The organism is Thermomonospora catenispora (assembly GCF_006363815.1).
Classification (GTDB): domain Bacteria; phylum Actinomycetota; class Actinomycetes; order Streptosporangiales; family Streptosporangiaceae; genus Thermomonospora; species Thermomonospora catenispora.
In genome coordinates this window covers 1-113,178 of record NZ_RRYT01000014.1, presented here as the reverse complement: position 1 = coordinate 113,178, position 113,178 = coordinate 1, and the positions used below count along the sequence as shown (strand labels likewise).

Sequence of the window (113,178 nt, the reverse complement as noted above, 5' to 3'; positions counted from 1 at the left end):
CGCCAGTTACTTCCTGGCTCCGGGGCACTTCGCCGACAAGGTCCGCGCCGAGTCGCTGTCGGCCGGCGCGACCGTCGTCTCCGGGGTCCTGGGCGCCGCTCCGGAGCTGGCCGAGCTGGTCCTGCACCGGCACGACGAGGCGCTGGCCGGTCCTCCGCAGGCCGCCGCGGTCTGACCGCTCCCGCCCGAGCGGGGCCGCAGGCCCGCGCCGCCGCTCAGGAACGGGACCTGCGCTCTCGCCACCATGCGGCGAGGGCGCGGCGGGCGGGGGCGCGGTGCTCCTCGTCCACCACGGTGATGTCGCCCAGGATCGACCTGGCGTTGATCGTGACGACGGGGACGGCGTGTCCCGGCTGAGGGCGACGGACCTTGACGCTGCGATCGCCGAGGACGGCGTAGCCGGTCATCCGGACCTCCACGCCGTCCGGCACGACGATCTTGATGTCGCCCATCACGGCGGTGGCGACGATGGCGACCTCGCCGCGCGGGACCTGGGCGTCGCGCAGATCCAGCTCCACATCGCCCATGACCGACTGGAGGTGCAGCTCGTCCTCGATGCGGCCGACGATGCGCTCCCGGCAGTCGCCCATCACGGCCGAGAACTGACGGGTGGTCAGCCGGGGCGCGGGCTCGGCGCCGGGGGCGCCGACACCGGGCAGGTCGGAGACGACCCGCTCCAGCTCGCCACGGGTGACGGCGGTGTAGGCGGCCGCGGTGCGCTCGGTCAGCTCCGCGAACGTCAGGCGGCCCTCGACCGAGGCGATGCGCAGCCGCTCCACGACGGCCTCCCGCTCGGCGTCCGAGGCGCGCACGGAGGACTCCGCGGGGGCCGACGGCCGCGAACGCGACGAGTCCGGCTGCGGGGTGGCGTGGCTCATGCCCCACACGGTACGCCGTCGCGGGCCTCCGCCCCTCCGCCGCACGTAGGAGATGCCCCCTTGCCCGGGGAGGAGCCGGCCCCCGCAAGACCCTGGAACCTCGAACCCCGTTCTGTATCGTGTCCACCAGCAGCGACGGGCAGGAGCGGAGCGATGACGCACGAGGTGTTCAACCAGGTCCCCCCGTTGGAAGGGCACGATCTCGCCGACGATCCGGCGTTGCTGGACGGGCTGGAGCGGGAAGGCGCCGGCTGGGCCGCCGCGGAGGTGCACGAGCTGGGCAGGCTGGCGGGAACCCGGCAGGCCCAGGAATGGGGCCGGCTGGCCAACGAGTACCCGCCCGTCCTGCGCACCCACGACCGGTACGGGCACCGCATCGACGAGGTGGAGTTCCACCCCGCCTGGCACGAGCTGATGAACGTGGCCGTCACGCACGGCCTGCACGCCGCGCCGTGGGCGGACGAGCGGGCGGGCGCGCACGTGGCGCGGGCCGCCAAGTTCTATGTGTGGCGGGTCGACGCCGGGCACGGCTGCCCGATCTCCATGACGTACGCGGCCGTGCCGACGCTGCGCCGCGAGCCCGAGCTGGCGCGGCGGTACGAGCCGCTGCTCACCGAGCGGACCTATGACTTCGGGCTGCGCCCGCCGCTGACCAAGCGGGCGATCCTGGCGGGCATGTCGATGACCGAGAAGCAGGGCGGCTCGGACGTGCGCGCCAACACCACGCAGGCCGCGCCGCAGCCGGACGGCACCTACCGGCTGGTGGGGCACAAGTGGTTCACCAGCGCGCCGATGTGCGACGTGTTCCTGGCGCTGGCCCAGGCCCCGGGCGGGCTGACCTGCTTCCTGGTGCCGCGGATCCTGCCGGACGGTTCGCTGAACCCGATGCGGCTGATGCGGCTGAAGGACAAGCTCGGCAACAAGTCCAACGCCTCCTCGGAGATCGAGTACGACGGCGCGGTGGCCTGGCGGGTCGGCGAGGAGGGCCGCGGGGTCCGCACCATCATCGAGATGGTCAACATGACCCGGCTGGACTGCCTGATCGGGGCGGCGGCCGGGATGCGGCAGGGCGTCACCGTGGCCGCCCATCACGCCGCCCATCGCAAGGCGTTCGGCGCGTACCTGGTCGATCAGCCGCTGATGCGCAACGTGCTGGCCGACCTGGCGGTGGAGTCGGAGGCGGCGACCGTGCTGATGATGCGGCTGGCCGGGGCGACCGACCGGGCGGTGCGCGGCGACGAGGCCGAGGCGGCCTTCAAACGGCTGGCGGTGGCGGTCGGCAAGTACTGGGTGACCAAGCGCTGGCCCGTGCACGCCGCCGAGTCGCTGGAGTGCCTGGGCGGCAACGGGTACGTGGAGGACTCCGGGATGCCCCGGCTGTTCCGCGAGTCGCCGCTGAACTCCATCTGGGAGGGCTCGGGCAACGTGGCGGCGCTGGACGTGCTGCGCGCGATGAGCCGCGAGCCGCACTCGGTGGAGGCGTTCTTCGAGCAGGTGGAGGCCGCCTCGGGGGCCGACGCCCGGCTGGACGCGGCGGTCCGCGAGGTCAAGGACTCGCTGACCGATCTGGACACCGTCCAGATCCGCGCCCGCCGGGTGGTGGAGCGGATGGCGCTGGTGCTGCAGGGCTCGCTGCTGGTCCGGTACGGGCACCCGGCGGTCGCGGACGCCTTCTGCGCCTCCCGGCTGGGGGGCGACTGGGGCGCGGCGTTCGGCACCCTGCCGCCCGGCCTGGACCTGGCCCCGATCATCGAGCGCGCCACCCCCAAGCTCGGATAGCCGATCCGGCGATCAGGCGATTAGGCGATCAGGCGCCGGGTCCGCGCGGCGGGCCCGGCGCTCTCTTCGGACGCTATACATACATGCAGTCTGTATGTATGGTGGCGGCACCGAATCTCGAGAAGGGAGCCGACGCCGTGACCACGACCCCGCGGGACCCGTTCCCCACCACCGCCGAGCTGCTGCGCGGCCTGAGCGAGGAGTACGCCGCGTTCGCCGACCTGATCGCCCCGCTGGACCGGGCCGCCTGGACCGCCCCCACCCGCTGCACCGGCTGGGAGGTCCGTGACGTGGCCGGTCATGTGACGCTCGGCGCCGCGGAGTCGCTGGACGGCATGATCGGCGCCCGCACGCCGGACGAGCAGGCCGCGCTCCTGCGCGACCGGACCGCAGCCGAGGTCGCCGACCTGCTGCGGCGGTCGGCGGGCGGACTGATCGCGCTGCTGGAGAGGTTCGACGAGGCCGCATGGGCCGCACCCGCCCCTACGCCCGGACGGACCGTCCACAACGGCGTGCTCACCCTGTGGTACGACGCGTTCGTGCACGCCGACGACATCCGGACGGCGCTGGGTCTGCCCGCCCGGCACGAGCCGGCGGCGGTGGCCGCCTGCGTCGCCTGGCTCTGCGCGGAGCTGAGCCGGCTGGGGCGCGGGCCGCTGACCCTCCGGCTCGACGGGCTGCCTCCTCGGTCGATCGGCTCCGGCGGTCCCGTGGTCACCGGCGACCCGATGCGCTTCGTGCTGGCCGCCTCGGGCCGCCTCGATCCGGCCGTGCTCGGCCTGGACCGCCGGGTGAACGTGCATCTCCTACCATGACCCCATGAACCGCAAGGTGGAACAGGGCGATGCGACCCGCGCGCACCTGGTGGCGACGGGCATCGCCCTGTTCACCGAGCGCGGTTTCGCCGGGACCTCCACCACCGAGATCGTCCGCCGCGCCGGGGTCACCCGAGGCGCCCTCTACCACCACTTCGCCGACAAGGAAGAGCTGTTCGCCGCCTGCTACACCGAGGTGCAAAAGGACCTCTACGCCCGATGCGCCGCCGCGTCCGCCGTGCCCGGCGGTCACGCGGCCCGGATCGACGCGGGCGCCCAGGCGTTCCTGGACGCCTGCCTGGAGCCGCGGGTGCAGCGGATCCTGCTGCGCGAAGGCCCGCTGGTGCTGGGCCGGGAGCGGTCGCTGCGCTTCGACGACCCCCATTGCGCCCGGCGGCTGCTGCGGGCGGCGCTGACGGCGGCGGCCCGGGACGGGCTGCTCCCCGCCGAGCACGCCGAGCCGATGGCGCACGCGCTCTACGGCGCGCTCGACCAGGCCGGGAACGTGATCGCCGCCGCCGACGACCCGGCCGCCGAGCGCAAGCGGATGGGCGCCGCGATCACCGATCTGATCGCCGCTCTGCTGGGGGCGAACCGCCCCTGATCCCGGTTCGCCGTGTCACCGGGACGTTTTAAGCTCTGCCCCATGGGTTCGGCCTGCCGGTGCATCATCTGTCACGACTACGGCGACCGCGACCGGCTGGGCAGGTTCGAGCTGCGCACCATCGTCCACGTCAGGCAGTACGGCTGGAGCGTCATCCTCGCCTCCCCCGGCGACGACCGCCCCGGGTGGGCCTACACCGCCGGCCTGTGGCACACTCTCCGCTCCCCCGAGCTGGCGGTCTTCGGGCTGGAGCCGTACGACATGCAGACCATCGTCAACAATCTCGGCGAACGGGCCGCCGCCGGGCACCCCCTGGTCGCCGGCCAGGAGCGCCGGGACGCCACCGAACGCCACCCGGTCGTCCTGCGCCCGGTGCACGACCGCTGGCACGAGCGCCTGCTGGGCGACGCCCTGCGCTTCTACCGCCGCCCGCCGCTGTCCTTCCTGCAGGTGGTGTGGCCCGACGGCGCCGGCCGCTACCCCTGGCAGGCCGGCAGCGATCCGGCCCTGGAGCGCCGCCAGCCGTCCCTGTGGCTGTCCCCCGAATCCCATCCTCCGGGCGTCTGGACGAGCTGAGCCGGTCCGCGGCCGGGGGCGCGAAGGCCTCGGCCGCGTTCAGCGCCGCCAACGCGGCCGTCCCGGCCCCTTACAGATGTACAGGCGGTCCCGGTGGCGGCCGACCGCGCCCCGGGGCGAGCAGAACGCCCCGGGCCGGGCCCCGCGGGCCACGGGCCGCTCCGCCCGGCCGGGGTGGGCGTGGGCCGGGGCCCGACCGCGGTGAGGACGGCGCCGCAGGCCGCCAGCGCGACCAGCAGGCCGAGGCATCCCAGGCAGCCCGCCCCGGCGAGCCTCGCGGCGTCGGGGGCGGGTCGGGGCCGAGAGGGCGGATGCATGGCGGGCTCCTGAGGCTGCCGTGGAGATCTGGCCGCAGGCGGGAGGCCGGGGCGGGGCGGCCGGTTGTCCGCCGGGTGTCCCGCCCGCGAAGCCGGATACAGAAAGAGGACGATTAGCGGCGATTTGGGGGGATTTACCTACCGTGCGGTAAACAGGGGTGTCCCCGCTCCCCGGCCACGGTCACCGGTCGGGTAGGGAACAATCGGGGGCGGTTGCCAGGGCGAGCCGAGGAGTGGTCAGCATGCCGGAGGTGTGGCCGGGCTCGGCCTATCCGCTGGGCGCCACCTGGGACGGGACGGGCACCAACTTCGCGCTGTTCTCCGAAGTGGCCACGCGGGTGGAGCTGTGCCTGTTCGACGAACACGGCACCGAGATCCGGTGCGACCTGCCGGAGGTCGACGGGTTCGTCTGGCACGGCTACCTGCCCGGGATCGGGCCCGGGCAGCGCTATGGGTTCCGGGTGCACGGGCCGTACGAGCCGCACCGGGGGCACCGCTGCAACCCGGCCAAGCTGCTGCTGGACCCCTACGCCAAGGCGATCGAGGGCGAAGTGCGCTGGCACGAGTCGCTGTTCTCCTACCGGCTCGGCGACCCGGACGCCTTCAACGACGACGACAGCGCCCCGTACATGCCGAAGAACGTGGTGGTGAACCCGTTCTTCGACTGGGGCGACGACCGGCCGCCCAAGACCCCCTACCACGAGACGGTGATCTACGAGGCCCACGTCAAGGGGCTGACGATCGCCCACCCCGACATCCCCGAACGCCTCCGCGGCACCTACGCGGGCCTGGCCCACCCGGTGATGATCGACCACCTGCTGGACCTGGGCGTCACCGCGGTCGAGCTGATGCCCGTCCACCAGTTCGTCCCCGAGCACGCCCTGGTGGCGCGCGGGCTGACCAACTACTGGGGCTACAACACCATCGGCTTCCTGGCCCCGCACAACGCCTACAGCTCCTCCGGGCAGCTCGGCGAGCAGGTGCTGGAGTTCAAGGCGATGGTGCGGGCCCTGCACCNGAGCAGGTGCTGGAGTTCAAGGCGATGGTGCGGGCCCTGCACCAGGCGGGCATCGAGGTCATCCTGGACGTGGTCTACAACCACACCGCCGAGGGCGATCACCTGGGGCCGACGCTGTGCTTCCGGGGCATCGACAACGCCGCCTACTACCGGCTGCGCGACGACGACCGGCGCTATCACCTGGACTACACCGGCTGCGGCAACTCCCTCAACGTCCGGCATCCGCACGCGTTGCAGCTGATCATGGACTCGCTGCGGTACTGGGTGACCGAGATGCACGTGGACGGGTTCCGCTTCGACCTGGCCTCGGCGCTGGCCCGGGAGCTGCACGACGTGGACCGGCTCAGCGCCTTCTTCGACCTGGTCCAGCAGGACCCGGTGGTCTCCCAGGTCAAGCTGATCGCCGAGCCGTGGGACGTGGGCGAGGGCGGCTACCAGGTCGGCAACTTCCCGCCGCTGTGGACCGAGTGGAACGGCAAGTACCGGGACACGGTGCGGGACTTCTGGCGCGGCGGGTACGCGGCGATGCCGGAGTTCGCCTCCCGGCTGACCGGCTCCTCGGACCTGTACGCCCACGGCAGCCGCCGGCCCATCGCCTCGATCAACTTCGTCACCTGCCACGACGGGTTCACCCTCACCGACCTGGTGTCCTACGGCCACAAGCACAACGAGGCCAACGGCGAGGACAACCGGGACGGCACCGACGACAACCGGTCCTGGAACTGCGGTCACGAGGGCCCGACCGACGACCCGGAGATCACCGCGCTGCGGGCGCGGCAGCGGCGCAACTTCCTGGCCACGCTGTTCCTGTCGCAGGGCGTGCCGATGCTCTCGCACGGGGACGAGCTGGGCCGCACCCAGCACGGCAACAACAACGCCTACTGCCAGGACAACGAGACCTCCTGGGTGGACTGGGAGGCCGCCGAGGAGGACCTGCTGGAGTTCGTCCGGACGCTGGCCCGGCTGCGCCGCGACCACCCGGTGTTCCGGCGGCGGCGGTTCTTCCAGGGCCGCGGCGGCCACGGCGAGCTCGGCGACATCGCCTGGCTGACCCCGGCGGGCGCGGAGATGACCGATGCGGACTGGCACGCCGGATACGCCAAATCGCTCGGGGTGTTCCTGAACGGCGAGGCCATCACCGAGCCGGACCCCCGCGGCCGACGGGTGCGCGACGACTCGTTCCTGCTGCTGATCAACGCGCACTCGCAGTGCGTGGAGTTCACCGTGCCGGGTCCGGAGTTCGGAGAGCGGTGGGAGTTCGTGCTGGACACCGCGGCCCCGGAGGGCGTGGCCGAGCGCGGCGCGGTGAAGGCCTCCGACACGGTGCGGGTGACCGGCCGCTCGCTGGCGGTGCTGCGCCGGATCTGAACGGCCGGCGCAGCACGCCGCGGGAGGTCAGCAGCCGGGCATGGTCCCGCCGCTGTAGTCGTAGGTGATCTTCGGGCCGTAGTAGTAGAGGTTCTGCACGCGCACCATGGTGATGGACCGCACCCGGCCGAGATACTCGACGCTGTCGTCCGTCCACGTGTAGGTCAGGTAGTTGTCCATCCGGCCGCGGGTGTCGGGCCCGGCGATGCCGTCGGCGGACAGCCCCTCCATGCGCTGCCAGGCCGCCGTCGCCGAGGCGGTCTGGCTGCCGAACATGCAGTCGATCGCGGAGTAGGACATCTTGCCGTCGGCGTACAGCAGATGCTGGAACAGGCCGGCCCAGTTGCCGCTCCAGTAGGCGCAGCCGTTGCACAGGGTGGCCTCGTTGCCGAAGTCGTCGGTCGCCACGCCCGCGCCGTCGACCACCTTGTTGCTCAGGCCGAAGGTGCCGAACTCGGCGTTCTTGTCGACGGCGTCGACGCCGGAGTCGGTCGGCGGCTCGGCCCGGGCGACCAGCGAGCGGACCCGCTCGGGCACGCCGGTGTCGTCCTCGGGGAGCGCGCGGGCCAGCCGCAGCAGCTCGTCATGGCTCACCGCGCCGCGGACGGCGATCTGGTAGTTGACGCCGCGCCGCTCGCTCCACGACAGCACGGTCAGCCCCGGCCCCCACCGGTCGGCGGTGGAGGTGATCAGCGCCTTGCGGGAGCCGACGCCCGGACGGGGCACCGTGGTCTCGGCGAGCACCCGGGTGCCGGGCTGCAGCTGACGGCGGACGACCTCGCGGATCGCGCCAACGCCGCGCGCCACCAGCAGCACCCGCCCCTCTCCGGTGAAGGTGGCGGTGTCCACGGCGACCTTCTCCCCGGCGGCCAGCGGCGAGGTCGCGCTGCGGGTGTCCCGTTCCCGCAGCGTGTGGCCGGGCAGCGTCTCGGCCACCGCCTGTCGCGCGGCGGCGGCGAAGTCGGTCTGCCGAGCCTGGGCGGGCGACGCCGCCGCCACGGTCGCCGCCACGGCCATCGCCACGACCGCCGAGCATCGGCCGAATCTGGGACGCATCGTCGTTCCTCCCCTCCCGGCGAACACGCCAGGTGATCATTAAACCGACATCCTCGACGATCAGGGAGAAAATCTGCATCCTCAAGTGGTACGAACGACCTCACGCGGCCACCGGGCCCCCCTTGCCCTCGAGGGGCCCCGCGCTAGGCGGTCGTCCGCAGCCCGGCGACGATCCGGCGGACCTCGGCGTCCGGCACCCCCTGTCCGCGCACCAGGACGTGCACGCCCTCCCGGGGTTCCCAGTAGACCCGCACCTCGTCCGCCCATCCGGCCGGCCGCACCAGCAGCGCCCGTCCCGCCGACACCCGGTAGGGGCGGATCCGCGCCCCCTGCCGCTCCTCGATCCGGCGGACGACCTCCAGACCCCGCGTCGTCCGCCACACCTGGATCACCACGCGCCGCGGCCGGTCGCCCCCCTGGGGCCGGTACTGGGCGGTCCACATCTGTCCTCCCTCGGCGGGCGAGACCCCGGCGGGCCCCTCCTGCCACCAGGCGGAGACCCTGCGCCACCCCGGCGGGACGTAGCCGACCTCGATCAGCCGGTCGACGGGCGCGGAGCGGGCGGCGGTGACGCTCGCCGCGACGGCCGGACGGCTCTCCGCCGGCCGCAGCGCGGGCAGGACGGCGGCGGCGCCGACGACGCCGACGCCCGCGGTCAGCGCCAGGGCGACCACGGCGGCCCCGTGGGTCGCGCCCCAGGGACGGCGGGCCCGGCTGCCGTGGATGACCCGGGCCGCCATCGCATCGGGGAACACCAGCCCCCGCGTGTCCTCCTCGATGCACTCCCGGATCAGGTCCGGCAACGGGTCGGCGTCCCAGTCCAGCTCCTCCCGGCGTTCGAAGTCATCGCCCGGCCGGCCGAAGCCCGGCCCCATCGCGCACCCCCCCGTTCTCCGCCCGCTCCAGCCGTTCCCGCAGTTCCCTGAGCGCGTGGTGAGCCTGGCTCTTGACGGTGCCCACCGTGATGTCCATCAGCCGGGCGGTCTCGGCCTCGGTGTAGCCGCCCCAGTACCGCAGCGCGATCACCATGCGGCGGCGGGGCGGGAGCTCGTCCAGCGCCCGGCGCACCGCGTCCCGGGTGAGCATCTCGTCGATCGGCGCATAGGCGTCGCGCTCGGGATGTCCTTCCGGAGGCAGGCCGAGCACCTCCGGATGCCGCCGTTCTCCCCGCCAGCGGTCCCGCACGGCGTTGACGATGCTGCGGCGCGCATACCACAGGGGGTCTCCGCGCCGCGTCACCTTGCCCCACCGGCCGTACAGCCGTTCCAAGGCGCCCTGCACCACGTCCTCGGCCTGGTGCCGATCCCCGGTGAGCGCCACTGCCAGGCGCAGCAGCTCCAGGCCCCGTTCCTCGACGAAACGGGTGAATTCCTCATCGGTGTTCACGCTTCTCCCTCCGGCACCGTCTGGAACACGCCTCGCGTCGCCGGAAGGTTGTCTGGGATCGACTACTCTTCGGGCGATGCATGCGCTACCGGCACTGCCGACCGCCCCGGCCGATCTGGCCGAGGCGTACGCCTACCCCGGCGAGGGTGTGTGGCTGCGCGCCAACATGATCGCCAGCCTGGACGGCGCCGCCTGGTACGCCGACCGCTCCGGGGCGCTGGGCTCCCCCGGCGACCGGCGGCTGTTCCAGGCCCTGCGCGGGCTGGCGGATGTGGTGATCGTAGGGGCCGCGACGGTCCGCGTCGAGGGGTACGGTCCGGTGCGGCCGTCGACGGGCTGGGAGGTCTATCGGGCGGGCCGGACCCCGGTGCCGCCGCTGGCGGTGGTCTCGCGGCGGCTCGAGCTGGACCTGAGCGCGCCGATCTTCACCCGGGCCCCTCGGGACGCCCGGACGATCCTGCTGACCGCCCGGTCCGCCCCGCCGGACCGACGGGCGGCGGCCGAGGAGGTCGCCGAGGTGATCGTGGCCGGGCGGGAGGAGGTGGAGTTCCCCCGCGTCGTCGAGGAGCTGGCCGCGCGCGGGCTGCGCCGGCTGCTGTGCGAGGGCGGGCCGACGGTCCTGGCCCGCGCCGCCGCCGACGGCGTGCTGGACGAGCTGTGCCTGACCCTCTCCCCCATGCTGGTCGCCGGCGATCCGGCCCGGATCCTCAACGGCCCGTCCCTGCCGGAGCCGAGCCGGATGCGGCTGGCCTCCCTCTACGCCGAGGAGGATCTCCTGTTCCTGCGCTACACCGGTCGTTGACGCCGGAAGACGGTCCGGCCCCCTCGTCCCGCCGCGCGGGGAGGGGCCCGCTTCACCCCCGGCTCACCGGCCGGAGCGCCGCGAGCGGACCCGATAACGCAGGAACAGCACGCCGTCGTCGGCGCAGATCTGGCGGAGCGCCAGATCGACGCGGGCGTCCAGGTCGCCCAGCAGGCGGGTGTGGTGGGCGCCGCCGATGAGGGCGGGCGCGACGTTGAGGCACAGTTCGTCCACCAGCCCGGCCCGCAGCAGCGAGGTGGTCAGCGCCGGGCCGCCCTCGCACAGCAGATGGGCCAGGCCCAGGTCGCCGCGGAGCCGGGCGACGGCCTCGGCCAGGTCGAGCCCGTCGGCGCCCTCCCCCACCGCGATCACCCGGATCGGGTCGGGCACCGCCGCGGCGGCGGCACGGGAGGTCACCACGATCGTCGGGGTCTCGGCCCGGGTGAACAGCGGCGCCGACCAGTCCAGGGCGGCGGTGCGGGTCACCACCACGATCGGTGCGGGCCCCGGCCTTCCGCGCGTCTCGCGGTACCGGCGCAGGGCGGGACGCAGCCGGGCGGGGCCGAGCCGGCCGGTGCGGACGGTGGCCGCCCCCACCAGGATCGCGTCGGCCAGCGCCCGCAGGGTCCGGAACACCCGCATGTCGGCCTCGCCGCCCAGCCCGTCGCTCCAGCCCTCCTCGTCGGTCACCGAGCCGTCGACGCTGAGCACCATCCCGACCCGCAGCCACGGCCCCGTGACGTCCCCGTACGCCTCGAGGGGGTCGACCTCCTCCACCGGGTCGGGGAACAGGCGGCGCATGGCCGCCAGGGTACGCGAGGGCGGCGGCGAGGCGGGCCGGCCCTCCCTCCGGGCGGCCCGCCGGCCAGCCGGCGAGCGCACGAGCGCGCATGCCGCCGGAGACGGCGGCGGCCCGCGACCGGGCGGTCGCGGGCCGATGAGCGGGGCGACCGCCGCCCGGGGGCCCGGGACGCGGCCGCGCTCGGCGGAAGGGGCCGGCGCTCAGGGCCGGACGGTCTCGTCGATGACGGTCTGGCGGCCCAGGTCGCCGGGCACGGCGGACCGGGCGGACAGCGGACGGTCCACCGGCCGCAGGTAGGTCTGCTGCACGCCGGGCACCCGGTCCTCGATGACGAAGGTGGCCTTGGTGTGCACCGGCGCGCCCGGTTCCCGCACGTACGGCAGCACCTTGAAGTCGGCCTTCAGCTCACTCCGCGTGATCTTGGTGAGCACGTAGCCGCGCTGGTTGTTGTAGAACTTCAGGTGCGGGTTGATCTGCAGGAACGGGTGATCGGCGGGGTTGGAGTCGGCGCCGTCGCCGCCGCTGGTGATCGAGGTGCACACCAGTTCCGAGCCGACCGTCTCGGAGGTCGGGTCGTCGTAGTCCAGCTTCAGGTCGCTGGCCCAGTGGGCGTGCACGTCACCGGTGAGCACGACCGGGTTGCGGACCCCGGCGTCGATCCAGCCCTTGGTGATCCGCTCCCGGGAGGCCGCATAGCCGTCCCAGGCGTCCATGCTGGTGACCTTGAGCGGCCCGGCGTCGTTGTCGCGCTGGGCGAAGAACACCTGCTGCCCGATGATGTCCCAGCGGGCGCGCGACCTGCGGAAGCCGTCCAGCAGCCACCGCTCCTGCTCCTCGCCGGTGATGCTGCGCGAGGGGTCCAGGGCGGCCGGGCAGTCGCGGTAGCCGTCGCCGCAGGCCTGGTCGTCGCGGTACTGCCGGGTGTCGAGCATGTGGAAGACGGCCAGCCGTCCCCACCGGATCCGCCGGTAGAGCTGCATGTCGATGCCGCGCGGGATGGAGGTGCGGCGCAGCGGCATGTTCTCGTAGTACGCCTGGAACGCGGCGGCCCGGCGCTTGAAGAAGGCCTCCGGGTCCGGGGTGTCGGACTTCTCCTCGGGCGTCTCCCCGGCCCAGTTGTTCTCCAGCTCGTGGTCGTCCCACACCACCAGCCAGGGCGCGGCGGCGTGCGCGGCCTGCAGGTCGGGGTCGTTCTTGTACTGGGCGTGCCGCTGCCGGTAGGAGGCCAGCGTGATGGTCTCCGGCCCCTCGTGGTCGCGGGGGTTGCCGCCGGGGGCGACGTAGGTGCCCTTGCGGTACTCGTACTGGTAGTCGCCCAGGTGGAGCACCAGGTCGGGCTCCTCCTCGGCCAGCCGGCGGTAGGCCGTGAAGTAGCCGTGCTCGAACTGCGAGCAGGAGGCGAAGGCCATGACCAGGGCGGGGCCGAAGACGCCCGGGGCGGGCGCGGTGCGGGTCCGGCCCACCGGCGAGATGTACCGCTCCGCCTTGAAGCGGTACCAGTAGTCGCGGCCCGGCTGCAGGCCGTTCAGCTCCACATGGACGCTGTGCGCCGACTCCGGCCGGGCGATGACGGTGCCGCGCCGGACGATGCGACGGAAGCGCTCGTCGGCCGCCAGCTCCCACTGCACCGGGATGTTCCGGTACGGCATGCCGCCCAGCCCGTCCTCGGCCAGCGGCCGGAGCGCCAGCCGGGTCCACAGCACGAAACCGTCGTGGTCGGGGTCGCCGGAGGCGACGCCCAGGGTGAAGGGATCGCCGGAGAGCGTCCGACCCCGCGGAGCGGCGTGCGCGGCGGTGGCGTGCCCGGCCGCCGCGACGCCGCCTGCGGCCAGCCCTGTGGCGATGAGGAAAGTCCGGCGGTTGAGGGGAGAACGACCGTCGGTCATAGCAGACCTTTCCCAAGAAGTCGGACGAATGGCCGCCCGACAGCCTCACCGAGGCCGGTGACCGCCATGCACCGAAGAAGTGACGTCTCTTCCAACGGCAACCGACCTGTTCCCCACCGGTGAGACTCGGACGCACGGGCCGCGTGATCACCCTAACCCGGCGGCATCGCCGAGCCGGGGAAGGCGGCGGCCGGACTCGAGCGACGCCGAACCTTCCCTTCGCACAGGCCCCGCCGAGCGTCGAGGAGATTCATCCTCATGTCCAGTTTTGTCACGCCCTGTCGGGTTACATACCGTGAAGCGAGGGGCGCCGGGCTTTGGGGGGAGTGACCGGTGCCCCTCCGACATTCCGCTCGTCCTCCCCCGCCCTCCGCCGACGGATCGGCGGCCGCTCGCGGTCGCGAACCGGCCGGGGCCGGCCTCCGGGACCGTGACCGGCGGCCCTCCGGCCGAGAAGCCGCCGGAAACCCCGCCGAAAGGCCGCCGAGGGCGCGCGGCCGCGGACGACGATCCCCGTGAGAGCGCCCGGTGAGAGCGCCCGAGGGGCGGTGGAAGAACCGTCTCCGGCGGCGAGCCCGCCATCGGGGCGGCGGGACGCTCCCACGGCACGCCTTCGGAGCCCGCATCCGTGATCCGTCCCCGATCCGGACGGCCCTCCTCGGGGCCTGCCGTCGCCCCCCGCGAAGATCAACGACAAGTTCTGCCAAAAATCCCGCCGAGTCAGGCGACTTTTTCCGTTTACGCGCCGGGCGTCGATCGAACAGCGTGCCATGCGTAAGGGCCTGACTCGGGAGGTGTGGTTTGGCACGCAGCTATCCCCGTTGGGCGGCCGCCGGCGCCCTGGCGAGCGGCGCGCTGCTCGTCGCGACCGCCGGCACCGCGCACGCGGTCGCACCGCCCCGGATCGTGATCAAGGACGGCGTCACCCAGCCGGTGTTCTCCTACGCCGACGCGATCCGCGAACGGGTGCTGGTGGAGTCCCCCGTGGACAGCGACGGGGACGGCCGGCGCGACCTGGTCAACGTGGACATCATCCGCCCCAGGGAGACCGAACGCGGCCTCAAGGTCCCGGTGATCATCGACGAGAGCCCCTACTACGACAACGCCGGACGCGGCAACGAGAGCGAGCGCAAGCGCTACGACGCCGACGGGAACCCGATCACCTTCCCGCTGTTCTACGACAACTACTTCGTGCCGCGCGGATATGCGTTCCTGGCCGTCGACATGATCGGCACCACCCGTTCGGACGGCTGCCCCACCAGCGGCGGCGCCCCCGACGTGCTCGGCGGCAAGGCGGTCATCGACTGGCTCAACGGGCGCGCCAAGGCCTACCGGCCCGACGGCAGGCCCGTCCGCGCCACCTGGACGACCGGGAACGCCGCCATGATCGGCAAGTCCTACGACGGGACGCTGGCCAACGGGGTCGCCGCCACCGGCGTCAAGGGGCTGAAGACCATCGTCCCGATCGCCGCCATCAGCAGCTGGTACAACTACAGCCGCTCCAACGGCGTGAAGTACTGGACCGACGAGCAGCCGTGGCTGGCCGACTACGTCGACACCGACCCGCCGGAGAAGTGCGCCGCCGTGCGGCGGGCCCTGGACGAGGGCGAGGACGACGCCACCGGCAACTACAACGACTACTGGGCCGAGTCGAACTACCGCCACGGCACGATCGGCGATGTGGGCAACGTGCGGGCCAGCGTGTTCGCCGTGCACACCGTCAACGACCTCAACGTCAAGGCCGACCACTTCTCCCTGTGGTGGAAGGGCCTGGCCGCCCGCGGCGTGCCCCGCAAAGTGTGGATCGCCCAGTACGGCCACGTCGACCCGTTCGACTTCCGCCGCGACGTGTGGGTGCGGACCCTGCACCGCTGGTTCGACCACGAGCTGCACGGCGTCCGCAACGGGATCATGAACGAGCCGCGCGCCGACGTGGAGATCGGCCCGAACCGGTGGATCACCCAGTCCGACTGGCCCGCCCCCGGCGCGCTCCCCCTCACCCTGCGCCCCGGCGCGGACGGCGGCCTCGGCCTCAAGCCCGCCCCGAAGGGCAGCACCGCCGTGTTCACCGACGCGCCGGGCGATGAGGGCGCCGGCGTCACCGAGGCGCAGATGGTCGCCGACCCCACCGCCGCCCGGCCCTACCGGCTGGCCTACGTCTCCCCGCCGCTGCCGGTGTCGGCCAGGCTCTCGGGCACCCCGACCGTCACCCTGCGGATCAAGCTGGACAAGCCCACCGCCAACCTCACCGCCCTGCTGGTCGACTACGGCGAGGACACCCGCGTGGACTACCTGGGCCCGGGCTCGGGCATCCGCACCCTCGACACCGAGAGCTGCCACGGCGAGGGCACGCCCGACGACGACCCCTGCTACCGGGAGACCGAGACGGTCACCGTCACCTCGCCGGTCAACGTGGTGGCCCGCGGCTGGATCGACGCCCAGAACCGCCACTCGCTGAGCCGTCCCACGCCGCTGGCCCCGGGCCGCTACCACACCGTCCGCTGGCAGACGCTGCCTCAGGACTACGTCTTCAAGCCCGGGCACCGCATCGCCCTGATCCTGGCCGGCACCGACGCCGACTACAACACCGAGACCCCCACCGGGGCCCGGGTGACGGTGGACCTGTCCGGCACCTCCGTCACCGTCCCGGTCGTCCCGGCCAAGGGCTCCGCCGCCGACCTGATCGGCCCGCAGACCCTCTCCACCTGGCGGGGCCCGACCGAGGTCACCCTCCCCCGGCAGCCCTGGCGGTTCTTCTGACGCCCGGCCCGTCCAGGCCGTCGCCCCGCACGGATCCCCCGCCGGCCCCCGGCCGGGGCGGGGCGGCGGCCGGGCCCGCGGGCCGGGTGCGCGGCGATGCCGCGGCGCCGCCGAAGCGAGGTACGGTCGGAACCATGGAGAAGGTCCACAGGAGCGAGGACGAGTGGCGCGCGATCCTCACCCCCGAGGAGTTCCACGTGCTCCGCGAGGGCGGCACGGAACGGCCGTTCACCGGTGAGTACGTCGACACCAAGACGGTGGGGGTCTACCGGTGCCGGGCGTGCGGGGCCGAGCTGTTCCGGTCGGAGACCAAGTTCGAGTCCCACTGCGGCTGGCCGAGCTTCTACGCGCCGATCGACTCCGACGCCGTGGTGCTGCTGGAGGACCGTTCCCACGGCATGATCCGCACCGAGGTGCGCTGCGCCCGCTGCGACTCGCACCTGGGACACGTGTTCCACGGCGAGGGCTACCCGACGCCCACCGACGACCGGTACTGCATCAACAGCGTCTCGCTGTCCCTGGAACCGGCCGAGTGACGCGCCTCCCGGCGTCCGGCCGGGAGGCGCCGGGAATCCGACCCGCACCGCGGCCCGGGCCCGGAGCCGTGCTCTTCGACGCCGGCGGCCGGGCGTCCCCCTCGGCGCCGCGCGGCGCGGAGCCGCCCGGGCGTCGGCCGCGTTCCGCGCGGCGCCTCAGCGGGTGCGTCACACCCGGCAGTCGTCGTCGGCGCTCTGCTTGTTGGCGAGCACGACGTGCCCGTTGTCGCTCTCCTTCGCGTGCACGAACACGATCGGCACGATCGGCTCGTCCCCGCCGTCGTAGCGCTCGAGGTATTCGACGGCCCACTCGCACAGGGCGATCGCCGCCTCGGCGTTCTCCTCCTCCTCGTCCAGATCGGTGTAGACCCGCAGGAACTCGCCGCTGCGGCGCACCTCCACCACGTGCCGGGCGACCTTCCCGTCCGGGTCCTTGACCCGGAAGTAGGCCGCCGCCTCGGGCATCGCGTCGGGATCGACGTCCCCGGCCGCCGGCGGCACCGCCGCCGTCGGCGGCGTCGGGGACGGGGTCGCCGGCCGGGCCGCCGCATGCGCCCGCGGCTTGGCGGCCGTCTCCTCCTCGGGCCGCAGCACCGCCACGCCCCCGGCCGCCGCCAGCAGCCCCGCCGCCAGCGCCCCGATCCCGATCACGGCGCCCCTGCGCCGACCGCACGCCTCCAGCGCCGTGTCCACGACCCGATCGGCCCGTGCGCGCCACCGCGAGGGGGGTTTCGCATGACGTCCAGCCGGTCGTTCTGTCACGCCCGGAAACCCTACTGAGCCGTCACGGCCCCTCGCACGCCGCCGCCGGCGCTCAGGGGAGCGCCGCGACGATCTCGGCGACCGGCTTGCGGCGGCCGGTGTAGAAGGGAGTCTCCTCACGGACGTGCCGGCGGGCCTGCGAGCCGCGCAGGTGACGCATCAGGTCGACGATGCGGTGCAGCTCGTCGGACTCGAAGGCCAGCATCCACTCGTAGTCGCCGAGCGCGAACGACGCCACGGTGTTGGCCCGCACGTCCGGGTAGCCGCGCGCCATCCTCCCGTGCTCGGCCAGCATCGCCCGCCGCTCGGTGTCGGGCAGCAGGTACCACTCATAGGAGCGGACGAACGGGTAGACGCACACGAACGCCCGCGGCTCCTCCCCGGCCAGGAACGCCGGGATGTGGCTCTTGTTGAACTCGGCGGGGCGGTGCAGCGCCACCTGCGACCACACCGGCTCGCAGGACCGGCCCAAAGCGGTGCGCCGGAACCGGCCGTAGACCTCCTGCAGGTCGTCGGTGGTCGGCGCGTGCCACCAGAACATCAGGTCGGCGTCGGCGCGGAACCCGCTGACGTCGTACACGCCGCGCGTGGTCACGTCCTTCCCGGCGGCCTGCGCGAGCAGGTCCTCGACCTCACGGGCGGCCTCCTCGGCCCGGTCGACCGGACGGACCGCCCGGAAGACCGACCACATCGTGTAACGGATGACCTGGTTAAGGTCGCGCGCCTTGGCCCCCCGTGTCGGCCTGCTCTCGTTGTCCGTCGTCATGGTCGGCTCCTCCTCGGCTCTCGAACTGTTCCATCACCCGGTCCGCCGCCGCCCGCGCGGTGGCGATGCAGGCCGGGACGCCCAGACCGTCGTAGGCCGCGCCGGCGACCGCCAGGCCGGGCACCGCGGCGACCGCGGTGCGGATGCGGGCCACCCGGTCCAGATGGCCCACGGTGTACTGCGGCAGGCCCCCGCCCCAGCGGGTGACCCGGCTGTCGATCGGCAGCCCCGTCGTCCCGCACACGGCGGCGATCTCGGCGATCGCGGCGGCCTTGAGCTCTTCGTCGCTGCGCTGGAGGGCGTGCTCGTCTCCGTACCGGCCGATGGAGCACCGGACGATGATCAGATCGGGGGCCCGCTCGGCCAGGTGCGGCCACTTCACCGAGCTGAACGTGACCGCCTTGACCTGGCGTTCCTCCACCGCGGGCACAAGGTACCCGCTCATGGCGGGGCGCCGGGGGAAGGCGGTCACCGGGTAGGCCAACGTGACGATCGCCATGCTGGCGTACTCGATGGCCTCCAGTTCCCGGGCCGCGGCGGGGACCTCCTCGGCCAGCAGCCGTGCGGCGGGCCGCGCCGGGAGCGCCAGCACCACCGCGTCGGCGTCCAGGGTCCGGGGATCGCGGGCCGGGCCGAAGACGAGCCGCCACCGGTCGCCCTCGATCCGCCGCAGCTCGCGCACCATCGCCCCGGTGCGGATCCGGCAGTCCTCGCCCAGGGCGTCCGCCAGCGCCCGGGGCAGCGCCCCGAGCCCGTCCGGCAGGGTGGTGAACACCGGCCCCGTGTTCTGCGACCCGGCGCCGCGCAGGGCGCGGACGGCGGTCAGCAGGGAGCGGTGGGTGCGCGCGGCGGCGGCGACCGGCGCGAGCGTCGCCTCGAACGACAGCAGCTCGGTCCGGCCCGCGTACACCCCGCCCAGCATCGGCTCCACCAGACGGTCCACGACCTCGCTCCCGAGCCGGGCCCCGATGTAGCCGGCGACCGACACGTCGGCGCCCACCGGGGTGCGCGGCAGCACCAGGTCCAACGCGGCCCGCGCCGTTCCGGCCGCGGACAGCACCCCGCAGGCCGCCAGCGCCCGCAGGTCGCCCGGCACCCCCATCATCTGCCCGGCGGGCAGCGGTCGCAGCCCGCCGCGGCTGTAGATGGCGGAGGCGGCCTCGCCGGGATGCACCCGCTCATCGCTCAGGCCCAGCTCGCGCAGCAGCTCCACGCCTTCGGGACGACGGGTCAGCAGGGACTCGGCGCCCTCGTCCACCGGGACCCCGGCGACCTCGCTGACCTGGAGCTTGCCGCCGATCCGCGGGGAGCCCTCCAGGACGGTGACGCGAGCGCCGCCGCAGACCAGGCGCCGCGCCGCGGCCAGACCCGCGATGCCCGCGCCCACGACGGCGACATGGGGACGTGGGGAACGCCGTTCTGTCATGCTTCAACCTTCCCAGACGGGGGGCGACCCCCGTGCAGGACCCACCCCTTGCGGGCCGCGCGGGGCCCGGCCGGGGCGGGCGGCCGGCACGGGGCGGCCGTGACCCGGCGTCTGCGCACTCGTGACCGGTTCGGAACCGAACCGGCCGGTCCGCACCGCCGGCGCGGACGTCCCAGGGGCATGGGACGTTCACGTTCAGGCAGGGTGCTCTCCGGGGCGCTGGCCGCCGCGCTGCTGACGGCCGTCCTGGCCGGCTGCGGCGGCGGCGCCTCCTCCGGAGGGCGCGAGGCGGGCGACGCGGGAGCCGCGAAGGCGCCCGCCCCGGCGCGGGAGCGCGCCGAAGGGGGCCGCGCCGCCGGCGGCGATCCGCAGACCGGACGGCAGGTCGTGATCGCCGACCGGGCCGTGGTGCACTCCGCGGATCTGCGGGTCCGCGCCGCCGAGGTGGACTCGGCGGCGGCCGAGGCCAAGCGGCTGGTGACGGCGGCGGGCGGCTATGTGCAGCAGGAGTCCTCCAGCGGCGGCCGTGCGCGGCTGACGTTCAAGATCCCCGCCGAGCGGTACACGCCGACGCTGGAGGCGCTGGCCCGGCTGGGCGTCCGGCTGTCGCTGACCCAGGAGGCCGAGGACGTGACCGAGGAGGTCGCCGACGTCGACAGCCGGGTCCGGTCGGCGAAGGCGACCGTGGAGTCGTTCCGGCGGCTGCTGCGCCGCGCCGACACCGTCGGCGAGGTGATCGAGGTGGAGCGGGAGATCTCCCGCCGGCAGGCCGACCTGGAGGCGTTGCAGGCCCGGCAGCACTCGCTGGCCCACCGCACCCGGTACGCGACCGTCGCGCTCACCGTGGTCGGCCCCGAACCCGCCGGCGCCGACCGGGTCGACGACGGGCCGGGCGGCTTCCTCGGCGGCCTGCGGCAGGGCTGGAGCGCGCTGCTGGCGATCGGCGGGGCGCTGGCCGTCGTGATCGGGTTCCTGCTGCCGTTCGTCCCGGTGTTCGCGCTGGCCGGCGCGGCCGTGTGGGGCGGCCGCAGGACGCTGCGAAGGCGCCGCCGGCCCACGACGTGACCGGCCCGCGCGCGGCTAGCGGGCGGACGCCTCGTGGACCAGATCGGCCAGGCGGGCGAGCCGGTCCGGGTCGGTGGCGGGCAGCACCCCGTGGCCGAGGTTGAAGATGTGGCCCTCGGCGGTGCGGCCCCGGTCCAGCACGTCGCGGGCCCGGCGCTCGACGACCTCCCAGGGGGCGAACAGGATCGCCGGGTCGAGGTTGCCCTGCAGCGCCTTGCCGGGCTCGACCCGGCGGGCCGCCTCGTCCAACGGCACCCGCCAGTCGACGCCCACCACGTCCGCCCCGGCCTCGCCCATCAGGCCGAGCAGCTCGCCGGTGCCCACGCCGAAGTGGATGCGCGGCACCCCGTACGACTCGATCGCCGCGAAGACGCGGCGGGCGTAGGGCAGCACCGAGGAGCGGTAGTCCTCCGGGGCCACCGCGCCCACCCAGGAGTCGAACAGCTGGATCGCGCTCGCCCCCGCCTCGATCTGCACCTTCAGGTAGTCGACGGTCAGGTCGGCGAGGCGGCCCATCAGCTCGGCCCACAGCTCCGGCTCGCCGTACATCATCGCCTTGGTGCGGTCGTGGTTCTTCGACGGGCCGCCCTCGATCAGGTAGGAGGCGAGGGTGAACGGGCCGCCGGCGAACCCGATCAAAGGGGTGTCGCCCAGCTCGCCGACCAGCGCGCGCACCGCCTCGGCGACGTAGGGGACGTCGTCGGGGGCGAGCCGGCGCAGTGCGGCGACGCCGGCCCGGTCCCGGATCGGGTCGGCGACCACCGGGCCGACGCCCGGCTTGATGTCCAGGTCCACGCCGATCGCCTTGAGCGGGACCACGATGTCGCTGAAGAAGATCGCCGCGTCCACCGCGTACCGGCGCAGCGGCTGCAGCGTGATCTCCACGATCATGTCGGGCCGGGCGCAGGCCTCCAGCATCGGCACGCCCTCGCGCACCCGCAGGTACTCGGGCAGCGAGCGCCCGGCCTGGCGCATGAACCACACCGGCGTGTAGGGCACCGGCTCGCGACGGCAGGCCTTGATGAACGCGCTCTGGGACGGGCCGCGGCCCGTCCGGGGTTCGGTCGTGTCAGAAGCCACCCGACGATGCTCCCACGATCCTCTCCCGCTCCCCCAACCCGGGCGGGCCGCGGCGCGCCGCGGAGGAGCGCCGGGAGAGATCGGCGGCGGCGGAGGGGCGACGGCGCCGCGGGCCGGCGGGGCGCGGCAGAGGTCCATCGAAAGGTCACTCGAAAGGTTCACTCGAACGGACTTTTGGACACGCCGCCGGAAGTCCCGCATTCCGTCAGGCCGCCGTGGCAGCGTTGGGCTGGTCAGAACCTAGGAGGTCCCCAGTTGTCCTGCCCCGTTCTGTACTGTTCCACCTGCGGCGACGGTCGGTCCGTCGGGCGGCTCGCGAGCCGCGGCGGGCCGGACGCCGAGCGCCCCGGGCGCGGCGCGACGCTCCCCGGCCGGAGGACTCCGTCGACGTGCCACGACGCCGTCCCCGGTGCCCGGGCGGCCTGAGATCCGTGCGGTGCGACCTCCCGTCACTCCGACCCCCGTCCGGCCGGACATGAGCGCCGGACGACCACCCCGTGCCGGCGCCGGGCCCGCCGCGCCGGCCCCGTTCCGGCGGGCCGTGTCCGCCGTGAAGTCGTTCCTGTCCGGCGATCCGATCCGGCCGGAGCTGCGCCTGGCGGAGATGCCGGCCCCGCAGCGGCTGGCGCCGCATGCGACGGCGCTGGAGGGCTCGGTGCTCCGCGACGGCGACGAGGTCGCCGAGGGGCGGCTGATCGTGCTGTACGACCCGGCCGGCCGGGACGGCTGGGTCGGCGGGTTCCGGGTGGTCGCCTACATCCAGGCGGATCTGGAGCCGGAGATCGCCTCCGACGAGCTGATCGGCAGCGTGGCGTGGAGCTGGCTGACCGAGGCGCTGGAGCCCGTCGGGTACGCCGACGCCTCCGGCACGATCACCCGGGCGGTCTCCGAGAGTTTCGGCACCAAGCGCGGCACCCCCTCGACGACGGAGCTGGAGATCCGGGCCTCCTGGTCGCCGACCGGCGAGGACCTGACCGGGCATGTGCAGGCCTGGTGCGAGGTGATGTGCACGGTGGCGGGCCTGCCTCCGGCGGGGGTGAGCGCATTGCCGGACCGATCAGGTGGTACACGCTCGTAAACGGCGTACGGTAGGGCTCGTGGGAGTGTCTGAAACCGAAGCCGCTTCTGGAGGAGCGGGCGTCGACGCGGTGCCGTTGCTGGACCCCCGCGAGGGCATCCCCCCGGTCGTCGCCGACGAGGCCGCTTTGGAGCGGGTCATCGAGACGTTCGCGGCGGGCACCGGCCCGGTCGCGGTCGACGCCGAACGGGCTTCGGGCTACCGTTACGGCCAGCGCGCCTATCTGGTGCAGCTGCGCCGGCAGGGGGCGGGCACCGCGCTGATCGACCCGATCGCCTGCCCCGATCTGTCCGGGCTGGACGAGGCGCTGGCCGGCGCGGAGATGGTGCTGCACGCCGCCGGGCAGGACCTGCCCTGCCTGGCCGAGGTGGGGCTGCGGCCGCGGCGGCTGTTCGACACCGAGCTGGCCGGGCGGCTGCTGGGCTATCCCAAGGTCGGGCTGGGCTCGATGGTGCGCGAGGTGCTCGGATACGCGCTGGAGAAGGGGCACTCGGCCGCCGACTGGTCCACCCGTCCGCTGCCGGAGGACTGGCTGCGGTACGCGGCGCTGGACGTGGAGCTGCTGATCGAGCTGCGCGACGCGCTGGCCGAGCAGCTGAGGCGCGCCGGGAAGCTGGAGTGGGCGCTGGAGGAGTTCGCCGCGATCCTGTCCACCCCGCCCAAGGCGCCCCGTCCGGACCCGTGGCGCCGCACCTCCGGGGTCCACCGGGTGCGGGGGCGCCGCCAGCTCGCGGTGGTCCGCGAGGTGTGGCAGGCCCGGGACAGGGTGGCCCGGGAACGCGACCTGTCCCCCGGCCGGGTCCTGCCGGACGCCGCGATCATCCAGCTCGCCCTGGAGATGCCCAAGACCCCGGCGGAGCTGCTGGCGCTGTCGTCGATGCGCAACCGCGGCGCCCGCCGCTACCAGTCGGTGTGGCTGCGCGCGGTGAACCGGGCCCGCACCCTTCCCGAGGCCGAGCTGCCCGCCCCCTCCCAGCCCGGCGAGGGTCCGCCCCCCGCCCACCGTTGGTCCGAACGCGACCCCGAGGCCGCCGAGCGGCTGGCCGCCGCCCGCACCGTCGTCGCCGCCCTCGCCGACGAGCACACCATGCCCGCCGAGAACCTGCTGCAGCCCGACGTCGTGCGCCGCCTGGCCTGGTCGCCCCCCGCGGAGGTCTCCCCCGCCACCGTCGGCGGCGCCCTGCGCGCCCTCGGCGCCCGCGACTGGCAGGTCCGTCTGGTCGCCACGCCCCTGGCCAAGGCGCTCCAGCGGCTGGAGAGCAAGGGCGGGTTGTAGCCCCAGGCCAAGGACGCCTCGCACCGTCCGTGGCGGTCCGTGGCAGTGGGCGACGACGCGCGGTCCGCCGTCCGTCCCGCGGGCCGGGTCACAGGTCGGGCAGCGGGTCGCGGGGAAGGCTGTCGCGGTCGAAGACCTCGGCGTCGGCGGCGTTGATGACGGGCACGTACTCCTCGTCCACCTCGAACCGGGAGCCCGCGAACTCGAACGCGGCGCCCGCCCCGGTCTCCACCGGGCCGATGCGGGTGCCGCGCGGATAGGTTCCCCAGACGCTCTTCGGCTCGGTCCGTCGGAGCGGCCCGGTGCTCAGCACCGCGACCTGGTCCTCGGTGACGACGAAGAAGAAGTGCGCACCGCCGCCGGCCGACATCGCGGGGAACAGGTACCGGATGTCCGCATCGAGGCCGAGGAACTCCCGGCAGCGCTCGCGGACCGGACGGGGCACGGGCATGGCGGGACACCTCCCCCCGGACACCGTCGGCAGATTGCCCCATGATGCACCGTTTTGTCGGTTCATGGCCAGGGCCGCCGTCGGTGACGGCCGCACCGCCCGCGTCACGGGACACGGCCCGGCCGCTCGCGCCGCCGGGCGACGCCGCGCGGCGCGAGCGGCCGATCGAGGGGCCGCCGACGTCGGCGAGCGGCGAGGACGGCCCGATCGTCACCGTGCGACGGCCGCGTTCCGGGCGAAGGAGACGTGGAGAGAGCACCGCCGCACCAGTGGTTACTGACGAGTAGGATGGGCATGGTTACCCGCGAGTAGCCGGGGCCGCCCGGTGCCCGGCGCCGTGATCATCCGAGGAGGACGACCGTGCCCCGTACCGCACGCGACGTCGTATTCGTCGACGGCGTACGCACGCCGTTCGGCAAGGCGGGTCCCAAGGGCCTGTACGCCGAGACCCGGGCGGACGACCTGGTCGTCCGCGCCATCCGCGAGCTGATGCGCCGCAATCCGTCGCTGCCGCCCGAGCGGGTGGACGAGGTGGCGATCGCGGCGACCACCCAGATCGGCGACCAGGGCCTGACCATCGGACGGGCCGCCGCCGTGCTGGCCGGGCTGCCCAAGAGCGTGCCCGGATACGCGATCGACCGCATGTGCGCGGGCGCGATGACCGCCGTCACCACCACCGGATCGAGCATCGCCTTCGGCGCCTACGACGTGGCGATCGCGGGCGGCGTCGAGCACATGGGCCGCCACCCCATGGGCGAGGGCGTCGACCCCAACCCGCGCTTCCTGGCCGAAAAGCTGGTCGACCCGTCCGCGCTGGTGATGGGCGCCACGGCGGAGAACCTGCACGACCGGTTCCCGCAGATCACCAAGGAGCGGGCCGACGCGTACGCGATGCGCAGCCAGCAGAAGGCCGCCGCCGCCTACGCCGCCGGCAAGATCCAGCAGGACCTGGTGCCGACCGCGGTCCGCTCGGCCGAGAAGGGCTGGGGGCTGGCCACCGAGGACGAACCGCTGCGGCCCGACACCACCATGGAGGCCCTGGCCGCGCTGAAGACCCCGTTCCGGGTCGGCGGCAAGGTCACCGCCGGCAACGCCGCCGGGCTGAACGACGGCGCCACCGCCTGCCTGCTGGTCGCCGAGGAGGTCGCCGGCGAGCTGGGCCTGACCCCGCGGATGCGGCTGGTGGACTACGCCTTCGCCGGCGTCGACCCGGAGGTGATGGGCATCGGTCCGGTGCCGGCCACCGAGAAGCTGCTCGCCCGCAACTCCCTGACCATGGACGACATCGGCCTCATCGAGATCAACGAGGCGTTCGCCGTCCAGGTGCTGGCGTTCTTGGAGCACTTCAAGATCGCCGATGACGATCCGCGGGTGAACCCCTGGGGCGGGGCGATCGCGTTCGGCCATCCGCTGGCCTCCTCCGGCGTCCGGCTGATGAACCAGCTGTCGCGGCTGTTCGAGGAGCGCACCGACGTCCGGTACGGGATCACCACCATGTGCGTCGGCATGGGCATGGGCGGCACCGTGCTCTGGGAGAACCTGAACTACGAGGGGGCCTGATGACTGCCGTGGAGTTGTGGCGTTCGCGACTGGCGAGCGAGGATCGCACCATCGACGAAGTCGTCACCAAGGCCCTCGTCCGCGAGGTGGAGCTGCCGCTCGGCGCCGGCCGGGCCGCGCTCATCACCCTCGACAACGGGCACGACCACACCAAGCCCAACACCTTCGGTCCGCACGGCCTGCTCGCCCTCAACGACGCCCTGGACCAGGTGGCCGCCCGGGACGACCTGGTCGCGGTGGCGGTGACCGGCAAGCCGTTCATCTTCGCGGTCGGCGCCGACCTCAAGGGCGTGCCGGCGATCAGGGACCGGGAGGAGGCGCTGGCGATCGCCCGGCTGGGGCACGAGGTGTTCCGTCGGCTGGGCGAGCTGAAGGTGCCGTCGTTCGCGTTCGTCAACGGCGCGGCGATGGGCGGCGGCGTGGAGGTGGCGCTGCACTGCACCTACCGGACCATCTCCTCCGGCGTCCCGGCGGTGGCGCTGCCGGAGACCTTCCTGGGGCTGGTGCCCGGCTGGGGCGGCACCTACCTGCTCCCCAACCTGATCGGCCCGGAGAAGGCCCTCAAGATCATCATCGACAACCCGCTGGCCAACAACAAGATGATCAACGGCCGGCAGGCCTATGAGCTGGGCATCGCCGACGCGATGTTCGACCCCGCCGACTTCCTGGAGGAGTCGCTGACCTGGGCCGCCCGGGTGATCAAGGGCGAGGTCACCGTGCAGCGCCCCCAGATCGACCGCGGCGAGGCCTGGGACAAGGCGATCGAAGGCGCCCGGTTCGCCCTGCTGAACAAGCCGCAGCGCGCCCCGCACCGGGCGCTGGAGCTGGTCGCCGCCGCCAAGACCGCCACCCGGGACGAGGGCTTCGCCGCCGAGGACGAGGCGCTGGCCGACCTCATCATGAGCGATGAGCTGCGCGCCGGGCTGTACGCCTTCGACCTGACCCAGAAGCGGGCCAAGCGGCCCGCCGGGGCGCCCGACAAGGGGCTGGCCCGCAAGGTCACCAAGGTCGGCGTCGTCGGGGCCGGGCTGATGGCGAGCCAGCTGGCGCTGCTGTTCGCCCGCCGGCTGGAGGTCCCGGTCGTGCTGACCGACCTGGACCAGGAGCGGCTGGACAAGGGCGTGGGTTACGCGCACGCCGAGATCGACAAGCTGGCCGGCAAGGGCCGGATCTCCGCCGACAAGGCCGCCCGGCTCAAGTCGCTGATCACCGGGTCGCTGGACAAGGGGGCCTTCGCCGACGCCGACTTCGTCATCGAGGCCGTCTTCGAGGAGATGTCGGTCAAGCAGCAGGTCTTCGCCGAGGTCGAGGCCGTGGTCTCGGACGAGTGCGTGCTGGCGACCAACACCTCCTCGCTGTCGGTCACCGAGATGGCGGCCAAGCTCAAGCACCCCGAGCGGGTGGTGGGCTTCCACTTCTTCAACCCGGTCGCCGTGCTGCCGCTGCTGGAGATCGTCCGCGGCGAGCGCACCGACGACGCCACGCTGGCCACCGCCTTCGCGGTCGGCAAGCAGCTGAAGAAGTCCTGCGTGCTGGTCAAGGACGCGCCCGCGTTCGTGGTCAACCGGATCCTGGTGCGGTTGCTGGCCGAGATCGTCAAGGCGGTCGACGAGGGCACCCCGATCGAGGTCGCCGAGCGCGCCGCCGCGCCGCTGGGCCTGCCGATGCCGCCGTTCGTGCTGATGGGCCTGGTCGGCCCGGCGATCGCGCTGCATGTGAACGAGACCCTGCACGCGGCCTTCCCGGACCGGTTCCCGCTGTCGAAGAACCTGGCCGCGATGGTCGCCGCCGGCAAGAAGGGCGTCTACCGCCCCGACCTCACCCTCGACCCGGAGGTGGTGGAGATCTTCTCCGGCGGGACCAACCCCTCCACCGAGGAGGAGGTGCTGCGCCGCGCGCTCGACGCCCTCGCCGAGGAGATCCGCATCATGCTGGACGAGGGCGTGGTCGCCGAGCCGCAGGACATCGACCTGTGCATGATCCTGGGCGCGGGCTGGCCGTTCCACCTGGGCGGCATCACTCCCTACCTGGACCGCACCGGGGTGTCCGAACGGGTCACCGGACGACGCTTCCTGGAGCCGGGGGTCGCCTCCCTTCCGGCCTGAGCGGCGCGGGAGGCGCCTCGCACCCACCGGGCGCCTCCCGCCCTCCGTCGCTCGCTCGCGACCGTTCGCAACCGTTCATGGCCGTTCGCGCCCTTCGCGCCTGAGCGTCCTGCGCGGGGCGGGGAGAGAGGCTCTCCCCGCCCCGCGCTAGTCTGCTGGGGTCCGGTGCGGGCCCCTCCGGCAAAGCCCGGTGAAGAGCGGGTTTGGGCCGGTGACGTACGGTGATCATTACCTCACCGGACCACTCGGCCAGACCGGTGCCCGTGGGAGGCGTCCCCGCGCGCCGCGGGACCGGTGGAACGGTTCACCGTCGCGCGTGCTTCGGGGGATCACGTGAACCTGTTGCGTACCAAGCCCGTCGAGCAGTCGATCTCGGACACCGAAGAGCCCGGGCACCGGTTGAAGCGGGATCTGACCGCCCTGGACCTGGTGGTCTTCGGCGTCGGGGTGGTCATCGGAACCGGGATCTTCGTGCTGACCGGACGGGTCGCCCGGGACTATGCGGGCCCCGGGGTGGCGTTCTCCTTCGCGATCGCCGCGATCGCCTGCGGGCTGGCCGCCCTGTGCTACGCCGAATTCGCCTCGACCGTGCCGGTGGCGGGGTCGGCGTACACGTTCTCCTACGCCACGTTCGGCGAGTTCCCCGCCTGGATCATCGGATGGGACCTGATCCTGGAGCTGGCGCTGGCCGCCGCCGTGGTCGCGGTCGGCTGGTCGGGCTACGTCCAGTCGCTGCTGACCACGATGGGCATCCCGCTGCCCGACGAGCTGGCCGGGGAGAAGGCCGTCTTCAACATCCCCGCGGTGTTCATCGTGCTGGTGGTCACCACGGTGCTGGTGCTGGGGATCAAGGTCTCCTCGCGGTTCAACGAGATCGTGGTGGCGATCAAGGTCGTGGTGATCCTGCTGGTGATCGTGGCGGGGCTGTTCTTCGTCAAGGCCGAGAACTACACCCCGTTCATCCCGCCGGCCGAGGAGAACCCGGCGACCGAGGGGCTGAAGGCGCCGCTGATCCAGGTGCTGTTCGGGGTGCCGCCGGTGAGCTTCGGCTGGCTGGGGGTCTTCGCCGCGGCGGCGGTGGTCTTCTTCGCCTACATCGGGTTCGACATCGTCGCCTCCGCCGCCGAGGAGTCCCGCCGGCCGCAGCGCGATCTGCCGATCGGCATCATCGGCTCGCTGGTGGTGTGCACCGTGCTGTACGTGGCGGTGTCGCTGGTCGTGGTGGGGATGCAGAACTACACCCGGCTCAGCGAGGACGCCCCGCTGGCCGACGCGTTCAAGGCGGTCGGCCAGTCCTGGGCGGCCACCCTGATCAGCATCGGGGCGATCGCCGGGCTGACCACCGTGGTGCTGATCCTGCTGCTGGGGCAGAGCCGGGTGTTCTTCGCGATGAGCCGGGACGGGCTGCTGCCGCAGTGGCTGTCGGCGGTGCATCCGCGGTTCCGCACCCCGCACCGCACGACGATCATGGTGGGGGTCGTGGTGGCGGTGCTGGCCGGGCTGATCCCGCTGTCGGCGCTGGCCGAGCTGGTCAACATCGGCACGCTGTTCGCGTTCGCGCTGGTGTCGATCGGGGTCCTGGTGCTGCGGCGGACCCGGCCGGACCTGCCGCGCTCCTTCCGGACCCCGCTCGTGCCGGTGGTGCCGATCCTGTCGGCGCTGGCCTGCCTGTTCGTGATGCTGAACCTGCCGGTGGAGACCTGGCTGCGGTTCGCCGGATGGCTGGTGGTCGGCGCGGTGCTGTACTTCGCCTACGGCTACCGCAACAGCCGGCTGGGCGCGCGGGAGGCGGCCGCCCGCGAACGCTGACGAGCGCCGCGCCCCGCGGATACGGTGATTGTGGTCACAGTTCGCTGCGGGCGGGGTGTGCACAATGGCGCGCATGGCTGACATCCGGGTGGCGGTGGTCGGAGCCGGCCCCGCCGGGCTGTACGCGGCCGAGGCGCTGATCGCGCAGACCGACGGGAACGTGCAGGTGGACGTGCTGGATCGGCTGCCGTCGCCGTACGGCCTGGTGCGCTACGGGGTGGCCCCCGACCACACGTCGATCAAGTCGATCGCCCGGTACCTGCAGCGGGTGCTGGAGCACCCGGCGGTGCGCTTCTTCGGCTGCGTGGAGCTGGGCTCCGACGTGACCCGCCGGGAGCTGCTGGACTGCTACGACGCGGTCGTCTACTGCACCGGCGCGGCGGTGGACCGGCGGCTGGGCGTCCCCGGCGAGGACCTGCCGGGCAGCGTGGCCGCCACCGACTTCGTCAACTGGTACTGCGGGCATCCCGACGCCGCCGAGCACGACTTCGACCTGTCGGTGGAGGAGGTCGCGGTCATCGGGGTGGGCAACGTCGCCGTCGACGTGGTGCGGATCCTCGCCAAGAGCGCCGAGGAGCTGCGCGACACCGACATCCCCGAGCACGTGATCGAGGCGCTGGCGGGCAGCCGGGTGCGGCGCGTCCATCTGATCGGACGGCGCGGGCCGGCGCAGGCCAAGTTCACCACCAAGGAGGTCCGTGAGCTCGGCGAGCTGGCCAACGCCGAGATCCACGTGCGGCCGCAGGACCTGGAGTCGGATCCGGCCTCGGCGGAGGCGGCCGAACGCGACCGGCGCGTGCGCGGCAACCTCGCCGCGCTGCGGGCGTGGACCGGCCCTCCGGCCGGCGACCGGCCGCGGCGGATCGACGTGCGGTTCTGGCTGGCCCCGGTGGAGATCCTCGGCACGCGGCGGGTCGAGGGGCTGCGGCTGGAGCGGACCGCGCCGCAGGGCGACGGCCGGGTGCGCGGCACCGGCGAGTTCGAGACGCTGCCGGTCGGGATGGTGGTCCGCTCGGTGGGCTACCAGAGCGTCCCGCTTCCGGGCCTGCCCTTCGACGAGCGCTCCCATGTGGTGCCGAACGAGGGCGGCCGGATCGTCGACGCCTCCGGGAGGCGGGTGCCGCGCGAGTACGTGGCGGGCTGGATCAAGCGCGGCCCGACCGGGGTGGTCGGCACCAACAAGTCCGACGCCGCCGAGACCGTCGCCAACCTGCTCGCCGACCTGACCGCCGACCCCGACCGCCCTCCCCCGCGGCGGCGCATCGAGGACCTGCTGGAGTCCCGCGCCTGCCGGGTGGTCACCTACGCCGACTGGCTCAACCTGGACGCCGCCGAGCGGGACCTGGCCCGCCGGTTGAACCGCGGCGAGCGCGTCAAGCTGGGCGGCTGGGAGGCCATGCGCGCCGCCTGCCATCCCCGCTGACCCCGCCGACCGTCGTCGGCTCCCCGTCGGTCCCGCCGCACGCGCCGCGAGGCCCCGGAGCGGGGAGGGGCCGCAGGAGGCGGCGGGGCGGACCGCACGGCCCGCCCCGGACGGCCCGGACGGCTACTCGCGGGAGGCGGCGGACTGGCGGTCCCGCTCCTCGGCGCCGGAGCGGGCGACCGCCTCGGTGATCTCGCGCGCCAGCCCCTGAGGGGTCAGGCCGATGTCGGCGAGGATCTCGGCGCGGGAGGCGTGCTCGAGGAACTCCTGCGGGATCCCGAAGGTGCGGATCGGGACGTCGACCTCGTTGTCGCGCAGCAGCCGGGCGACCGCGTCGCCGACCGCGCCGACCCGGCCGTTGTCCTCGATCACCGCGACCATGGTGTGCCGGCGGGCCTCGGCGAGCAGCGCCTCGTCCAGCGGCTTGACCCAGCGCGGGTCGATCACGGTGACCCCGATGCCCTGCGCGGCCAGCCGGTCGGCCACCTCCACCCCGGTGCCGGCCAGGGCGCCGACCGCCACCAGCAGCACCCGGGAGCCGTTGCTGCCGGCGTGGCGGGCCAGCACGTCCATGCCGCCCACCCGGTCGATCGCCTCGATGTCGGCGGCCACCGGGCCCTTGGGGAACCGCAGGGCGGTGGGGGCGTCGCCGATCGCCACGCACTCGCGCAGCAGCTCGCGCAGCCGGGCGCCGTCGCGCGGCACCGCCATCCGCAGGCCGGGCACCAGCTGCAGGATCGACAGGTCCCACATGCCGTTGTGGCTGGGGCCGTCGTCGCCGGTCACCCCGGCCCGGTCCAGCACGAACGTGACCGCCTGCCGGTGCAGCGCCACGTCCATCAGCACCTGGTCGAACGCCCGGTTCAGGAAGGTCGCGTACACCGCGACCACCGGGTGCAGGCCGCCCATGGCCAGGCCGGCCGCGGAGGTGACGGCGTGCTGCTCGGCGATGCCCACGTCGAACACCCGGTCCGGGTAGGTCTCGGCGAACGCCGCCAGGCCCACCGGGTGCAGCATGGCGGCGGTGATGCCGACCACGTCGGGGCGTTCGGCGCCGATCCGCACCATCTCGTCGCTGAACACGCTGGTCCACGACACCCCGCCGCTCTTGGCGACGGCCTTGCCGGTGGCCGGGTCGAACGCTCCGCCGCCGTGCATGCAGTCCTCTTCGTTGTTCTCGGCGGGGGCGTAGCCGTAGCCCTTGCGGGTGATGCAGTGCACGATCACCGGGGCGCCGAAGTCGCGGGCACGGCGCAGCGCGTGCTCCAGGGCCTCGACGTCGTGCCCGTCGATCGGGCCGACGTACTTGATGCCGAGGTCCTCGAACATCGCCTGCGGCTGGAAGACGTCCTTGAGCCCCTTCTTGACGCCGTGCAGGGCCTCATAGGCGACCGGGCCGACCACCGGGGCGCGCGGCACGGTCTTCTTGATCATGTCCAGGGCGCGCTCGTAGCCGCGGCTGACCCGCAGGTCCGCCAGATGGCTGGCCAGCCCGCCGATGGTGGGCGCGTAGGAACGGCCGTTGTCGTTCACCACGATGATCACCGGACGGTCCGGGCCGTCGGCGATGTTGTTCAGCGCCTCCCAGCACATCCCGCCGGTCAGCGCGCCGTCGCCGACCACCGCGACCACCGCGCGGTCGTGCTCGCCGCGCAGCGCGAACGCCTTGGCCAGCCCGTCGGCGTACGACAGGGCGGTGGAGGCGTGCGAGTTCTCGATGATGTCGTGCTCGGACTCGGCCTGGCTGGGGTAGCCCGACAGCCCGCCGCGCTTGCGCAGCCGGGAGAAGTCCTGCCGGCCGGTCAGCAGCTTGTGCACATAGGCCTGGTGGCCGGTGTCGAAGAGGATCTTGTCGCGGGGCGAGTCGAAGACCCGGTGCAGCGCGATGGTCAGCTCCACCGCGCCGAGGTTGGGGCCGAGGTGGCCGCCGGTCCGGGAGACCGCCTCGACCAGGAAGTCGCGGATCTCGACGGCCAGCCGGGGCAGCTCCGCGGGATCCAGCCGCTTGAGGTCGTCGGGTCCGGTGATCGACTCAAGAACGCTCACGCCGTCCTCCTCGCCTGACGCCCAGCGGTGCCGTCGGTGTCGCCCACGCCGTCGTCCCCTCCACGGGCGACCGTCCGCCGCCCCCTTGATCTTGCCTACGAGGCACCGAGTTTAATCCCGGTTTGCGTACTGCAGGCCGGTCCCGCCGGCTGAAAGCGCCGCGGGCGTCTGACAGCATCGGCGGGGACAGGCGTAGCCCGCTCACGGATGGGAGATCCCACGCTCATGGCCATCGAGGAGATCGTCCTGCTCAACGCGGCCGGCGAGGCGATCGGCACCGCGCCGAAGGCCACCAGCCACCATCGGGACACTCCCTACCATCTGGCGTTCTCGTGCTATGTCGTCGACGACGAGGGACGGGTGCTGATCACTCGGCGGGCGTTGGACAAGGCCACGTTCCCGGGCGTGTGGACCAACACCTGCTGCGGCCATCCGGCTCCCGGGGAGGGGCTGCGCGCGGCGGTGACGCGGCGACTCGGCGACGAACTGGGGCTGTCGGTGACGGAGCTGACGCTGGTGCTGCCGGAGTTCGACTACCGGGCGACCGCCGCCGACGGGGTGGTGGAGCACGAACGGTGTCCGGTGGTGCGGGCCCGCTGGACCGGCGGGGAGCCGCGGCCGAACCCGGAGGAGGTGGCCGAGGCGCAGTGGCGGACCTGGGAGGAGTGCCTGGAGCTGGCCGAGGATCCGAACGCCTCGCCGTGGTACCGGATGCAGATGGCGCAGCTCGCCCCGCTGGGGCTCCCGGCGCAGTGGCCGGCGGCCGACCTCTCCCTGCTGCCGCCCGCCCTGTCCTGGTAGAGGGCAGGATGCCGGATTTCCGTGCACGGCGCGGCACGCGTTACTAGACTCGCAGTTCACTAAGCCGCCATGATCGTGCCGTCTCGTCACACCGGCAAAGGATGGGGACCGATGCGCATCATCCGACTCGTCGCGACGGGCGCCGCCTGCGGCGCCGCGGCGCTGGCCCTGCCGGCCCTGACCTCGCCGGTCCAGGCGCTGGCCGCGCCCAAGGCCACCACCACGTTCCCCGAGGGCTTCCGGCCGGGCTGGAACCTGGTGATCAACGTGACGGGGTGCACCCGGGCGCCGAGCTCGCGCGGGCTGCGGAACGAGATCTTCGCCGAGGACCCCGAGTTCCAGCGGCCCGAGGAGGGCGAGGGCTGGATGGCCATCGGCGGCACCCGCCCCGACCTGCAGTCGGGTCGGACGTACCGGACCGAGTTCCGGTGCGACGGGCGGACGTTCCCGCTGGAGATCACCATCCCCCGGTCGGCCGGCGGCGGGGCCACCGCCTCCCCCTCGCCGGGCGCCGGCAACGGCGGCGGCGGAGATGGCGGCGGCGCCTTCACGTTCGGGTTCGACAAGGTGAAGCTGTCGACCCGCACCGTCGTCCCCGGCGGGAAGATGGGCTTCACGGTGACCTGCCCGACCACCGTCACCGCGGAGTCGGCGGCGTTCGCCAAGCCGCCGACGTTCACCAAGAAGGGACAGGTCTCCACGGGGACGGCGACGTTCGGCGAGAAGCTGCCGTCCATCGTGAAGATCAAGATCACCTGCGCCGGGCACGGGCACGTGGAGTACAGCACCGAGCCCGCCAAGAAGGCGCTGGGCGAGGGCGGTCCCAAGATCCCGGTCGGCGCGCCCAACACCGGCGGCGGCGCCGGACAGGGGCCGGGCGCGCTCGTCTACGGCGGCGCGGCGGCGGCGCTGCTGGCCGTCGCGGGGGGCGGTGCGCTGATGCTGCGGCGGCGCGCCGCGAGCGCGGCGGAGACGGACTGACGTGCGGCCCGGACGTCGGGCCGCCTCCCGCGGGGCGGCCCTGGCGCTGACGACGGCCCTGGCGGCCGGGTGCGGCGGCTCCGATCCCTCCGCCGCGCCCTCCGCACCGGCGGTGCCGACGTGGAACGGCTCGGCGCCCTCGGCGCCGTCCCGGCCGGTGCGGCTGACCTACGCCGAGCCGATGCGGCGGTCGGTGCCGGTGTCGATCCGAATCCCCAAGCTGGGCGTGTCGGCGCCGGTCTCGCAGCTGGGGCTGCGCCCGGACGGCAGGATCGAGGAGCCGCCGCTCAGCCGGCCGAACCTGGCGGGCTGGTACAAGGAGGGCCCGTCCCCCGGGGAGGCCGGCCCGTCGGTGATCCTGGGGCATGTGGACGCCAACCGGCGGCCCGCGGTGTTCCACCGGCTCACCGAGCTCTACCCCGGCGATCTGATCGAGGTGACCCGGCAGGACGGGACGGTCGCCAAGTTCGCCGTGGTGCAGATGGCGCGGGTGTCCAAGAGCCGCTTCCCCGGGGAGCTGATCTACGCCGAGGACATCGACTATCCGGCGCTGCGGCTGGTCACCTGCGGGGGCTCGTTCGACGAGCGGACCGGGCACTACACCGAGAACATCATCGCCTTCACCCGGCTGGTGAAGTGACCGGGCGTTCATAGTTGCCCTGCCCGAGAAAATGTGAGAAAGATTTCTTCTCTCGGCTCTGGCCGTTTCGTCGACCGTGGTCAGAGCGGGTCGCCTCTCGCCGAGAAGGTCACGTTCGGCTACCGCCCACCGGGCGGACATGGCGGCGGGGCAGGTAATCGGCTACAAATCGGACGGTCGGCCGGTGACACCGGATCGGCTCCTCAGGAGATCCCGGAGGTACCCGCGTGCAGGCGATCAGCGTTCGGCAACCCTGGGCCTTTGCCATCGCACGAGGCGTCAAGACCGTCTACAACCACCCCCGACCGATCGCCTACCGCGGCCCGCTGCTCATCCACGCCTCCATGCGCGTGGACCTGGGCTCCTGCGACTCCCCGCTGATCCGGTCCGCCGGCTGGGACCCCCGCGACCCGCTGGCCACCCTCGGCGCCGTGATCGCCCTGGCCGAGCTGTCGGAGGTGTGCGAGGAGGCGACCCGGGGCAGGGACTGCGACTGCGGTCCGTGGGCCGAGCCGTCCGCCTGCCACTGGAGGCTGACGAACGTGCGGGCGCTCCCCCGCCCCATCGTCGCCCTCGGCCGGATGGAGCCGTGGCAGCCCCGCCCGTCCCTGGTCGAGGAGGTCCACCAGATGCTGGCCACCACCGCCGCCGAGCACGGCCGCTGACCCGCCCCCGGACCCGCCCGCCGCCCGGAACAGGTCCGGGAGCGGCCGGGGAAGAGGGCCTCAGAGCGAATCCGGCGCCGGCTCTGCGGTCCTCCCGGCCGCCTCGGCTCTCTCGGCCGCCTCCCGCAGGCGGGCGAACTCCGCCGCGATGCGCTCCAGCGACCATCCCGCGTTCAGGCCGCTGGGGTTGGGCAGCACCCACACCCGCGCCGGGCCGATCGTCTCCGGCCGCGGCCCGATCTGCGCCTTCGGGATCGCGAACGCCGTCCGGTAGGCGGTCACCCCGGCCACCGCCACGAAGCGGGGCCGATGCCGCCTCACCAGCTCGACCAGCCGTCGTCCGCCCGCGCGCAGCTCCTCGGCGGTCAGCTCATCGGCCCGGGCGGTGGCCCGCGCCACCAGATTGGTGATGCCGAGGCCGTAGGAGGGCAGCAGATGCTGCTCGACCGGGGCCAGCAGCCGGTCGGTGAAGCCGGAGCGGTGCAGAGCGGGCCAGAACCGGTTGCCGGGGCGGGCGAAGTGGCAGCCGGTCGCGCCCGAGTACAGGCTCGGGTTGATGCCGCAGAACAGCACGCGCAAGGGCGTTCCGTCGGCGGGCAGTACGTCGGGGATCTCGCGGTCGCGGGCCTCCTCGAGGTCGGCCCCGGTGGGACGTCGCGTCGTCACGTCACATCACACTGCGCACGATCAGCGAGAGGGCGGACGCGCCCACCACGAGGGCGACGGCGATGCGCGTGCGCCCGGCGTCCAGGCGGCGGCGCAGCGAACCGGCGGCGACGAACCCGGCGAGCACGCACGGGACCAGCGTCAGCCCGGCGAGGACCTGCTCGCGCGGCAGCTGCCCGGCGGCGGCGAGGACGGCCAGCGACAGCAGGGCGCCGACGGTGAAGAACACGGCGAGGGTGGCGCGCACGCGCGGCCCGCTCTCGTGCTGGTAGAGCAGTGCGATCGGGGGGCCGCCGATGCCCGAGGCGGTCCCGGTGGCGCCCGCGACCAGCCCGGCGGTGGTGAGGGTGGCGGGGTTGCGGGGCACGGTCCCCCTCCAGGCGCCGGCGACGAGCGCGGCGAGCACCACCGCGCCGATCAACGCGCCGAACGCGTCGGCGGGAACGGCGGCCACCGCCCAGGCCCCCAGCGGGGTCCCGACCAGCCGGCCGCCGAACGCCCAGCGCAGGCCGCGCAGGTCGGCGTGGCGCACCTCCCGCGCCAGCGTCGCCAGCGGCAGCACGGCCGAGGGGACGAGGACGGCGCCGGGCATGAGGGAGGGGAACAGCAGCGTGATGACGGGCGTGGCGACCAGTCCCACGCCGAGGCCGACGCTGCTCTGCACGATCGCGCCGGCCAGCACGGCCAGACCGCCGATCAGCACGAAGTCGAGATCAGGCATGACCCGGCAACGCTACAACTCCACCGATCAGGTGGGTTTCCGGCGCCCGTCCCGGAACGGGACGGGCCATCCCCCGGCTGCGGGGGACGGCCCGTGCCACGTTGCGCGGCCTACTTGCGCGGCCTACTTGCGCAGCAGGTTGCGCAGCACGTACTGCATGATGCCGCCGTTGCGGTAGTAGTCGGCCTCGCCCGGAGTGTCGATGCGGACGATCGCGGTGAACTCCTTGTCGTCGGCCTTCACCGTGACCTCGCGCGGCGTCTCGCCCTCGTTGAGCTTCTCGATGCCGATGATGTCGAAGGTCTCGGTGCCGGTCAGGCCGAGCGACTCGGCCGACTCGCCCTCCTTGAACTGCAGCGGCAGCACGCCCATGCCGATGAGGTTGGAGCGGTGGATGCGCTCGAAGGACTCGGCGATGACGGCGCGCACGCCCAGCAGCGCGGTGCCCTTGGCGGCCCAGTCGCGGGAGGAGCCGGAGCCGTACTCCTTGCCCGCGACGACCACCAGCGGAATGCCCTGGGCGGCGTAGTTCTGCGCGGCGTCGTAGATGAACGTCTGCGGCGCGCCCTCCTGGGTGAAGTCGCGGGTGTAGCCGCCCTCGACCCCGTCCAGCAGCTGGTTGCGCAGCCGGATGTTGGCGAACGTGCCGCGGATCATCACCTCGTGGTTGCCGCGGCGGGACCCGTAGGAGTTGAAGTCCTTCGGCTCGACCCCGTGCTCCTGCAGGTACTGCGCGGCCGGGGTGCCGACCTTGATGGCGCCGGCCGGGGAGATGTGGTCGGTGGTGACCGAGTCGCCCAGCTTGACCAGCACCCGGGCGCCGCGGATGTCGCGGACCGGCTCCGGCTCCATGGTCATGCCGTCGAAGTACGGGGCCTTGCGGACGTAGGTGGAGTCGGGGTCCCAGGCGAAGGTGTCGCCGGTCGGGACGGGCAGCTCCTGCCAGCGCGGGCCGCCGTCGAAGACGTTGGCGTAGTCGCGCAGGAACATCTCCTGGCCGATGGAGCTCTCGACGATCTCGGCGACCTCCTCCTGCGACGGCCAGATGTCGCGCAGGTAGACCGGCTCGCCGTCGGAGCCCTCGCCGATCGGGTCGTTGAGGATGTCGATGTCCATGGTCCCGGCCAGCGCGTAGGCGACCACCAGCGGCGGCGAGGCCAGGTAGTTCATCTTCACGTCGGGGTTGATCCGGCCCTCGAAGTTCCGGTTGCCCGACAGCACCGACACCACGGTCAGGTCGTTGTCGTTGACGGCCTTGGAGATCTCCTCCGGCAGCGGGCCGGAGTTGCCGATGCAGGTGGTGCAGCCGTACCCGACGAGGTTGAAGCCGAGCTTGTCCAGGTACGGGGTGAGGCCGGCGCGCTCGTAGTAGCCGGTGACGACCTGCGAGCCGGGGGCCATCGAGGTCTTCACCCAGGGCTTGCGGGACAGGCCCTTCTCCACCGCCTTCTTGGCCAGCAGGGCGGCGCCGACCATGACGTAGGGGTTGGAGGTGTTGGTGCAGGAGGTGATCGCGGCGATCACCACGGCGCCGTGGTCCAGCTCGAAAGAGGTGCCGTCGGCCAGGGTGACCGGCACCTTCTTGTGCGGGCGGCCGCCGCCGTCGCTCCCCTGCTCGCGGGGCTTGTCGCCGTTGTCGCTGTGGGAGACGGCCGGGGAGTCCGAGGCGGGGAAGGACTCGGCGGTGGCCTCATCCAGGGCGCCCTCGACGGTGACGTAGTTGCGGACGTCACGCCGCCAGGTCTGCTTGGCCTCCGACAGCGGGATGCGGTCCTGCGGACGCTTGGGACCGGCGATCGACGGGACGACCGTCGACAGGTCCAGCTCCAGGTGCTCGGAGAAGTCCGGCTCGGCGGACGGGTCCAGCCACAGGCCCTGCTCCTTGGCGTACGCCTCGACCAGGGCGATCTGCTTCTCGGGGCGGCCGGTCAGCCGCAGGTAGGAGATGGTCTCCTCGTCGATGGGGAAGATCGCGCAGGTGGAGCCGAACTCCGGGCTCATGTTGCCGATGGTGGCCCGGTCGGCCAGCGGCAGCGCCGCCACGCCCTCGCCGTAGAACTCCACGAACTTGCCGACCACGCCGTGCCTGCGCAGCATCTCGGTGATGGTCAGCACCAGGTCGGTGGCGGTGGTGCCGGCCGGCAGCCGGCCGGTCAGCTTGAAGCCGACCACCCGCGGGATGAGCATCGAGATCGGCTGGCCGAGCATGGCGGCCTCGGCCTCGATGCCGCCGACGCCCCAGCCCAGGACGCCGATGCCGTTCTCCATGGTGGTGTGGGAGTCGGTGCCGACGCAGGTGTCGGGGTAGGCCACCCCGTCACGGGCGAACACCACGCGGGCCAGGTGCTCGATGTTGACCTGGTGGACGATGCCGGTGCCCGGCGGGACGACCCGGAACTGGTCGAACGCGGTCTGCCCCCAGCGCAGGAACTGGTAGCGCTCGCGGTTGCGCTCGTACTCCCGCTCCACGTTCCGCTCGAAGGCGTCGGGGCGGCCGAAGTAGTCCACGATCACCGAGTGGTCGATGACCATCTCGGCCGGGGCCAGCGGGTTGACCCGGGAGGGGTCGCCGCCCAGATCCCGCACCGCCTCGCGCATGGTGGCCAGGTCCACCACGCACGGAACGCCGGTGAAGTCCTGCATGATCACCCGGGCGGGGGTGAACTGGATCTCCTGGCTGGGCTGTGCGGCGGGGTCCCACCCGGCCAGCGCGCGGATGTGGTCGGCGGTGACGTTGGCGCCGTCCTCGGTGCGCAGCAGGTTCTCCAGCAGCACCTTGAGGCTGTACGGGAGACGGGCCGAGCCTTCGACGGCGTCCAGCCGGTAGATCTCGTACGACTCGTCGCCCACCCGCAAAGTGCTGCGGGCGCCGAAGCTGTTCGCGGACACGACTCCTCCTCCATCACGCCCCGGGCCCGGTCGTGGGCGCGCGGCGATCCATCCGTTATTCGGCGCAGTGGCTCTGCGCGGGCCGCTGCCGGCGTGGTCCGGCGCGGTGGTGTGCTCTGCAGAATCCTGCCCTAGTCCCGGCTCATACCGAGACTCAGGCGGACCTAACTTCCGCGGCTTTTCTCTCGACGTCAAGCTAGTTCCCAATTTATCTCGACATCGAGCTACTTGCACATCCCGAGCACCCCCTTCCCGGCGATACAGTATCGATATATCGTTGTCGTATCGCGACTGATCTGTGAAAGATCGTCCAAGGAGGCGACGACCATGCACACCGGCACCTTCGACACGCGCTGGATGACCGCCGCGGCGGCCCTCGGCGCCAAGGCCGCCCGGCTCGCCGAGGCCCGTCACCACGGTCCGCGCCTGCACGGCGGTCTCGGCTGGGGGTTCGGCCCCGGACCGTGGGGAGGCCCCGGACCGTGGGGCCCCTGGGACTTCCGCGGCCCGTTCCACCGACGGGGCGGATGGCGCGGCGGACGGGCCCGCAAGGGCGACGTGCGGGCGGCGATCCTGGCGCTGCTGGCCGAGGAGCCGCGCAACGGCTACCAGATCATCCAGGAGATCGCCCAGCGCAGCTCCGGGGCCTGGAAGCCCAGCCCCGGCGCGGTCTATCCGGCGCTGCAGCAGCTGGCCGACGAGGGCCTGGTGACCTCCGAGGAGAGCGGCGGGCGCAAGACGTTCTCGCTCACCGACGAGGGCCGCGCCTATGTGGAGGAGCACGCCGAGGAGCTGTCCGAGCCGTGGACGGCGATGACCCCCGAGTTCGGCGAGGGCGTCCCCGACCTGTTCAAGGAGGTGGCCCGGACCGGCGCCGCCGTGATGCAGGTGGTGCACACCGGCTCCGCCGAGCAGATCGCCCAGGCCCGGGAGATCATCGCCGAGACCCGCCGCAGGCTGTACCGCCTCCTCGCCGACGACGTCGAGGACATCGAGGACGTCGAGGAGTGAACCCGAGGAGCGAGATGGACCTGCGCATCGGCGACGCCGAACGCGACGCGGTGACCGCGGCCCTGCACGAGCACTTCGCGGCGGGCCGGCTCACCCGCGAGGAGCTCGACGAACGGCTGGGCGCCGCGCTGGGCGCCAAGACCGAACGGGATCTGCGGGAGGTCCTCGCGGACCTGCCCGCCCCGCACGGCCTCCCCCACCCCGTCCAGGAGCCCATGGGGCACCCCTGGCACCGCCATCCGGCGTTCCGGCACGGCCGGCATCCGGCGTTCCGGCCCGGTCTCCACCCTCGGCACCGCCACCATCCGCCGGCGCCGCCGATCCTGTTCCTGCTGTTCCTGGTCGGGGTGTTCTTTCACGGCCCGGGCACGGCGCCGGCGATCACGCTCGTCGCCGCCGTCGGATTCTCCGGCGCCCTGTTCGCCTTCGTGCACCGTCGCCGCCGTCGACGGCGAGCCTGGCGCTGATCCGGCACCGATCCCGGCGCCGCCCCGGCGGGCGGCCGGCGTGCCGCGACGGGCGGGGCGCCGTCCCCCGGGGCGGCCGCCGCCCCGCCCGCGGCAAAGTCCTCGGCAAGTCCTGCCACGGGTCCTGCCAGGAGGCGTGGTCGCACGGCGGCGGCGGCGTGAGGGTGGTGATATGGCCGTCGACGATATCGGGATGTTTCAGTTAGATCGGGATGCCGCCAAGGCCTACCAGCGCTATCTGGTGCCGCCGTTCTTCGCGCCCTGCGCGGAGCGGCTGTTCGGCCTGGTGCCGCCCCGGCGGGGACGCGTTCTGGACGTCGCCTGCGGCACGGGCGTGGTGGCGCTGGCGGTGGCACGCCGCAGCGGTGCGGACGCGCGCGTCACCGGGGTGGACTCCAACGAGGCGATGCTGGCGGTGGCCCGGCTCCTCGCCGGGCATGCGGGGACGGCGGCGTCCGTGGAGTGGGTCCGGGCGTCCGCCGAGAGGCTGCCCTTCGCGGACCGGGCGTTCGACCTGGTGTACTGCCAGCAGGGCCTGCAGTTCCTCGCCGACGCCGCCGCCGGGGTCGCCCAGATGCGGCGGGTGCTGCGGCCCGGCGGCAGGGCCGGGGTCGCGGTGTGGCGCGGCCCCGAGCACCACGTCCCCTTCCATGAGATCGCGGCGATCTGGGACGAGTACCTCGGGCACGGGCTGGGCGCCGTGCTGCGCGTCCCGTTCTCCGGCCCGCAGGGCTCGGCGCTGCGCGCGCTGTTCCAGAGCGCCGGTTTCACCGACGTGCGGCTGCGCATCGCCATCATCCCCGTGCGGTTCGCCTCCCCCGAGGCCTTCCTGCACGAGGAGTCCCTGGCCACCCCGGCCCGGGCCGCCTACACGGCCGCCGAACGCTTCACCGTCGAGGCCATGCGGGAGCGCATCCGCCAGCGCCTCACCTGGGCCGTCGACGACGAGGGCGTCACCTTTCCGATGCAGACCTGGCTGCTGACGGCCACCGCCGCCTGACCGGGACCCGGCCGAAGAGCGCCGGGGCGCGCCCGGTGCGGCCTCGTCAGCGCAGGGCCGCCGCCGCCCGGGCCAGCTCCTCGATGCGGCCCCAGTCCTTCGCGCGGACGGCGTCGGCGGGGGTCAGCCAGGTGCCGCCCACACAACCCACGTTGGGGAGCGCCAGGTACTCCCCGGCGGTCTCGGGGGTGATGCCCCCGGTGGGGCAGAACCGGGCCTGCGGGAGGGGGCCGGCCAGGGCCTTGAGGTAGGCGGGACCGCCGGCGGCCTTGGCGGGGAAGAACTTCATGGCGGTGATGTCGTGCTCCAGCAGGGCCATGGCCTCCGAGGCGGTGGAGACGCCCGCCAGGAACGGCAGGCCGGTGTCGGTCATGGCCCGGCGGAGACGGTCGGTGCATCCGGGGCTGACCAGGAAGCGGGCGCCGGCCTCGGCGGCCCGGGCGGCCTGCTCCGGCGTCACCACGGTGCCGGCGCCGACCACGGCGTCCTCGACCTCGCCGGCGATCCGTTCGACGGCCTCCAGGGCGGCGGGGGTGCGCAGGGTGATCTCGATGACGCGCAGTCCGCCCGCCGTCAGGGCGCGCGCCAGGGGGACCGCGTCGGCGGCGTCGTGCAGGACCACGACGGGGACGACGGGGCACAGGTCGAGCAGCTCGGTTGCGTTCACGCGAACTCCAGGGAGGCCAGCCGGACGGCGGCGCCGGACAGGGCCGGGGTCGGGGCGACGATCAGGGCGGTCGGGATGGCGCGCAGATACGACTCCATCGGCGGCTTGCTCTCGAAGCGGCGACGGAAGTCGCTGCGGCGCAGCACCTCCCAGATGCGGGGCAGGATCCCGCCGCCGACGTAGACGCCGGCGCGGGCGCCGAACGTCAGGGCGACGTTTCCGGCGAACGAGCCCAGCAGGGAGCAGAACGTCTCCAGGGTCTCATGGCACAGCGGGTCGGTGCGGCGGGCGCAGATCTGTGCGGTCGACAGCGGCTCCACCGGGACGTCGTGCAGCCGGGAGAGCAGCCGGTACAGCCGGGCCAGCCCGTCGCCGGAGAGCAGATGCTCGGCCTCGACGGTGCCGTGTTCGGCGCGCAGCATCGTCACGATCCGATGCTCGCGCTCGGTGGTCGCGGGCAGGTCCATGTGCCCGCCCTCCCCGGGCACCGCCACCAGCCGGTCCCCCACCCGGATCAGCCCGGCCACGCCCAGCCCGGTGCCCGGGCCGACCACCGCGGCGGGCGCGTCGCCGGAGGGGACGGCGTCGCCCAGGGGACGCAGGTCGCCGGGCCCCAGGGTGGGCAGCGCCAGCGCCAGCGCCTCGAAGTCGTTCATCAGCTCCAGGTGGTCCAGCCCCAGGTCGTCGCGGACCTCGGCGGCGTTGCCCGCCCAGTGCGCGTTGGTGAGCCGGTACTCGCCGTCCTCGGAGGTCGGCCCGGCGATGGCGATGCAGGCGGCGCTGGGCCGCATGTCGCCGGCGTGGCGGGCCAGGTAGGTGGCGGCGGCCTCGGCGAGCCCGGCGTGGTCGCGGACCGCCAGCACCTGCACCCGGCAGGGCGCGCCGCCGGGCGCGGTGATCAGCCCGAACCGGGCGTTGGTGCCGCCGACGTCGGCGACCAGCCAGGGCCGCTGCGCCGACGGGGAGCGCGGCGGCGCGGCGGTCGACATCGCGGTCATGACGCGAACACCCCCGCCCCCCGCTCGGCCGGCCCGACCGCCCGGCGGAACGCCGCGAACAGCTCCCGCCCGGTGCCGTACTGCTCGGCCGGTGGGGGCGCGGCGGGCTCGCGGGCGGCGAACTCCTCCTCCGGCACCAGCACCCGCAGTTCCCCGGCGTCGGCGTCCAGCCGGATCACGTCGCCGTCGCGGACCCGGGCCAGCGGCCCGTCCGCGGCCGCCTCCGGGGACAGGTGGATGGCCGCCGGGACCGTTCCCGACGCCCCGGACATGCGCCCGTCGGTGACCAGCGCGACCCGGTGCCCGCGGTCCTGCAGCACGGTCAGCGGCGGGGTGAGCTTGTGCAGCTCCGGCATCCCGTTGGCGCGCGGCCCCTGGAAGCGGACCACCACGACGACGTCGCGGTCCAGCTCGCCGGCCTCGAACGCGGCGTGCAGCTCCTGCTGGGAGCCGAAGACCCGGGCGGGGGCCTCCACGACGCGGTGCTCGGGGGCGACCGCCGAGATCTTCACCACCGCCCGGCCGAGATTGCCGGTGACGGTGCGCAGACCGCCGTGCGCGTCGAACGGGTCGGCGACCGGCCGCAGCACGTGGAGGTCGCCGGACTCGGTGGGCCCCGGACGCCAGGTCAACCCGTCCGGGCCCAGCTCGGGGACGACCCGGTAGTCGGCCAGGGTCTTGCCGCCGACCACCCGGGCGTCGGGGTGCAGCAGCCCGGCGTCCAGCAGCTCCCCGATGAGGAACGCGGTGCCGCCCGCGGCGTGGAAGTGGTTCACATCGGCGGTGCCGTTGGGGTACAGCCGGGTCAGCAGCGGCGTCACCGTGGACAGCTCGTCGAAGTCGTCCCAGGTCAGCTCGATGCCCGCGGCGGCCGCCATGGCGACCAGGTGCAGGGTGTGGTTGGTGGAGCCGCCGGTGGCCAGCAGCGCGACCACGCCGTTGACGAACGCCCGCTCGTCCAGCAGCTCGCCGATGGGGGTGTGGTCGCCGCCGAGGGCGGTCAGCTCCAGCACCCGGCGGCCGGCCTCGGCGGTGAGGGCCTCGCGCAGCGCGGTGCCCGGCGGGACGAAGCTGGCGCCGGGCAGGTGCAGGCCCATCACCTCCATGAGCAGCTGGTTGGAGTTGGCGGTGCCGTAGAAGGTGCAGGTGCCGGGCGAGTGGTAGGAGGCGGCCTCGGCCTCCAGCAGCTCGGCGCGGCCCACCTTGCCCTCGGCGAACAGCTTGCGGACCTTGGCCTTGCGGGCGTTGGGCAGCCCGGAGGGCATCGGCCCGGCGGACACCAGGATCACCGGCAGGTGGCCGAACGACAGCGCGCCGATCACCAGCCCGGGAACGATCTTGTCGCAGACCCCCAGCAGCAGGGCCCCGTCGAACATGTCGTGGGACAGCGCCACCGCGGTGGCCATGGCGACCACGTCCCGGCTGAACAGCGACAGCTCCATGCCGGCGCGCCCCTGGGTGATGCCGTCGCACATGGCCGGGACGCCGCCGGCGAACTGCGCGGTGCCGCCCGCCTCGCCGATCGCCTTCTTGAGGATCGCCGGGTAGTCCTGCAACGGCTGGTGGGCCGAGAGCATGTCGTTGTAGGCCGACACGATCGCGATGTTGGGCGTGACCTCATCGCGCAGCCGCAGCTTCTCGGCCGGGGCGCAGGCGGCGAAGCCGTGCGCGAGGTTGGCGCAGCCCAGCGCGGTCCGGGCGGGGCCGGCGCGCACCGCGTCCCGGATCCGTTCGAGGTAGGCGGCGCGGCGGTCCGCGCTGCGCCGGGCGATGCGCTCGGTGACCCGTGCGACGACGGGGTCGAGTCCTGACGACATTCGGAACTCCGGGGGGAAGGCGAAAGACGACGAGACGGAAAACTACCGACCCATAGGGAACTTATACAAGCACCCTTATGAACGCAGGGTTACAAAAGTCTGCGATCATGCGCGGGTCGACACACGAAACTCCTCGTGGTTCACTGGCTCAGTGCCCAGACGCCCCTCCACCAGCGGAGACCTCCTCCGCCTCATTCGCGAGGAGGGCGTGGCCACCCGTGCCGAGCTGGCCCGCCTCACCGGGCTGTCCCGCCCGGCGGTCACCCTGCGGGTCAACGAGCTGATCGCGCACGGGCTGGTCATCGAACGCCCCGGAGAGCTGTCGTCCGGCGGACGCCCGCCGGCCCGGCTGGAGTTCAACGCGGCGGGCGGAGCCGTCCTGGTGGCCAACCTCGGCCGCCGCCGCGGCCAGCTCGCGGTGTGCGACCTGGGCGGCCGGATCCTGGTGCAGTCCGCCCCCGACCTGCCCACCGACCAGGACGCGGCGGGGCTGGCGGCCGGGCTGCTGGACCAGTGGGACGAGCTGCTGGGCAAGGCGGGGCTGTCGCGCACCGCCGTGCGCGGCGTGGGGGTGGGCAGCCCCGACACCGCCGAGCCCGCCCGCGAGCACGCCCCCGGCCCCGGCCGGCGCCCCTGGCTGGGCGGCGTGGACCTGGGGGAGATCGTGTCCGAGCGGTTCCCGGTCCCGGTGCACGTCGACAACGACGTGAACGTCGCGGCGCTGGGCGAGTATCAGGCCCGCTACCGGGACCGGATCGACGACATGCTGTTCGTGAAGGTGTCCACCGGCATCGGCGCGGGCCTGATCGCCGGCGGCCGGATCCAGCGCGGCGCGCTGGGGGCGGCCGGGGAGATCGGGCACATCCCGGTGCGCGACGGCGACGGCACGCCGTGCCGCTGCGGCAACACCGACTGCGTGGAGGCCGTCGCCGGCGGGGCCGCCCTGCTGGCCCGCACCGGCGCGGCCGACCTGGGCGAGCTGACCAGGCGCGTCGCCGCCGGGGACGCGACGGTGGTGGCGCTGGTCCGGGAGGCCGGCCGGCGGATCGGAGAAGTGGTCGCCGCCGCCGTCAACCTGCTCAACCCGGCCGTGGTGGTGCTGGGCGGCGACCTCACCGACGGGGTCGAGCCGCTGATCGCCGGAGTCCGCGAGGTGGTCTACCGGCGGGCGACCGCGCTGGCCACCCGGCAGCTGCGCATCGAGCCGAGCATGCTGGGCGACGCGGCGGGCCTGATGGGCTGCGCGGCCATGGTCTGCGACCACATCCTCTCCCCCGCCGCCGTGGACGCCGCCCTGTCGGCCGGCCGCTGACGATCGGGCGGCCCGGGTCTTCGCTCCGCGCTCCGGCGATCCGCCGCACCGCACACGGTCCGGCGTCCGACGAGCGGGGCGCAGCCGGCACGGTGCCGGCTGCGTGACGACGCCGTGACGACGCCGTGACGACCCTCTGTCGACGCCGTGACGACGCCGTGGCGACACCGTGGCGACGCCGCATCGCCGTCGCATCGACGTCGCATCGACGCCGTGCCGGCGCCGTGCCGACACGGTGAAGCGGGCTCGGCACGGAGGGTGGCCGTCGGCTCCTCTCAGGTCACGAGTTGAACACTCCGTGAGTACAAACCCGACTTTTTGCTCAACAGCACATGAAAACAAAGCGTACGGTTACTCATCCCGGCACATAGTCCGCCGTCCCCGTGACGGAGGACACTCGCCCGGCGATACCTGTCCACCCCTTCGCGCTCACGAAAGGACACGAGCGCCCCATGACGACTGATCAGGCTCCGCGCACGGCCGGCAGGAACCCTTCCGACGGCGAGACGCGGTCCCGGGGCCTTCTCGCACCGATCCTGCTCGGGGTGGGGGTCTTCCTGCTCACGACGGCGCTCGCGCTGCGCTTCTTCGTGGCCGACCGGCTGCTGGTCGCCCCGACGAACCTCTACCAGAAGACCACCCTGCAGGCGATCGGCGCCTCCTACTTCGACGCCGGGGCCGTCCAGGACCGGACCGGTGCGACGCTGACGCTCACCAGCACGATGCGCGGCGACGTCAAGGCCGCCAAGGGGGACACCGCCGTGTGGGACGTCTTCCAGGTGCTGGAGGACATCCCCAACGGCGGCAACGAGGTGAGCATCATCCAGCAGCGGTTGGCGTTCGACCGCGGCAGCGGCGAGCTGAAGGCCTGCTGCGGCACCCACGTCAACAACGACACCTCGGTCCGGCCGTCGGGGCTGAGCGGCCTGTTCTGGCCGGTCGGCTCGCTGGAGAAGAAGACCTACCAGGTGTTCGACGCCAGCACCAAGCGGTCCTGGCCGGCCGAGTACCAGGGCACCGAGACGATCCGGGGCGTCAAGGCCTACAAGTTCGTGCAGACCATCCCGGACACCGTCATCGCCACCCTGCCGGAGGTCCCCTCCACGCTGCTCGGCATCCCGGGCAAGAGCCGCAACGTGGCGGCCGACCGTTACCAGCGGGCCACCATCGCCTACTGGGTCGACCCGCGCAGCGGCGTCACCGTCCACCGCGAACAGCAGGTCGTGCAGACGCTGCGCGGCAAGGACGGCAACGGCAGCAAGATCGTCGCGGACTTCACCCTGAAGATGACCCCGCAGAGCCAGAAAGAGCTGGTCGCCAAGGCCGACGACACCGCCTCCAAGGTGTCGCTGCTGCGCGTGACCGGCCCGTTGGTGTCGCTGCTCCTGGGCCTGGCGCTGCTGGGCGCCGGGGCCGCGGCGATGCTGCGCCGCCGGGGCACGCGGCACGCCTCCTGACCTCCCGGACACCACCCCAGAGGCCACCCCCGCGCAAGGGCCGTCGCGGACCTCCGCGACGGCCCTTGCGTTCGTCTCGGCGCGAGACCGCCCCCGCGGGGCGGGATCGTCCGGAACCGGCCGAGGCGCGTCCCCGGGCGGGCGCCGCCGATCGGCAGGATCTGCCGAATCTCCCGGCCGGTTCCGCCGGAGCGGTCCGCCGCCGACATAGGCTGGGACCCGCCCGCGCCGCGGTCGCACCGCTCTCACCTGCATCGACGCCTCGACCACCGATGCCTCGGACGAGCGCCTCGAGCGAGGCCGCCCTCGACGCATCGGCGGTCGACGCCGCGGAGACGGCCGCGCCCGCCGTCGCCGGACCCGCCGGCGGCGGCGGGCGCGACGACCGCCGGCGCGCGGCAGGACCCGGGGATCGTCACCGCGCCGCCGGTGGCGTCGTTCCAGGGACGGATCGCCGTCGGGCGGACCGCCGGCGGCGGCGCACGAACGCGACGAGCAAAGGACATCGATGACGCAGCACACGGCCGACGCCTCCGCCCGCGCCGCGGGGTCGGGCACCCGCTGGTGGCGGGATGCGGTGATCTACCAGATCTACATCCGCAGCTTCGCCGACTCCGACGGCGACGGGGTCGGCGACCTGCCCGGGATCCGCAGCCGGCTGCCGTACCTGGCCGACCTCGGCGTGGACGCGGTGTGGATCACGCCGTTCTACCCCTCGCCGATGGCCGACTTCGGGTACGACGTGGCCGACTACCGGGGCGTGGACCCGATCTTCGGAACGCTGGAGGACTTCCGCGCGCTCCTCGACGAGGCCCACGAGCTGGGACTGCGGGTGATCGTGGACCTGGTGCCCAACCACACCTCCGACCGGCACCCGTGGTTCCAGGAGGCGCTGGCCGCCGGCCCGGGCAGCCCGGCCCGCGACCGCTACATCTTCCGCGACGGCCGCGGCCCCGACGGATCGCTGCCGCCCAACGACTGGGAGTCGGTGTTCGGCGGATCGGCCTGGACGCGCGTCGCGGACGGGCAGTGGTACCTGCACCTGTTCGCCGTCGAACAGCCCGATCTGAACTGGGACAACCCCGAGGTCCGCGCCGAGTTCGAGGACGTCCTGCGGTTCTGGCTGGACCTGGGGGTGGACGGGTTCCGCATCGACGTGGCGCACGGCATGGTCAAGGCCGAGGGCCTGCCCGACGTCGGCTGGCAGGGACAGGCCACCATGCTGGGCGACAACGTCCTGCCGTACTTCGACCAGGACGGGGTGCACGAGATCCACCGCTCCTGGCGACGGCTGCTGGACTCCTATCCCGGGGAGCGGATCGGCGTGGCCGAGGCGTGGGCGCCGACCCCCGAGCGGCTGGCCCGCTACGTGCGGCCCGACGAGCTGCACCAGGCGTTCAACTTCCACTACCTGGTCGCCGACTGGGACTACCGCGCCAAGCGCGAGGTGATCGCCGAGTCGCTGCGCACCGCCGAGCTGGTGGGCGCGCCCACCACCTGGGTGCTGTCCAACCACGACGTCAAGCGGCACGTCACCCGGTACGGCGGCGGCGAGCTGGGGCTGCGGCGGGCCCGCGCCGCGGCGCTGCTGATGCTGGCGCTGCCCGGCTCGGCCTACATCTACCAGGGCGAGGAGCTGGGCCTGGCCGAGGTGCTGGACCTGCCGGACGAGTACCGGCGGGACCCGCAGCGCGCCCGCGATCCCGAGGACGGCCGCGACGGCTGCCGGGTGCCGATCCCCTGGTCGGGGGACGCGCCGCCGTTCGGGTTCAGCCCGGGCCCCTCCAGCTGGCTGCCGATGCCCGAGCACTGGCGCGAGCTGACCGCGGAACGCCAGTCGGCCGATCCGGACTCGATGCTGACGCTGTACCGGCGGGCGCTGGCGATCCGGCGCGAGCACCCGGCGCTGGGGGACGGGCCGCTGCGCTGGCAGGCCGGGCCGCCCGAGACGCTGGTGTTCACCCGCGAGGGCGCATCGGACGACGGTGCGGAGCGGTCGCTGGTGTGCGCGGTGAACATGGGCGACCGCACCGTCCGGATACCGGCGTTCGGGCCGCTGCTGCTGGCCAGCGGACCGGTCCGCATCGAGGGGGAGTGCCTGGTGCTGCCGCCCGACACCGCCGCGTGGTGGGAGCGGGGCGAATCGGTGCCGCGGCAGCGGACCGCCCCGGAGGGGGGCGGCGGTCAGGGCGGGGCCTGATCGGCGTCCGGACGTGGAACTCCCGCGGGACCGCCCGGTCCCGCGGGAGGGTCTCGCGGCGGATCGGCGGGTCAGCGCAGCGGGGGGACGGCCCGCCGCGCCAGGTCGAGCGCCTGCTCCGGCCACCATTGACCGGCGGGCGGATCGACGATCCCGTACTCGGGGTCCTCGGGTCCCGCGGTGCCGCGGGTGCACTGGCCGTCGGACTCGCCGGGCCGCTTCACCCACAGGAAGGCCCGGACCAGTCGGTCGCCGGTGCGGGTGCCCGGGCGCGCGCCCAGACCCCGGCCGGGCGGGTTGCACCACTCCTGCGGATCGGGGTAGAGGCCCGGCGGCGCGGTCCAGGGGCCCCGCCCGTTCCGGCTGGTGTCCAGCACGAACGGGGTGAGGCCGCGGGCGTCGTCGGGCACGGCGGCCAGATCGTCCTCGGAGCAGGAGGCGGCCCCGGTTCGGGTGCGCAGCCACAGGCACTTGGACACCCGGGTCCCGTACTCGATCAGCTCGGCGTCGGTGCGGTAGTTGGAGACGTTGAGCACGAAGCCGTCGGCTCCGGCGACGCCGCCGCGCATCAGCCGGCTGACGATGCCCGGTTGGATGCGCGGTTCGCCGTATCCGGCGTCGTAGTCGTTCAGCTCGTGCCAGGCCGAGTGCCCGGCGTCCACGTAGACGCCGGTGCGCGGCAGCCGGGAGAAGACGGCGATCGCGTGCCTGATCTCCCGGAAGCGCTGCTCGACCAGGCTCATGTCCTCCGGCTCGCCGGTGCTGCCGCCCCCGCCGTCGTTGCACCACGGCTCGCTGGACAGCAGCGCCAGCCCGTCCGGTTCGACGATAACCACGGCCCGGCCGCCGCCGATGCCTCGGGCGAAGGCGTCGATCCACCGCTTGTAGGTCCGCTCGTCGGGCGCTCCCCCGGCCGAGTACTGCGAGCAGTCGCGGCCGGGGACGTAGTAGGCGACCAGCACGGGCACCGCGTTCTGCCGGCGGGCCCGTCGCATGACGTCGCGGACCCGGCGTTCGACCTGGGCGGGGGGGCCGTCGGTGAACCAGACGGCCTGGGGGATCTTCGCCATGGCCCGCATGAGGGCGGCGTCCTCGGTGCGGCCCTCGGCGGCCCATCGCCGGGCCTGCCGCTCGGCGTTGCCGTCCGGCTCCACGTAGAGGCGGACCCTGCCGCTCAGCGGGTCGCCGACGGCGTGGGCGTGCGCGGCGGGCGCCTGACCGGTGAGCGCGAGCACGGTCGCCAGGCCGGCCAGTGCCGCGATGCGGGTGCGCAGGCGTGCTCTCCTCACGTGGTGCTCCCTTCGCGGGGGTGGGTGGGAGCGCTCCCATGAAGGAGCTTCCCGGCAAGCCGGAAAGGTGTCAAGCCCTCGACAGGGTGGACAATCCCCCGGCCTCTGGATGTACTTGTGGTTCACCTCACAACTCGGGGCCGGCCGACGAAGGAAGCCAGATGTCCGAAGTGGTGCTGGATGCGGTCAGCAAGGTCTACCCGGGGGGCCAGCGAGCCGTCGAGGAGCTGTCGTTGACCATCGCCGACGGTGAGTTCCTGGTGCTGCTCGGTCCGTCCGGCTGCGGGAAGTCCACCACGCTGCGCATGGTCGCCGGCCTGGAGGAGGTCACCGCCGGGACGATCTGGCTGGACGGCCGTCCGGCCAACGACCTGACGCCGCGCGAGCGCAACGTCGCCATGGTGTTCCAGAACGGCGCGCTCTATCCGCACCGTTCGGTGCGCGGCAACATCGGCTTCCCGCTGGAGATCGCCAAGGCCGATCCGGCCGAGTCCGCCGAGCGGGTCACCGAGCTGGCCCGCGCGCTGGGCCTGGAGCGGCTGCTGGACCGGCTGCCCGGCACGTTGTCGGGCGGGCAGCGGCAGCGGGTGGCGATGGGCCGGGCCATCATCCGCGAGCCCTCGCTGTTCCTGATGGACGAGCCGCTGTCCAACCTGGACGCCGCGCTGCGCAACGAACTGCGGCTGGAGATCGGCGGGCTGGTGCGCGGACTGGGCGTGACCACCCTGTACGTCACCCACGACCAGGTCGAGGCGCTGACGCTGGCCGATCGGATCGCGGTGATGAACGAGGGCCGCCTGGAGGACGTGGGCACCCCCACCCAGATCTACGAGAACCCGGCCACCGCGTTCGTGGCGGCGTTCCTGGGCGTGCCCCCGATCAACCTGCTGGCGGCCACCGTGGAGGCCGTGGCCGGCGAGGGCGTGAACCTGCATCTGGGCCGGCAGCGGCTGGTGATCCCCTGGTCCGACCCCCGGGCCCAGTACCTGGCCTCCCGTCATGCCGACGAGGTCGTGGTGGGCATCCGGTCCGACGCCCTGCAGCCCACCGGGGACCCCCATCTGGGCGCGGTGCTGTCCGGGCACCTGCGCGCCCTGGAGTTCCACGGCCACGAGTGGCTGGCGCACATCGACGCCGGCGTGACCGTGGTGGACGCGGCGACGGTGAGCCGGCGGCGCGAGCCGGAGCCGGTGGGGGCGCCGTCCCGGCCGACCGGAATGGCGGGCCGGGCGTTGGCGCTGCTGCGCGGCCCGCACCGGCGCGCCCCCGTCGAGCCTCCCGCCCAGCACGTGGGCGCGCACCGCCGGGCGGAGCTGCTGACCCGGCTGCACTCCCGGGACGGCTACTCCCCGGGGATGGACATCCATCTGGCCGTGGACCTGGACCGGGTGCTGGTGTTCAGCAAGGACGGCCGCCGCGTGGACCCGGTGCTCCGCTGAGCCCGTCTCCACCCTGCCGACCTGGGGATTCCGCCGGACCGGCGGGAGCGGCGGGGCGGGGTCGGCGGGGTCGCTCAGGTAACGGTTGCATTTCAAGAGATTGACAGTGACCCACGTCACCGTCTTTCCTGTGGGAGCGCTCCCACACCGCGTCGGCGGCCGATCCGCCGGCGCATGAGGAAAGGACGGAGAGGGGTCTGCGATGGGTTCTCCGAGACGTTCGCGGAAACGGCGCGGGCTCACCGCGCTGGCCGCGGTGCTGACCGGCGTCATGGTCGCCGGCACCGCCTGCAGCGGTGACAGCGGCGACGACACGATCACGCTGACCGTCGACACCTTCGGCGAGTTCGGCTACGAGGAGCTGTTCAAGCAGTACGAGGCCCAGCACCCGAACATCAAGATCCGCTCGCGCAAGGTCTCCGACCTGGACACCTACAAGCCGCAGCTGCAGCGCTGGATCGGGACCGGCCGGGGCGCCGGCGACGTGGTGGCCATCGAGGAGGGCCTGCTCCCCACCTACATGCAGCAGGCGGACAAGTTCGTCAACCTCTTCGACTACGGGGGCGCCGAGCTCAAGGAGAACTTCCTCGAGTGGAAGTGGCAGATGGGCGTGACCCCGGACGGCAAGCAGCTCATGGCGCTGGGCACCGACATCGCCCCGCTCAGCATGTGCTACCGCAAGGACCTGTTCGCCAAGGCCGGCCTGCCCACCGACCGCGACGAGGTCACCAAGCTGTGGCCGACCTGGGACGACTTCTTCCGGCGCGGCCAGGAGTTCCAGAGCAAGGTCTCCGGCACCAAGTGGCTGGACGGCCCGCAGGCGCTGCTGCGGGTGACCGTGCTGCAGGAGGCCAGCAAGGGCCCCGGCTACAGCTACTTCGACAAGAGCAACAACTTCGTCGTCGACTCCAACCCCGCGGTCAAGACCGCGTTCGACACGGCGCTGAAGTTCCAGGAGGCGAAGCTGACCGCCAACCTCCAGGTCTTCACCCCGCCGTGGCAGACCGGGCTCAAGCGCGACGCGTTCGCCACCGTGCCGTGCCCGGCCTGGATGCTCGGCGGCATCGAGGAGTACGCCGGCGAGCAGGGCAAGGGCAAGTGGGACCTGGCCGGCATCCCCGGCGGCGGGGGCTACTGGGGCGGCTCCTGGCTGGCGGTGCCCAAGCAGAGCAAGCACCCCAAGGAGGCCGCCGAGCTGGCCAAGTTCCTGACCAGCCCGCAGGGGCAGCTGGCCGCGTTCAAGGCCGCCAACACCTTCCCGTCCTCGCCCAAGATCTTCTCCGACCCGGCGGTCGCCGAGGCGACGAGGCCGTACTTCAGCGACGCGCCGATCGGCAAGCTCTTCAGTGAGGCGGTCTCCCAGGTGAAGCCGGTCTACCTCGGTCCCAAGAACGAGGACGTCCGGCAGGAGCTGGAGAACGTCCTGGTCGCGGTCGGCGAGGGCAAGGTCCGGCCGGACCAGGCCTGGAGCCAGGGCGTCGAGCGGGCCCGCGGGGTCTCCAGGTAACCGACTCCCCCAGGTCGTACGCCGACGCCTCCTCGCCCGGCCGCACGGGGGCGGCCGGGCGAGGAGGCCCGCCCCGATCTCCGAAAGGACATCCCATGAGCCTGGACGTGCGCCCGACGCCCACCCGGCGACGGGCGAAGGCCGGCACCACCGCCTCGCCTCCCGACCGGGGCGTGCGGGCCCGGCTGTCCCGCCTGGACATCAAGGTCTCGCCCTACCTGCTGATCTCGCCGTTCTACGTCGTGTTCGCGGTGTTCGGCGCGTTCCCACTGCTGTTCACGCTGTGGATGTCGCTGCGCGACCGCGAACTGGCCAGCGGCAAGGACGAGTTCGTCGGACTGCGCAACTACACCGAGCTGCTGCAGGACGCGAACTTCTTCAACGCCGTGGTCAACACCCTCGGCATGTTCGTCATCGCCACCGTGCCGCAGCTGCTGCTGGCGCTGATGCTGGCCAACGCGCTCAACCGGCGGCTGCGCGGCAGCACGCTGTTCCGGGTGGGGTTCATGATGCCGCTGGTCACCTCCACGGTGGCGGTGGCGGTGGTCTTCACCCAGCTGTTCGACACCGACTTCGGGCTGATCAACTGGCTGCTGGGGCTGGTCGGGGTGGATCCGATCGCCTGGCAGTCCGACCGCTGGTGGTCGTGGGTGGCCATCAGCGTGATGGTCGACTGGCGGTGGACCGGCTACAACGCGCTGATCTATCTGGCCGCGATGCAGTCCATCCCCAAGGACCTGTACGAGGCCGCGGCCATCGACGGGGCCTCGCGGCGCCGGCAGTTCTGGACGATCACGCTGCCGATGCTGCGGCCCACCATCATCTTCACCGCGATCGTGTCCACCATCGGCGGGCTGCAGCTGTTCACCGAGCCGGTGCTGTTCGACAACGGCGACACCGACGGCGGCTCGACCGGCCAGTTCCAGACGATCGCCATGTACATGTTCGACACGGCGTTCAGCAATGACGACTACGGCTACGGCGCCGCGGTGGCCTGGATGATCTTCCTGCTGATCATCGTGTTCTCGCTGCTCAACTTCATGATCATTCGCCGGATGGGGGGCGCGCGATGACGCTGGTGGCCGGTCCTGATCTGGCCGGAGCCCGGGGCCAGCACGCCAGGCCCCGCGCCGGCCGGCTGCGCGGGCTGTGGGAGGCCAGCCCGCTGACCTACATCACCCTGATCGTCGGGCTGGTCCTGTCGGTCTTCCCGATCTACTGGATGATCATCGTGGCCACCCGGGGGAACGAGATCGTCGGTGACGTCCCGCCGCCGATGCTGCCGGGCGGCGAGCTGGGCGAGAACGTCTCGAAGGTGTTCGACGCCCAGGAGGCCTACTTCGCCAAGGGTCTGGTGAACTCGGCGATCGTGGCGAGCTCGGTGACGATCTCCACGGTGCTGTTCGCCACCATGGCCGGGTTCGCGTTCGCCAAGCTGCGGTTCCGCGGCAAGAACGCGCTGCTGCTCACGGTGATCGCGACGATGATGATCCCGGTCCAGATGGGGATCATCCCGCTCTACATGATGATGGGCTGGTTCGGCTGGCAGGGCGAGCTGCAGTCGGTCATCCTGCCGTTCCTGATCACCGGGTTCGGCGTGTTCATGATGCGCCAGTACACCCAGCAGGCGGTGCCGGACGAGCTGATCGAGGCGGCCCGGGTGGACGGCTGCTCCACGTTCCGCATCTACTGGAGCGTCGTGCTGCCCGCGCTGCGCCCGGCGGCCGGCGTGCTGGCGCTGTTGACCTTCATGCAGACCTGGAACGAGTTCATGTGGCCGCTGGCCGCGCTCACCCCGGAGAACCCCACCGTGCAGCTGTCCATCCGGCAGCTCAACGGGGCCTACTTCCAGGACTACACCCTGGTCTTCGCCGGGACCACGGTCGCCACGGTGCCCCTGCTCATCGTTTTCGTCATCTTCAGCCGCCAGATCATCGGCGGGATCATGGAAGGCGCGGTCAAGGCGTGACAGCAGCACACGAGAGGCAAACGCAGACCCGGGAATCGGCCCTCGTCAGCTTCCCGCAGGACTTCCGCTGGGGGGCGGCGACCTCCGCGTACCAGATCGAGGGGGCCGTCGACGAGGGCGGGAGGGGCCGGTCCATCTGGGACACCTTCTGCGACACCCCCGGCGCGGTGCTCGGCGGGGACACCGCCGCCGAGGCCGTCGACCACTACCACCGGTACGCCGAGGACGTGGCGCTGATGGCCGAGCTGGGCCTGAACGCCTACCGGTTCTCGCTGTCGTGGCCGCGGATCCAGCCGTCCGGAACGGGCCCGGCCGACCAGCGCGGCCTGGACTTCTACCGGCGGCTGGTCGACGAGCTGCTCCAGGCCGGGATCGAGCCGTGGATCACCCTCTACCACTGGGACCTGCCGCAGGCCCTGGAGGACAAGGGCGGCTGGCCCGAGCGCGACACCGCGCTGCGGTTCGCCGAGTACGCGGCGCTGGCGCATGAGGCGCTCGGCGACCGGGTGCGGAACTGGATGACGATCAACGAGCCGTGGTGCGCCGCCTATCTGGGGTACGCCTCCGGCGAGCACGCGCCCGGACGGCGCGAACCGGCCGCCGCGCTGCGCGCCGCCCACCATCTGCTGCTGGGGCACGGGCTGGCGGTGCAGGCGATGCGGGGGCGGCGCTCGGGCTCCCGCATCGGCCCGGCGGTCAACCTGTACGCGATCTCCCCCGCCTCCGAGGCCCCCGAGGACCTGGACGCGGCGCGCCGCATCGACGGCCTGCAGAACCGGTTCTTCCTGGACGCCCTGCTGCACGGCCGCTACCCCGAGGACCTGCTGGAGGACCTGGCGCCGTTCGGGTTCGCCGATCACGTCCGGGACGGGGACCTGCAGACCATCGGGGTCCGCAACGACCTGCTGGGGATCAACTACTACACGCGGCACACCGTCTCGGGGCGGCCCGGCGAGGCGACCCAGGCGGCGTCGTCCCCGTTCTCGGCGGTGTCGCCGTGGGTGGGCTCCGAGCACGTCCGGTTCGTCAGCCGGGGCAGGCCGGTGACCGGCATGGGCTGGGAGATCGATCCGGACGGGCTGCTGGAGGTGCTGTCGCGGGTGCACCGCGACTATCCGGCGGTGCCGCTGTACATCACCGAGAACGGCGCGGGCTATGACGACGTCCCCGACCCCGACGGGTCCGTGCGCGACGACGACCGGATCGCCTATCTGGACGCTCACCTGCGGGCCTGCGCCCGGGCCATCGAGGCGGGCGTGCCGCTGCGGGGCTACTTCACCTGGTCCCTGATGGACAATTTCGAGTGGGCCTGGGGATACTCCAAGCGCTTCGGCCTGGTCTACGTTGACTACGCTACGCAGCGGCGCATCCCCAAGGCGAGCGCCCGATGGTATGCACAGACGATCCGGCGGGGCGGGCTGCCGGGTTGACCGCGTCATGGTGAAAGGGCCACACGACGGTGAGGGATCGGAACGGGTGAGGCGCGCCCAATCACGCGCCGCATCGCGAAAGCGCCCCACGCTGGAGGAGGTGGCGGCGTTGGCCGGGGTGGGCCGCGGCACGGTGTCCCGGGTCATCAACGGCTCGCCGCGCGTGAGCGCGCAGGCCAGGGCCGCGGTGCAGGCGGCCATCAAGGAACTGGGGTACGTGCCCAACCGGGCCGCCCGGACGCTGGTGACCCGGCGCACCGACACGGTGGCGCTGGTGCTGTCGGAGGACGAGGAGCGGCTGTTCGCCGAGCCGTACTTCGCCGACATCATCCGGGGCATCAGCTCGGCGCTCAACGACACCGGGCTGCAGCTGATGTTCACCCTGGCCAGGTCGGCCCGTGACCACGACCGGCTCAAGCAGTACCTGACCGGCCACCACGTCGACGGCGTGATGCTGATCAGCCTGCACGAGGCCGACCCCCTGCCGGCCCTGCTGGAGCGGCACGGCGTCCCCACCGTGCTGGGCGGCCGGCCGGTCGGCCAGGACCTCGCCGAGGTCAGCTACGTGGACGCCGACAACGAGGGCGGGGCCCATCAGGCGGTGTCCCACCTGGTGGAGCGGGGCCGGCGGAGGATCGCCACCATCGCCGGCCCCCAGGACATGGGGGTGGGCATCGACCGGCTGGCCGGTTATCGCCGGGCGCTGGGCGACCTGCCCGAGCTGGTCTCCTACGCCGACTTCAGCGAGGAGGGCGGCCACCGCGCCATGCAGGAGCTGCTGGAGCGCGACGCGGAGCTGGACGCGGTGTTCGTGGCCTCGGACAACATGGCGCTGGGGGCGTTGCGGGCGCTGCGGGCGGCCGGCCGGCGCGTGCCCGACGACGTGGCGGTGGTCGGGTTCGAGGACTCGGCCGCCGCCCGGCGCGCCGAGCCGCCGCTGACCACCGTCCACCAGCCCACCGAGCGGATGGGCCGGGAGATGGTGCAGCTGCTGGTGGCCCGGATGCGCGGTGAGCAGGCCGAGCACACCGCGGTCATCGTGGACACCCGGCTGGTGGTGCGCGAGTCGTCCTGACCCGCCTTATGGATCTCCTAGCGGAAGATCAACAGAACCTTAAGAGCGTCCGCCGTCCGGCATGATCGTTTCTACGCTGATCGTGTCGGACGGCGGATGCGCTCTGGTCCTTGTGGTGCGTGGTGGGCGCACCGGCCGTCTGTGACGAGGGGTACGGCCGGCCTGGCGGCTCCGGCTCATCCGCCGCAGGCCGGTCTCTTCGTCTTCCCATCGGTCCTTCCCGGCCTCCCACCGGTCCTTCCGGTGCATGTCACGGCATTCCGGGACAGCCCGGCCACCGGCTGTTACCCTCGCGACGTCAGCGCATACGGGAACGTCGGGGCGAAGGCGGTGGCGGTGGACGGATCGCCGGACCAGGACGCCCGTCAGGAGTTCCACCGCTTCTTCGAGCGGCATCATCGGGAGCTGGCCCGGCTGGCGTATCTGCTGATCGGCGATCCCGACGCGGCCGACGACCTGGCCGCCGACGCGCTGGTGGCGGCCTGGCGCAACTGGGACCGGGTGCGCGGAACCGATCGGCCGCTGGCCTACGTCCGCCGGATCGTGGTGAACCTGTCCAACAGCCGGTTGCGCGCGATCGTGCGGGAACGCGGCCGGATGGCCGCGCTGGGCGGCGACGCCGACGACGTCACCGACGGTCCCGACGTGGCGGCGATGGTCGACCTGCGGGCCGCGCTGCGCAGGCTGCCGCACCGCAAACGCGCCTGCCTGGTGCTGCGGTACGCGTTCGACCTCTCCGAGCAGGAGACCGCGCGGGTGCTGGGGATCTCGGTCGGCACCGTCAAGAGCCAGACCTCCCGGGCCGTCGCCGAGCTGGAGCGGCAGCTGCGCGGCAATGCGGCCGCCGAGCTGCTGGCGGGCTATCGCGCCCAGGCCCTGCGCCCGCAGAGCCGGCCGGGAGGGGCGTGATGCGCGGGCGGCGCGAACGCCGCACCGAGGAGTCCTTGGCGTGGCTGCGCGACCGATTGCACGCCGAGGCCGAACGGCACCGGCCCGACACCGCCCGCATCTGGGCGCGGGTCGAGGCCGCCTTGAACGAGCCGCCCGCCGCCCCGGAGCCGCTTCCCGTCGCACGGCGTCCCCGACGGGGCCGCGGCGCCCTCCGGGTCGCCGTCGCGGCCCTGGCCACGGCCGGGGTGCTGGGCGCGACCTCACTGGCCGCGGTCATGCGGGGCGGCGGGACGGATCCCGAGCCGGCCGTCCCCCCGCCGCCGCCCCGCACCGGCGCCCCTCTCGACTCCTCCCCCGCCACCGTCACCGTCTCCCCCTCCCCCGGCGAAGGCGTCGAGGCCGAGGAGCGCACGGTGGAGAGCAGCCGGCCGCCCGCGCCGAAGGATCCGGGCCGCGAGGACGACGACGGCCCGCGTCCCGCCCCGGTGTCGGTGACCGCCGCGCACGACCGGGCCGCCCTGCCGCACCGGGGACGCGACGTCCTCAGGCTGACCGTCCGCCGACCGCTGACCACGCTGCACGTCACCATCCGGGTCGCCCGCTCCCGGCGGACGTTCCCGGCCGGGTCCTGGACCTCGCCGCCGGGCTCGCCCGTGCGGTCCGCCATCGATCTCGCCCCCGACGCGATCGTCTACCGGTACGTCCTGTCCCCCGGCCGGACGCTGCCCCCCGGCGAGTACGTGATCGCCGCTCAGTACCGGCCCGGAGGTCCGCACGACCCGGGCCGGGACGTCTTCGTCGTCACGGTCCGCGCCGCCGGGGCGGGCGCCCCCTCCACGATCCGCGGACGGTTCTGATCCGGACGGCGCCCCGGCGCGGCCCCGGACCGGGGGCGGGGCGATTCGATCGCGGTCGCGCGGGTCGGCCGCATGCGCGATCCGATGCCCGTAATGTCGGGATCATGGAAACGGTCGATCCGGTCGGCGCCGCCGGTGAAGGCGTCCACGAGGGCACGCAGGAGAACGCGATCGGGGGCGCCGGCCCCCTGGCGGCCCTGCGACGCGCGTTGCAGGACCGCGGTCTGCGCCACCAGACCGCCTATCGCCTCCCGCACGACGTCCCCCGCATCGCCGATCTGGCCTTCCCCGAGCTCAAGGTCGCGGTGTTCCTCGACCGCTGTTTCTGGCGCGAGTGCCCCGAGCCCCATCTCGACGAGCGCACCGACGCCGGGCACTGGTCCGAGGAGGCCGGGCGCGAACGGCGGCGGAACGCCCTGAGCGACCGCCGGCTCTTCGCAGACGGCTGGGCCGTCGTCCACGTCTGGGAGCACCAGGACCCCCGGCGGGCCGCGGAGCAGATCGCCGAGGTCGTCCGCGACCGCGCATTGATGCGGCGCGAGCGCGGGGCGCGCTGACCCTTCCCGGCCCCTCCCGGTGTCCTGCGTCCCCGGGCCGGGACGGACGCTCCGCGGGTCGCCCGGACCGGCCGCTGCGCCGGAGAGGGTGCGCGCCGCACCCGGGAGGCGCCCGCCCTCCGCGATCCGCGGACGATTTCGATTCGGGCGGCAACCTTTGCGCGGCCCTCGATCGACTAGAGGGTGGGGTGAAGGCCGCACCGGGTCCCGACTCCGCCATCCCCCGGTGTTCCCCCGCCTGTCCGTCCCCGGCCCCTGGGCGGGCAGGACCTCCCCCCGGCCCGCCGGCCGCCTTCCGGTCCTTCGGGCGGCCGGCGGGCGCGGAGGTCTCCAGGGCGACCGCCCGGAATCGAACCGAGGACCTCCGGGGCCACAACCCGGCGTGCAGATGCCACTACACCACGGACGCCGTGTCCTCGGCAGGATTCGAACCTGCGCTCTCCTGGTCCGCACCCAGGTGTGTTGTCCGCTACACCACGAGGACTCGATATTCGGTTGTGCGAGGACGGGAATGGAAATCCATTGCCCGGGCGCGTCCGGCCGGGCGACGAAGGCGCCGGCGCCCTGCGCCGAAAAGGCATGCGGAGGGTGTGAGATTCGAACTCACGCAGGTGTCCCTGACGACGGCTTAGCAAGCCGCTGCCTTACCGCTCGGCCAACCCTCCCGACAAAACCGCCCGGAGTCCGGACCCCGGGCGGCGACGCGAGGAGACGGCGGTCACGCTCGAGCGCCGCTTGTGGGGTCGGACGCGCTGCGACCAGCGAGGACTCGCCGATGTCGCGACATCTCCGTCACCCCTTCCCGTCGGTGTTCCGACCGTCTTCGCCGACCACTGTGCCGCAGCCCCCGTGCGGGCGCAACGCAATTTCTGCGGGCTCCGAAGCGGGGTGATGAGGTTTTAGACTCGCGGAGTGGACCTGATGCAGTTGGCTGTATTCGCAGGAGTCGTCACCGTGGCGGCGATGTCGCCGGGACCGGACTTTGCGATCACGGTTCGGAACGCCGCGGTGTCCGGGCGGCGAACGGGTGTGATGACCGCGTTGGGGATCGCGGTCGGGGTGATGGTGTGGTCGGTGTGCGCGGCGCTGGGGATCGCGGCGCTGCTGGCGGCCTCGGCGACCGCGTTCACGGTGGTCAAGCTGGTGGGCGCGGCCTACCTGCTGTACATGGGGACGCGGGCGGTGTGGGGGGCGCTGCGCGGCGGGCACGCCGCGGCCGCCGCCGACGGCGGCGAGGCCGGTGACGGTGCCGGTGACGACGCCGGCGACGCCGATCCCGCTTCCCGGCCGTGGTCGGGGTTCTGGCAGGGCCTGCTGACCAACGTGCTCAACCCCAAGGCGGCGGTGTTCTTCGTCGCGCTGATGCCGCAGTTCCTGCCCGCCTCCCCCGGGGTGGCGGACACGCTGCTGCTGGCGGTCGTCGCGGCGGCGATCACCGGGAGCTGGTTCACCGTGGTGTCCGCCGTAGTGGGGGCGCTGCGCCGGCTGCTGTCCCGGCCGGCGGTCCGCCGCCGGCTGGACGCGATCACCGGGACGGTGCTGGTGGCCCTGGGGCTCAGGCTGGTCGTCGAGCACTGAGCCGGGTCCGCGCCACCGGCCCGTGCAGGCCGTCGCGGGCGGCGTGGCCTCGGGGAGCGTCGGGCCCTCCCGGTCCTCCGGCGGCATCAGGTGCACGCCGCGCAGGTCGCGTCGGAGGCGGCGGGAGGGGGAAGCCGTACAGGCGCGCGCGCCGCCCACCGTGACGAAGCACCGCCGGCGGGGGCGCCCGGCCGCGATGCGCTCGCGCATGTCATGATCGGGCACGCCGGGAGGGAGCGGCCGGAGGGTCGCGGACACTTTCCGTGAGTGCTTGAATCTCCGGATATGTGGGCCGCGTCACATCACATCCGCCCCTGGGTGCGGTCGTATCCCGCGGGGGTGCCCGCCGATGTGGACGTTCCCGACATCCCGGTGACCCGGCTGCTCGACGACACCGCCGCCCGGCGTCCCCGTGCCACGGCGCTGTGGTTCTTCGGCCGCCGGTTCACCTACCGGCGGCTGCTGCAGGCCGTCGACCGGTTCGCCGCCGCGCTGCACGCGCTCGGGGTGCGGCCCGGCGACCGGGTGGCGCTGATCCTGCCGAACTGCCCGCAGCAGGTGATCGCCTTCTTCGGGACGCTGCGGCTGGGGGCGATCGCGGCGCTGCACAACCCGCTGTGCACCGAGGAGGAGATGCGCCGCCAGCTCGTCGACTGCGGCCCCCGGGTCGCGGTGGTGCTGGACCGGTCGTATGCGACGCTGCGCGCGGTGCGCCGCGGGGCGCGGCTCGACCATGTGGTGGTCACCTCGCTCGCGGAGCAGTTCCCCTGGCACCGGCGGCCGGCGCTGCGGCTGCCGCTGCGGACGGCGCGGCGCGAACGGGACCGTGTCACCGCCGAGGTGCCGCCGGACGCCGGCGTGGTGCGCTTCGCCGAGCTGATGCGCCGTCCGGCGCGGCCGGTGCGGCAGGCGGAGCTCGACCCGGCCCGGCGGCCGGCGGTGATCCAGTACACCGGGGGCACCGAGGGGCGGCCCAAGGGCGTGGTGCTCACCCACCGCAACCTGATCGCCAACGCCTGCCAGCGGTGCGCCTGGGACGTGGAGAGCCGGTACGGTGCGGAGGTGGTGCTGGCGGTGCTGCCGCTGTTCCACTCCTTCGGGCTGATGAGCTGCCTGATCGGCCCGATGATGGAGGCGGGGGCGGTGGTGCTGCTGCCGCGGTTCGACCTGGCGCAGACGATCCGGCTGCTGCGCCGTCACCGGCCGACGATCTTCCCGGGCGTGCCGACGCTGTACCGGGAGCTGATGGACGCTCCGGGACTGACCTGCAAGGACCTGGCCTCGGTGCGGGTGTTCCTGTCGGGCGCCAGCGGAATGGACGAGCGGACCATCGCCCGGTTCCGGGAGTGGGGGCTGACCGGGTTGATCCAGGCGTACGGGCTGACCGAGGCCTCCCCGGCGGTGTCGGCCAACCCGGTCGGCGGTGGCGCCCGCAACCGCACGGTGGGGCTGCCGCTGCCGGGCACCGAGGTGCTGGTGGTGGACGCCGAGGATCCCGCGGTGGTGCTGCCGCCGGGCCGTCCGGGCGAGCTGATGGTGCGCGGCCCGCAGGTGTTCGCCGGCTACTGGAACCGGCCGGAGGAGACCGCCCGGGTGCTGTCCCCCGACGGCTGGCTGCGCACCGGGGACATCGGGGTGATGGATCCCGACGGGTGGCTGACGATCATCGATCGCAAGCGCGACCTGGTCAAGGTGAACGGCTTCAGCGTGTACCCGTCGGAGGTGGAGGAGGTGCTGCGGCGGCATCCGGCGGTGCTGGACTGCGCGGTGTTGGGGCTGCCGGACGAGCGGAGCGGCGAGCAGGTGGTGGCGTGCGTGGTGGAGCATCCGGCCTATCCGTTCTCGGCCGACGAGCTGCGCCGCCACTGTGAGAAGTACCTGTCGCGCTACAAGGTCCCCGCCCGTTTCCTGCCGTGCGCCCGGCTGCCGCGGTCGCCGGTCGGCAAGGTGCGGCGGCGGGTGCTGCGGGAGGAGTTCCTGCGGGCCGGGATGCGCTGAGGCTAGCCGCCGACCCCCAGGGCCCGGGCGGCGGACCGGCGACGGGCCTCGTACAGCAGGGCGGCGACCCGGCGGCGGTCGGGTTCGGGCGGCAGCGGGCCGCGTTCCACGGCCGCCTCCATCCCGGCGGTCAGCTCGGCGCGCCAGCGTTCGATCTCCGGCCAGCCCACCTCGCCGCGGCGGACCGCCAGCAGCCGGTCGCGCAGGTCGCCGACGTGCACCAGCGGCCGGCCGTGCTCGGCCAGGTGCCGGCCGCTGAGCAGCAGCCGCAGCATGTGCATCACATGCTTCCAGCGGGGCTCGCCGTGGTTGCGCAGATCGGCCTGCAGCTTGCGGAACTGGCTGTCGGCGTAGCGGGTGAACGTGCGGTGCGCGCGCCGGGACAGGAACGCGGTGCGGATCAGCAGCAGCTCGCGGCCGAGGTCGGTGGCCGTCTCCACCAGCGGCGACCACAGGCATTCCAGCACGGTCGGGTTGGCCTGCAGGGCCAGGTCGCAGAACCGTTCGAGCTCCCAGGAGAAGCGTTCGGGCTCGGGCCCCTCCAGATGCGTCGGCGGCTTGTCGAGGCCCCAGAACAGCGGGGTCGGGGCCAGGAAGACGCCGCGCCGGTCCACGTCGCTGTCCTCGGTGTCCAGCCCGTAGGCCCGGGAGCCCACCACCACCGACAGCACCGTGTGCTCGCGCACCAGCCACAGGTCCGGCGCCGGGGAATCGGTCACGACACCAGCGTGGCACATGCGTATGCTGCCGGACATGTCCGATGCCCCCTCCGCCCTGGACGCCGAGCTGGTCGCGATCGGCCGGGCGGCGCCCGGCGGCGATCCCGACGCCGAGCCGGTCACGCTGTACGACCGGCACGGGGTGCTGGTGCTCCGGGTGGGCGGGGTGGTGGTCAAGGCGCATCAGGCCGGGCGGGACACCGGGCCGCCGCTGGCCGCGCGGATGGCCGCGGCCGCCGCGCTGCCCGAGCTGCTGTTGCCGCCGGTGGGGCCGCCCCGCCGGGTGCGGGACCGGGTGGTGACGGTGTGGCCGTACGGGGAGCCGGTCGGTCCGGAGGACCCTCCGTGGGAGGAGGGGGGCCGGCTGCTGGCGCGGCTGCATCTGACCGACCATCGCCGGCTCACGGTGCCGCGCTGGGAGCGGCCGGTGCGCGCCGCCCGGGCGGTCGCCCGGCTGAGCCCCGACGGGGCGGCGGAACGGGTGATCCGGGAGGCGTTCGCGGGCCTGCCCGCCTGGGTGCGCGGGGAGGCTCCGGCGCCGCCGCCCCCGCGTCCGACGCTGATCCACGGGGACTGGCATCTGGGTCAGCTGGTGCGGATGCCGGACGGGGCGTGGCGGATGATCGACGTCGAGGACCTGGGGATCGGGGATCCGGCGTGGGACCTGGCGCGGCCCGCGGCGCTGTTCTCGGCGGGGGTGCTGCCGCCGGAGGACTGGTCCCGTCTGCTGGCCGGCTACGCCTCCGCCGGGGGCCCGGCGGCGACCCCCGAGGGAGAGCTGTGGGACCGGCTGGACATACCGGCGCAAACTTTGGCGATCCAAATCGCGGCCACCTGCGTCATATCTGCGCGGTCCGCAGGGCGGCCGCTCGACGGGTTCGAGGACGCACTCGTCGACGCATGCAGCAGAATCTCTGCCACCAGGGGGTCTCCGCGGACGTGATCTGGTCCTATGGTGGTCGAGTCGGGGACTTCCGTGACGGAAGGATGTAAGGCGATGCAGTGCCCCAAGTGTCGTGGCGCGATGCGGACGTACGACCGCAACGGTGTCCACATCGAGCAGTGTGAGATGTGCCGGGGGATCTTCCTGGACTACGGCGAGCTCGAGGCCCTCACCAGGATGCAGCAGCAGTACATGCAGGCCGCCCCGCCGCCCCCGCCGGCGGCGCCCGCGGCCCCGGCCTGGGGTGCGGCCCCGCAGGTGCATCACCACCACCACGGCACGCCGTACTACCGGCACCGCAGCGTGTTCCACATGCTGTTCTCCACCTGAGCCGCAGTCCCGCGCCCGGCGGACGACGGCCGTCCGCCGGGCGGCCGTCCACGGTCGGGCGGTCCCGGGAAGGGCCGCCCACGCGCCGGCCCCGGGCGGGCGGTCCCCGGCGGCCCGGACGGGCCGGGGTCGGCCCGCGGGCGGACGGGTCAGTCGCCCAGGGTGCGGGTCACCAGGGCGCGGGCCTCGTCCTGAACCCTGGCCAGGTGGTCGGGTCCGCGGAACGACTCGGCGTAGATCTTGTAGACGTCCTCGGTGCCGGACGGCCGGGCGGCGAACCAGGCGTGGTCGGTGCAGACCTTGACCCCGCCGATCGGGGCGCCGTTGCCGGGCGCCTCGGTGAGCACCGCGGTGATCGGGTCCCCGGCCAGCTCGGTCGCGGTGATCTGCTCGGCCGACAGCTTCTTCAGCCTGGCCTTCTGCTCGCGGGTGGCGGGCGCGTCGACCCGCGCGTAGGCGGGGGCGCCGTGCCGTTCGGCGAGCGCGGCGTACCGTCGGCTGGGGGACTCGCCGGTGACGGCGGTGATCTCGGCGGCCAGCAGGGCCAGGATGATCCCGTCCTTGTCGGTGGTCCACACCGACCCGTCGCGGCGCAGGAACGACGCGCCGGCGCTCTCCTCGCCGCCGAACCCGATGTCGCCGCTCAGCAGCCCGTCCACGAACCACTTGAACCCGACCGGCACCTCCACCAGCGGCCGGCCGAGCGCGTCCGCCACCTTGTCGATCATGCTGCTGCTGACCAGGGTCTTGCCGACCCCGGCGGCGGCCGGCCAGCCGTCGCGGTGCGTGAACAGGTACTCGATGGCGACGGCCAGGAAGTGGTTGGGGTTCATCAGCCCGGCGTCCGGGGTGACGATGCCGTGCCGGTCGGAGTCGGCGTCGTTGCCGGTGGCGACGTCGTAGGCGGCCCGGTTGTCGATCAGCGAGGCCATGGCGTACGCCGACGAGCAGTCCATCCGGATCTTCCCGTCCCAGTCCAGCGTCATGAACCGCCAGGTCGGGTCGGTGACCGGGTTGACCACGGTGAGGTCGAGGCGGTGCCGCTCGGCGATCTCGCCCCAGTAGGCGACGGACGCGCCGCCGAGCGGGTCGGCGCCGATCCGCACCCCCGCGGCGCGGATCGCCTCCAGGTCCAGCACGTTCGGCAGGTCGTCGACGTAGCCGCCGAGGAAGTCGTACCGGCCGGTGGTGTCGGCGGCCAGCGCCCGCTCATAGGGGATCCGCCGGACCTCCTTGAGCCCGCTGGCGATGAGGGCGTTGGCGCGGTCCTGGATCCAGGAGGTGGCGTCGGTGCCGGCCGGTCCCCCGTGGGGCGGGTTGTACTTGAAGCCGCCGTCGCCGGGCGGGTTGTGCGAGGGGGTGACGACGACCCCGTCGGCCAGTCCCGAGGTGCGGCCCGCGTTGTGGCGGAGGATGGCGTGGGAGACGGCCGGGGTGGGCGTGTAGCCGTCCCGGTCGTCGATGAGCACCCGCACCCCGTTGGCCGCGAACACCTCCAGCGCGGTGGCCTTGGCGGGCTCAGACAGGGCGTGGGTGTCGGCCCCCAGGAACAGGGGGCCGCCCACGCCCTGCGCGGCGCGGTACTCGCAGATGGCCTGGCTGGTCGCCAGGATGTGGTCCTCGTTGAACGAGGAGTTCAAGGCCGATCCGCGATGCCCGGAGGTGCCGAACGACACCTGCTGGGCCGCCTCGCCCGGGTCGGGGTGCCGCGTGTAGTAGGCGGTCACCAGCCGGGCGACGTCGACCAGGTCCTCTGGGCGGGCCGGCTGCCCCGCGCGCTCATGCACCATGCCCTCAATGTTCGCATTCCGCCCCGGCGCCAAACCGGGGCGTGCGTCACAGCCGCGGGTCGACGGGCTCGCACTCCAGCGCCAGCACCGCGAAGACGGCCTGGTGGACGCGCCAGAGGGGCTCCCCGGCGGTGAGCCGGTCCAGCGCCTCCATGCCGAGGGCGTGCTCCCGCAGCGCCAGCGCCCGCTTCCGGCCCAGCCCGCGGTCGCGGAGGCGCTCCAGGTTCTCCGGGTCGGCGTAGTCGGGCCCGTAGATGATCCGCAGGTATTCGCGGCCCCGGCATTTCAGGCCCGGCTGCACCTTCCCGCCCGCGGGCGCGGAGCCGAGGGGCTTGACGACCATGCCCTCGCCGCCGTTCTCGGTGAGGTCGAGCCACCACTCGGTGACGGCGGCCTCCGACTCCTCCGAGGCCAGCTCCACCACCCGCGAGGCGGTGGGGGCCAGCAGCCCGCTCGGGTCGGCGGCGGCCAGCCGGTCGGCGATCCGCAGGTGCCACAGGTGGTCGCGGGCGGCGGCGTACGAGGTCCCCTCGCCCGCCAGGATCTGGAACGGGGCGAGCCGGACCCCCTCGAGTCCGTCGACGGTCCAGCAGTAGCGGGCGTAGGCGTCGCGGAACGCCGCCGCGTTGCCCGCCCGGCGCGCCGTGCGCGCCCGCAGGTCCGCCACGTCCAGGCCGCGGGCGGCGGCCCGCTCCAGGGCGGCGGTGGCGGCGGGCAGCGCGGCGCGGGCGGCGGCCGCGGTGGCCGCGTACTGGGTGCGGATGAGGTCCATGGCCTTGACCGACCACGGCATCAGCTCACAGTCCAGCACCAGCCAGCCGGTGCCGAGCTCGTCCCACAGCCCGGCCGCGCCGATCGCGTCCCGCAGCCTGTCCAGCACCTCCTCGGTGCGGGCCGGGTCGCGGAAGAACGCCCGGCCGGTGCGGGTGTAGAGGGCTCCGGTGGTGCCGTCGTCCACGCCGAAGCGATCGGCGGCCGTCCCGGCGTCCCGGCAGACCACCGCGATGGCCCGCGAGCCCATGTGCTTCTCCTCGCACACCACCCGCTCCAGCCCGTCCCCGCGGTAGGCCTCGAACGCCTCGGCCGGATGCTCCAGGTAGCCGGGCAGGGAGGAGGCGGCGGCCGGGGCCATGGTGGGCGGCAGGTACACCAGCCAGCGCGGGTCGATCGCGAACCGGCTCATCACCTCCAGGGCGGCCAGCGCGTTCTCCTCGCGGACCGCGACCCGCCCCAGCAGCGAGGTCCGCACGCCGTTCAGGTCGTGCACGTCGGAGATCTTGAGCACGTCGCGTTCCCGGCGGGCGCCGGCCGCCGAGGCGTCCGGGGCCGCGGCCTCCAGCGGGCGGACCGGCGGGTACCAGACCCGCTCGGCGGGGACGGAGACCAGCTCGCGTTCGGGGTAGCGGAGCGCGGTGAGCCGGCCGCCGAACACGCATCCGGTGTCCAGGCAGATGGTGTTGTTGACCCATTCCGGTTCGGGGATCGGGGTGTGGCCGTAGACGACCATGGCCCGGCCCCGGTAGTCCTCGGCCCACGGGTAGCGCACCGGCAGCCCGTACTCGTCGGTCTCCCCGGTGGTGTCGCCGTAGAGGGCGAACGCGCGGACCCGGCCCGAGGAGCGGCCCTGGTACTTCTCCTTGAGCCCGGCGTGCGCCACCACCAGCCGCCCGCCGTCCAGCATGTAGTGGCTGACCAGGTCGCCCAGGAAGGTCCGCACCCGGTCGCGGAACTCCTCCGGCTCGGCCTCGAGCTGGGTCAGCGACGCGGCCAGCCCGTGGCTGATCTTGACCTTGCGGCCCCGCAGGGCGCGGACCAGCTTGTCCTCGTGGTTGCCGGACACGCACAACGCGTCGCCGGTCTCGACCATCCCCATGACCAGGCGCAGCACGCCGGGGGTGTCGGGGCCGCGGTCGACCAGGTCCCCGACGAACACGGCGGTGCGGCCCTCGGGGTGGCGGGCGCCGCGGGCCCGGCCGTCGGCGTCGCGTTCGATCCGGTATCCCAGCCGGGTCAGCAGGGTCTCCAGCTCGGGGCGGCAGCCGTGGACGTCGCCGATGATGTCGAACGGCCCGGTCAGCTCCCGCCTGTCGTGCCGGGCCTTGGCGTAGACGACGGTGGCGGCGTCGATCTCCTCGACCCCGTCGAGCACGTAGTGCCGGTGGAACTCCCGGCTCAGGCTCTTCAGCCCGTGCCGCAGCTCCCGGTGCTGGCGGGGCAGCACGTGAGGGGGCAGACACCGGTCGGGGCGGGCGGCGTTGCGCTCCTGCGCGACCTTCAGCGGGACCTTCAGCACGATCGCCACCGCCGGCACGTCGTGGTCCTTGGCGATCCGCACGAGCTGCTGCCGGTTGCGCGGCTGCAGGTTGGTGGCGTCCACGACGGTCAGCAGCCCGCGCCGCAGTCGGGTGGCGACGATGAAGTGCAGCAGCTCGAACGCGTCCCCGGTGGCGGACTGGTCGTTCTCGTCGTCGGAGACGACGGCGCGGCAGCGGTCGGAGGAGACCACCTGGGTGGGCGTGAAGTGCTTGCGGGCGAAGTGGGACTTGCCGGATCCGGACACGCCGACGAGCACGACCAGTCCCAGCTCGGGGATCGTGATCTCGGTCATCGGGTGAACACCCCCATCTGTGTCGGCGGGCCGACCTCGGGGTCGTCCTCGCCCACGGGCAGGTGGCGGACGGTGTAGCCGTGGGTCCGCGCGACCTTCTCGGTCCAGGCGCGGAACTCGGCGCGGGTCCACTCGAAGCGGTGGTCGGGGTGGCGCATCGCGTCCGACGCCAGGCCCGCGTAGCGGACGTTGTACTCGACGTTCGGCGTGGTCACCACCACGACGCGGGGCCGGGCGTCGCCGAAGACCACGCGTTCGACGGCGGGCAGCCGGGGCGGGTCGATGTGCTCGATCACCTCCATGAGCACGGCCGCGTCATAGCCGTGGAAGCGGTCGTCGGCGTAGGTCAGCGCCCCGGGGAACACCGTCCATCGGGCGTTCGTGCGGACCGCCTGCAGGGCGCGGCGGGCCATCGTCAGCGCGCGGTGCGAGACGTCGGTGCCCGCGACCCGGGTGAAGAACGGGTCGGCCAGCATCCGCTTCAGCAGCTTGCCGGAGCCGCAGCCCAGGTCGATGACGCTGGTGGCGCCCTCCTGGCGGAGCACCTCCAGCACGGCCGCGATGCGCCGTTCGGCCAGCGGGACGGGCGGCGCGGCGGGCAGCTCCCCGTCGGCCTCGACGACCCCGTCGGCGACGTCGGCTCCGGCGGTCTCGTCGGCGGCGCCGGCGGCGGGGGGCTCCTCGTCGATGGGGCCGCGGTCGAGGGCGTCCTCGGGCGCGTCCTCGGCCTCGGCGAGCCGGCCGAGCGCGCTGCGGACCAGGCCGCGCCGGTTGGCCAGGTAGCGGCGGACGATGGTGGTGCGGGCGGGGTGGTCGGCCAGCCAGCCCTCTCCGGCCCGGATCAGCTTGTCGACCTCCTGGGGCGACATCCAGTAGTGCTTGGCCTGGTCCAGCACCGGCAGCAGCACGTAGACCTGGTTGAGGGCGGCGGCCAGCCGCAGCGTGCCGCGCAGGGTCAGCGACACGTACCGCGAGTCGCCCCACTCGGGGAAGCCCGGGTCCAGCGGGACGGGCGTCGCCTCGACCCGCCAGCCCAGCGGGGCGAACAGCTCCTCGGCCAGGCCGGGGCCGCCCCGGCAGGGCAGCGCGGGCAGCGCGACCTCCAGCGGGATCGCGCTGGCGGCCAGCTCGGGCCGGGCGTCGCAGCGTCCCCGCAGCGCGGTGCGGAACACGTTCGCCATCGCCGACGCCAGCAGCGACGACGCCGCGTAGGGGCGGTCGTTGACGTACTGGCCCAGGGAGAAGTCGGGGGTGTCGCGGCGCCGGGTGCGGACCAGCGCGATCGGGTCGATCTCCAGCATCAGCGCGGCCGTGCACCGGTCCTGATCCGCCTCGGGATAGAAGACGTGCGCCGTCCCGAACGACTGGGGGAACCGCTGCACCCGGTCGGGGTGCTTGTGCAGCAGGAACCCCAGATCGGTCGCCGGTTCCGCCGTGGTAGTGATCGTCAATAGCACGAAATCCAGTCTCCCGGGTCCGCCCGCTCTCGAAGCAACCGAATAACGCGCTCGGAATGAAAAGGTGTGGCGTTCGGGTGCATTGAGACGGCAGAATCGGCGGCGATCATGAGAAGACAGCACCGCCGGGCCGTCGCCGCCGAGACGGTCGGCTTTCTCGAGCAGGGTTTTTACACCGCGCCCTCCGGCCGTGTCGTCGCCATCGCCGACGAGCTGGCCGAGGCCGTCCGGGGCACCCGGCTGTATCTGCCGGACGAGCTGGCGGCACTGGTGGACGCGCTCCCCCGGGGCGCCCGGGACACGGTGATCGAGGTGACCGAGGAGACCACCCTCGCCGCCGCCCGCCGCCTCACCGCCCCCGGACGTCAGGTCGCCGCGTTGAACTTCGCGTCGGCCAAGAATCCCGGCGGGGGTTTTCTCAGCGGCGCGCATGCGCAAGAGGAAGGGCTGGCCCGCTCTTCGGGACTGTACGCCGCGCTGCGGTCGGCGCCGGAGTTCTATGCATTCCATCGCCGGCGGCAAGACCCGTTCTACAGCGATCGGGTGATCTATTCACCGGGGGTCCCGGTGTTCCGGGACGACGCCGGGCGGCTGCTGGAGGAGCCGTATCGGGTGGCGTTCTTGACCTCGCCCGCGCCCAATCGCGGAGCGATGCGCGATCCGGAGCAGCGGGCGCGGGTCGGTCCGGTGCTGCGAAGGCGGGCCGCCAAGGTGCTGGCGGTCGCCCACCGCCACGGGCACGAGCGGCTGGTGCTGGGCGCGTGGGGGTGCGGTGTGTTCGGCAACGATCCGGACGAGGTCGCCGACGCGTTCGCCGGGCTGCTGCTGGACGGAGGCCCGTTCGCCGGGCTGTTCGAGCACGTGGTGTTCGCGGTGTGGGACACCGCGCCGGGCGCGCCCCGTCATGCGGCGTTCGTCCGGCGGCTGGGCGGTCAGTCCTCCACGTAGGAGGCCAGGCCGCGGATCATCAGCTCGAGGCCGAACTCGAACCGCTGATCGCCGTCGGCGTTCATGAGGTGGTCCGTCATCGAGACGATGTGGGGGAAGCGGTCGGGCGGCAGGCTCCGGAAGTAGCCGCGGACCTGGGCGAAGTACTCCGCCGGATCCCATCCCTCGCGGACCTTGGCCACGAAGACCGCCTCCTCCAGCACGTCGGAGGTGACGAGCAGGGCGAGCCGGTCGACGAACCAGGCGGCGATCTGGTCGGGCACGCCCCCGGCCCGCATGATGGCCAGGTGGTTCTCGGCGACCCGCAGCTGGTTCTCGCCGGTGGGGATGCGGCCCAGGAAGACGCGGCAGATGTCGGCGTAGGAGCGCCAGACCCGCCGGGCAGCCCGCGCGGACTCGCGGATCTGGTCCTGCCAGCGGTCGGGGTCGGGCTCCAGCAGCGGGATCTGTCCGGCGATCCGGTCGGCCACCAGCTCCAGCAGCTCGTCCTTGTCGGAGACGTGGGCGTACAGCGAGGCCGGTCCGGTGCCCAGCTCCTGGGCCACCCGCCGCATGCTGACCGCGTCCAGCCCTTCGGCGCGCACGACGGCCTGCGCGGTCTCCACGATCAGGTCGCGGCTCAGCGGGCGGCGCGTCCGACCGCCTCGACGGGGCTTGCGCCACGGCGGGGTGGGCAGCTCGGCGGCTGAGCTCATCGTCCGGCCTTTCGGATGGGCGGCTGGTTCCTCCTGAGACGGGATCCATGACCATCGTATTTGACACGAACACCGTTCCCATCGTAGAACAGCGTTCGTTCTACGAACAGTGTTCGTTCAGTTCGCCTTTCCGGAGCCCTCATGACCCAGATCTCCACCCGTCCTCCCGCGGACGCCCCTCCCGGGCCCCACCGATGGCGCTGGGCCGCGCTCGCCGTGATCCTGTGCGCCGAGGTGATGGACATGCTGGACGCGACCGTCACCAACATCGCCGCCCCCTCGATCCGGGCCGACCTGGGCGGCTCGTACGCCTCGCTGCAGTGGTTGGGCGCCGCCTACACGCTGACCATGGCGATCGGGCTGATCACCGGCGGGCGGCTGGGCGACGTGCACGGCCGCCGGCGGATGTTCCTCCTCGGCGCCGCCGGGTTCACCGCCGCCTCGCTGGCCTGCGCGCTGGCCCCCTCCCCCGGCCTCCTCATCGGCTTCCGCGCGGCGCAGGGCCTGTTCGGCGCGCTGCTGCTGCCGCAGGGACTGGGCCTGATCACCGAGATGTTCGACGAGTCCACGCGAGCCGCCGCGTTCGGCCTGTTCGGGCCGGTGCTGGGGCTGTCGGCGGTGGCCGGCCCGGTGCTGGCCGGCTGGCTGGTGGAGGCCGACCTGTTCGGCACCGGCTGGCGGATGATCTTCCTGATCAACCTGCCGCTGGGGCTGGCCATGCTGGCGATCGGGCCGTGGGTGCTGCCCGCCGGACGTCCGGCCGTGCGGACCAGGCTCGATCCGGGGGGCGCGCTGCTGGCCGCGCTGGGCTCGCTGCTGGTGATCCACCCGCTGGTGCAGGGCCGCGAGCTGGGCTGGCCCGGGTGGACGTTCGCCATGATGGCCGCCGCGCTCCCGGTGTTCGCGCTGTTCGCCTGGTACGAGCGGCGGGTGCTGCGAAGCGGCGGCGATCCGCTGGTGAGCCCCGAGCTGTTCCGCAACCGGGCGTTCTCCGGCGGGCTGGTGTTCGGCGCCCTGTTCTTCGCCGCGATGATCGGCTTCAACCTGGTGCTCGGCCTGTTCGTCCAGCTCGGGCTGGGTCACTCGGCGCTGGGCGCGGGGCTGGCCTCCATGTCGTGGGCGGTGGGCATGGCGCTGGGGTTCGGCGTCGCACAAGGGCTGGCCCGACGGCACGGCCGGCTGTCCATGCAGGTGGGCACGCTGGTGATGATCGCAGGGACCGCCGGGGCGTACGCGACGGCGCACTGGTCGGGCGCCGACGTCACCGTCTGGCGGCTCGTTCCGGCCCTGGCGGCGATCGGGGTGGGCGCCAGCATGGTGATGGCGCCGTTCTTCGACATCGTGCTGGCCGGAGTGCGGCCGGAGCAGACCGGATCGGCCTCCGGTTCGCTGACCGCCGTGCAGCAGTTCGGCGGGGCGCTGGGCATCGCGCTGCTGGGCACGCTGTTCTTCGACGCGCTCGGCGGCCGGACCGGGCGGACCGCCTTCGTCGGGGCGCTGGAGCTCACCCTGCTGACCGAGCTCGCCGTGATGGTCCTCATCGCGGGCCTGACGTTCCTGCTGCCCCGGCGCGCCCGCCCGGAGGGCCCCGCCGGGCACTGACCCGACGGCCGGACTCCAGAGGGCCCGACCTGCCGAAGGCCGCCGTCGTGACCGCTCCGGGCGGGTGCGTCCGGGCGGTCACGACGGCGCGCGGCCGAAGGCGCGTCAGAGCTTGGCCATGACCTCGCCGGCCAGCAGCTCCAGGTGCTCCAGGTCGGACAGGTCCAGCACCTGCAGATAGATGCACTCGGTGCCGAACTCGGCGAACCGGCCGATCTTGTCCACGATCTCCTGGGGGGTGCCGGCCAGGCCGTTCTCCCGCAGCTCGGGGACCTCACGGCCGATCGCCGCGGCGCGCCGGGCGATCTCGGCGTCGTCCCGCCCGCAGCACACCACCTGGGCGGCGGAGTAGATCATCGGCTCGGTGCGGCCCGCCTGCTCGCAGGCGGCGCGCACCCGCTCGAAGGCGGCCTTGGTCTCCTCGGGCCGGTTGAACGGCACGTTGTACTCGTGCGCGAACATGGCGGCCAGACGCGGGGTGCGCTTGGCGCCGGTCCCGCCGATCAGCACCGGCGGGCCGCCGGGCTGAGCGGGCTTGGGCAGTGCGGGCGAGTCGGCCAGCCGGTAGTGGGCGCCCTCGAACGAGTAGGTCTGCCCGGCCGGGGTCCGCCACAGCCCGGTGATGATCTCCAGCTGCTCCTCCAGCCGCTCGAAACGCTCCTTGAGGCTGGGGAACGGGATGCCGTAGGCGGTGTGCTCGGCGTCGTACCAGCCGGTGCCGATGCCGAACTCGACCCGCCCGCCGCTCATCTGGTCGACCTGGGCGACGGAGATCGCCAGCGGCCCGGGATGCCGGAAGGTCGCGGCGGTCATCAGCGTGCCCAGCCGGATCCGCGTGGTCTCCCGGGCCAGCCCGGCCAGCGTGATCCAGGCGTCGGTCGGGCCGGGCTCGCCGGTGACGTCGCCCATCTTCAGGTAGTGGTCGGACCGGAAGAAGGCCTCGAAACCCAGATCCTCGGCCGCCCGGGCGACCTTCAGCAGCGTGTCGTACGTGGCCCCCTGCTGGGGCTCGGTGAAGATCCGCAGACGCATGGGCACATCTTCATACACGCCCGGCCATGTTTCGCACATCGCCAGGGGAGGGGGATCAAACCGGCGTACATCCCGTCTCCCGCCCGCGGCTGCGGAAGGCGGCCGGGTCCTGCGCCGCCCCGGGCGACGGTCGATACCCCGCCAAGGCCGCCGGGCCGACGGAACGGGCACGCACAGATCCGGCAATTTCTCCTATAGGCCTCTCCTGCCGGCGTCTCCGGGCAAGGATCTCCCCTCCGTGGACCGTCCCGTGGACCCGCCATGCGCGAGCGCCGGTGCGGGCCGGCCTTCACTCGGCACATGACGTCATCGCGGAACAGGGCACGGCTGTCGTCCAAGGTCCGCCACGCCGTGCGGCGCCCCGAGCCGATCCTTCCCCATGCGCGTCGGCCGGCCCGGGACACCTGGCTGCGTCTGCGCGCCCGCGACCATGTGGGCTACTACCGTGCGGTGATGCGCTCCGACACCTCCCGCAACCCTTACGGCGCGGTGGGCACGCCCCGCCATGAGCGCTGGCTGGCGCTGGGGCGGATGCAGTTCGACTATCTGCTGGAGCACGGGCTGCGGCCGCAGGACCGGATGCTGGAGATCGGCTGCGGGAACCTGCGCGCCGGCCGGCTGTTCATCGACTACCTGGACGTCGGCAACTACTACGGGATCGACATCTCCCCCGACATCCTCTTCGCCGCCCAGGAGACGCCGGTCCGCGAGAAGCTGCAGGAGAAGATGCCGCACTTGACGCCGGTGCGGGACCTGCGGCCGGACTTCCTGCCGGACGGGCACTTCACGGTGATCCACGCCCACAGCGTGTTCTCGCACAGCCCGCTCGAGGTCATCGACGAGTGCCTGGCCCATGTCGGCCGGGTGATGGCTCCGGAGGGGTTCTTCGACTTCACCTTCAACGAGACCACGGGCGTCGAGCACCATGTGCTGCACGAGGACTTCTACTACCGGGCGGAGACGCTGATCGCCCGCGCCGAGGCCCGCGGCCTGGTCGCGCGGGTGATGGAGGACCGGCGGCGCACCGGCCACAAGCAGTCCAAGATCCGCGTCACTCACCCCGGTCGCGGTTGATCCCGGGGCGGACGGGGCTCAGCGGGCGTCGTCGCCGAGCTCGGCGGCCAGCCGGGCGGCGTGGTGCATCAACCTGGTCTGGTCCTCCAGGCGAGCGAGGATGATCCGCTGCTGGGTCCGGATGTCCTGCAGCGCCCACACCAGCCCCACCGCGAACGAGATCACGGTGCCCGTCGCTCCGGCGGCCAGGGCCACCACGAGGGGTGCGGGGCCGTCCAGCGCGCTCGCGCCCAGCCCGCCGAACGCCGCGGCGATCGCGGACACGCCCGCCAGGCGGCCGTGTCGCGAGAGCGATCCGGCTGGACGCATGACGACACTTCCCCCGAGTTCTTACGAAGTGCGAGACCGAGAGTGTTCCCCCTTGTCAAGGGACTGTAACAACCGGCCATATCCCGTAATGTTGCAGTCCACAGATTGTTACTCGAAGGATAGGTCAGAGTATCTCACAAGAAAGCCGCACCTTATGGCGAGGTGACCTCATTCCTTGTTGTCGGACGGCCGGTCACCGGTCTTGCCGAACAGGGCGCGCAGGAAGGTCAGCGCCATCCGGCGCCGCTCCCCCGAATCGGCGCGCAGATCGGCGAAATAGGCCTCCAGCTCGCGCAGTTCGCGCAGCACCGTGTCCATGTCCGACTCGGCGGGCTTCGCCCACGCCGGCTCCTGACCTTCGGCGATCCGGACCAGGTCGCCCGGCCGCCAGTGCAGCGCCTCCTCGATCGCGCCGCGGGTCCGGGCCTGCGGCCAGCGCCCGCCCGACTCCAGGTTGTAGATGGTCTTGACGGTCACCCCGGCGCGTTCGGCGAGCTGCTCTTGGGTCAGTCCCAGCGCACCGCGTCGTGCGACCACGTACTTGGCGACGCGTTCCCGATCCAGCTGCCCAGCCATAGATCACAGCATGACGGAAAAATTCAGGAACATCCAGTAAAGAGACACGGTAATTTTCTTTCCCCATCGCACCCGCCCCTATGCGCCTCCAGAGCCTCATGCTCCCCCGACGACCCGCACAAGATTTCTGATTATTTCTGGTTAGGGCGGCAATACTTACCGGTAGATGACGATTACCTCTGGGGCCCCCGCAGCCTGGTGCGGAGGCGAACAGAGAAGGGGGGGTCGAGGATGAGCGGACAGACCGCCGCGATCGAGCTGGCGATCTCCGAGCTGCGCCGCGGGCTGGAGGTGGGCATGGCGAACGTCGAGGGGCAGATCGCCCTGCTGCACCAGGTGCAAGAGCACACCGAACGCCGGGTGGACGCCTGCACCAAGCTGCTGGACGAGCTCAGCGACCGGCTCGCGGCCGCCGAACGCGACCAGGTCACCCGCGCTCAGCTGGAGGCCCGCTTCCGGCACACCGTGGCGCTGCTGGGGCTCATCGCCACCATCGCCTCGGTGGTGGCGACCATCGTCTTGGCGCTGCTGTCGTGAGCCGCCTCGGCCGGGGAGCGGCGTCGCCACCGGCCCCACACGGCGTCCCGTCGGGCGCCCATCGCCCCGGGCGGCGGTCGTGCGGGTCGCGCTCAGGGGTCGGCTCGATCCGCCGGTCCGGGGAAAGGCGCCGGCTCCCGGCGATCCCGCCGCCAGGCGCACCGGCCTCCTCAGGCCTGCGGCGCCGCCGGCGGCGGGGGTGAACCGGCGGCCGCCTCCCCTCCCCCACCCGGAGATCGTCACGCCTCCAGGTATCGGCGGATCCCGCCGCAGGGCCGCCCGGTCCGCTGCTCGATCATCCCCGCCGCCGTCCCGGCGCGCTCGGCCGGCACCGGCTCCAGCCGTTCGGTCCGGATCAGCATCCGGTGGGCGGCGTCGAGGGCTCCGGAGACGTCCCGGCGCCGGGCCCGGGCCTCGGCGATGTCCAGCAGCGCATGCGCCCGCAGCAGCTCGGCCCCCTCCGGCAGGAGCCGCGGCGCCTCCAGGGCGTGCTCCTCGGCCGCGGTGGCCAGGTGCGGCAGCTGCGCCAGCGCCCGGGAGACGGTCATGTGGGCGAAGCCGGTGCCGCAGCGGTCGATCCGGCCAGAACAGTCGCCGCCGTCGGCGAAGGCGACGGCCTCTTCGGCTGTCCGGAGAACGCCCCGGGAGTCGGCCATCAGCGCCAGGACCCGGCACTCCTGTCCGGCGGCGGCACGTTGCTCGGCCGTGGCGGCGTAGTGGCGGGCCGGCTCGGCGTCCGCCCGGGCCCGCCGCAGATCCCCTCGCCAGTGCATGGCGGCGTTCGCGCTTCGGGCGTGCGCCAAGCTGATCAGCGAGGGCTCGCCCGCCAGGCGGGCATGGCGGTGGGCCGGCTCGAACCACCGACGCCCGTTGCCCGGTCGGCCAGCGTGATCGAGTTGGATCCGGCGATGATCGCCGTTCGCGCCCGCAGATCGTGGACGGCCGCCTTCTCGCTCTGCGGGAAGCGGACCAGGTTCGCCCAAGCGGCGAGGACCGCAGCCTGCAGCCGACCGGCGTCGACGCGCCCCTGCTGTTCATAGAGCGATTCGACCTCGGCCGAGAGGCGGCGCCGCTCCCCATGGAGGGCGTTCTGCTCCCCGTCCAGCCGGACATGGGGGGCGGCTGCGGTGACCAGCGGTGCGGCGGCGACCAGACCGGCCGCGCGAATTTCCGCGCGTCTCCATGTCCTGACCGTCCAAAGGCAAGCCGCCCGCCGAGCAAGAGGCCGGGTGAGTCCTCTGCACATCACCGCGTACGGGAGGTCTCGCTCAAACGCACAGATCGAAGTCCTCGTCGGCGTCCGGGATCATGCGCGGCGTCCGCCCGGACGCCGCTCGTGCGTCATGAGCTCGGAACGCATCGAGACGCGAGGCGCACCGGCACCGATTCCGGTCCCGCGGATCGGCGCGCACGCCCGCCCTCTGCTCGGCGCCTCTTCCCCTTCTATCCCCTGACCAGGGTCGCCACCAGCTCCACGTGGTGCGTCATCGGGAAGGCGTCGAACGCGCGCAGGTCCTGCAGCGTCCACCCCGACTCGCCGAAATAGGCCAGGTCGCGGGCCAGCGTGGCGGCGTCGCACGACACATACGCGATCTTCCGGCCGGCCAGCTCCGCGACCCGCTCCACCACCCGGCGGCCCAGCCCGGTCCGCGGCGGGTCCAGCACCACGATGTCGGCCCGCAGCCGATCGGCCGGCTCCTCGCCGCGCCGACCCCGCTGCGGGCGGCCCGAGTCGGCCCGGCCGAACTCCAGCTCGGCGATGACGTCCTCAACCCGGCCCTGCTCGACCGTCACCTGCGGCAGGTCCCGCAGGTTGAACCGCGCATCGCGCACCGCCTGCGGATCGGACTCCACCCCGACCACCAGGCCGTCCCGCCCGACCCGTTCGCCCAGCACCCCGGCGAACAGGCCGACCCCGCAGTACAGGTCCATGGCGATCTCCCCCGGCCTGGGCTCCAGCGCGGCCAGCACCGCCTCGGCCAGGGTCTGGGCCGCCCCGGGGTGCACCTGCCAGAAGCCGCTGCCGGTGACCCGCCACAGCCGGCCCGCCGCGGCCTCACGGACGTAGGGCGGCGCGACGCCGGGCAGAGGGCGTCCCCGCAGCAGCCGCACCGGGACCGGCAGCCGAGGCACCTTCACCGACCGGCGGCCGCCGCGGGATCGAGCAGGCCGTTCGCGCAGCGCCACCAGCCGGTCCCCGGTCCCCGCCGACACGATGCCCTCCACCGTGGCCGCGCCCGGCCAACGGCGGCGCTGGATCTCCATCGCCGCCACACCGGGATGCGCGATCAGGCACTCGTCGATCGGCTCCACCTCATGCGACCGGTGGCGGCGCAGCCCGACTGCCCCGTCGTCACGGACCGCGAACTGCACCCGGGTGCGCCAGCCCAGGCCCGGGGCGCGCACCGGGTCGTCCTCGCGGCGGTGCGGATCGGGCACCTCCTCCACCACCACGGTGCGTTCGATGCCGGCCAGCCGGGACAGCTGCTCCTGCACGACGGCCGCCTTGAGGCGGCGCTGGGCGGGCGGCGAGACGTGCTGCCAGTCGCAGCCGCCGCACCGGCCGGGCCCGGCGAACGGGCAGGGCGGGTCCACCCGGTCCGGGGAGGGCCGCAGGATCTCCACCGCGTCGGCGCGCAGGAACGAGCGGGTGACCTCGGTCACCTTGGCGCGGACCCGTTCCCCCGGCAGGGTGTGCCGCACGAACACCACCCGGCCCTCATGCCGGGCCACGCACCAGCCGCCGTTGGCGACCGCCCCGATGTCGAGTTCGAGGATGTCCGAAGCGGGGTGGTCTTGGCCGAGGTCAGTCACGTCCGGACACGATACCGCCGCCCGCGCGCGTTCGATCCTGCTCGGCCGACCCGCTGTAGTAGGGGCGGCGCACCGAGCCCGGCCCGCCCTCCTCGGAGCGTCGGGTGAGCCGGTGGGAGGACTTCAGCTGCCAGGGCACGCTGGTGACCATCACCCCGGGCACGAACAGCAGCCGGGCCTTCATCCGCAGCGCGCTCTGGTTGTGCAGCAGGTGCTCCCACCAGTGGCCGACCACGTACTCGGGGACGAACACCGTCACCACGTCGCGCGGGCTGCGCCGCCGCACCTTCCTGACATAGTCCACCACCGGTCGGGTGACCTCCCGGTAGGGGGAGTCCAGGATCTTCAGCGGCACCGGCAGATCCAGCGCCTCCCACTCCTCGCGCAGGCGGGCGACCTCCCCGGGGTCCACCGCGACGGTGACCGCCTCCAGCGTGGAGGGGCGGGTGGCGCGGGCGTAGGCCAGCGCCCGCAGCGTCGGCTTGTGGATCTTGGAGACCAGCACGATGACGTGGTTGCGGGCCGGCAGCGCCACGTCCTCACCGGTCGGCTCCAGCTCGCGGGACACCGTGTCGTAGTGCCGTCGGATGCCCTTCATCAGCAGGAACAGCGCCGGCACCGCGATGCACACGATCCACGCGCCGTGGGTGAACTTGGTCAGCAGCACGATGACCAGCACCGCGCCGGTGACCGTGCCGCCGACCGCGTTGATCGTCCGGCTGCGGTGCATCCTGGCGCGCTCGCGCAGATCCCGCTCGGTGCGCAGCGTCCGGTTCCAGTGCCGGACCATGCCGATCTGGCCGAGCGTGAACGACACGAACACGCCCACGATGTAGAGCTGGATCAGCTTGGTGACCTCGGCCTGGAAGGCCTGCACCAGCAAGGCGGCCATCACCGCCAGCATGATGATGCCGTTGCTGAACGCCAGCCGATCGCCGCGGGTGTGCAGCTGACGGGGCAGGAAGCCGTCGCGGGCCAGGATCGAGCCCAGCACCGGGAACCCGTTGTAGGCGGTGTTGGCCGCCAGGAACAGCACCAGCGCGGTGACGACGGCGATGTACAGGAACGGCGCCGAGCCCTCGCCGAACACCGCCGCGGCGACCTGGATCAGGATCGGCTGCTGGACGTAGTCCTCCCCCACCGGCCGGCCGTCGCGCAGCAGGTCCTCGGCGGGCCGCTCGGCCACCCGCACGTCCGAGGCCAGCGCCAGCGCGATCACCCCGTAGAACATGACGATCGCGATGACGCCCATCATCAGCAGGGTGGTGGCGGCGTTGCGGCTCTTGGGCTTGCGGAACGCCGGCACCCCGTTGCTGATCGACTCCACGCCGGTGAGCGCGGCGCAGCCGGAGGAGAAGGCCCGCAGCAGCAGGAACACCAGGGCGAAGCCGGCCAGGTCGGTGTGCTCGGCCCTGATCTCCAGATCGGCGGTGGGCGCCCGCAGCTCGTCCCCGGCCACCTCGAGCCGGAACAGCCCGAAGGCGATCATCCCGAGCACGCCGATCACGAATGCGTAGGTGGGGACGGCGAACAACGTCCCCGCCTCGCGCACGCCGCGCAGGTTCATCACGGTCAGCAGCGCGATGATGCCGGTCGCGACGGCGACCCGGTGCTCGCCGATCCAGGGGACGGCCGCGCCGATGTTGTCCACCCCCGACGACACCGACACCGCCACCGTCAGCACATAGTCCACCAGCAGCGCCCCGGCGACGGTGAGCCCGGCGCCGGTCCCCAGGTTGGTCTTCGCCACCTCGTAGTCGCCGCCGCCGCTGGGGTAGGCGTGCACGTTCTGCCGGTAGGAGGCGACGACCACCGCCATCAGGGCGGCGATGGCCAGGGCGATCCACGGCCCGTAGGCGTAGAACGAGGCGCCGGCCAGCGCCAGCATCATCAGCAGTTCCTGAGGCGCGTACGCCACCGACGACAGCGGGTCGCTGGCGAAGACCGGCAGGGCGATCCGTTTGGGCAGCAGCTGCTCGTGCAGCTGTCCGCTGCGCAGGGCCCGCCCCACCAGGACCCGCTTCGCCAGGTCCGGAACCTTCGACACGACTGACGAGCGTAGCTCGCGTCCGGACGTGGGCGCCGATGGGACCGGCGGGGCCGCCGCCCGGTGACCGGGTCGCGCGCGGGTATGACTGTGCGCGCTCGATGTGTAGGTTTCAACCCGTCATGGATCTTCCAGGGAGCACGCCCCCCGGGACGGCGGACAGGCCGGGGACGCAGGGGAAAGGACGGCCGTGCATATCGTGATCATGGGATGCGGGCGGGTCGGCTCGACGCTCGCTCATATCCTGGAGGACAGAGGCCATTCGGTGGCGATCATCGATCAGAATCCCGAGGCCTTCCGGCGGCTGCGCGGCGGCTTCCGGGGCCGCCGGGTCACCGGGATCGGGTTCGACCGGGCCGTGCTGGAAGAGGCCGGGATCGAGCGGGCGTCCGCGTTCGTGGCGGTCAGCAGCGGCGACAACTCCAACATCATCTCCGCCCGGGTGGCGCGGGAGACCTTCGGGGTGGAGAACGTGGTGGCGCGGATCTACGACCCCCGGCGCGCCGAGGTCTACCAGCGGCTGGGCATCCCCACGGTGGCGACCGTGCGCTGGACCGCCGACCAGATCCTGCGCCGGCTGCTGCCGAACGGGGCGCTGCCGCTGTGGCGCGATCCGACCGGCGAGGTGATGCTGGCCGAGCTGGGCGTCGACGCCTCCTGGGTGGGCACCAAGGTGACCGCCTTCGAGGAGGAGGTGGGCACCCGGGTGGCGTTCCTGTCCCGGCTGGGCGAGGCGATCGTGCCGGATTCCGAGACGGTGATCCAGGACGGTGACGTGGTGCACGTGATGGCGCGTTCGGACGACATGGAGCGGCTGAACGCCGCGGCGGCGCGGCGGCCGGAAGGAGAGCGGTGATGCGGGTCGCGATCGCCGGGGCCGGGGCGGTGGGCCGGTCCATCGCCCAGGAGCTGCTGGAGAACGGCCACGAGGTGCTGCTGATCGACAAGGACCCCAAGGCCATCAAGGTCGAGATGGTCCCGCGCGCCGAGTGGCTGCTGGCCGACGCCTGTGAGATCTCCTCGCTGGACGACGCGGCGCTGGAGCGCTGCCAGGTGGTGGTCGCCGCCTCCGGCGACGACAAGGTCAACCTGGTGGTGTCGCTGCTGGCCAAGACCGAGTACGGGGTGCCGCGGGTGGTGGCCCGGATCAACCACCCCAGCAACGAGTGGCTGTTCAACGAGTCCTGGGGGGTGGACGTGGCGGTGTCCACCCCGCGGCTGTTGTCGGCGCTGGTCGAGGAGGCGGTCAGCGTCGGGGACCTGGTCCGGCTGATGACGTTCCGGCAGGGCGAGGCCAACCTGGTGGAGCTGACGCTGCCGGAGGACGCCCCGCTGGTGGGGTCCCGGGTCGGCGCGGTGACCTGGCCGGCCGACACCGCGCTGGTGGCGATCCTGCGGGAGGGCCGGGTGCTGGCCCCCGGCCCCGACGACACCCTGGAGGCCGGCGACGAGCTGCTGTTCGTGGCCAATCAGGACATGGAGGAGGAGCTCGCCGAGCTGCTGGCGCCGCGCTGAGCGCCCCGGGCGGGGCGTCTCACAGCAGCTCGGTGAACCGCTCGACCTTGTCGATCGCCCCGGCGACGATGATCAGGTCGCCGTACTGCAGCACCGTGTCGGGGGTGGCGTAGGTGAACTCCTCCCCCTCGCTCTTGACCGACACCACGGTCACGCCGTACTTGCGGCGCAGCCCGGTGTCGGCGAGCGGGATCCCGACCAGCTCCTTGGGCGGGCGGGTCTTGGCCAGCGCGAAGTGCTCGTCGACCGCGATGTAGTCGAGCATCCGGCCGCTGACCAGGTGGGCGACCCGCTCGCCCATGTCGTGCTCGGGCAGCACCACGTGGGTGGCGCCGATGCGCTCCAGGATGCGCCCGTGCTGGCGGCTGATCGCCTTGGCCCAGATGTCCTCGATCTCCAGCTCCACCAGCAGCGAGGTGGTCAGGATGCTGGCCTCGATGTCGCTGCCGATGGCCACCACGGCGCGGTGGAACTCCGGCACGCCGAGCTGCCGCAGCGCCTCGATGTCGGTGGAGTCGGCGGTGGCGATGTGGGTGAGCTGCCCGGCCATCGCCTGCACCACCTTGGGCCGCTGATCGATGGCCAGGACCTCGGTGCCCTGGCGCACCAGCTCCAGCGCCAGCGAGCTGCCGAACCGGCCCAGTCCGATGACCACCACGGGGTCGTTGCGTCTGTCAGCCAACGATGGGTCGCTCCTCGGGAAGCTCGTAGCGGCGGGTGCGCTCGCGCAGCGCGAGCGCGGAGAAGACGGTCAGCGGACCGACCCGGCCGATGAACATCAACACGATGATCAGCACCTGTCCGGCCGGCGGCAACTGCGGGGTGATCCCGGTGCTCAGCCCGACCGTGGCGAACGCCGACACCACCTCCAGCAGCACCCGGTCCAGGGTATGCGGAACCATGACCAACAGGATGAACGTGCCCACCGCGACGATGCCCACGCTCAACAGCGCGATGGTGAGCGCCTGCCGCTGCACCGGCCCGGCCAGCCGGCGGTTCCCCACGTTCACCCGGTCCTCGCCGCGCAGCTCGGCCCAGATCACGAAGGCCAGCAGGCCGAAGGTGGTGACCTTGATGCCGCCCGCGGTGCCGGCGCTGCCGCCGCCGATGAACATCAGCGCGTCGGTGAGCAGCCAGCTCTCCTGCCGCATGGCCGAGACGTCGATGACGCTGAACCCGCCCGAGCGGGGCATCACCGCGGTGAAGAATCCCGCGACGACCTTGTACCGGTCGGGCAGCGCCCCCAGGGTCTGCGGGTTGCGCCACTCGGCGACGGTGAACAGCAGGGTCCCGCCCACCAGCAGCACCGCGCTCACCCCGACGGTGATCCGGGTCAGCACCGACCAGGTCCCCGGCCGCCGCCAGGAGCGCACCAGCTCGAACACCACCGGGAACCCCAGCCCGCCCACGATCACCGCGCACGCCACCGGCAGCACGATCCACGGGTCGCCGACGAAACGCGTCAGGCTGTCGGGCCACAGCGCGAACCCGGCGTTGTTGAACGCCGAGATCGCGTGGAAGACCCCCAGGGGGATCGCCCGGCCCGCCGGCTCGCCGTGGCCCAGGGCCAGCCGCAGCGACAGCACCGTCGCCAGCGCCGTCTCCGACAGCAGGCTGAAGGCCACGATCCTGAGGATCACCTTGCGCAGCTCGTCGCCGTAGAGGACCTTGGTCTCCGCCTGCGCCAGCAGCCGGGCGCGCAGTCCCAGCCGACCCGACACCAGCAACGCGAACAACGTGGCCAGCGTCATGATCCCCAGCCCGCCGACCTGGATCAGCGCGATGATCACGACCTTGCCGAACGCCGACCAGTAGGCGGCGACGTCCACCGTCAGCAGCCCGGTCAGGCACACCGCCGAGGTCGCCGTCAGCCCGGCGGTGAGCGGCCCGGCGGACTCCCCGGAGGCGGTGGAGATCGGCAGCGACAGCAGCGCGGTGCCCACGGCGATCGCGGCGGCGAACGCCCAGACGATGATCTGGGCCGGATGCCGGAACCGGGCGAACACCGCCGAGCCGTAGGGCGTGCGGCGTCGGCGCAGCAGCGGCCTCATCGGAACGGCTCAGGCCGCGGAGGCGTCCCGCATCGGGGTGCGGCCGCGGGCCAGCAGCCAGACCATGGCGGCCAGCGCGGCGACCTGCAACGGCCAGCCGAGCGCGATCTTGGCGGCGCCCAGCCAGGCGACCTGTCCGGCCAGCCACAGCGGATACTGCACCACCACTCGCACCACGCAGGGCAGCACCAGCAGCCAGGTCAGCCGGGAGCACAGCTTCACGATGCCGGGGTCGGACCGCCAGGCGGTGGGGTCGCCGGTGATCGACCCGATGATGAAGCCGACCACCGGCCAGCGCACCAGGATGGAGAAGATCATGCCGGCGGCGTAGGCGGCGTTGTAGATGATGCCGGGCAGGAAGGCGTCCTCGGCCTCCCCCGAGCGCAGCGCGAAGAACGCCGCGATGCCGATCCCGACCAGGCTGTTGAGCACGAACTGCGGGGTGGAGCGCTGCAGCACCCGCACCGCCAGCAGCGCCACCGCGGCGATCACGCCGGCCAGCAGCGAGGTCCGCAGCTCGCCGGTGAGCACATAGGTGCCGGTGAACCCGATGGTCGGCACGGCCGCCTCGACCATTCCGCGCACCCCGCCGAGCGCCTTGGACAGCTGGGCGCGCACCGCGGCCTCGACGGTGTCGTAGGTGACGGGGCGTTCCACGGCTCTCTCGGCGTCCTGCCCGGCGCCCCCGGTCATCCGTCCCCCCGCAGCTCGTAGCGCGGGTTGAAGATGGTCTTGCGGCCGTCCTGCACGCTGACCAGTCCCTCGGCGATGAGCCGGCGGCCGGGCTCGATCCCGGCGATCCTCCGCCGGCCCAGCCACACCAGGCTGACCACGTCGGTCCCGTCGTACAGCTCTGCCTCCAGCGCCGGAGCGCCTCCCCGCGGTCGCAAAGTCACGGTCCGTAGCGTACCGGCCACACGGGTGCGGACGCGCCCGGTGCACTCCGCGATCGGCGTCGCGCCCTCCGCCCCGGAGGTCTGCTGCAGCTCCTCGGCCTCCAGCTCCTCGCGCTCGGCGAACAGACGGCGCCACAGCCGCCGCAGCCCGCCTTCGCCCTTCCGGTCGGATGCGCCGTCCATGTCCACGGCCGACCCCGCCGACACCTGGTTCATGCAACCCAGGCTAAGGCACCACAGCCCCGACCAACCGCCGCATTCCCGGCGGCATCTCCGGAGGCGTCCCCGAGGACACGCCGACGTTCCGCCGGCGTCTACAGGTAGCGAAGCCACAGATACGGCACGCACAGGGCGACCATGATCAAGGTCACCGCGACGCCGTACTTGGTGAAGTGCCAGAAGCTGATCGGGTGGCCGTTGCGGGCGGCGATGCCCAGCACCACCACGTTGGCGCTGGCGCCGATGGCGGTGGCGTTGCCGCCCAGGTCCGCGCCCAGCGCCAGCGCCCACCACAGCACCTGCCCGTCCGCGCCGGCGTCCTGCACCAGCTCGGCCACGATCGGGCTCATGGTGGCCACATAGGGGATGTTGTCGACGATCGCCGACAGGAGCGCCGACCCCCACAGCAGCAGCATGGCGGCGAAGCCGAGGCGGCCCTCGGTGGCCTCGGCGGCGCGCTCGGAGATCTCCCCGATCACCCCGGTCTCCACCAGCCCGCCGACCATGACGAACAGGCCCATGAAGAACACCAGGGTGGGCCACTCGACCTCCTCCAGCGCCTGCTCGGTGGTGACCTTGGTGGCCGCCACCAGCAGCCCAGCGCCCAGCAGCGCCACCACCGACGGCTCATAGTGCAGCACCGGGTGCAGCACGAACGCGGCGATCACCAGGCCCAGCACCACCAGCCCCTGGATCAGCAGCCGCCGGTCGGTGATGGCCTCGCGCTCCTCCAGCTTCATCACCTCGGCGACCCGCTCGGGGTCGTAGCGGAACGCCGAGCGGAACAGCACCCGGCACAGCAGGCAGAACACCGCGATCAGCACGATCACCAGCGGGGCCATGTGCACCAGGAAGTCGTTGAACGACAGGTTGCCGCGGCTGGCGATGATGATGTTGGGCGGGTCGCCGACCAGGGTGGCGGCGCCGCCGATGTTGGAGGCCATCACCTCGGCGATCAGATAGGGGACCGGGTTGAGCGCCAGCCGCTCGCAGACCAGGAAGGTGACGGGGGCGATCAGCAGCACGGTGGTGACGTTGTCCAGCAGCGCCGACGCCACCGCGGTGATGAGCACCAGCATCAGCATCAGTCGGTAGGGCCGGCCCCGGGCGCGTTTGGCCGCCCAGATCGCCACGTATTCGAAGATCCCGGTCTGCCGCAGCACGGAGACGATCACCATCATCCCCAGCAGCAGGAAGACCACGTTCCAGTCGACGCCGGTCTCCTCGGAGAAGAACGCCGCCTCGGCGTCGGTGATGTGCAGCAGCAGCATCAGCCCCGCACCGCCGAGCGCGACGGCGGTGCGGGGGATCCGCTCGGTGGCGATGAGGATGTAGGCGACGGAGAAGATGACGATCGCGGCGGCGGCGCTCACCTGTGTCCTTCCGTGGCGAAGCGAACGAGGGACTCGCCGACCAGACTTCCCGGCACACCTGCCCGTCACCCTAATCGGCTATGGGACGAATCCGGCACAGGGGTATCGGCACAGGGGTATCGTCGAAACGTGCGCGCTCGTGAACTGGCCCGGGAGTTCCCGGTCATCGGACCGGACGACGACGCGCTGGACGCCGCACGGCTGATGGTCGAACGGCGGCTGCCGGGGCTGATCGTGGTGGACGAGGCCCGGCACCCGGTGGCGGTGCTGCCCGGCTCGCAGATCCTGCGGTTCGCCGTCCCCCAGTACGTGCAGGACGATCCGGCGCTGGCGCACGTGTACGGCGAGCAGCAGGCCGACCGGCTGTGCGAGCGGCTGCGCGGCCGGAAGGTGCGGGACCTGCTGCCGCGCGAGTCCGCCCGGATCCCGATGGTGAAGGGCGACGCCACCGTGATGGAGATCGCCGCGCTGAGCGCCGCCGCCCACAGCCCCGTGGTGGCGGTGGTGGAGTCCACCGCCGGCCCGAACCCGCCGATGATCGGCGCGATCACCGTGGTGGACCTGCTGGAGCGCACCCTGCCGCATCCCTGATCCGGGTCCCCGACCGCCGCCCGACCCGCGGCCCGGCCCGGAACGCGGCCGGCCGGCGGGTTAGCGTGGAGGGCATGCGACCCGTGCCGGAGGACTGGGAACGTGCGCTGACCCTCGTCGCGCACCCCGACGACCTGGAGTACGGCGCGTCCACCGCCATCGCCAAGTGGACCGCCGCGGGCAAGACGGTGGTGCAGGTGCTGGCCACCCGCGGAGAGGCCGGGATCGACGGCATGGATCCCGCCGAGGCCGCCCGGGTCCGCACCGCCGAGCAGATCGAGGCGGCTCGGGCGGTCGGCGTGGAGACGGTGGAGTTCCTCGACCATCCCGACGGGATGCTGGAGTACGGGCTGCCGCTGCGCCGCGACATCGCCCGGGCGATCCGCCGGCACCGGCCCGAGGTGGTGGTCACCGGGAACTTCCGGGAGACCTGGCCGGGCGGCGAGGGCTTCAACATGGCCGACCACCGGGTGTTCGGCCTGGCGGTGCTGGACGCGGTGCACGACGCCGCCAACCGCTGGGTGTTCCGCGATCTGGACCTGGAGCCCTGGCAGGGGGTGCGGTTCGCCCTGGTGGCCAATTCGCCGCGGTCCGCGCACTATGTGGACGTGACCGGACGCCTGGCGGCGGGCATCGCCTCCCTCCGGGCCCACCGGGCGTACTTCGCCGGGCTCGGGCAGGACTTCGACCCCGACGCGTTCCTCACCGGGATCTGCGAGCGGACCGGACGGGAGGCCGGGGTGCCGCACGCGATGCCGTTCGAGCTGATCGAGCTGTGACGCCGGGGTCGCCCCTCCCCGCCATGACCGCCGGCCGGACGCGGCCACGACGGGGACGACGGGCTCAGCGGACCTCGCTGGCCTCCTGGCCGCGCTCCGCCGGGTCGGCGGCCTGGCCGCCCTCGCCCTGCTGGGCCTGCTGAGCCTGCTGGGCCGCCTCGGTGAACTCCTTGGGGATGCTCAGCGGCAGCAGCTCACGCGGCGGCATCGGCTGCTCGCCGCGGATCACCACGATGTTGCGGAACACGTCCTCCAGGACCTGCCACTGCTCCTCGTCCTCGACCGCGGCGCCCTGCACCACGCCCTGCAGGAACCAGCGCGGGCCGTCCACCCCGATGAACCGCACCGGCTGCCAGGCGTACCCCTGGTCGATGACCTCCTGGGGGATCTGCTCGCGCACCTCGGGCGGCATCTGCTCCAGCATCTCCTTGGTGAGCTGGGCGGGCACCATGGCCATCAGCTCGGTGCCGAACGGCCCCGGACGCTCCTCGGCCTGCCCCTGCGCCTGCTCGGTGATCTCGGTGGCGGCCTCCTTGCGGACCTCGTCCCAGATCCCGCTGCGCTTGGGCGCGGCGAACGCCTGGATCTGCAGCACGCTCTCGGCGTGCTGCACCAGCACCGCGACCGGACGGCCGTTGACCGGATTGCCCTGCGCGTCCACCTCGGTGGCCTCGAAGTTCACCTGGAAGGCCAGGCCCGGTCCGACCGGGATGCGCAGCGAGCCGAAGTCGAGGCGGTCCAGCTCGGGGAAGGCGTCCGCCACGTCCCACGGGCCGGTGGCATCGCCCGCCCCTCCGGCGGGGGCGTCGTCCGTCTCGACGGCGTCCGCCTGCTCGCGGGCCACGTCGAGGTTCTTGTCCGATTCCTCGTCGTGGCGACGACGACGTCGAATAGGCACGACTCACGCTCCTTCTTGAATGTGCTCGATCTGACCGCTGCCGTAGCGCGCTCAGCCTAGTTGCGCCCGGGCTGCGATGCGGTCGCCGACAGGCCACCGGTGGAACCGAAGCCGTTCGCGCCGCGCGTCGATCCGGGCAGTGCAGCCACCTCGTGGAAGGCCGCCCGCTCCACCTTCTGGATGACGAGCTGGGCGATCCGGTCGCCGCGTCGCAACCGCACGGTCTCACTGGTGTCGGTGTTCAGCAGGGTCACCTTGATCTCACCGCGGTAGCCGGCGTCGATGGTGCCGGGGGCATTGACGATCGTGACCCCAAACCTAGCGCCCAAACCCGAACGCGGATGAACAAAACCGGCATACCCATCGGGCAGAGCGATGGCGATCCCGGTGGGCACCACCGCCCGCTGCCCCGGCGCCAGCTCCACGTCCACCCGGGCGTACAGGTCCGCCCCGGCGTCGCCGGGGTGCGCGTACGCGGGCAGCGGCAGATCCTCATCGAGCCGCTTGATGAGCACGTCCACGGATGGCTTCACGGACGGCAACCCTATCCGGATCCGGCGTCCCGTGGCCCCCTGCGGGAACCGGCACGCCCCGCCGCGCGTCGAAGCCGGTGACGCGTTGACGGAAGTGGAGACACGCCGGTGTTCACGTCGGTGCTCACGGCGCTCACCGCGCTGACGGACGCGCTGTCCGGGCAGGGCGGCGCGCTGCCGGCGCTGGCCGTGCTGGCGATCGCCGGGCTGCTGGCGGTCGCGGCGTGCGCCGCCGCCTGGACGCCGCGGCGGTCCTCCTCCGCCGGGGTCCGCACCGCGCTGCGGGCGAGCACCGCGGTCACCGCGTATCTGCGGCTGCGCGACCCCGCCGCCCCGGGCCGCCCCCTGGCCAGAGCGCCGTCGGCGTGACCGGTCCCCCGGTCATGTCCGTCTCGCTCTGGAAGGAAGCCCATGTTCGACGTTCCCGTGGTGTTCGCATACGACCTGGTCCTGGCGCTGACCCGGGCGCTGGAGCCGGCGCTGGCCGGCGGCGCGGCCGTGGCGGCGATCGCGCTGGCCACGATGGCGGTCCGCACCCTGCTGCTGCCGCTCAGCGTCGCCGCCGCCCGCGGCGAGCGCGCCCGCGCCCGGCTGGCGCCCAGGATCCGGGAGGTGCGACGCCGCCACGGCGCCGACCCCCGGCGGCTGCGGCGGGAACTGGCCGCCCTCTACCGGGAGGAGGGCGTCTCCCCCGCGGCCGGATGCCTGCCCGCGCTGGCGCAGGCGCCGTTCCTGTGCGTGATGTACCGGCTGTTCACCTCGGCGACGGTGGCCGGGCGGCAGAACGCGCTGCTGGCGCACACCCTGTTCGGCGCGCCGCTCGGCCAGAACTTCGCCGGCGTCCTGGCGGGAGGCCTCTTCACCGTCCCGTCGCTGGCGTTCCTGGGGCTGCTGGCGCTGACGGCGGCGGTGGCCTGGGCGGCGTCCCGTCGTCTGGACGCCTCGCCGGCCCCTGATCTGCCGGGCCGCCGGCTCCTGCGGCTGGCGCCGTTCGGCACGGTGGCGGCGGCGCTGTTCCTGCCGCTGGCCGCGGGGATCCATCTGCTGGTCACGACGAGCTGGACGCTGATCGAGCGCGCCGTCCTGCACCGTCCCTCCGCGGCCTCCGCCTGATCGGGAGGTCCCTCCCGGGGGTCCTCAGGCCGCCGGGACGGCGGCCCGCACGGCCCCGCCGCGCCATCGCCCCGGCGCCCCGCCGGGCGCGGGGACCGTCGCCGGGTCCCGCGCCCGGCGGGGCGCCGCTCCCGAACGGCCGACCGCGGCGGGGTCCGCCGGGGCCGTCCTCCGCGCCCGGGGGCGTCATCCCCGGTCGTCGGCGAGGGCGGCGGTCACGCTCGGCTCGGCGGAGCCGTCCGGCTCCAGGCGCAGGACCTCGTTGTTGCCGGCGGCCCGCAGGTCCTCGGCGGCCGCCCGGATGCGGTCGGCCCGGTCGCCGCCGACGACCGCGACGGCGACCGGGGCGCGCATCGAGACCTTGGCCTGGGACTTGCTCTTGCGGACCTGGCGGAGCGCCTCGGCGGTGTCCGCCAGCAGCGTCGGGTCGCCGCCGGCGGGCAGCTCGGCCGGGTCGGGCCATCGCGAACGGTGGACGGAGCCGTCCCGCCACCACGACCAGACCTCCTCGGTGACGAACGGCGGCACCGGCGCGAACAGCCGCAGCAGCACCGACAGCGCCTCGATCAGCGCCGCCCGCGACGAGGCCGCCGCGGGGCCCTCACCGTAGGCCCGCTGCTTGACCAGCTCCAGGTAGTCGTCGCAGAAGTCCCAGAAGAACCGCTGCCGGGAGATCAGCCAGTCGCCGTTGAGCCCCTGGACCCAGCTCTCGTAGCGGGCGCGCATGAACGGCGGATGCCAGGTCAGCCCTCGCCCGCGCGCCAGCAGCTCCTCCCGCAGGGCGGCGTCCCGACCGCCGTTGCGGATGTACCACTGACGAGTGGTGATGATCTCCAGCGGCTCGGTGCCCCGCTCGTAGTACTTGACCAGCCGGAGCACGGGGCGCGGCTCGCCGTCCAGATCGCCGGACTCGCGCAGCAGCTCGACGATCCGCCTCCGGGCGGCGTGGACGGTCAGGCCCGCCAGCTCGGCGCAGGGGCGGGCGGGGACCCCGGGCGGGGGTCGGCGAGCAGCCGTCCGTCCCGGCCGACGACCGCCCGGGTCGGCAGGTTCGGCTCCCGCCACCAGGTCACGTCGGTGACGTCGCCGAACGTGCAGACCATCGCGAGGCCCGAGCCCTTGTCCGGCTCGGCCAGCCGGTGCGCCAGGACCGGGACCTCGACGTCGAACAGCGGGGTGCGCACGGTGCGCCCCACCAGCTCCCGGTACCGCTCGTCGTCGGGGTGGGCGACCAGGGCCACGCAGGCCGGCAGCAGCTCCGGGCGGGCGGTCTCGACGTGCACCGGGCGGTGGCCGTCGCGGAAGCGCAGCCGGTGGAGCTCCCCGTGCGTCGCGCGGCCCTCCGGCTCGGCCTGCGCGACCGCGGTGCGGAAGGTGACGTCCCACAGGGTCGGCGCCTGTGCCGGATACGCCTCGCCGCGGGCCGGGTCGCGCAGGAACGCCCGCTGCGAGGCCGCCCGGGCCTGCTCGCCGATCGCGGTGGAGAGCAGGCTCCAGTCCACCGACAGTCCGACCCGTCGCCAGACCTCCTCGAACTCCCACTCGTCGAGCTCGGTGAGCCGCTCGCACAACTCGATGAAGTTGCGGCGGCTGATCGGGATCTGGCGTTTGGATCGGGCTTTTCGGGCGGGGTGAATTCCGGGTCGTACGGCAGTGAGGGATCGCAGCGGACCCCGAAGCGGTTCTGCACCCGGCGTTCGGTGGGCAGGCCGTTGTCGTCCCGACCCATCGGATAGAACACCGTCCGGCCGCGCATCCGCCGATAAGGCGCCACGGTGTCGGTGTGGGTGCAGGAGAACACATGGCCGACGTGCAGGGATCCGCTGACCGTGGGCGGCGGGGTGTCGATCGCGAAGACCCCCTCGCGCGGCCGTTCCCGGTCGAAGCGGTAGACGCCCTCGGCCTCCCACACGCGCGCCCACTTGTCCTCCAGGCCGGCGAGCGAGGGCCTTTCGGGAACACGCGGGACGCGTGACGGTGCGTTCATGCGCCAATGCTATTGACGGCGCCGTCGCGGCCTCCGTCGGGTTTTATCGCGCGTCCTCCGCGATAACCTCACTGAGTTCGGCCTCACAGGCGAAGGAGGAACGATGGCGGACAAGGGCGACATCGGCTGGCGGATCCTGGCGGGTGCCGCCGCGATGGGGGCGGGATTCGTGGCCCGCAAGGTGATCACGTACGCCTGGAAGAAGAGCACCGGCAAGGAGCCGCCGACCAATCCGGAGTCGCCCGACGTCGCCCTGGGCGAGGCGCTGGGCTGGGCCGTGGTGACGGGCGTCGGCATGGAGGTGGCGCGGCTGCTGGCCACCCGGGCGGCGGCGCACCAGTACACCAAGATCAACGGCCGCCTGCCGGGGCAGCTGGGCGACTGAGCCGCCCGTGCCGCACCGCGTCCCGGTCCCCGCGCGGGCCCCGGCCGGCCCGCCCCGTCGCGCCGCGGCGGGCGGACTGGACGCGACGTCCGATAACAGCCCTCGAGTGCCGTATCGTGGTCGATCCCGAACGGAAGGGATCGGCCACGATGCGTTTTCCCCTTGAAGACGAGTTGCGCGCTGAGCGTTTCCGGCTGATCGGGACGCTGCAGGAGCTGTCGGACGAGGAGTTCGACGAGGGCCCGACCCTGTGCGCCGGCTGGGCGCCCCGCGACGTGCTGGGACATCTCATCGGCGTCGACTACCTGCTGGGGTCGTACCTGCCGTACGGGATGCGGATCCATGACGCCAACCAGGCGCAGGCCGACCGCGCGCGGAGGATCCCGCGGGACCGGCTGATGAAGTGGGCCGAGCACTGGGCGGCCAACCCCAGCCTCACCTCGCGGCTGGGCGTGCCGGTCGTCCTGGGCGACCTGGGGGTGCATCACCAGGACGTGCTGCGCGGGCTGGGCCGCAGGCGGGAGGTCCCCGACGCGGTGGCGGACGCGATCCTCCGCGAGGGGATGCAGCTGAGCCTGTGGATGAACCGGCGCGTGCTGCGGCACCGGCTGGTGCCGACCGACGGGGGACGGCCGGTGGGGCGGGGGCCGCGGGTGCGCGGCACCCGCGAGGCGCTGGGGCTGTGGCTGGCCGGACGGGACTCGGTGGCCGACGAGCTGATCTTCGAGAGCTGACCCGGTGGAGCGGGCGCGGACGGCCCCCTCGCCCGGGGCGTCGCGGGGAGTCGCGGGGGCGTCGCGGGAATCGGCGCCGCCGCGGGAAGGACGGGGCTCAGCCGGACAGCGCCCAGTACCACTGCGGCGCGCCCGCCTGCCGGCGCAGATCCGCGCGGATCGCCTCGGCGAGCCGCCGGGTGGCCGCCCGGTTCAGCGTCGCGCCGGCGGCGGCGCCGGTCAGCAGCGGCCCCAAGGTGGTCATGCTGCGCCCCATGGTGCGCAGCAACCGCCGGCGCAGCGCGGCTCGGGCCGCCGGGCCGAGCGCACCGGTGACCGAACCGGGCCGCAGCGGATCGACGCCCCGCTGTCTGGCCCAGGCGGTCAGGAACGCCGCCGCCCTGGCCGAGGGGGCGCCGGGCACCTGCACCCCGTACACCGCGTGCAGCTCGGCGATCAGCTTGACCTCGATCGCCGCGATCACCACGGTCTCGGCCGCCACCTGCGCCGGGGCGGTGAGCAGCAGCGGCGGCGCGGCGAACTGCACCGCCGACAGGGCCCCGCCGGCCGCCCCCACCGCGGTGGTGGAGTTGGCGGCCACCCGCACCAGGCTGTCGGCCAGTCGTTCGCCGGTGAGCCCATGGTGATGGGCGCTGAGCGTCCGGGCGTCGCGCACCGGGATGTGCGGGGCGATCTCCGCCATCAGGTCGGCCAGCCAGCGGCCGCCGCGCAGGCCGCCGGCGCCCGCCCGCCGGGCGCCGTCGCCCAGCAGCCGCGCCAGCCGGCCCAGCAGCCGGCCCCGGGTGGCGCGGTCCATGTCCTGGTCGCCGGTGAGCCGGCCGACCAGTCTGGCGATCTCGGCGTTACGGCCGGAGCCGTCCCGGAGCGCCGGGGCGCCGGGATCGCCAGACTGGCCCTGGGACCGGTCCGCGGCCTCTTCCTCGATGCGTTCCGCCTCGTCGTCGGACACGGGCGTCCCCGATCAGGCCGCGCACTCGCGGCAGACCGGCTGTCCCTTGCGCTCCTCGGCGAGCTGGCTACGGTGGTGCACCAGGAAGCAGCGCGAGCAGGTGAACTCATCGGCCTGCCGCGGCACGACCCGGAAGGTCAGCTCCTCGTTGGACAGGTCGGCGCCGGGCAGCTCGGCGACCTCGCCCGCGTCGAGGTCCTCGTCGATGACGCTCGCCGCCTTGTCGACCCGGCGGGCCTGCAGCTCCTGCAGGCTGTCCTCGCTGAGGTCGTCGTCGGTCTTACGCGGGCTGTCGTAGTCGGTTGCCATCTGCTGTCTCCATCCCCCTATGTGTACTGTGCGCCCCGTCGCGCGGGTGTAACGCTCAACGGGCCGTTCTTGTGCCCGATCCGGGCGGGAAATTCTGTCACGGGTGATGACCTGCGGCACACGAGGCGCGACGAGTCACACGCGATGGTCCGGATCACCGGCGCACCTCACCCTCGATGTGCCGTACATCACACCTCCGTGGTGGTCGCGCGCCGGCCGTCAGGTGGAGCGAAGCCCTCTGGCCGACCCATCGCCAAATCGCCCGAAACCGCCTGCGCCCGAGGGATCTCGCGCGCCGGCAGGCGACGGGCGCACGGCCGTGGACGTCCTGCGGCGGCGGGATCATACCGGTCCGCCGCTCCGACCGCTCCGCACTCCCCCGCCGGATTCGGCAGACTGCCCCAGGGACCGTTCCGGCGGGCGAACCGGGCGGTTCGGTGAAACGTCAGACTCAACGCGATATCGTCTCCGCTCTGACGCGGGTCAACGGGGTCACTGGAGGATCACATGCCGGATGCCGCTCCCCTGGAGGCGGGGGATCCCCGCAGACTGGGGAACTATGAGGTGATCGGGCGGCTCGGCGCGGGCGGCCAGGGGGCCGTGTACCTGGGCAAGGCCGAGGACGGCTCGTACGTCGCGATCAAGCTGCTGCACGCGCAGATGGCGGCCGACCCCTCGGCGCGGGCACGGTTCGCCCGCGAGGTGGCCGCGGCGCAGAAGGTCGCGCCGTTCTGCACCGCCCGGGTGCTGCAGGCGGACGTGTCGGGGGACACGCCGTTCATCGTCAGCGAGTTCATCGACGGCCCGTCGCTGCATGATGTGGTCGCCCACAACGGCCCCTTGGGCACCACCGAGCTGGAGCGGCTGGCGATCGGCACGATCACCGCGCTGGCGGCCATCCACGAGGCCGGCGTCGTGCACCGCGACTTCAAGCCCAACAACGTGCTGCTGGCCGACGACGGCCCGCGGGTGGTCGACTTCGGCATCGCGCGCACCGTCAACAGCCAGGAGAGCGCGGTCACCGCGACCGGCATGGTGGTCGGCACCCCCGGCTATCTGGCGCCCGAACAGCTGACCGGGGCGCCGCTGCAGCCCGCGGTGGACATCTTCGCCTGGGGCGCGACCATGGTGTTCGCCGCCACCGGACAGTCCCCGTTCGAGGCGGACACGCTGCCGGTGATCATCAACCGGATCCTGAACGAGGAGCCGGACCTGTCGGCCCTGCAGGAGCCGCTGCGCGGGCTGGTCGCCAGCAGCCTGTCCAAGGATCCGGCCGGCCGGCCGACCGCCGCCCAGCTGCTGCTGCAGCTGCTCGGTCACGTGGGGGCGGCCCCGGCGACCCCCACCCCGGTCAACGAGGACCTGCTGGGCGAGGGCACCCGGATCGCCTCCCGGATGGCCCCGCCGCCTCCGGTCCCGCCGGCGCCGTCGCACACGCCGCCGCCCCAGCCGATCACCCCGCCCCCGATGCACATGGGGCCGCCGCCCGGACCGCAGCCCGGTCCGGCCACGCCGCCGCCCCAGCCGATCACCCCGCCCCCGATGCACATGGGGCCGCCGCCCGGACCGCAACCGGGTCCGGTCACGCCGCCGCCCCAGCCGGCCGCTCCGCAGCCGGGGACCTATCGGCCGCCGCAGTCCTCCTCCGGGGGGAACGCCGGCGTGCTCCTCGGCGTGGGCTGCGCCGTGGTGGTGGTGCTGTGCCTGCTGGTCTTCGTGGTGGCGCTGGTGGCCAGCAGCGACGACGATGACGACGACCCGATCATCACCCGGCCCACCGGCCTGCCGACCCTGCCCTCCCCGACCCTGTCCCGGCTCCCGACGGAGTTCATCGGCTCCTGGAAGGGCCGCGGGTACGAGCCGAGGGCCACCACGGACAAGTACTGGGACGTGCGGTACACCCTGCTCGGCACCACCGGGCTGGTCACCTACGACGCCGAGAGCTACGACTGCACCGGCACGCTGCGGCTGCAGCCGGGCGTCACCGAGACCAAGGCGGTCTACAAGATCGACATCACCACCGGGTCGTGCCTGGAGGGGTACGTGACGTTCTACCGCATCGGCGACGACCGGCTGCGGTTCGAGGAGCGCGCGACCCTCGACGGCACCGTCCTCGCCAGCGGCACCCTGACCAAGTGACGCGGGCGGCGGCATGGCGGGAGCGGAGCCGCTGGCGCCGGGCGATCCGCAACGGATCGGCGCCTATCGGCTCACCGGACGGCTCGGCGAGGGCGGCCAGGGCGCGGTCTACCTCGCCGAGAACGCCTCCGGCGAGCCGGTGGCGGTCAAGGTGCTGCACGCTCGGCTGGCCGACGATCCCCGGGCGCGGGCGCGCTTCGCGGCGGAGCTGAAGGTCGCCCAGCGGGTCTCGGGGTTCTGCACGGCGCGGATCCTGGACGCCGACGTGGAGGGGCAGACCCCCTACATCGTCAGCGAGTACATCGACGCCCCCTCCTTGCAGGCGGTGCTGGCCGCCGAGGGGCCGCGGACGGGGCCCGCGCTGATGCGGGTGGCGATCGGCACGATCACCGCGCTGGCCGCCATCCACGACGCCGGGGTCGTGCACCGGGACGTCAAGCCCAGCAACGTGCTGCTGGCCCCCGACGGGCCCCGGGTGATCGACTTCGGCATCGCGCGGGCGCTGGACGCCACCGGGACGCTGTCCAGCACCGCGGTCGGCACCCCCGCCTACATGGCTCCGGAGCAGATCGCCGGGCATCGGGTGGGTCCGCCGGCGGACGTGTTCGCCTGGGGCGCGACGATGGTGTGCGCGGCCACCGGGCGCCCTCCGTTCGGGCGGGACTCGATCCCGGCGGTGATGCATCGGATCCTGCACCAGCCGCCGGATCTGGGGACGCTGTCGGGGCCGCTGCGGGACGTCGTGGCGATGTGCCTGGCCAAGGACCCGGCGCAGCGTCCCGCCGCCCACGCGGTGCTGCTGCGGCTGCTGCGGCTCGCGGGCGCGCTGCCGGCGGACGTCGCGGACCCGGCGGACTCCGCGAACCCCGCGCGGCAGCACCTGACCGTGCTGGAACAGGGCGCGCAGGTGGCCGCGGACCCCGCCCGGCTCGCCCCGCCGAGTGCGCCCCCGCCCGCTCCCCCGCCCCCTTGGAGGCCCCCCTACGGCACCGGGTGGACGGCTCCCCCGCCCGCCCCGCCGCCCACCGACCCGGGATTCGGGACGGGCCCCGCGCCGCGCCGCCGGGGCATCGGCGTGCTGGCCGGGACGGCCACCGCGGCGGCCGTGGCGCTGGTGCTGGTCGGGGCGTTCGTCGTCAAGCAGCTCGTCGCCGACGATCCGCCCGCGAGCGGGCCGACCGATCCGAAGAAGACCGGCGGGCATCTGCGGATGGCGATGCCCACGCCGACCGGCGTCGCCCCCGCGACCGCCTACGGCGCCGCAGAGCGCCTCATCGTCCGGCATCTGTTCACCGGGCTGGTGGAGTACGACCACGAGGGCCGGCTCCGGAACCGGCTGGCCGCCCGGATCGAGCGCGACGACGAGTGCCGCCGGTGGACCATCGAGCTGCGGACCGGCGGCGTCTTCAGCAACGGGGAGCCGGTCGACGCCCAGGCGCTGCTGCGCGGGTGGACCAGGGCCGCCCGGACGCCGGAGTCCCCGGCCAAGGAGCTGATGGGGGACATCGACGGCTACGGCTCCGTCGCGGACGGCCGCTCCACGTTCGCCGACCACGCCCTCGCCGACGACGACCGCACGGTGAAGCTGCGGCTGAGCCGGCCCGACTGCGACTTCCCCCGGCGTCTGGCCGATCCGGTGTTCTACCCGATGCCGGAGGTCGCCGGGGAGCACGACAACGAGGCCTACAACCGGCTGCCGATCGGCAACGGGCCGTTCCGCCTCGACTCCTATCAGGAGCGGCGGCAGGCGGTGCTGGTCCGCAACGACCGGTGGGCGTTCGGCGAGGTTCCCCTGGACCGGGTGACCGTCTCCTTCGCCGACGATCCGCAGGCGGCCCTCGCGCAGGTGACCGCGGGCGAGGCCGACTGGGCCGAGGTCCCGGCCGACGTGCTGGCCCGGCTCTCCCTCCCGTCCTCGTCGGTGCAGGTGGTCAAACGGACGGGGATCGGCGCGCACATGCTCGTCCCGATCACCACGCGCGGTCCGCTGCGCGACCCGCGGGCCCGGCAGGCGCTGTCGCTGGCGCTGGACCGGCGGGAGATCTCCCGGAGCCTCTTCGGCGGGCACTATCCCCCGGCCACCGGGCTGGTCCCCGCCGGCGTCCCCGGCTTCGCCCAGGGCGGGGGCTGCCCGCTGTGCCAGGGTCCCGACGCCGCGCGGGCCAAGCGGCTCGCCGATCAGGCGGGGCTGGGCTCCGGCACCCGGATCGACCTGCATGTGCGGGAGGGCAGCGTCTACCAGCGCTGGGCGGAGATCGTCCGGGCGCAGGTCCGCTCGACGCTGGGCTGGGACCTGCGGATCGTGCCGGTCCCCGTCAGCGAGTTCTACTCCCGGATCCAGCGGAGGGACCTGGAGGGGCTGATCGCGCTGGGCTGGCTGGCGACCTACCCGTCGGCCCGCTCCTTCCTGCACTCGATGCTGGGCGTCGACCAGATCGGCGACGGGGGCGGCAACTACGGCGGCTGGCGCAACGCGGAGTTCGACCGGGCCCTGCAGCGGGCCAGGGAGAGCACCGACGAGACGACGGCCCTGAACCAGCTGCGTCAGGCCGAGCAGATCGCCGCCGGGGACATGGCCCGGATCCCGATCGTGGACGTGGCGAACATCGCCCTGGCCGGCGACGGTTTCGTCGGGCTGCGGATGGACCCCCACGGCGTGCCGCTGCTGACCGAGGTGCGGCGGCGCTAGGACCGGGCCGCCGGCGGCAGCCGGACCGTCACCACCAGGCCGCCGCCCTGGCGCGGCGCGGCGTACACCGCGCCGCGATGGGCGCGGGCCACCGACCGGACGATGGACAGCCCCAGCCCGGAGCCCTTGGCCGACTCCACCCGGTCCTGCTGCAGACGCCGGAACGGCTCGAACAGCCGGTCCACCTCATAGGCGGGCACCACCGGGCCGGTGTTCTCCACCTGCACGGCGGCGAAGCCCTCCAGCACCCCGGTGCGCACCCACACCCGGCCGCCGTCCCCGACGTTGTGCTTGATCGCGTTGTCCACCAGGTTCGACACCAGGTGCTCCAGCAGCACCGGGTCGCCCACCGTGACCCCGCTCGCCAGCTCGGTGCGCATCTCCACGCCGGCCTCCTCGGCCGCCTTGCCCAGCGTCTCCAGCACGGTCGTGGCGACCTCGGCGAGATCGACCGAGGTGCGGGTGGTCAGCTCCCGTTCGCTGCGGGCCAGCAGCAGCAGTCCTTCGATCAGCCGTTCGTGGCGGGCGTTGTTGGCCAGCAGGGTGCGGCCGACCGTCTTCAGGTCCTGGGAGGCCTCCGGGTCGGCCAGCGCCACCTCCAGCAGCGTCCGGTTGATCGTCAGCGGGGTGCGCAGCTCGTGGGAGGCGTTGGCGACGAACCGGCGCTGGGCGTCGAACGCCTGGCTGAGCCGTTCCAGCATGGCGTCGAAGGTGTCGGCCAGCTCCTTGATCTCATCGTCGGGGCCGTCCAGCGCGATCCGCTCGTGCAGGGTGCTCTCCGACAGCCGGCGGGCGGTCGCGGTCACCCGCTGCAGCGGCGACAGCGCCCGGTCGGCGACGAAGTAGCCCAGCACCAGGGCCAGCACCCCCACCCCGGCCAGCACCAGCAGCGAACGGCCGATCAGGCCCTTGATGGCGCGGGCCTTGAGCTCCTCGGTCTCGATGGTCCAGCCGGTGGCGGTGAGGATCCGCAGCCCCGGCGGGAACACCGAGTCCAGCACCTGCGCCATCAGCACATAGGTGATGAACAGCAGCAGCAGCCCGGCCAGCAGGAACAGCATCCCGTACAGCAGGGTCAGCCGGAGCCGCACGCTCACCCGGCCGGGCAGCACCCGCCGGGTCGATCCCGGCGGTCCGCCGGGCGGGGCGGCCATCGGCCGGGTGGTGGGCCGGCGGGCGTGGTCGCCGTCGTTCACAACCGGTACCCCACGCCCGGCACCGTCTCGATCGGCTGCGGCTCGCCGAGCTTCTTGCGCAGCGTCATCATGGTCACCCGCACCACGTTGGTGAACGGGTCGATGTGCTCGTCCCACGCCTTCTCCAGCAGCCGCTCGGAGCTGACCACCGCGCCGTCGGCCCGCATCAGGACCTCCAGCACGGCGAACTCCTTGCGGGTCAGCTCGATGGGGCGGCCGTCGCGGTGCACCTCGCGGCGCGCCGGATCGAGCCTGATCCCGGCCCGCTCCAGCACCGGGGGCAGCGGCGCGGCGGTGCGCCGGCCCAGCGCCCGGACCCGGGCGACCAGCTCGGCGAACGCGAACGGCTTGGGCAGGTAGTCGTCGGCGCCGATGGACAGGCCCTCGACCCGGTCGTCCAGCTCCCCGGCCGCGGTGAGCATGAGGATCCGGGCCGGGTACCGCTCCCCCGCCAGCCGGCGGCACACCTCGTCGCCGTGCACCCGGGGCAGGTCCCGGTCCAGCACGATCACGTCGTAGTCGTTGACGCTGGTCCGCTCCAGCGCACCGGCACCGTCGTAGGCGACGTCCACCGCATGTGCCTCGCGACGCAGGCCGGTGGCGATCGCGTCGGCGAGCACTCGCTCGTCCTCCACGACCAGTACGCGCATCCCGACCCCCTCAGATCCGGTTCGACGGTTCCGCCGGTGCGCTGGACCGGCGCATTCAGATATGCCATAGGGCCCGTAAGCCCTTCGTAAGTCCCTCTCCAGCATGCCTCTCCCCTGGAGGGGAGAGCATCCTCACCGCGGGTCCCGCCCTTCTCTCCGTCGGCGTCATGGACGGCGATGAAGATCACATGTTTGCCGGAGGAAGAGGTTTGGGTAAGGAACGGCGGGTCTAGAGAGGAATATCCGCATGGGTGAGCTGTCGCGCACGATCGAACAGCGGCTCGCCGACGCCTACGCGTCGCTGCGCGCCGCTCAGGCCGAAGGTGACGCCTACCTGGCCGACATCCGGATGGCGGAGATCGAGGAGCTCAAACGGATCGCCGCCGCCCACGATCTGGGGATCCCCCTCCCCTCGTGCGACTGAGCCGCCGGCCCCTCCCGATCAGTCCCGGGCGGGGTCGAGCGGGGCCAGCAGGGCGTGCAGCGCCTCGAACGTGCCCGGGCCCGCCGCCAGGGTGAACTCCGGACCGGCCGCCGCGCCGTGCAGTCCGCCGACCCGCCCGCCGGCCTCCTCCACGATGAGGGCCCCGGCGGCGATGTCCCATGCCTGCACTCCGCGTTCGTAGTAGGCGTCGATGCGGCCCGCCGCCAGCGTGCACAGGTCCACCGAGCAGGCCCCGCCGCGACGGATGTCCCGCACGTGCGGCAGCACCCCGGTCAGCACCCGGGCCTGGTGGGCGCGGCGCCGCGACTCATAACCGAACCCGGTGGCCACCAGCGCCCGGTTCAACGGCACATCGGAGTTGACGCGCAGCGGGCGCTCTCCCGCGGCGGTGCGCATCCGGGCGCCGCCGCCGCGGACGGCCGAGCAGGTCTCCCCGCGCCGGGGCATCTCCACCACGCCGGCGACGACGACCCCGTCGATCTCGGCGGCGATGCTGACGCCCCAGTCGGGCAGGTCGTACAGGTAGTTGACGGTGCCGTCGATGGGGTCGATCACCCAGCGGACACCGCTGGCCCCGGCGCTGGAGCCGCTCTCCTCGCCGAGGATCGCGTCGTCGGGGCGGGCGGCGCGGATCCGTTCGACGATCAGCTGCTCGGCGGCCTGGTCCATCTGGGTGACGATGTCGGTGGGGCTGGATTTGGTCTGCACCACCGCCGGCCCCTCCACGGGCCGCTTGTCGATCAGCATCCGGCCGGCCTCGCGGGCCGTCTCCAGGGCGAGTTCCAGCAGTTCTTCCGGCAGGCTCATGGCGCTCCTCGGGGTCGTCAGGCGTGGCCGCACTCGGCCGGGCAGACGTCGGGGCGGGCGCCCAGCGCGCCCAGCGCGGGCCTGGGGGCGTCCGGGCCGGCGGTGCGCTCCAGCAGCAGCCGGCGGACCATCGACACATAGTGCGGGTGCGTGCCGGGGGTGGCGGCGCGTTCGTAGACCAGCCCGAGCTCGGCGGCCCGCCCGGCGGCCTCCACGTCGAGGTCGTACTTGACCTCCATGTGGTCGGAAACGAAGCCGATGGGCACGACCACCACCGCCTCCCTCCCGGCGGCGCGCAGCTCCGCGAGATGATCGCAGATGTCGGGCTCCAGCCACGGTTGGGCGGGCGGGCCGCTGCGGCTCTGGTAGACGAGCCGCCAGTCGTGGCCGGGCGCGGCCTGGGCAGCGACGTAGGCGGAGACGTCGGCCAGCTCGGCGGCGTAGCGCTCCCGGCCGGGCTGGGCCAGCGGCACGCTGTGCGCGGTGAACGTCACGTGCGCCCCGGGGCGCAGCCGCTCGGGGACGCGCTCCAGGGCCGCGCGGGTGGCCTCGATGAACGGCTCCACGAATCCGGGGTGGTTGAAGTAGACGCGCAGTTTGTCGATCCGGGGCGCGTCGGGGACGGCCGCGCGGGCGCGGGCGATGTCGCCCACGTACTGGCCGCAGCTGGAATAGCCGCTGTAGGCCGAGGTGACGAACGCGGCGGCGCGCCGGATCCCGTCCCGGGCCATCCGGCGGACCGTGTCGGTCAGGTAGGGGTCCCAGTTGCGGTTGCCCCAGTACACCGGCAGGTCGAGGCCGTGGGCGGCGAAGTCGGCCTCGATGGCGGCCTTGAGGTCGCGGCAGTACTGGTTGATGGGGCTGACCCCGCCGAACAGGCGGTAGTGCTCGGCGACCTCCTCCAGCCGTTCCCGGGGGACGTTCCTGCCGCGGGTGACGTTCTCCAGGAACGGCATAACGTCCTGCGGTCCCTCCGGTCCCCCGAACGATACGAGCAGCAGCGCGTCATAGGACGTCATGTGTCCCATCCAACCAGCCGTCCGGGGCGCTCCCGTCCCCCGGTCCCGGGGGCCGGCCCGTCCCGCCGGCGGGTCGGCGAGGGCGCGGCGGCACGGTCCGGAGCGGGCCGGAGCGGGCCGGGGCGGGGCGCGGATCAGCGGTAGCGGGCGGCGTAGGCGCGGGAGAGGGCGAGGACCTTCTGCACGTACCAGTGGGCGTGGTTGTAGGCGTAGATGGCGTTGTAGAGGGACTCGCCGCCCCGGCCCGCGCCGTGGTCGCACAGGTAGCGGGCGGCGGCGGGGATGGCGTCGTAGGGGTTCATGATGTCGGCCTTGCCGTCCCCGTCGCCGTCCACGCCGTAGTGCCTCCAGGTGGACGGCAGGAACTGCATGGGGCCGAGGGCGCCGGCGCTGGAGGGGCCGGTGTTGCGGCCGTGGTCGCTCTCCACCTGCCCGATGGCGGCCAGCACCGTCCACGACAGGCCCGGGCAGCGTCGGGCGGCCTGCCGGTACAGGTCCAGGTAGCCGGCGGCCTGCCGGTACTGGGGGGCGTTGAGGTTGAGGACTTTGGCGGTGTCCTTGAAGATCCGCTCGAGGTACCGGGTGAGCCGGGCGGGATCGGCCTGCGGCGCATTGATCAGCAGGGCGATGTCGGGGATCAGGCCCATCTGGGCGCCGGTGCGCTCGCTGACCAGCATGTCGATGCCGGGCAGGCCCAGGTCGCCGGCGCCGCCGAGGGTGACGGTCGGGATGGTCTTGGCGACGATCGAGTACGGCGTCCCCGGGGTGAGCCGCAGCTCGCGCTGGGCCTTGGAGGAGACCACGAACCGGTCGGCGGCCAGCGCCTCCCACAGCGCGTTGTTCCGGGCGGTGGCCGGCGGGGTCCAGGACCGGAACTGCGAGGGGTCCACCGCGAACACGTTGATCAGCCGGCTCCGCAGCTGCACCGCGCCGCCGTCGACCAGGCTCACGTCGCGCACGCCCTTGATCCGCCGGACCCGCTGGACCTGCTGCGCGGTGATCCCGGTGACGCCGACCACCAGCACGTCGGGCGGGACCACCCGGCGCAGCGGGGCGACCTGACGGGTGTCGACCACGGTGGTCACCGGTCCGCCCGGCCGGGCGTCGGCCGGTGCGCCGGTGCCGGCGGCGGCCCGGTCGGGCGACCGCTCGAAGGTCACGGCGGTGACCACTCCGGCGATCAGCGTCGCCGTGCTGGCCAGCGCCAATGCGGCCACGGCCAGCCGCCGACCGCGTCCCGGCCGGGTGTGCGGACGGGCGGTCACCGCCCGGGCCTCGTCGTCAGCAGCCACGGCTCGTCCCGAGTGCGTCGCGTCCAGGGTGCGGGGGCTCGTCCGGAGCCGCCCATGGCACCCGCTTGGTCCCCGGATGGTACGGCATCACCGCACGCGACTTCGCACACAGGTCACGATTCCATCAAACCAGAAAAACATGAATAGTTTTCGCGTTAGTGCTGTCGGTAGAGTGCAGGCCATGCCCCCCGTGCGTTCCCCCCGCACCCCCTCCCCCGCCTGGCGGAACTGGGCCGGCAACCAGCGCGCCGTCCCCCGGCGGACGCTCGTCCCGCGCAGCGCCGAGGAGGTGGCCGCGGCCGTCCGCGACGCCGCCGCCCGGGGACTGACCGTGCGGATGACCGGGACCGGCCATTCGTTCACCGGCGTCGCCCTCACCGACGGGGTGCTGCTGCGCCCCGACCGGCTCACCGCGGTCCGCTCGGTCGACACCGCCAGCGGTCTGGTCACCGTGGAGGCGGGCCTGCCCCTGCACCGGCTCAACCGGCTGCTGGAGGAGCACGGCCTGGCGCTGGCCAACATGGGCGACATCCAGCAGCAGACCGTCGCGGGCGCGCTGCAGACCGGCACCCACGGCACCGGCCGCGACGTGGCCGGGCTGGCCTCCCAGGTCGCCGCGCTGGAGCTGGTGCTGGCCGACGGGAGCACGGTCACCTGCTCGCGCACCGAGCGCCCCGAGCTGTTCGACGCCGCCCGGGTGGGGCTGGGCGCCCTCGGCGTGGTCACCGCCGTCACCTGGCAGACCGTCCCGGCGTTCCGTCTCCAGGCCCGCGAGGAGCCGATGCGGTGGGACGAGGTGCTGGCGCGCCTGGACGAGCTGACCGACGCCAACGAGCACTTCGAGTTCTACTGGTTCCCGCACACCGAGGGCTGCCTGACCAAGCGCAACAACCGCACCGACCGGGCCGCGCCGCTGCCGGCGGTGCGCCGCTGGCTGGACGACGAGTTCCTGTCCAACTCGGTGTTCGGGGCGCTGCAGCGGCTCACCCGGCGCGTCCCCGCCGCGGTCGGCCCGGTGAACGCGGTGTCGGCCAGGGCGCTGGGCGCGCGCACCTACAGCGACGTCTCCTACAAGGTGTTCACCAGCCCGCGGCGGGTGCGCTTCAAGGAGCAGGAGTACGCCATCCCCCGCGAGCACCTGGCCGAGACCCTGCGCGAGCTGCGGGCGCTGTTCGCCCGGCGGGACTGGCGGATCAGCTTCCCGATCGAGGTGCGGGTGCTGCCGCCGGAGGACGCCTGGCTGTCCATGGCCTACGGGCGGCCGACGGCGTTCATCGCCGTGCACGTCTACCACCGCAACCCGCACGAGGAGTACTTCCGCGGCGTGGAGGAGCTGATGACCGCGGTGGGCGGGCGGCCGCACTGGGGCAAGCTGCACACCCGCGACGCCGCCTACCTGGAGAAGGTCTATCCCAAGTTCTCCGCGTTCACGGCGTTGCGCGACGAGTTGGACCCCGAACGCCGATTCGCCAACCGCTATGTGACGCGAGTTCTCGGCGACTGAGCGACCCTGGGGCAAAGGATCCACAAGGATCATGCTGGGAAGGCCCCGCGCACCCCTGGGAAACGGCAAGCTAGAGCGACGGCGACGGGGGCGCGGGGGCACCGGGCCCGCGCGCGTCCCGCGCCGTCCGCTCTCCGGCCGGCGGTCCCCCGAGCGTGCTCCGCGGGGGACTGAGAGCGGCGATGTTCGGACATGCCGGGTACGGTGCTGGCAGCAGGCGTGTCCGAAAGAGACACTCGAGAACCCGGGGGAAGGGCACGCATGCGCCCTTGGTCGGGCGTCGTACCATACCGGCGCCCCGTGAGCGCCACCGCGTTCACGGCGGCACCGGGTCGTTCGGCGTCCTTCCAAAGCCGTCGCCGGACTGGCAGGAAGGACACGCATGCAGGAGCTGCGCCTCGTCGCGGTCAGCGAGGACGGTACATACCTCGTGCTGGCCACCGCGGGCCGAGGCACTCGGTTCACCCTGCCCGTCGACGACCGGCTGCGCGCCGCGGTCCGTGGGCACTTCTCCCGACTCGGCCAGTTCGAGATCGAAGTGGAGAGTCCCTTGCGCCCCAAGGAGATCCAGGCTCGCATCCGGGCCGGTGAGACCGCGGAGGAGATCGCCGAATCCGCCGGCATCCCGGTCGAACGCGTCCGCTGGTTCGAGGGTCCGGTCCTGCAGGAACGCGAGTACATGGCGCAGCAGGCGCAACGGGTGCCGGTGCGCAAGCCGGGCGAGTCGTCCCCCGGCCCCCCGCTGGGCGAGGTGGTCGAGGAGCGGTTGAACCGGAGCGGCGTGGATCTGGAGGACGTCGAGTGGGACTCGTGGAAGTGTGAGGACAGCACCTGGCGGGTGCGGCTGTCGTTCTTCGACGAGGGCCGGCCGCACGCCGCCGAGTGGCTGTTCGACCCGCGGCGACGGCATCTGGCCCCGATGGACGAGATGGCGGCGCGGCTGTCGGGCATGGAGTGGGAGGGCAACGAGGAGGCCGGGGACACGGTCACCCCGCTGCTGCCGCGCCGCCCGGCCATGAAGATCGTCTCCGACGCGCGGGAGGTCGCTCCCGCGCCGTTGCCGCCCCCGCGCCCGGGGAGCCTGCCGCCCGCCCGTCAGATGGCCGCTCCGGCCCCGCTGGCCCCCGCCTCGCCCCCGCCCGCGCCCCTGGCCGAGCGGGAGTCCGCATCGACCTCCGACGGGCCCGCCGGGACCGCCGAGGGCGACGGGGCCTCCGGAGCGTCCCGGCCGGCCGCCGAGGCGGCTCGGGACGGCTCCGACGCGCCCGCCGAGTCCGCGGCGAAGCCCGCCGCGCAGGAACGGCCCGGCGGC

100 protein-coding genes, 3 tRNA genes and 2 pseudogenes (1 of these 105 only partly in view) are annotated in these 113,178 nt (G+C 73.2%); 56 read left to right on the top strand and 49 right to left on the bottom strand.

What is annotated here, in order from left to right:
* On the top strand, positions 1-175 hold the 3' portion of the coding sequence (locus tag EIO00_RS13315) for a sirohydrochlorin chelatase (protein WP_140178740.1). Its footprint begins 602 nt before the window's first position; only the last 175 of its 777 coding nucleotides appear in the window; its start codon lies beyond the left edge, outside the window; it ends in the stop codon at positions 173-175.
* Positions 176-215: 40 nt separating this feature from the next.
* Here the strand turns inward: EIO00_RS13315 and EIO00_RS13310 are convergent, their stop codons facing one another.
* Complete coding sequence (locus tag EIO00_RS13310) at positions 216-878, bottom strand: DUF1707 SHOCT-like domain-containing protein (RefSeq protein WP_140178738.1); 663 nt, start codon at positions 876-878, stop codon at positions 216-218.
* Positions 879-1,031: 153 nt separating this feature from the next.
* Between EIO00_RS13310 and EIO00_RS13305 the strand changes: the two genes are divergently transcribed.
* From EIO00_RS13305 to glgX, 5 genes and pseudogenes are all read left to right on the top strand, one after another.
* Complete coding sequence (locus tag EIO00_RS13305; protein ID WP_140178736.1) at positions 1,032-2,657, top strand: acyl-CoA dehydrogenase family protein; 1,626 nt, start codon at positions 1,032-1,034, stop codon at positions 2,655-2,657.
* A gap of 137 nt (positions 2,658-2,794) precedes the next feature.
* Complete coding sequence (locus EIO00_RS13300; RefSeq protein WP_241661323.1) at positions 2,795-3,472, top strand: maleylpyruvate isomerase family mycothiol-dependent enzyme; 678 nt, start codon at positions 2,795-2,797, stop codon at positions 3,470-3,472.
* Between the two features lie 4 nt (positions 3,473-3,476).
* Positions 3,477-4,076 (top strand): TetR/AcrR family transcriptional regulator, encoded by a 600-nt coding sequence (locus tag EIO00_RS13295; protein WP_140178732.1) that lies wholly within the window; start codon positions 3,477-3,479, stop codon positions 4,074-4,076.
* 42 nt (positions 4,077-4,118) lie between these two features.
* Positions 4,119-4,652, top strand: a complete 534-nt coding sequence (locus EIO00_RS13290; RefSeq protein ID WP_140178730.1) for a DUF4262 domain-containing protein — start codon at positions 4,119-4,121, stop codon at positions 4,650-4,652.
* Positions 4,653-5,211: 559 nt separating this feature from the next.
* A pseudogene (glgX, locus tag EIO00_RS13285) lies at positions 5,212-7,355 on the top strand (glycogen debranching protein GlgX).
* Between the two features lie 27 nt (positions 7,356-7,382).
* On the opposite strand, the gene EIO00_RS13280 reads toward glgX, so the two are convergent.
* The 3 genes from EIO00_RS13280 to EIO00_RS13270 all read right to left on the bottom strand — a co-directional run bounded on the left by EIO00_RS13280 (position 7,383) and on the right by EIO00_RS13270 (position 9,797).
* On the bottom strand, positions 7,383-8,411 hold the full coding sequence (locus EIO00_RS13280; RefSeq protein ID WP_140178728.1) for a peptidoglycan-binding domain-containing protein: 1,029 nt from the start codon (positions 8,409-8,411) through the stop codon (positions 7,383-7,385).
* Positions 8,412-8,554: 143 nt separating this feature from the next.
* Positions 8,555-9,286: a hypothetical protein gene (locus EIO00_RS13275; protein ID WP_140178726.1), complete on the bottom strand. Its 732-nt coding sequence runs from the start codon at positions 9,284-9,286 to the stop codon at positions 8,555-8,557.
* Positions 9,255-9,797, bottom strand: a complete 543-nt coding sequence (locus EIO00_RS13270) for a SigE family RNA polymerase sigma factor (RefSeq protein WP_161602717.1) — start codon at positions 9,795-9,797, stop codon at positions 9,255-9,257. Before EIO00_RS13270 ends, EIO00_RS13275 begins: the two co-directional genes overlap by 32 nt.
* Positions 9,798-9,873: 76 nt before the next feature.
* Between EIO00_RS13270 and EIO00_RS13265 the strand changes: the two genes are divergently transcribed.
* Positions 9,874-10,599: a pyrimidine reductase family protein gene (locus EIO00_RS13265; RefSeq protein WP_140178722.1), complete on the top strand. Its 726-nt coding sequence runs from the start codon at positions 9,874-9,876 to the stop codon at positions 10,597-10,599.
* A 63-nt stretch (positions 10,600-10,662) separates the two neighbouring features.
* On the opposite strand, the gene EIO00_RS13260 is transcribed toward EIO00_RS13265, so the two are convergent.
* Complete coding sequence (locus EIO00_RS13260; protein ID WP_140178720.1) at positions 10,663-11,400, bottom strand: dihydrofolate reductase family protein; 738 nt, start codon at positions 11,398-11,400, stop codon at positions 10,663-10,665.
* Between the two features lie 201 nt (positions 11,401-11,601).
* Positions 11,602-13,287, bottom strand: a complete 1,686-nt coding sequence (locus tag EIO00_RS13255) for an alkaline phosphatase D family protein (RefSeq protein ID WP_140178718.1) — start codon at positions 13,285-13,287, stop codon at positions 11,602-11,604.
* Between the two features lie 801 nt (positions 13,288-14,088).
* Here EIO00_RS13255 and EIO00_RS13250 point away from each other — a divergent pair.
* Positions 14,089-16,047, top strand: coding sequence for a Xaa-Pro dipeptidyl-peptidase (locus tag EIO00_RS13250; RefSeq protein WP_140178716.1), 1,959 nt, complete (start codon positions 14,089-14,091; stop codon positions 16,045-16,047).
* Positions 16,048-16,181: 134 nt separating this feature from the next.
* Positions 16,182-16,583, top strand: coding sequence for a peptide-methionine (R)-S-oxide reductase MsrB (gene msrB / locus EIO00_RS13245; protein WP_140178714.1), 402 nt, complete (start codon positions 16,182-16,184; stop codon positions 16,581-16,583).
* Between the two features lie 168 nt (positions 16,584-16,751).
* Here the strand turns inward: msrB and EIO00_RS13240 are convergent, their stop codons facing one another.
* From EIO00_RS13240 to hemG, 3 genes are all read right to left on the bottom strand, one after another.
* On the bottom strand, positions 16,752-17,276 hold the full coding sequence (locus EIO00_RS13240; protein WP_140178712.1) for a hypothetical protein: 525 nt from the start codon (positions 17,274-17,276) through the stop codon (positions 16,752-16,754).
* 121 nt (positions 17,277-17,397) lie between these two features.
* The gene (gene hemQ, locus EIO00_RS13235; protein WP_140178710.1) at positions 17,398-18,111 is read right to left on the bottom strand and encodes a hydrogen peroxide-dependent heme synthase; all 714 of its coding nucleotides are present in this window, start codon (positions 18,109-18,111) and stop codon (positions 17,398-17,400) included.
* Entirely contained in the window at positions 18,056-19,537 is a 1,482-nt protein-coding gene (hemG, locus tag EIO00_RS13230; RefSeq protein ID WP_140178708.1) for a protoporphyrinogen oxidase, read from the bottom strand. The genes hemQ and hemG overlap by 56 nt, the downstream gene beginning before the upstream one ends.
* A gap of 180 nt (positions 19,538-19,717) precedes the next feature.
* Here hemG and EIO00_RS13225 point away from each other — a divergent pair, with 180 nt between their 5' ends.
* Positions 19,718-20,602, top strand: coding sequence for a DUF4349 domain-containing protein (locus EIO00_RS13225; RefSeq protein WP_161602716.1), 885 nt, complete (start codon positions 19,718-19,720; stop codon positions 20,600-20,602).
* A 15-nt stretch (positions 20,603-20,617) separates the two neighbouring features.
* On the opposite strand, the gene hemE is transcribed toward EIO00_RS13225, so the two are convergent.
* Positions 20,618-21,682 carry a uroporphyrinogen decarboxylase gene (gene hemE, locus EIO00_RS13220; protein WP_140178703.1) on the bottom strand — a complete coding sequence of 355 codons (1,065 nt, stop codon included), beginning with the start codon at positions 21,680-21,682 and terminating at the stop codon, positions 20,618-20,620.
* 475 nt (positions 21,683-22,157) lie between these two features.
* Between hemE and EIO00_RS13215 the strand changes: the two genes are divergently transcribed.
* Together EIO00_RS13215 and EIO00_RS13210 are read left to right on the top strand one after the other, a co-directional pair.
* Entirely contained in the window at positions 22,158-22,760 is a 603-nt protein-coding gene (locus EIO00_RS13215) for a DUF3000 domain-containing protein (RefSeq protein ID WP_140178701.1), read from the top strand.
* 19 nt (positions 22,761-22,779) lie between these two features.
* A complete protein-coding gene (locus tag EIO00_RS13210; RefSeq protein ID WP_140178699.1) occupies positions 22,780-24,036 on the top strand; it encodes a ribonuclease D in 1,257 nt (418 codons plus the stop codon).
* 88 nt (positions 24,037-24,124) lie between these two features.
* Here EIO00_RS13210 and EIO00_RS13205 read toward each other — a convergent pair whose 3' ends face one another.
* Positions 24,125-24,487 (bottom strand): hypothetical protein, encoded by a 363-nt coding sequence (locus EIO00_RS13205; RefSeq protein WP_140178697.1) that lies wholly within the window; start codon positions 24,485-24,487, stop codon positions 24,125-24,127.
* Positions 24,488-24,847: 360 nt separating this feature from the next.
* Here EIO00_RS13205 and EIO00_RS13200 point away from each other — a divergent pair, with 360 nt between their 5' ends.
* The 4 genes from EIO00_RS13200 to EIO00_RS13185 all read left to right on the top strand — a co-directional run bounded on the left by EIO00_RS13200 (position 24,848) and on the right by EIO00_RS13185 (position 31,384).
* Entirely contained in the window at positions 24,848-26,047 is a 1,200-nt protein-coding gene (locus EIO00_RS13200) for a thiolase family protein (RefSeq protein ID WP_140178695.1), read from the top strand.
* Complete coding sequence (locus tag EIO00_RS13195) at positions 26,047-28,152, top strand: 3-hydroxyacyl-CoA dehydrogenase NAD-binding domain-containing protein (protein WP_140178693.1); 2,106 nt, start codon at positions 26,047-26,049, stop codon at positions 28,150-28,152. The genes EIO00_RS13200 and EIO00_RS13195 overlap by 1 nt, the downstream gene beginning before the upstream one ends.
* Positions 28,153-28,485: 333 nt before the next feature.
* Positions 28,486-29,961: an amino acid permease gene (locus EIO00_RS13190; protein ID WP_140178691.1), complete on the top strand. Its 1,476-nt coding sequence runs from the start codon at positions 28,486-28,488 to the stop codon at positions 29,959-29,961.
* 64 nt (positions 29,962-30,025) lie between these two features.
* Complete coding sequence (locus EIO00_RS13185) at positions 30,026-31,384, top strand: FAD-dependent oxidoreductase (RefSeq protein WP_140178689.1); 1,359 nt, start codon at positions 30,026-30,028, stop codon at positions 31,382-31,384.
* A 123-nt stretch (positions 31,385-31,507) separates the two neighbouring features.
* Here the strand turns inward: EIO00_RS13185 and dxs are convergent, their stop codons facing one another.
* Positions 31,508-33,430, bottom strand: a complete 1,923-nt coding sequence (dxs, locus tag EIO00_RS13180; RefSeq protein WP_140178687.1) for a 1-deoxy-D-xylulose-5-phosphate synthase — start codon at positions 33,428-33,430, stop codon at positions 31,508-31,510.
* Between the two features lie 225 nt (positions 33,431-33,655).
* On the opposite strand from dxs, the gene idi reads away from it, so the two are divergent.
* From idi to EIO00_RS13160, 4 genes are all read left to right on the top strand, one after another.
* On the top strand, positions 33,656-34,231 hold the full coding sequence (idi, locus tag EIO00_RS13175) for an isopentenyl-diphosphate Delta-isomerase (protein ID WP_206664129.1): 576 nt from the start codon (positions 33,656-33,658) through the stop codon (positions 34,229-34,231).
* A 111-nt stretch (positions 34,232-34,342) separates the two neighbouring features.
* Positions 34,343-35,212, top strand: a complete 870-nt coding sequence (locus EIO00_RS13170) for a hypothetical protein (RefSeq protein WP_140178685.1) — start codon at positions 34,343-34,345, stop codon at positions 35,210-35,212.
* A gap of 1 nt (position 35,213) precedes the next feature.
* Complete coding sequence (locus tag EIO00_RS13165) at positions 35,214-35,852, top strand: class F sortase (RefSeq protein ID WP_175596211.1); 639 nt, start codon at positions 35,214-35,216, stop codon at positions 35,850-35,852.
* A gap of 227 nt (positions 35,853-36,079) precedes the next feature.
* Positions 36,080-36,517: an ASCH domain-containing protein gene (locus EIO00_RS13160; RefSeq protein WP_140178683.1), complete on the top strand. Its 438-nt coding sequence runs from the start codon at positions 36,080-36,082 to the stop codon at positions 36,515-36,517.
* A gap of 60 nt (positions 36,518-36,577) precedes the next feature.
* On the opposite strand, the gene mug is transcribed toward EIO00_RS13160, so the two are convergent.
* The 3 genes from mug to acnA all read right to left on the bottom strand — a co-directional run bounded on the left by mug (position 36,578) and on the right by acnA (position 40,793).
* On the bottom strand, positions 36,578-37,183 hold the full coding sequence (mug, locus tag EIO00_RS13155; protein WP_140178681.1) for a G/U mismatch-specific DNA glycosylase: 606 nt from the start codon (positions 37,181-37,183) through the stop codon (positions 36,578-36,580).
* A gap of 1 nt (position 37,184) precedes the next feature.
* A complete protein-coding gene (locus EIO00_RS13150; protein ID WP_140178679.1) occupies positions 37,185-37,904 on the bottom strand; it encodes a sulfite exporter TauE/SafE family protein in 720 nt (239 codons plus the stop codon).
* A 123-nt stretch (positions 37,905-38,027) separates the two neighbouring features.
* Positions 38,028-40,793, bottom strand: a complete 2,766-nt coding sequence (acnA, locus tag EIO00_RS13145) for an aconitate hydratase AcnA (RefSeq protein ID WP_140178677.1) — start codon at positions 40,791-40,793, stop codon at positions 38,028-38,030.
* A gap of 327 nt (positions 40,794-41,120) precedes the next feature.
* Between acnA and EIO00_RS13140 the strand changes: the two genes are divergently transcribed.
* The 3 genes from EIO00_RS13140 (at position 41,121) to EIO00_RS13130 (ending at position 43,271) form a co-directional block, all read left to right on the top strand.
* Positions 41,121-41,804: a PadR family transcriptional regulator gene (locus EIO00_RS13140; protein WP_140178675.1), complete on the top strand. Its 684-nt coding sequence runs from the start codon at positions 41,121-41,123 to the stop codon at positions 41,802-41,804.
* 14 nt (positions 41,805-41,818) lie between these two features.
* Complete coding sequence (locus EIO00_RS13135; RefSeq protein WP_140178673.1) at positions 41,819-42,271, top strand: DUF1707 SHOCT-like domain-containing protein; 453 nt, start codon at positions 41,819-41,821, stop codon at positions 42,269-42,271.
* A gap of 193 nt (positions 42,272-42,464) precedes the next feature.
* Entirely contained in the window at positions 42,465-43,271 is an 807-nt protein-coding gene (locus EIO00_RS13130) for a methyltransferase domain-containing protein (protein WP_140178671.1), read from the top strand.
* Positions 43,272-43,317: 46 nt separating this feature from the next.
* On the opposite strand, the gene eda is transcribed toward EIO00_RS13130, so the two are convergent.
* Genes eda through edd form a run of 3 tightly spaced genes read right to left on the bottom strand, consistent with a single transcriptional unit; the run spans position 43,318 to position 46,753 of the window.
* On the bottom strand, positions 43,318-43,938 hold the full coding sequence (gene eda, locus EIO00_RS13125; RefSeq protein ID WP_175596210.1) for a bifunctional 4-hydroxy-2-oxoglutarate aldolase/2-dehydro-3-deoxy-phosphogluconate aldolase: 621 nt from the start codon (positions 43,936-43,938) through the stop codon (positions 43,318-43,320).
* Complete coding sequence (glk, locus tag EIO00_RS13120) at positions 43,935-44,936, bottom strand: glucokinase (RefSeq protein ID WP_422100048.1); 1,002 nt, start codon at positions 44,934-44,936, stop codon at positions 43,935-43,937. Before glk ends, eda begins: the two co-directional genes overlap by 4 nt.
* Positions 44,933-46,753 (bottom strand): phosphogluconate dehydratase, encoded by a 1,821-nt coding sequence (edd, locus tag EIO00_RS13115; protein WP_140178669.1) that lies wholly within the window; start codon positions 46,751-46,753, stop codon positions 44,933-44,935. Before edd ends, glk begins: the two co-directional genes overlap by 4 nt.
* A gap of 151 nt (positions 46,754-46,904) precedes the next feature.
* Here edd and EIO00_RS13110 point away from each other — a divergent pair, with 151 nt between their 5' ends.
* The 3 genes from EIO00_RS13110 (at position 46,905) to EIO00_RS13100 (ending at position 51,722) form a co-directional block, all read left to right on the top strand.
* Positions 46,905-48,065 (top strand): ROK family transcriptional regulator, encoded by a 1,161-nt coding sequence (locus EIO00_RS13110; RefSeq protein WP_241661322.1) that lies wholly within the window; start codon positions 46,905-46,907, stop codon positions 48,063-48,065.
* A gap of 452 nt (positions 48,066-48,517) precedes the next feature.
* Positions 48,518-49,522: a cell envelope lipid trafficking protein PgfA gene (gene pgfA / locus EIO00_RS13105; RefSeq protein ID WP_140178665.1), complete on the top strand. Its 1,005-nt coding sequence runs from the start codon at positions 48,518-48,520 to the stop codon at positions 49,520-49,522.
* A gap of 508 nt (positions 49,523-50,030) precedes the next feature.
* Positions 50,031-51,722, top strand: coding sequence for a glycoside hydrolase family 13 protein (locus EIO00_RS13100; protein WP_140178663.1), 1,692 nt, complete (start codon positions 50,031-50,033; stop codon positions 51,720-51,722).
* A gap of 71 nt (positions 51,723-51,793) precedes the next feature.
* On the opposite strand, the gene EIO00_RS13095 is transcribed toward EIO00_RS13100, so the two are convergent.
* Complete coding sequence (locus EIO00_RS13095; RefSeq protein ID WP_140178661.1) at positions 51,794-53,011, bottom strand: glycoside hydrolase family 6 protein; 1,218 nt, start codon at positions 53,009-53,011, stop codon at positions 51,794-51,796.
* A 161-nt stretch (positions 53,012-53,172) separates the two neighbouring features.
* On the opposite strand from EIO00_RS13095, the gene EIO00_RS13090 reads away from it, so the two are divergent.
* From EIO00_RS13090 to EIO00_RS13050, 9 genes are all read left to right on the top strand, one after another.
* The gene (locus EIO00_RS13090; protein ID WP_140178659.1) at positions 53,173-54,450 is read left to right on the top strand and encodes an ABC transporter ATP-binding protein; all 1,278 of its coding nucleotides are present in this window, start codon (positions 53,173-53,175) and stop codon (positions 54,448-54,450) included.
* Between the two features lie 202 nt (positions 54,451-54,652).
* Positions 54,653-55,957 (top strand): ABC transporter substrate-binding protein, encoded by a 1,305-nt coding sequence (locus EIO00_RS13085; RefSeq protein WP_140178656.1) that lies wholly within the window; start codon positions 54,653-54,655, stop codon positions 55,955-55,957.
* A 95-nt stretch (positions 55,958-56,052) separates the two neighbouring features.
* The gene (locus tag EIO00_RS13080; protein ID WP_140178654.1) at positions 56,053-57,030 is read left to right on the top strand and encodes a carbohydrate ABC transporter permease; all 978 of its coding nucleotides are present in this window, start codon (positions 56,053-56,055) and stop codon (positions 57,028-57,030) included.
* Complete coding sequence (locus EIO00_RS13075) at positions 57,027-57,926, top strand: carbohydrate ABC transporter permease (RefSeq protein ID WP_206664127.1); 900 nt, start codon at positions 57,027-57,029, stop codon at positions 57,924-57,926. The genes EIO00_RS13080 and EIO00_RS13075 overlap by 4 nt, the downstream gene beginning before the upstream one ends.
* A complete protein-coding gene (locus EIO00_RS13070) occupies positions 57,923-59,356 on the top strand; it encodes a GH1 family beta-glucosidase (protein WP_140178652.1) in 1,434 nt (477 codons plus the stop codon). The genes EIO00_RS13075 and EIO00_RS13070 overlap by 4 nt, the downstream gene beginning before the upstream one ends.
* A gap of 100 nt (positions 59,357-59,456) precedes the next feature.
* Positions 59,457-60,431: a LacI family DNA-binding transcriptional regulator gene (locus EIO00_RS13065; protein WP_241661321.1), complete on the top strand. Its 975-nt coding sequence runs from the start codon at positions 59,457-59,459 to the stop codon at positions 60,429-60,431.
* Between the two features lie 336 nt (positions 60,432-60,767).
* A complete protein-coding gene (locus EIO00_RS13060; RefSeq protein ID WP_241661320.1) occupies positions 60,768-61,340 on the top strand; it encodes a SigE family RNA polymerase sigma factor in 573 nt (190 codons plus the stop codon).
* Positions 61,340-62,179 (top strand): hypothetical protein, encoded by an 840-nt coding sequence (locus EIO00_RS13055; RefSeq protein ID WP_140178646.1) that lies wholly within the window; start codon positions 61,340-61,342, stop codon positions 62,177-62,179. The genes EIO00_RS13060 and EIO00_RS13055 overlap by 1 nt, the downstream gene beginning before the upstream one ends.
* Positions 62,180-62,283: 104 nt before the next feature.
* Positions 62,284-62,736 (top strand): PDDEXK family nuclease, encoded by a 453-nt coding sequence (locus EIO00_RS13050; RefSeq protein WP_140178644.1) that lies wholly within the window; start codon positions 62,284-62,286, stop codon positions 62,734-62,736.
* Positions 62,737-63,069: 333 nt separating this feature from the next.
* Here EIO00_RS13050 and EIO00_RS13045 read toward each other — a convergent pair.
* From EIO00_RS13045 to EIO00_RS13035, 3 genes are all read right to left on the bottom strand, one after another.
* Positions 63,070-63,146, bottom strand: a tRNA-His gene (locus EIO00_RS13045).
* 1 nt (position 63,147) lies between these two features.
* Positions 63,148-63,220: transfer RNA gene (locus EIO00_RS13040), tRNA-Arg, on the bottom strand.
* Positions 63,221-63,318: 98 nt separating this feature from the next.
* Positions 63,319-63,401: transfer RNA gene (locus tag EIO00_RS13035), tRNA-Ser, on the bottom strand.
* A gap of 256 nt (positions 63,402-63,657) precedes the next feature.
* Between EIO00_RS13035 and EIO00_RS13030 the strand changes: the two genes are divergently transcribed.
* Positions 63,658-64,314 (top strand): LysE family translocator, encoded by a 657-nt coding sequence (locus tag EIO00_RS13030; protein WP_241661319.1) that lies wholly within the window; start codon positions 63,658-63,660, stop codon positions 64,312-64,314.
* Between the two features lie 318 nt (positions 64,315-64,632).
* Positions 64,633-66,312: an AMP-binding protein gene (locus EIO00_RS13025; RefSeq protein ID WP_241661318.1), complete on the top strand. Its 1,680-nt coding sequence runs from the start codon at positions 64,633-64,635 to the stop codon at positions 66,310-66,312.
* Between the two features lie 2 nt (positions 66,313-66,314).
* Here EIO00_RS13025 and EIO00_RS13020 read toward each other — a convergent pair whose 3' ends face one another.
* Positions 66,315-67,031 (bottom strand): nucleotidyltransferase domain-containing protein, encoded by a 717-nt coding sequence (locus EIO00_RS13020; protein ID WP_241661317.1) that lies wholly within the window; start codon positions 67,029-67,031, stop codon positions 66,315-66,317.
* 34 nt (positions 67,032-67,065) lie between these two features.
* On the opposite strand from EIO00_RS13020, the gene EIO00_RS13015 reads away from it, so the two are divergent.
* Positions 67,066-67,974 (top strand): phosphotransferase family protein, encoded by a 909-nt coding sequence (locus tag EIO00_RS13015; protein WP_241661316.1) that lies wholly within the window; start codon positions 67,066-67,068, stop codon positions 67,972-67,974.
* Between the two features lie 54 nt (positions 67,975-68,028).
* Positions 68,029-68,304: a TFIIB-type zinc ribbon-containing protein gene (locus tag EIO00_RS13010; RefSeq protein WP_140178640.1), complete on the top strand. Its 276-nt coding sequence runs from the start codon at positions 68,029-68,031 to the stop codon at positions 68,302-68,304.
* A gap of 149 nt (positions 68,305-68,453) precedes the next feature.
* Here the strand turns inward: EIO00_RS13010 and pgm are convergent, their stop codons facing one another.
* Genes pgm through EIO00_RS12995 form a run of 3 tightly spaced genes read right to left on the bottom strand, consistent with a single transcriptional unit; the run spans position 68,454 to position 74,159 of the window.
* Positions 68,454-70,094, bottom strand: a complete 1,641-nt coding sequence (gene pgm, locus EIO00_RS13005) for a phosphoglucomutase (alpha-D-glucose-1,6-bisphosphate-dependent) (RefSeq protein ID WP_140178638.1) — start codon at positions 70,092-70,094, stop codon at positions 68,454-68,456.
* Between the two features lie 46 nt (positions 70,095-70,140).
* Positions 70,141-72,702, bottom strand: coding sequence for a polynucleotide kinase-phosphatase (locus EIO00_RS13000; RefSeq protein WP_140178636.1), 2,562 nt, complete (start codon positions 72,700-72,702; stop codon positions 70,141-70,143).
* Positions 72,699-74,159 (bottom strand): 3' terminal RNA ribose 2'-O-methyltransferase Hen1, encoded by a 1,461-nt coding sequence (locus EIO00_RS12995; RefSeq protein WP_140178634.1) that lies wholly within the window; start codon positions 74,157-74,159, stop codon positions 72,699-72,701. Before EIO00_RS12995 ends, EIO00_RS13000 begins: the two co-directional genes overlap by 4 nt.
* Positions 74,160-74,267: 108 nt before the next feature.
* Between EIO00_RS12995 and EIO00_RS12990 the strand changes: the two genes are divergently transcribed.
* Positions 74,268-75,107 carry a TIGR02452 family protein gene (locus tag EIO00_RS12990; protein ID WP_140178632.1) on the top strand — a complete coding sequence of 280 codons (840 nt, stop codon included), beginning with the start codon at positions 74,268-74,270 and terminating at the stop codon, positions 75,105-75,107.
* Here EIO00_RS12990 and EIO00_RS12985 read toward each other — a convergent pair.
* Positions 75,092-75,802, bottom strand: a complete 711-nt coding sequence (locus tag EIO00_RS12985) for a TetR/AcrR family transcriptional regulator (protein WP_140178630.1) — start codon at positions 75,800-75,802, stop codon at positions 75,092-75,094. The two genes, EIO00_RS12990 and EIO00_RS12985, sit on opposite strands and share 16 nt — an antisense overlap.
* Before the next feature lie 141 nt (positions 75,803-75,943).
* On the opposite strand from EIO00_RS12985, the gene EIO00_RS12980 reads away from it, so the two are divergent.
* Entirely contained in the window at positions 75,944-77,404 is a 1,461-nt protein-coding gene (locus EIO00_RS12980) for an MFS transporter (RefSeq protein WP_140178628.1), read from the top strand.
* Positions 77,405-77,509: 105 nt separating this feature from the next.
* Here EIO00_RS12980 and EIO00_RS12975 read toward each other — a convergent pair whose 3' ends face one another.
* On the bottom strand, positions 77,510-78,436 hold the full coding sequence (locus tag EIO00_RS12975; RefSeq protein ID WP_140178626.1) for an LLM class F420-dependent oxidoreductase: 927 nt from the start codon (positions 78,434-78,436) through the stop codon (positions 77,510-77,512).
* Positions 78,437-78,736: 300 nt separating this feature from the next.
* Here EIO00_RS12975 and EIO00_RS12970 point away from each other — a divergent pair, with 300 nt between their 5' ends.
* Positions 78,737-79,510, top strand: coding sequence for a class I SAM-dependent DNA methyltransferase (locus EIO00_RS12970; protein WP_140178624.1), 774 nt, complete (start codon positions 78,737-78,739; stop codon positions 79,508-79,510).
* Positions 79,511-79,528: 18 nt separating this feature from the next.
* Here the strand turns inward: EIO00_RS12970 and EIO00_RS12965 are convergent, their stop codons facing one another.
* Positions 79,529-79,774 carry a hypothetical protein gene (locus EIO00_RS12965; RefSeq protein ID WP_140178622.1) on the bottom strand — a complete coding sequence of 82 codons (246 nt, stop codon included), beginning with the start codon at positions 79,772-79,774 and terminating at the stop codon, positions 79,529-79,531.
* 213 nt (positions 79,775-79,987) lie between these two features.
* Positions 79,988-80,395, bottom strand: a complete 408-nt coding sequence (locus EIO00_RS12960) for a helix-turn-helix domain-containing protein (RefSeq protein ID WP_140178620.1) — start codon at positions 80,393-80,395, stop codon at positions 79,988-79,990.
* Positions 80,396-80,626: 231 nt separating this feature from the next.
* Here EIO00_RS12960 and EIO00_RS12955 point away from each other — a divergent pair, with 231 nt between their 5' ends.
* Positions 80,627-80,932: a hypothetical protein gene (locus tag EIO00_RS12955; protein ID WP_140178618.1), complete on the top strand. Its 306-nt coding sequence runs from the start codon at positions 80,627-80,629 to the stop codon at positions 80,930-80,932.
* A 239-nt stretch (positions 80,933-81,171) separates the two neighbouring features.
* On the opposite strand, the gene EIO00_RS12950 is transcribed toward EIO00_RS12955, so the two are convergent.
* The 4 genes from EIO00_RS12950 to EIO00_RS12935 all read right to left on the bottom strand — a co-directional run bounded on the left by EIO00_RS12950 (position 81,172) and on the right by EIO00_RS12935 (position 85,793).
* On the bottom strand, positions 81,172-81,735 hold the full coding sequence (locus EIO00_RS12950; RefSeq protein ID WP_161602715.1) for a hypothetical protein: 564 nt from the start codon (positions 81,733-81,735) through the stop codon (positions 81,172-81,174).
* A 5-nt stretch (positions 81,736-81,740) separates the two neighbouring features.
* Positions 81,741-82,178 carry a hypothetical protein gene (locus EIO00_RS12945; RefSeq protein WP_140178614.1) on the bottom strand — a complete coding sequence of 146 codons (438 nt, stop codon included), beginning with the start codon at positions 82,176-82,178 and terminating at the stop codon, positions 81,741-81,743.
* Between the two features lie 197 nt (positions 82,179-82,375).
* Complete coding sequence (locus EIO00_RS12940) at positions 82,376-83,746, bottom strand: class I SAM-dependent RNA methyltransferase (protein ID WP_140178612.1); 1,371 nt, start codon at positions 83,744-83,746, stop codon at positions 82,376-82,378.
* The gene (locus tag EIO00_RS12935; protein ID WP_140178610.1) at positions 83,739-85,793 is read right to left on the bottom strand and encodes an APC family permease; all 2,055 of its coding nucleotides are present in this window, start codon (positions 85,791-85,793) and stop codon (positions 83,739-83,741) included. The genes EIO00_RS12940 and EIO00_RS12935 overlap by 8 nt, the downstream gene beginning before the upstream one ends.
* Positions 85,794-85,983: 190 nt before the next feature.
* Between EIO00_RS12935 and EIO00_RS12930 the strand changes: the two genes are divergently transcribed.
* Together EIO00_RS12930 and EIO00_RS12925 are read left to right on the top strand one after the other, a co-directional pair.
* Positions 85,984-86,649: a potassium channel family protein gene (locus EIO00_RS12930; RefSeq protein ID WP_140178608.1), complete on the top strand. Its 666-nt coding sequence runs from the start codon at positions 85,984-85,986 to the stop codon at positions 86,647-86,649.
* On the top strand, positions 86,649-87,308 hold the full coding sequence (locus tag EIO00_RS12925; RefSeq protein WP_140178606.1) for a potassium channel family protein: 660 nt from the start codon (positions 86,649-86,651) through the stop codon (positions 87,306-87,308). The genes EIO00_RS12930 and EIO00_RS12925 overlap by 1 nt, the downstream gene beginning before the upstream one ends.
* Positions 87,309-87,327: 19 nt before the next feature.
* On the opposite strand, the gene EIO00_RS12920 is transcribed toward EIO00_RS12925, so the two are convergent.
* The 5 genes from EIO00_RS12920 to EIO00_RS12900 form a co-directional block, all read right to left on the bottom strand.
* Positions 87,328-87,990 (bottom strand): potassium channel family protein, encoded by a 663-nt coding sequence (locus tag EIO00_RS12920; protein ID WP_175596208.1) that lies wholly within the window; start codon positions 87,988-87,990, stop codon positions 87,328-87,330.
* Positions 87,983-89,359, bottom strand: coding sequence for a TrkH family potassium uptake protein (locus tag EIO00_RS12915; RefSeq protein ID WP_140178604.1), 1,377 nt, complete (start codon positions 89,357-89,359; stop codon positions 87,983-87,985). Before EIO00_RS12915 ends, EIO00_RS12920 begins: the two co-directional genes overlap by 8 nt.
* A 9-nt stretch (positions 89,360-89,368) precedes the next feature.
* Positions 89,369-90,052: a DUF3159 domain-containing protein gene (locus EIO00_RS12910; protein ID WP_140178602.1), complete on the bottom strand. Its 684-nt coding sequence runs from the start codon at positions 90,050-90,052 to the stop codon at positions 89,369-89,371.
* Positions 90,049-90,471 carry an OB-fold nucleic acid binding domain-containing protein gene (locus EIO00_RS12905; protein ID WP_479681608.1) on the bottom strand — a complete coding sequence of 141 codons (423 nt, stop codon included), beginning with the start codon at positions 90,469-90,471 and terminating at the stop codon, positions 90,049-90,051. The genes EIO00_RS12910 and EIO00_RS12905 overlap by 4 nt, the downstream gene beginning before the upstream one ends.
* Before the next feature lie 98 nt (positions 90,472-90,569).
* Positions 90,570-91,847 carry an ArsB/NhaD family transporter gene (locus tag EIO00_RS12900; RefSeq protein ID WP_140178600.1) on the bottom strand — a complete coding sequence of 426 codons (1,278 nt, stop codon included), beginning with the start codon at positions 91,845-91,847 and terminating at the stop codon, positions 90,570-90,572.
* A 129-nt stretch (positions 91,848-91,976) separates the two neighbouring features.
* On the opposite strand from EIO00_RS12900, the gene EIO00_RS12895 reads away from it, so the two are divergent.
* Together EIO00_RS12895 and EIO00_RS12890 are read left to right on the top strand one after the other, a co-directional pair.
* A complete protein-coding gene (locus EIO00_RS12895) occupies positions 91,977-92,438 on the top strand; it encodes a CBS domain-containing protein (protein ID WP_140178598.1) in 462 nt (153 codons plus the stop codon).
* A gap of 74 nt (positions 92,439-92,512) precedes the next feature.
* Entirely contained in the window at positions 92,513-93,217 is a 705-nt protein-coding gene (locus EIO00_RS12890; RefSeq protein WP_140178596.1) for a PIG-L deacetylase family protein, read from the top strand.
* 64 nt (positions 93,218-93,281) lie between these two features.
* Here the strand turns inward: EIO00_RS12890 and EIO00_RS12885 are convergent, their stop codons facing one another.
* Together EIO00_RS12885 and dut are read right to left on the bottom strand one after the other, a co-directional pair.
* Complete coding sequence (locus tag EIO00_RS12885; RefSeq protein WP_140178593.1) at positions 93,282-94,115, bottom strand: DUF3710 domain-containing protein; 834 nt, start codon at positions 94,113-94,115, stop codon at positions 93,282-93,284.
* A 56-nt stretch (positions 94,116-94,171) separates the two neighbouring features.
* A complete protein-coding gene (gene dut, locus EIO00_RS12880) occupies positions 94,172-94,648 on the bottom strand; it encodes a dUTP diphosphatase (protein ID WP_241661314.1) in 477 nt (158 codons plus the stop codon).
* 108 nt (positions 94,649-94,756) lie between these two features.
* On the opposite strand from dut, the gene EIO00_RS12875 reads away from it, so the two are divergent.
* Complete coding sequence (locus EIO00_RS12875) at positions 94,757-95,017, top strand: DUF6412 domain-containing protein (protein WP_140178588.1); 261 nt, start codon at positions 94,757-94,759, stop codon at positions 95,015-95,017.
* Positions 95,018-95,059: 42 nt separating this feature from the next.
* A complete protein-coding gene (yidC, locus tag EIO00_RS12870) occupies positions 95,060-95,761 on the top strand; it encodes a membrane protein insertase YidC (RefSeq protein ID WP_140178585.1) in 702 nt (233 codons plus the stop codon).
* Between the two features lie 186 nt (positions 95,762-95,947).
* Here the strand turns inward: yidC and EIO00_RS12865 are convergent.
* A pseudogene (locus EIO00_RS12865) lies at positions 95,948-97,748 on the bottom strand (class I tRNA ligase family protein).
* 103 nt (positions 97,749-97,851) lie between these two features.
* Between EIO00_RS12865 and EIO00_RS12860 the strand changes: the two are divergent.
* Positions 97,852-98,133, top strand: coding sequence for a DUF4235 domain-containing protein (locus EIO00_RS12860; protein WP_140178582.1), 282 nt, complete (start codon positions 97,852-97,854; stop codon positions 98,131-98,133).
* A 173-nt stretch (positions 98,134-98,306) separates the two neighbouring features.
* Positions 98,307-98,867, top strand: coding sequence for a maleylpyruvate isomerase family mycothiol-dependent enzyme (locus EIO00_RS12855; RefSeq protein WP_241661313.1), 561 nt, complete (start codon positions 98,307-98,309; stop codon positions 98,865-98,867).
* Between the two features lie 97 nt (positions 98,868-98,964).
* Here the strand turns inward: EIO00_RS12855 and EIO00_RS12850 are convergent, their stop codons facing one another.
* Both EIO00_RS12850 and EIO00_RS12845 read right to left on the bottom strand, forming a co-directional pair.
* Complete coding sequence (locus EIO00_RS12850; protein ID WP_241661312.1) at positions 98,965-99,816, bottom strand: hypothetical protein; 852 nt, start codon at positions 99,814-99,816, stop codon at positions 98,965-98,967.
* Positions 99,817-99,828: 12 nt separating this feature from the next.
* Positions 99,829-100,125 carry a DUF4193 domain-containing protein gene (locus EIO00_RS12845; RefSeq protein ID WP_140178574.1) on the bottom strand — a complete coding sequence of 99 codons (297 nt, stop codon included), beginning with the start codon at positions 100,123-100,125 and terminating at the stop codon, positions 99,829-99,831.
* A 507-nt stretch (positions 100,126-100,632) separates the two neighbouring features.
* Between EIO00_RS12845 and EIO00_RS25635 the strand changes: the two genes are divergently transcribed.
* Positions 100,633-102,264 (top strand): serine/threonine-protein kinase, encoded by a 1,632-nt coding sequence (locus tag EIO00_RS25635; RefSeq protein ID WP_140178571.1) that lies wholly within the window; start codon positions 100,633-100,635, stop codon positions 102,262-102,264.
* A 13-nt stretch (positions 102,265-102,277) separates the two neighbouring features.
* Entirely contained in the window at positions 102,278-104,953 is a 2,676-nt protein-coding gene (locus EIO00_RS12835) for an ABC transporter substrate-binding protein (RefSeq protein WP_140178568.1), read from the top strand.
* On the opposite strand, the gene EIO00_RS12830 is transcribed toward EIO00_RS12835, so the two are convergent.
* Both EIO00_RS12830 and EIO00_RS12825 read right to left on the bottom strand, forming a co-directional pair.
* Entirely contained in the window at positions 104,950-106,149 is a 1,200-nt protein-coding gene (locus EIO00_RS12830) for a sensor histidine kinase (protein ID WP_422100047.1), read from the bottom strand. The two genes, EIO00_RS12835 and EIO00_RS12830, sit on opposite strands and share 4 nt — an antisense overlap.
* Entirely contained in the window at positions 106,146-106,799 is a 654-nt protein-coding gene (locus EIO00_RS12825; RefSeq protein WP_140178565.1) for a response regulator transcription factor, read from the bottom strand. Before EIO00_RS12825 ends, EIO00_RS12830 begins: the two co-directional genes overlap by 4 nt.
* Before the next feature lie 247 nt (positions 106,800-107,046).
* Between EIO00_RS12825 and EIO00_RS24535 the strand changes: the two genes are divergently transcribed.
* Complete coding sequence (locus EIO00_RS24535; protein ID WP_175596207.1) at positions 107,047-107,223, top strand: hypothetical protein; 177 nt, start codon at positions 107,047-107,049, stop codon at positions 107,221-107,223.
* Between the two features lie 18 nt (positions 107,224-107,241).
* Here the strand turns inward: EIO00_RS24535 and EIO00_RS12820 are convergent, their stop codons facing one another.
* The 3 genes from EIO00_RS12820 to EIO00_RS24810 form a co-directional block, all read right to left on the bottom strand.
* Positions 107,242-108,051 carry an inositol monophosphatase family protein gene (locus tag EIO00_RS12820; RefSeq protein WP_140178562.1) on the bottom strand — a complete coding sequence of 270 codons (810 nt, stop codon included), beginning with the start codon at positions 108,049-108,051 and terminating at the stop codon, positions 107,242-107,244.
* A gap of 17 nt (positions 108,052-108,068) precedes the next feature.
* The gene (locus EIO00_RS12815; protein ID WP_140178559.1) at positions 108,069-109,070 is read right to left on the bottom strand and encodes a ferrochelatase; all 1,002 of its coding nucleotides are present in this window, start codon (positions 109,068-109,070) and stop codon (positions 108,069-108,071) included.
* Between the two features lie 134 nt (positions 109,071-109,204).
* The gene (locus EIO00_RS24810; RefSeq protein ID WP_241661311.1) at positions 109,205-110,362 is read right to left on the bottom strand and encodes a lytic transglycosylase domain-containing protein; all 1,158 of its coding nucleotides are present in this window, start codon (positions 110,360-110,362) and stop codon (positions 109,205-109,207) included.
* Positions 110,363-110,543: 181 nt separating this feature from the next.
* On the opposite strand from EIO00_RS24810, the gene EIO00_RS12805 reads away from it, so the two are divergent.
* Together EIO00_RS12805 and sepH are read left to right on the top strand one after the other, a co-directional pair.
* Positions 110,544-111,866, top strand: a complete 1,323-nt coding sequence (locus EIO00_RS12805) for a D-arabinono-1,4-lactone oxidase (RefSeq protein WP_140178556.1) — start codon at positions 110,544-110,546, stop codon at positions 111,864-111,866.
* 382 nt (positions 111,867-112,248) lie between these two features.
* Positions 112,249-113,178 (top strand): septation protein SepH (sepH, locus tag EIO00_RS12800; RefSeq protein WP_241661310.1); only part of this gene is annotated, 930 nt, incomplete at its 3' end.

Excerpts from the sequence above, each read along its gene's own strand:
- EIO00_RS13310 (WP_140178738.1), bottom strand. The coding sequence starts at position 878 with ATGAGCCACGCCACCCCGCAGCCGGACTCGTCGCGTTCGCGGCCGTCG.
- EIO00_RS13305 (WP_140178736.1), top strand. The coding sequence starts at position 1,032 with ATGACGCACGAGGTGTTCAACCAGGTCCCCCCGTTGGAAGGGCACGAT.
- EIO00_RS13295 (WP_140178732.1), top strand. The coding sequence starts at position 3,477 with ATGAACCGCAAGGTGGAACAGGGCGATGCGACCCGCGCGCACCTGGTG.
- EIO00_RS13290 (WP_140178730.1), top strand. The coding sequence starts at position 4,119 with ATGGGTTCGGCCTGCCGGTGCATCATCTGTCACGACTACGGCGACCGC.
- EIO00_RS13280 (WP_140178728.1), bottom strand. The coding sequence starts at position 8,411 with ATGCGTCCCAGATTCGGCCGATGCTCGGCGGTCGTGGCGATGGCCGTG.
- EIO00_RS13275 (WP_140178726.1), bottom strand. The coding sequence starts at position 9,286 with ATGGGGCCGGGCTTCGGCCGGCCGGGCGATGACTTCGAACGCCGGGAG.
- EIO00_RS13265 (WP_140178722.1), top strand. The coding sequence starts at position 9,874 with ATGCATGCGCTACCGGCACTGCCGACCGCCCCGGCCGATCTGGCCGAG.
- EIO00_RS13260 (WP_140178720.1), bottom strand. The coding sequence starts at position 11,400 with ATGCGCCGCCTGTTCCCCGACCCGGTGGAGGAGGTCGACCCCCTCGAG.
- EIO00_RS13255 (WP_140178718.1), bottom strand. The coding sequence starts at position 13,287 with ATGACCGACGGTCGTTCTCCCCTCAACCGCCGGACTTTCCTCATCGCC.
- msrB (WP_140178714.1), top strand. The coding sequence starts at position 16,182 with ATGGAGAAGGTCCACAGGAGCGAGGACGAGTGGCGCGCGATCCTCACC.
- hemQ (WP_140178710.1), bottom strand. The coding sequence starts at position 18,111 with ATGACGACGGACAACGAGAGCAGGCCGACACGGGGGGCCAAGGCGCGC.
- hemG (WP_140178708.1), bottom strand. The coding sequence starts at position 19,537 with ATGACAGAACGGCGTTCCCCACGTCCCCATGTCGCCGTCGTGGGCGCG.
- EIO00_RS13225 (WP_161602716.1), top strand. The coding sequence starts at position 19,718 with ATGGGACGTTCACGTTCAGGCAGGGTGCTCTCCGGGGCGCTGGCCGCC.
- EIO00_RS13215 (WP_140178701.1), top strand. The coding sequence starts at position 22,158 with ATGAGCGCCGGACGACCACCCCGTGCCGGCGCCGGGCCCGCCGCGCCG.
- EIO00_RS13205 (WP_140178697.1), bottom strand. The coding sequence starts at position 24,487 with ATGCCCGTGCCCCGTCCGGTCCGCGAGCGCTGCCGGGAGTTCCTCGGC.
- EIO00_RS13195 (WP_140178693.1), top strand. The coding sequence starts at position 26,047 with ATGACTGCCGTGGAGTTGTGGCGTTCGCGACTGGCGAGCGAGGATCGC.
- EIO00_RS13185 (WP_140178689.1), top strand. The coding sequence starts at position 30,026 with ATGGCGCGCATGGCTGACATCCGGGTGGCGGTGGTCGGAGCCGGCCCC.
- idi (WP_206664129.1), top strand. The coding sequence starts at position 33,656 with ATGGCCATCGAGGAGATCGTCCTGCTCAACGCGGCCGGCGAGGCGATC.
- EIO00_RS13170 (WP_140178685.1), top strand. The coding sequence starts at position 34,343 with ATGCGCATCATCCGACTCGTCGCGACGGGCGCCGCCTGCGGCGCCGCG.
- EIO00_RS13150 (WP_140178679.1), bottom strand. The coding sequence starts at position 37,904 with ATGCCTGATCTCGACTTCGTGCTGATCGGCGGTCTGGCCGTGCTGGCC.
- EIO00_RS13140 (WP_140178675.1), top strand. The coding sequence starts at position 41,121 with ATGCACACCGGCACCTTCGACACGCGCTGGATGACCGCCGCGGCGGCC.
- EIO00_RS13135 (WP_140178673.1), top strand. The coding sequence starts at position 41,819 with ATGGACCTGCGCATCGGCGACGCCGAACGCGACGCGGTGACCGCGGCC.
- EIO00_RS13130 (WP_140178671.1), top strand. The coding sequence starts at position 42,465 with ATGTTTCAGTTAGATCGGGATGCCGCCAAGGCCTACCAGCGCTATCTG.
- glk (WP_422100048.1), bottom strand. The coding sequence starts at position 44,936 with ATGACCGCGATGTCGACCGCCGCGCCGCCGCGCTCCCCGTCGGCGCAG.
- edd (WP_140178669.1), bottom strand. The coding sequence starts at position 46,753 with ATGTCGTCAGGACTCGACCCCGTCGTCGCACGGGTCACCGAGCGCATC.
- pgfA (WP_140178665.1), top strand. The coding sequence starts at position 48,518 with ATGACGACTGATCAGGCTCCGCGCACGGCCGGCAGGAACCCTTCCGAC.
- EIO00_RS13100 (WP_140178663.1), top strand. The coding sequence starts at position 50,031 with ATGACGCAGCACACGGCCGACGCCTCCGCCCGCGCCGCGGGGTCGGGC.
- EIO00_RS13090 (WP_140178659.1), top strand. The coding sequence starts at position 53,173 with ATGTCCGAAGTGGTGCTGGATGCGGTCAGCAAGGTCTACCCGGGGGGC.
- EIO00_RS13085 (WP_140178656.1), top strand. The coding sequence starts at position 54,653 with ATGGGTTCTCCGAGACGTTCGCGGAAACGGCGCGGGCTCACCGCGCTG.
- EIO00_RS13080 (WP_140178654.1), top strand. The coding sequence starts at position 56,053 with ATGAGCCTGGACGTGCGCCCGACGCCCACCCGGCGACGGGCGAAGGCC.
- EIO00_RS13075 (WP_206664127.1), top strand. The coding sequence starts at position 57,027 with ATGACGCTGGTGGCCGGTCCTGATCTGGCCGGAGCCCGGGGCCAGCAC.
- EIO00_RS13055 (WP_140178646.1), top strand. The coding sequence starts at position 61,340 with ATGCGCGGGCGGCGCGAACGCCGCACCGAGGAGTCCTTGGCGTGGCTG.
- EIO00_RS13050 (WP_140178644.1), top strand. The coding sequence starts at position 62,284 with ATGGAAACGGTCGATCCGGTCGGCGCCGCCGGTGAAGGCGTCCACGAG.
- EIO00_RS13030 (WP_241661319.1), top strand. The coding sequence starts at position 63,658 with ATGCAGTTGGCTGTATTCGCAGGAGTCGTCACCGTGGCGGCGATGTCG.
- EIO00_RS13015 (WP_241661316.1), top strand. The coding sequence starts at position 67,066 with ATGTCCGATGCCCCCTCCGCCCTGGACGCCGAGCTGGTCGCGATCGGC.
- EIO00_RS13010 (WP_140178640.1), top strand. The coding sequence starts at position 68,029 with ATGCAGTGCCCCAAGTGTCGTGGCGCGATGCGGACGTACGACCGCAAC.
- pgm (WP_140178638.1), bottom strand. The coding sequence starts at position 70,094 with ATGGTGCATGAGCGCGCGGGGCAGCCGGCCCGCCCAGAGGACCTGGTC.
- EIO00_RS13000 (WP_140178636.1), bottom strand. The coding sequence starts at position 72,702 with ATGACCGAGATCACGATCCCCGAGCTGGGACTGGTCGTGCTCGTCGGC.
- EIO00_RS12990 (WP_140178632.1), top strand. The coding sequence starts at position 74,268 with ATGAGAAGACAGCACCGCCGGGCCGTCGCCGCCGAGACGGTCGGCTTT.
- EIO00_RS12985 (WP_140178630.1), bottom strand. The coding sequence starts at position 75,802 with ATGAGCTCAGCCGCCGAGCTGCCCACCCCGCCGTGGCGCAAGCCCCGT.
- EIO00_RS12980 (WP_140178628.1), top strand. The coding sequence starts at position 75,944 with ATGACCCAGATCTCCACCCGTCCTCCCGCGGACGCCCCTCCCGGGCCC.
- EIO00_RS12975 (WP_140178626.1), bottom strand. The coding sequence starts at position 78,436 with ATGCGTCTGCGGATCTTCACCGAGCCCCAGCAGGGGGCCACGTACGAC.
- EIO00_RS12970 (WP_140178624.1), top strand. The coding sequence starts at position 78,737 with ATGACGTCATCGCGGAACAGGGCACGGCTGTCGTCCAAGGTCCGCCAC.
- EIO00_RS12960 (WP_140178620.1), bottom strand. The coding sequence starts at position 80,395 with ATGGCTGGGCAGCTGGATCGGGAACGCGTCGCCAAGTACGTGGTCGCA.
- EIO00_RS12955 (WP_140178618.1), top strand. The coding sequence starts at position 80,627 with ATGAGCGGACAGACCGCCGCGATCGAGCTGGCGATCTCCGAGCTGCGC.
- EIO00_RS12945 (WP_140178614.1), bottom strand. The coding sequence starts at position 82,178 with ATGTGCAGAGGACTCACCCGGCCTCTTGCTCGGCGGGCGGCTTGCCTT.
- EIO00_RS12925 (WP_140178606.1), top strand. The coding sequence starts at position 86,649 with ATGCGGGTCGCGATCGCCGGGGCCGGGGCGGTGGGCCGGTCCATCGCC.
- EIO00_RS12915 (WP_140178604.1), bottom strand. The coding sequence starts at position 89,359 with ATGAGGCCGCTGCTGCGCCGACGCCGCACGCCCTACGGCTCGGCGGTG.
- EIO00_RS12910 (WP_140178602.1), bottom strand. The coding sequence starts at position 90,052 with ATGACCGGGGGCGCCGGGCAGGACGCCGAGAGAGCCGTGGAACGCCCC.
- EIO00_RS12905 (WP_479681608.1), bottom strand. The coding sequence starts at position 90,471 with ATGAACCAGGTGTCGGCGGGGTCGGCCGTGGACATGGACGGCGCATCC.
- EIO00_RS12890 (WP_140178596.1), top strand. The coding sequence starts at position 92,513 with ATGCGACCCGTGCCGGAGGACTGGGAACGTGCGCTGACCCTCGTCGCG.
- yidC (WP_140178585.1), top strand. The coding sequence starts at position 95,060 with ATGTTCGACGTTCCCGTGGTGTTCGCATACGACCTGGTCCTGGCGCTG.
- EIO00_RS12860 (WP_140178582.1), top strand. The coding sequence starts at position 97,852 with ATGGCGGACAAGGGCGACATCGGCTGGCGGATCCTGGCGGGTGCCGCC.
- EIO00_RS12845 (WP_140178574.1), bottom strand. The coding sequence starts at position 100,125 with ATGGCAACCGACTACGACAGCCCGCGTAAGACCGACGACGACCTCAGC.
- EIO00_RS25635 (WP_140178571.1), top strand. The coding sequence starts at position 100,633 with ATGCCGGATGCCGCTCCCCTGGAGGCGGGGGATCCCCGCAGACTGGGG.
- EIO00_RS12835 (WP_140178568.1), top strand. The coding sequence starts at position 102,278 with ATGGCGGGAGCGGAGCCGCTGGCGCCGGGCGATCCGCAACGGATCGGC.
- EIO00_RS12825 (WP_140178565.1), bottom strand. The coding sequence starts at position 106,799 with ATGCGCGTACTGGTCGTGGAGGACGAGCGAGTGCTCGCCGACGCGATC.
- EIO00_RS24535 (WP_175596207.1), top strand. The coding sequence starts at position 107,047 with ATGGGTGAGCTGTCGCGCACGATCGAACAGCGGCTCGCCGACGCCTAC.
- EIO00_RS12820 (WP_140178562.1), bottom strand. The coding sequence starts at position 108,051 with ATGAGCCTGCCGGAAGAACTGCTGGAACTCGCCCTGGAGACGGCCCGC.
- EIO00_RS12815 (WP_140178559.1), bottom strand. The coding sequence starts at position 109,070 with ATGACGTCCTATGACGCGCTGCTGCTCGTATCGTTCGGGGGACCGGAG.
- EIO00_RS12805 (WP_140178556.1), top strand. The coding sequence starts at position 110,544 with ATGCCCCCCGTGCGTTCCCCCCGCACCCCCTCCCCCGCCTGGCGGAAC.